The following is an 83,611-nucleotide window of genomic DNA, read 5'->3' as shown; positions in this document are numbered from 1 at the left end:
GTGCATAAAATCTGCACCTCCCATGGGACCACCCGGGTGTCCTGAATTTGCCTTTTCTACCATAGCAACAGCCAATGCTCTAATATTATCTGCCGATTGTTGATCAATTTTTTTGTTCATTTTCGAATTTAGTTAGTATTGTTTACCTTCAAATGATGTCACTTTTTAAGGCTGTGTTTTTATATTAAACTACAAGCTTTAGCCCTAAAAAAATATTTTTTGCAAATATATAATCTTTAACTTGTTAGGGCTTACTAAAACTCAAATTAATTTAATAACAGATGTTAACATCTATAAATATTTATTATCTTTAAGTCTCCCTATAACTAATAGTAGTACTCTTATTCATTATTGCAAAAAAAATAATCATGAGTACCATTAAAATTGCCACTTTTAACGTAGAAAATCTGTTTGAACGTCCAATCGTTTTTAACTTCAAAGACCACTCTATTGGTGATGAAATCCTAGAGAATGTAGACAAACTTAGAAAGTTGTTGAAGGAAACCAATTATACCGATAACAGAAAAGCCAAAATTTTAAGCCTATATAAAGATTTAAAAAAATACATAATTATTAGAGAAGATAGAGGTAAATTATTTAAAAAACGAGGATGGGCTGTTATAGGAGTTAAAGCTGATGGAAGTGGAGATTGGGATGGCTCGATTGAATATAAAAAAGCTAGTTTTTCCGATATAGCTCGCGAAAATACTGCTAAAGTTATTAAATCTGTAAACGCTGATATTGCTTGCGTTATTGAAGCCGATAATAGAATTGCTTTAAAACGTTTTGACACACACCTTCTAAACTCTAAATATAAATACGAAATGCTGATTGATGGCAACGACCAAAGAGGCATTGACGTAGGTTTAATCAGTAAATATGTTTTTGGTAAAATTCAAACCCATATTTATGATAAAAAAAGCAACAAAACAGTTTTCAGTAGAGATTGTTTAGAAGTTGAAGTGAAAATTACTGATACAAAATCAATTCATCTTTTAATAAATCATTTTAAAAGTAAAGGTTATGATATTGATGGGACTTCTGCAACAAAGAGGAAACGACAAGCCAATAGAGTAAAAGAAATACTTCAAAACTACGATTTACAAAACGATTTGGTCGTGGTTGCTGGCGATTTAAATGACACCCCTAATAGCGATCCCTTAAAGCCACTTTTAAGTATGACCGATATGCATGATGTTTTATTTTTAGAGCACGGAAACGACATGTCGAAAAGGTGGACCTATCATTATAACAATTTTGAACAAATCGATTACATATTAATTTCAACCGCTTTAAAAAATCATTTTATCAGTGCAGGCATAGAACGAAGAGGCATGTATAACTTAAAAAAACTTACTACTGATTCAAATGGTACTATTCCCATTGAAGAACAATTCGATACTGTTACTCATTGGACCAACCAAGCGTCAGACCATGGAGCTGTTTGGGCAAAATTTGATATTTAAACCAACTAACAGCTAAAAACAAAAAAGCCCCTTGTTTCCAAGAAGCTTTTCCTTTGCAGTGCGGGCGGGGAGACTCGAACTCCCACACCTCGCGGCACTAGATCCTAAGTCTAGCGTGTCTACCAATTCCACCACGCCCGCTAAAGGACTGCAAATATAAACAAGATTTTTAAATTGCAAACTTCAAACTCTTAAAAACATTCTTTTTTTATACTTTTGAAAAGAACTATAAAAATACTTCATGAATAATATTCAATCCTATATTAAACAACATAAAGACCGATTTTTAAACGAGCTTATAGAACTTCTTAAAATCCCTTCTATAAGTGCAGATTCTGCTTATAAAAATGATGTTTTAAAAACATCCGAAGCAATTAAAATTAGCCTCGAAAAAGCAGGTTGCGATTCAGTTGAAATATGCAAAACCGACGGGTATCCTATTGTTTATGGCGAAAAAATAATTGACAAAAACCTACCAACAGTTTTGGTATATGGACATTATGATGTGCAACCACCAGACCCATTAGACTTATGGACTTCACCGCCTTTTGAGCCGGTAATTAAAAAAACAGATTTACACCGTGATGGCGCCATTTTTGCTCGTGGAGCCTGCGACGATAAAGGGCAAATGTATATGCACGTTAAGGCCTTAGAATTTATGACCAGTACGAATCAGCTTCCTTGTAATGTAAAATTTATGATTGAAGGCGAGGAAGAAGTTGGAAGCTCTAACCTTTCGGTTTTTGTGAAAAACAATCAAGAAAAACTAAAGAATGATGTCATTCTTATTTCGGATACAGGCATGATAGCCAATAATGTGCCTTCAATTACAACAGGCTTGCGCGGACTAAGTTATGTTGAAGTTGAAGTAACTGGTCCCAATCGTGATTTGCACTCGGGTTTATATGGTGGCGCAGTGGCAAACCCCATTAATGTTTTAACAAAAATGATAGCGTCATTGCATGACGAAAACAACCATATAACCATTCCTGGTTTTTATGATAAAGTTGAAGAACTCTCAAAAGATGAACGTGCAGAAATGGCTAAAGCACCTTTTAGTTTAGATGCCTATAAAAAAGCCTTAGATATTGATGCTGTTTATGGAGAAGCGGAATACACCACCAACGAAAGAAACTCTATAAGACCCACTTTGGATGTTAACGGCATTTGGGGTGGCTATATTGGCGAAGGCGCTAAAACCGTTATTGCTAGTAAAGCCTATGCAAAAATTTCTATGCGACTAGTACCTCATCAAGATTGGAAAGAGATCACTCAACTTTTCAAAGACCATTTCGAAAGCATTGCGCCTGAAGGTGTAAAAGTAAAAGTAAAACCTCACCATGGTGGTCAAGGATATGTTACACCAATTAATAGTGTTGGTTATGTAGCTGCAAGTAAAGCTTATGAAACAACGTTTGGTAAAACCCCAATTCCTCAACGTAGTGGTGGTAGTATCCCTATTGTATCTCTTTTTGAACAAGAATTAAAGAGCAAAACTATTTTAATGGGCTTCGGGTTAGATAGTGATGCCATTCATTCACCAAACGAACATTTCGGCGTTTGGAATTATTTAAAAGGCATCGAAACTATTCCGTATTTTTATAAATACTTTACAGAATTGTCTAAATAATTTTTGGGTGTTCCCCGAAATTAATTCGGGGCGCGCTTTCCGTTTCAATCTTTTGCAAGCAAAAGGATTTTTACTGCAATCGCTAACACAAGTTAGCAACAAACTATGAAAAACCAGCACACTAATCAACTCTTTCTTCTGGTACTAGCTACGCTTTTTATAAGCACCTCTGGTCCTTTAGGTAAGTTCATAGATTTACCTTCACCAGTTATTATCTGGTGGCGGTGTGTTTTAGGTGCGGTTTTTCTATTTATATATTGTAGATTAAAAGGGTTTAACGTAAAAGTAAACTCAAAAAGAGATATTCCAACCCTTGTTTTAAGTGCCTTACTTTTAGGCGCACATTGGATAACTTATTTTTATGCTTTAAAACTGTCAAACGTGGCGTTGGGTATGCTATCTCTATTTACGTTTCCAGTAATTACAGCATTATTAGAACCTCTTTTCACTAACTCAAAACTAAACTTAACCCATGTTATTTTAGGCGTTTTAGTTTTATTAGGCATTTATATTCTAGCTCCAGAATTCGACTTTGATAACACGTATGTACAAGGTATTTTATTGGGTGTATTCTCTGCATTTTGTTATGCCTTTCGAAACCTTATTTTAAAACGTCATGTGCATCAATATAACGGTACTGTACTTATGTTTCACCAAATTGCATTACTTAGTTTAGTTTTACTGCCATTTGTTTTTACAATGGGCACAAGTAATATAACCACCGAATATCCTTATGTTCTTGTTCTAGCATTACTTACTACCGCTATAGGGCATTCATTGTTTATAAATTCCTTTAAGTATTTTTCTATTAGTACCGCAAGTATTATTGGGAGTGCGCAACCCGTCTTTGGGATTGTTTTAGCTTTTATCTTTTTAAATGAAACACCAACTTTAAACACATTTATTGGTGGTGCTTTAATTTTAGCAACTGTATTTATCGAAAGCATTCGGTCTAAAAAGTCATAATCTTATTGACATTTTTACCTCTACACTTGTAGAATTTAAAATTTTATTCTACATTTGTAGAGAATGTTCTAAATACGTAGAGTTATGCAATTATCAAAAACTGAAGAGGAATTAATGAATCACCTCTGGAAGCTCGAAAAAGCTTTCATGAAAGATTTACTCGATAAATACCCAGAACCTAAACCAGCAAACACAACTGTAGCTACACTTTTAAAACGCATGACAGATAAAGGATTTGTTGGTTATAAATTGTATGGAAAATCAAGAGAATATTACCCTTTAGTTAAAAAGAAAGATTATTTCTCAAAGCATGTTAACGGATTGATAAAAAACTTCTTTAATGATAGCGCATCACAATTCGCCTCATTTTTTACAAAAGAAACCAACCTAACAAAAGAGGAGTTACAAGATTTAAAGGCATTAATTGATAACGAAATTAAAAATAAATAGCTATGCTTTTATATATTTTAAAATCAAGTGCTTGTTTAGCCATTTTTATGCTGTTTTATAAACTTTGTTTAGAAAAAACTAGTGTACATACGTTTAAGCGCTTTTACCTGATTGCAGCGATATTAATTTCAATAGGCATTCCTTTTATAACCTTTATACAATATGTAGAAGTTCAACCTTTAAATTTTACTAATGACATTAACAATATAAATACAGCAGATCTAATTGAAAGCAAAACTTTTATGGACTATCTACCAACCATTTTATGGACTGTTTATATTCTTGGTGCTGCTCTGTTTTTATTTCGATTTATTAAAAATCTTTTTCATTTATTTAAAACAATTCAAGAGAACCCTAAACTCAAAACTCAAAACTTCATTAATGTTTTATTAAAGGACCTCATTGCACCTCACACCTTTTTCAATTACATTTTTTTAAATAAAGTAAAATATGATAACCATCAAATACCTCGGGAAGTTTTACTCCACGAACAAACTCATGCTAGACAAAAGCACGCCTTAGATATTTTGTTTATTGAAATACTCCAAATCATATTTTGGTTTAATCCGTTGCTATATTTTATAAAAAAAGACATCAAACTTAATCATGAGTTTTTAGCAGATCAAGCTGTTATAAACAAAGGCATAAACACAAAACATTATCAACAATTATTATTGGCATTCTCATCAAATGCTTCAAACTATCAATTGGCAAATGCCATAAATTATTCTTTAATCAAAAAACGATTTACAGTCATGAAAACAAAAACATCAAAAACATCCTTTTGGCTTAGAAGTTTGCTACTTCTTCCATTACTAGCTATTTCTTTATATAGTTTTAGTAACAAAAAAGAAGTAATAACAGACATTCCTATTGAATTAACGCAACAACAAAAAGCGTCTAAAGAACAAATTGCTGAGTACAATAAATTAGCAAAAAAATATAATGAACAACCAGAAAACAATAGAAAGATTAACCTAAAAGACCTAAATAGGTTAGAATATTTATATGGTTTAATGAGTAAAGAGCAAAAAGCTAACGCAGAACCTTTCCCTAATTTTCCACCACCACCGCCGCCACCTTTACCAGCATTTGATGAAGATAATATGTCGCCCGAATTATTAAAATTAAAGGAAGCATTTTACAAAAAAACGAAAGAATATGGTGAGGCTGTCCGCTTATATGTGAAAGAAAATGAAGGCAGTTCTGATGCTTTAAAAAAGAATTATGAAGAAGTTATGGCGTTGTATACTAAGTTTAGTAATATGGAAAAGAAGAAAAACCAGTTAATTCCTCCACCTCCACCACCAGCTCCTAAAGAGCCTGAACCTAAAAAAGCTAAACAACCAAATGCACCAACAATTAAAAAAAAGGTTGAGGTTCCACCATCACCGCCAACTCCAAAATCACCTCTTGACCATGTCATTGAAATGGCTAAAAAAGGTGCTAATTTTTATTACGAAGGAAAACCTATTTCGTCAGATAAAGCAATAAAACTAATGAAGGAGAATAAAAACCTTAATATTTCAACAAATTCCAATGACGGCGTAAGCATAGTGAAAATTCAAACTAAACCCATAACTTACTAACAGTTCAATATAATATTTTGATCCGTAAAGATTTAATAATCTAACGGATCATTTTTTTTCGGTATAAAATGTAACATTTCATATGCTTTAACGTTCTAATAGTCAATCAATCAAAAACAATCTTATTATGTTGAAGCGCTTTTTTATTATTTGCTCTGGCTCAGATACCGATATTTTAGAACAATGTTCAAAAGGAGAACAAAATAAATACGCTGGTATTGGCGCCACCGTATTTTTTACAGCGATAATGGCTTTTATAGCCGCTAGTTATGCTTTATATACCGTTTTCGACAACCTTGTTACATCTATTTTCTTTGGTCTCATTTGGGGCTTACTTATTTTTAACTTAGATCGCTATATCGTTTCAACTATAAAAAAATCGGATAATTTTATTGATGAAATAATTCAAGCTTCGCCCAGGATAATGCTAGCTGTTATTATCGCTATAGTTATTTCAAAACCTCTGGAGCTTAAAATTTTTGAAAAAGAAATTAATCAAGTTTTATTAGAGCAGAAAAACGAAATGACTTTAGCTAATAAAGCTCAAATTGCTGAGCAATTCACTCCATCGATAGAAGGGTTATCTCATGATATTAGCTCACTTCAACAGCAAATTGATACCAAGGAAGCTGAAGTAAATGCGCTTTATGATGTTTATATTTCTGAAGCTGAAGGAACCGCAGGCACCAAACTTTTAGGTAAAGGTCCTGTATACGCGGAAAAACGAGAAAAACATGACGCGGCATTGGCCGAGTTACAACAGCTTAAAGCTGAGAATAAAGCCAAAATCAACAATATTGAAACCCAAATTGGTGCCTTAAAAGGCGACTATGAAAGTCAGGTTGTTAATACACAACCAATAATTAATAATTTTGACGGGTTAATGGCAAGAGTAAATGCCTTAGGAGAGCTGCCCTGGTTACCGTCATTTTTTATTTTCTTATTGTTTTTAGCAATAGAAACATCACCCATTTTTGCAAAACTATTGTCTCCAAAAGGCGCTTATGATTTTAAATTGCAAGACCAAGAAATGGCCATAAAAACTAATGTGGCTCAAAACAAAAACCAGCGTGAATCCTTATTAAAAACAGATAACGCCATTAACGACCGCATTTATAACGATATAGAAAACGAAGAAGAACTTTATAGTTATAAACGTAAAAAGGCACGCGAAATCATGCAATTGCAAGCAGATGCCTTTTATAAACAACAAAAAAATGTTTTGTAATTAAGCTGCAGTTTCTGTTTTAAAATGATCGTATAAATCTTTACATCCTAACCCAATAATTGATAGCCTTTTGTTTTTAGTTAAGGCTTCATGATGTAGTTTAGCAATAGCATCTACGCCATATTTATCCATACTTTCTACATCTTGGATACTAATAGTAATGTTATTTACTTTGTCGAAAATATTTTTGAATTCGTTTTGAAACAACGAAACATTATCTCTATTAAGAATGCCTTTAACTTTAAAAAAGTTGTTGCAATTAGTAATTTTTAAATCCATATTAAAGTAATTTTAAATAATTAAACAATAAACTTGAGGGAGAGTAATCAGTTGATTACAAAGTAAATATAAAGAAGAGCAAGAGAGATTTCATTATTTTTTCGACCAATCGATTTTAACTTTAGATGAAAAAAAATAATATGTCAATTTTACCGATGAGCGACCATTAAATACAAGATTTTACTATTTTTACGACACTTAGGAAATGATATAACATAAAACCATGAAAAAACTCATTACTGTACTTTGTTTACTATGTATTTTCAATAGTTATTCCCAAACTGATGAAGAAGCCGATAAAAAAGCTATTCAAAAAGTGCTAAAAAAGCAACGCATAGCTTGGTCGGATAATAATCTGGAAGAATTTATGGAAGGCTACTGGAAAAGCGATTCGCTTAAATTTTATGGTAGTAATGGTGTTACCCATGGTTGGGAAAACACTTTAGACCGATACAAAAGAGCTTACCCTACTGAGAAACATACAGGAAAATTAAGTTTTAGAATAAACGCTATTACCAAAATAACTGATGGCGCTTATTATGTGTTAGGTGAATATCATTTAAAGCGAGACGTTGGCAATGCCGATGGGATTTTTATGATTATTTTTAAGAAAATTAATGGTGAGTGGAAGATTATTGCCGATACTTCTAGTTAAACTATGACGCCGTTTGTTAGAAAAGCCACTTTAAATGATTTACCTGCTTTACTTAAGTTTGAACAAGGTATTATTGTTGCCGAAAGACCTTTCGACCCTACAATAAAAGAGGGACAAATTACTTATTACGACATTGCTGAATTAATTACTAACGATAACTCTGAAGTTTTTGTAGTTGAAATAAACAATGATATTGTGGCCTCTGGTTACGCTAAGATTAAACCTGACAGACACTATTTAAAACATCAAGATCAAGGTTATTTAGGATTTATGTTTGTAAAAGAAAACCACCGAGGCAAAAAGTTAAATCAACTTATTATTGATGCCCTATTAAAATGGTGCAAGAAGCGTGGTATTTTTGAAATACGGCTAGATGTATATGACGATAACATTTCTGCTTTAAAAGCTTATGAAAAAGCCGGCTTTAAAAAACACATGATTAATATGCGTTTAGATATTACAAACTTAGATTTTTAATCTCTGCCACTAAGGTTTTGCAGGTTTAAACACCACTTTTGTGGATACTGGATATTTTTCTAATAAGTGTTTTGGGCGAATAGGTCGTTTTTCAAAACCTCCACCACAATTAGGGCAAACCTGCTTCAAAATGGTTTCTACACAAGATTTACAAAAAGTACATTCGAAAGTACAAATCATAGCTTCATCAGAATCAAAAGGCAATGATTTATTACAATTTTCGCATGTAGGTCTTAATTCTAACATTTATTAATCAATTTATTAATATTAAAATTACTCATTAATTTTGCAAAATGAAAGACCCGAAATACAATCCTAAAATTTTACTCATGGTTGTTTTAGCTGCTATTACAATATTTGGTCTTGTAACCGGTAGATATTTATTTCTTGTGTTTATGTTTCCTTTGGGTTTGGGCTTATTTAAAAGGCGAAAGCAAGATTAAATCTTTTTAACATAATCCGTGATGATAACAATTTGTTGTCCGTCAACTTTACCTTCTATATAATTGGCGTTTTCATAATCTAATCGAATATTCCTAACAGCTGTTCCTTGCTTTGCAACCATACTAGAGCCTTTCACTTTTAAATCTTTTATTAGAACTACCGAATCGCCATTTTCAAGAATAACGCCGTTGCTGTCTCTATGGATAATTTTACTAGATTCCTCCTCGTGTTCACCTGTTGCTCGTGCCAATAATAAGGCTTCATCGTCCAAATACATCATGTCTAATAAATCTTTTGGCCAACCTTCATTACGGAGCCTTTGAAGCATTCTCCAAGCCATTATTTGTACTGCTACATACTCACTCCACATACTATCGTTTAAGCAACGCCAATGATTTGCATCCATTTCAGTGTTTCCTTCAATCTGGTCCAAGCAGGTTTTGCAAACCAATACATCGTTATCTACATTTTCATTTAACGATGGAGGAATAGTGTACTGACTTAAATTTTCTGTGGATTTACAAAGTTCGCATGTATAGTTACTTCTATCTTGTAATGTTTGTAGAACACTCATATTTATTGCTATTAGTTTTACAATGATACTATTAAATGGCAGGCTCCACAAATTTACATTTATGGAAATAAAAAAGGATGCTTTCGCATCCTTTAGTCATTAAATTAATTCATTTTTATTTTCGAAGTTCTGGCACTACACTATACACAGCATCACCATGAACTCCAGTAAAGTATTTGCCTCCTTTATCATTCATCGCTTTTTTAGCGGCTTCGTCTTTCCAATGTGCATTGAATAATTCACCATCTTTATCAAACATTTTATCCATATCTGCTAAAGAATTTAAATAATAGGCTTCAACAAACTGAGTACCATCAGACCCATACGCATGTGACATAGGATAATACCCTTTAATGTATTCGTTTTTATGAGTAACATTTTGTGTGTATTCATTAAATGTATCCATAAATTCTTTATTTGATCCATCCTTTGGGAAGGCAAAATGACTTGTTCGAACATAAACAATCATACCTTCTTTTACATCAGTTAAATTTTTCACATTAGGCATTGTTGCATAAATTTCATCAGAATGCATTGAAGAGTAATAAGCATTTTGTTTTTGAAAAAAAGCTTTTCTTTCATCCTCATTTGGCCATGCTTCCTTTGCCAACTCACCGTTTCTTTTAGCTGCTAAATCGATAGCATTCCAATTCGGGTATGCCTGAACATAAATCAACTCCGTATTGTCTGATGATATGTTATGCAAATAAAAACCAGCACCCATAATATGTTCATTTTTTTTGGTGACTTTATCTAGATATTCTTTTTCAATAGCTTTCCATTCATCCATCTTAAAGTCTTTCATATCCATATTCCAATGCATGGTTGTTACCGAAACATACTGAGGTCCTTGAGGAGTTTCATCTTGAGCAGAAATTGTAATTGTACAAAACAGTATAAGCACGGTAGCTATTACTGAAAATAGTTGGTTGATTGTTTTCATAATCTGTTAAAAATTAAAGTTAATATGTTAGTAAAAATTAAATACTACTTTAAGATTTAAGGGCTTAATGATTATGCTATGATAAATTATTAGGAATTGAGAGAATATAAATATACAATAAAATTGTTGAAAATCAGATAATTATAAAAGCTTATCCTTGAGTTTTTTTGTCATCCCTTTTACTACCATGTCGTATGAGTGGTCTATTAATTCTAAAATTAATTGTGGTTTTAGTTCACCTTTGTAAATGTCGATGGTATTCCAATGCTTATTACTAACGTAAGGCCCAGGATAAACACTGCTGTATTGTTCCCTTAACTGAACAACATATTCCGGGTCGCCCTTTAACGTAATGGTCGCTTCACCACTTTCCCATTTTTTAAGTGGCGCAATAACAAACATTTTACCTAGTACTTTATATACTAAGGTATCCTCATCAAAAGGAAACTCTTCAGTGGTTGCTTTTTTGCTTAAACAATATGATTGAAGTTGTTCTATATTCATTGTAGCTTAATTTAACTTCTTGACGGAGTTATAGTCAATTTTTAACGCTGAATAGTCAAGTTTCCAACCAATGGTTTCTACAATGGTTTCCATTAACAAAATAGTTTCCATAGCTTCATTTTGAGCAATTTGAATAAGCCCACTCTCTGGGATTTTTTCTCTTATATGTGATTTTGCTTCGTTGTGCAAATCGGTTAAATCTGCCGCTTCAAACTTATTGAAGTAACCATCCTTCTTATCGTAATAATTTAAATTGGTTTCTATAGATAATACTTCGGGTTGAGGAAAATGCTCTAGTATAATTTTCTTATTACTATTATCTGCTTTCAGTTGAATTTTTGCTAAATCGTATCCAACATGTGCTTTTGCATTTATAACTACTAACGCTTTCTTTTTACTTGAAATGAGTTTTAAAAACTTTTGTTTTACATCTTCATAATGGTAAATTTCAGCAAAATCGCCTTCAACCGTTATAAACTTACATACCTTTTTTATCTTATCTAAAAGTAGGATAGATTGTGTGTTTACTAAACTTTTAGCTCTTAATGATTTTAAGTAAGTAACAACTCCAAAAGTGACTAAAATGCCAATTATAATTCCTAAAAATACTTCCATTTAATTAATTATTTTATACAAAATGGGTTTACTTGGAGCAGCATCGTTTTCAAAAGGTGCTATTTGAATGTTAATAAAATAAGTACCATCTTCAACCGTATTCGGAACAAAAATTAACTCAGTTATTGTAGCATCAAATCGTATTTTCCCTTTGGTATTCCAAAAGGCATTGTGCGATAATAACTGGCATTCATCTTTCTCTTTGTCTACGCTTGGTAAGTCTATTAACAAATGTTTTATTTCTTTTTCACGTAAATAAACCGCAGCTTCTTTTAATAAGTAAGTGGGATTTGTATGCGAATACTGCTTTGTCAGTTTTTCTTTTGTGTTCGGAATGGTTCTAATTACAATGGCATCTCTTTTTTTGTTTCCAATGGCAAACTGTATTTGCTTTTTTGAGATTACCGAGTCGCCATTTAAGCGCTCTGGAGCTACTGTAATGACTTCTGCTAAAAAGAAAAATTGCTTTAAATGTTCGTTTATTGAATACACTTTCTCAGTAATATGTCCTACACATTCAGTATGTGTTCCATGAGCATGAGGGTTAAAGTAAATATTGTTGAAGTTAATACAGGCACCATCTTTAACGGTAGCAATCCATTCACCGTCCTTTTCAGGTTCGATTTTAGGCTCTTCAACATACCAAGCGTTTACATTATTTTTTGAAGCCCTTAGCGGCATAGAAATATCAATAGGATTTGATAAATCGATTTTAAGTTTTCTGGAATTATATTCTATTGTTGCAATCAAGATAAATTAATTTTAAATAAGTCTGAAGCGATACCATCGCTTAAAAATTTTCCTTTTTTAGTGACTAATAGTTTGTCGTTATCAAGATACAATAATTGTTCATTAATATGCTTTTGAGATTGTTGTAAAAGATACTTTTTGTATTGATTTCCAAAATCTTTTTCAATTTTATTTAATGAAACACCCCAAATGGTTCGTAAACCAGTCATCACATACTCGTTATATTTATCTGCTGTTGACAGGGTTTCTGTTTCCATTGGAAGGATATTTTGCTCTAAAGATTTAATGTATTTTGAATTATTTCTAACATTCCAACCACGTTGATTCCCGTTAAATGAATGTGCAGACGGACCAATACCCAAATACGTTTTCCCTTGCCAGTATGCTGAATTGTTCCTACTAAAATAATTGGGTTTTCCGAAGTTAGATAATTCATAGTGTACAAAATCTGAGGCCCCTAGTTTTTCAATTAAAATATGAAACTGCTCTTCGGCAACATGGTCATCTACATTTTTTATAAGCCCTTTTTTTATAAAATTTTCTAGTGCTGTTTTAGGCTCTACGGTTAAGGCATAACTTGAAATATGAGGGATTTTATAACTTAAAACCCTTTCTATATTTTCTACCCAACGCTTATTACTCAATCCTGGAATACCATAAATTAAATCTACAGAAATATTATCAAAATAGTCGGTCGCAATTTTTAAACAGTTTTTCGCCTCATTGGCACTGTGGGCTCGATTCATAAGTTTTAAATCTTCGTCAAAAAAAGATTGGATTCCAATGCTTAAACGGTTTATCGAGGTTTTAGATAGTTCAATGATACGCTTTTTTGATAAATCGTCAGGGTTGGCTTCAAGAGTGATTTCGGGTTTGTTCGCAACTATATAATGTTTATAAACCGAATGTATTATTAGTTCCAATTTGTTATTTGACAACAAACTAGGTGTCCCACCACCAAAATAAATGGTTTCGATGGTTTGGTTCTCTAATTCGTTTTTTCGTAGTTCTATTTCTTTAATTAGTGCATTAACAAGTTCATCTTTCTTTTTTAAAGATGTTGAAAAATGAAAATCGCAATAATAGCAAGCTTGCTTGCAAAATGGAATATGAATGTAAATACCCGCCATTACTTTTTAACCCTATTCTCATTCTGCTTCACAAAAGCATCCCATCCCGAATAGCTTTTACCAATCTCAACTCTTCCAGAATTATAAAAATGACACACGGCAGCTGCTAGTCCATCAGTAGCATCTAAATTTTTGGGTAAAGTTTTTAGATTGAGTAAACTCTGAAGCATTTTAGCGACTTGTTCTTTACTAGCATTTCCGTTTCCCGTAATGGCCATTTTTATTTTCTTTGGCAAATATTCAGTAATTGGTATTTCTCTACTTAACCCAGCAGCCATAGCAACCCCTTGCGCTCGTCCTAATTTTAGCATACTTTGAACGTTTTTACCGTAAAAAGGTGCTTCAATAGCAATTTCGTCTGGATTATGGGTGTCGATAAGCTCTATGGTACGTTCAAAAATGAGTTTCAACTTTAAATAATGGTCATCGTATTTTTTTAAATCCAATTCATTAAGTTGCATAAACTGCATAGTTTTGCCCACGACTTTAATGAGTCCGAAACCCATAATAGTTGTACCCGGATCAATCCCTAAAATTATTTTTTCTTTAATCATTCTCGCAATAATAACAACCACTTAACGATATGGATGCACCTATAGTTACTGTTAAAAGATTTCCGTTAAAAGATCCATTACCATTTGAAACTGGATTAAAATCTTTACCAAATCCTAAAATATAAGAAGCATCCAAATACACTGAAAGTTTATCTGAAATCCCATAATGGAACTCCATTCCAGCCATTGTATTTAAGTACGACGTGTTGTTTTGTGTGTAATTACCCAAAGGCTTAATTGTTGAAAGTCCAGGACCTGCATGCACAAAAGTACCGATGCGATTTAAACTAAGAATGCTAGATAAATCGTAAACAAATTGTGCGTTAATACGCGTGTAATTCACCTTAAATTCGGGCGTATTATCTAAATTCGAAAACCTATTGTATCCTAAGTCTAATTTTACACCTAATTTTTGCATAAACATATACTGTATTCCTAAATTAATGCTAGGGAAATTAATACTGTTGGCTTCAAAATTATTCACAAAACCATCCGATGACGGATTATTTACACCTAATGCAAATTGCGCTTTAAAGGTACTTGTATCGGTTTGAGAAACTCCTAAATAAAAAAAACATGTTAGACTTAAAACTAACCAATATTTCTTATAAATTTTAAAATTTGAAGACATACAATAATATTAGTTTAATTTGCAATTAATATGAGGTATTCGCTTCCATACAAAACTAAACAATTCTTTTTTGTACTCATTAAATTAAGTATAGTTGTTGGGGCTTTTTATTTTATTTACAACAAATTAGCCAATAACGAGGAGTTAGAATTTTCTGTTTTTGTCGATTTTATATCAAAAAACGACGTTTTTTCATTAAAAACAGTGCTTTTTTTGTTGTTTTTAAGCATTTGTAACTGGTTTTTCGAAATTTTAAAATGGCAGACTTTAATAAATCCCATTAAAAAAATTCGATTTAAAAATTCATTCGAGCAAAGTTTGGGAGCGCTAACAGCATCATTATTTACACCTAATAGAATTGGCGAATACGGTGCCAAAGCCATTTACTTTAAGCCTATTTATCGTAAAAAAGTTATGATAATAAATTTATTGGGTAATATTTTGCAAATGAGTTGCACCGTTTTATTAGGTGTGTTTGGACTCTGGTTTTTTATATCAACATATAACCCAGAAATTAATTATTACAAATTCGCAAAGTTTTTAACCATCGTATTAATTGCATTTGCTTTGTTGGGCTTTGGCTTAACAAAAAGTAAGTTCACTGTTAAGGGGTTTTCTTTAGAGAAAATTAAAGCTTTTATTATCGGCTATCCAAAAAACACATTAATATTAGGTTTCGTTTTTTCAATAATACGGTATGCTATATTTTCGTTTCAGTTTTATTTTTTATTATCCCTTTTTCAAGTTGATATGCCTTATATAAATGCCATGATTGTTATTACCTCTATGTATTTAATAGCATCTGTTATACCATCTATTTTTATTTTTGATGTTGTTATAAAAGGTAGTGTAGCTGTGTATTTGTTTTCATTTATGCATACAAACGAACTCACCATTTTAAGCATCATAACAATCATGTGGTTACTTAATTTTGTTTTACCTAGTGTATTTGGCAGTTACTATGTGCTTAATTTTAATGTGCCTAAAACCACCGTTGAAGCATGATTGTAGTTAGCTTAATTATAACGATACTATACTTGCTTTTAATAGGGAGCTTTGTGTTTGGTTTTGATAAAATAAAGCTTTTCATATTACAGGACACCGCTCCTAAAACCAAATTTTCAGTGATCATTCCGTTTAGAAATGAAGCCGACAATTTACCAGGTTTATTGAAATCTATTGAATCTTTAAATTACCCCAAAGAGCTTTTTGAAGTCTTTTTGGTTGATGATGCCTCTGAAGATGATTCCGTTGAAATTATTCATAAAGTTCTCGATACGATTCCGACAACTATCGGAATCACTCGAACTTACATCAAAATTATTCCAAATAAAAGAGTAACAAACTCGCCTAAAAAAGATGCTATTACAACTGCCATAAACTATGCAAAACATGAGTGGATTATTACAACCGACGCCGATTGTGTATTCCCAAAATACTGGCTAGATAGCTTTGATGAGTTCATTCAAAAAAACAAGGCTGTTTGTATAGTAGGACCTATTATATTATCACAGCAAAACAATTTTTTAGGCAGGTTTCAACTACTTGATATTTTAAGTTTGCAAGGTGCTACTATTGGTGGTTTTGGTATCAGACAGCCTTTTATGTGTAATGGTGCTAATTTAGCTTACACTAAAGCTGTTTTTAATCAAGTAAATGGTTTTGATGGCAATGAAAGTATTGCCAGTGGCGATGATATTTTTCTTTTAGAAAAAATCGCAAAAAAGCACCCTAAAAAGCTTCACTATTTAAAGTGTGAAAACAGTATAGTAACAACGAAACCTCAACCAAGTTGGAGTGAACTAACATCTCAACGAATTCGTTGGGCAGGAAAAGCAAGTGCTTATAATAATTGGTTTGGGAAATTTACTGGATTGGTAGTGTTGTTAATGAATTCTTTAGTTATTGTTGGCTTACTACTTTCAATTATAGGTGTATTAAATTTTAAAATTTGGTGCTATGTACTTATTATAAAGTTTAATATCGATTTCTTTTTAATATATAAATCTGCTTCGTTTTTTAATCAAAAGGAAACTTTATTAAGTTTTATCCCATCCTTTTTCATATATCTATTTTTTAGTGTTTACATAGCTTTTATCTCGTTTTTTTTAAGTTATAAATGGAAAGGAAGGACTTTCAACAAATAGTTCTCGATACAATTTCGATGTGAAAATCGAAATCACTCGAACTGACTAAAGTATTGAAGTAATCGCCACATCTATATACTATAATTTTTATTAGATTTACGATAATGAATTTGCTAAATAAAACATCCAACCCAGCATTTACAAATTACTTCTTTGGTGGCGGTAATACCAAAGAAAAAACCATGACGGTTACTGGTATTTTCGTAAAATCAATGCTGTCTATAATCCTCATTATAATTATATCCATTGGTGTTTGGAAACTTTATAGCAATGGTGAAAACATTAAATGGTATGGTTTAGGTGGTATGCTCGCCGCCATTATTATAAGTATTGTTATATCGGTTCGTCAACAATGGGCGCATATTTTAGTACCTCTATATGCCATAGCAAAAGGATTTTTTCTGGGTAGTATGAGTGTGTATGCACATGCGCATTTTCCTAATTTACCATATCAGGCTATTGGTATAACCATCGTGACTTTTTTTGTTGTATTACTACTTTATCAAACACGTATTATTGTTGTTACTAAAAAACTTCGAAGTGTTATTATTACTGTTGCTGCCAGTATTTTTGTTATTTATATTATTTCTTGGATTCTTAGTCTTTTTGACATCAAAGTTTTTATTTGGGGCACCTCATGGCCAGCAATTATTTTTAATATTGTCGCGGCTATTTTTGCTTCATTATCCTTACTTCTCGATTTTGATTATATAGAGCGCCATAAAAACAAATCGCCAAAATATAAGGAATGGCTTGCCACTTGGGGGCTTTTAGTCACTTTAGTTTGGTTATATGCCGAAATTTTGAGATTAATGCGAAAACTAGCTATTAGGTTTTAACCCAATTAATTCACATTTATTATTATAGGTAAGTTAAACTCCGTAGTTACTTGCTGGCCGCGTTTTATTGCCGGATAAATTTTAGGAAGCGAATCTAAGCTTTTGTAAAGCAATTCATTGATATTGGGTATTTCTTTTATAGTAACACTATCCATATCCGTATTCAAAATAGATAAAACACCCTTATCAGAAACCTGAAACTGCAAATTAATAGTGTCGTTAATATCTTGATTGACAACAATAGTTTCGTTTAGAAGTTTACCTGAAATATGCTTTTTTAAAAAATACTGAAAACAATACATTTTCTCTTCTTTTCCAGCTAGTGAATCGCATTCTGAAAAAGACGGATAGGTATCAACCTCCTTCCAATTAAATGTCTTTAATTCTTCATTTAAAATGGCTTCTGGAGTTGTTTTTTTTACATTAAAACACTCGCATGATGTGAGTACCAACATACATAGAAAAAAACAAATTTGCCTCATTGGTTAAAAGTGAAACTGAAAAGTACAATTTTTTTCGGTTTTAAAATCTCTAAAAAACAAAAACCGAAGTTTAGACTTCGGTTTTTAAAGTATTTCATTTACAAAATGAAAAATTACTCTTTTGGTTTATCTACAGCAACTTCAAAAATTATTGGTAATGAGTATGACACATTAACTTTTTTACCTTGGTGCTCTCCAGGTTTAAACTTAGGTAGGGTTTTTATAACTCGTATAGCCTCAGCTTCTAACTCTGGATGTGGTGCTCTTGAGCTCACACCGACTACCTCACCTTCATTATTAATTTTAAATATAACATTTATGCGCTGTCTGCCTGTTAACTTTAAATCATTTGCTAGTTTGGTATTAAAATTTCTACTGACATGAATGTTAACATTTCTAGACATGCAATCTCTTTGCTCCTGTTCTGATAAATCTTCACATCCAGGGAAAATTGGTACTTGGTCAATAACGGCAAAAGGTATATCTACATCCTTTATAATATCCTCAAAAAATGGATCGTTAAAGCCATCTTCTGCAATAAAAATAAGAAGCCCTTTTACTTTACGCTCTTCCTCTTCGCTTATATTACCCTGTATTTCTATTTGTTTAAACACTTCATAAATTTTTTCGACCAAAGGTGTTTTATCTTTTAAATTTTTATAAATCTGAACTTTAGCAAGTAATTTAGAATCGAATTCATTTCCCCTAAAAACTTGTAAAAGTAAGTTCAGTCCTTCTTCTTCTTCTTTATTGACATTTCCTTGTGTTTCAATTTGCTTTTTAACTGCTTTTATTTTTTCAATCAGCGGAGTTTCATTGACAAGTTTTGTAGTTGTTTTTGAATTTTCATCTTGGGCATTTGAGGTTTGAACACATGATGTGTAAACCATCATTCCTAAAACCATTGGGACTAACAACGCATACTTTAGTAAATTAATTTGTTTTGATTTTGATTTTTGTAACATAGTGATTCGTTTTTTGATTAATGATTGTTTAAAAAATGGATTGATAAATGACATACTCTTTGTTTCGAAAACTTGTGCTAATAAGTTTTGATAATAAGCTGATTTGTTTTGATGTTTTACAGCTTCAGCATCCGCAATAAACTCGTGAAGCACCATCATTTTATTTTGATAGATGTAAACTAAAGGATTAAACCAAAATACTATACGCAACACTTCAAAAAACAATAAATCAAGAGTGTGTTTTTGATTTACATGAACCAATTCGTGTTTTAAAATTGTTTCTTTTTCTTTATCATTTAAGCCTTCGCCTAAAAAAATATAATTGAAAAATGAAAAGGCAGCATTACTTTTAATTAACTGAACTAATTTCAATTTCCCCATTTTTATTTTAGGGCTCTTATACATTAAAGTAAGGATTTTAAAAAGCTTAAATAAAAAAATAGTAAAGGCAATAAAAACTCCTACATAGAATGCATTCTTCCAAGTAAACAAAGTTGTACTTTCAGAAATTACACTGGTAGCTTCGAATGGTAAATTATTAATGGATTGAGGTTGCCCTAAAATAACTTCGGGTAATGAAACTATAAAGTTTTGGGGTATGGCATATTTGAAACCTTCAATTTTTACAAATGGTAGTATTAATGATAATAGGACCGTAGCTAATAAGTAAACCCTATTCCAATTAAAAAATGTTTCTTTTTTTAATAATACATCGTATACTAACAAAAAGAATACTTGAAATGCTATTGTTTGTAAAATGTAATGTACCATAATTATTCTTTTTTGTTAATCTCTTTTAAAACAGATTCTAATTCGCTTAAACTAATATCATTCTTCTTCACAAAAAATGACACCATACTCTTAAACGACCCGTGAAAATAATTATCAACCAATTTATTTATGGATTGATTACTATAATCTTGCTGTTGTATTAAAGGAAAATATACATGTCCTTTTCCTTCTTTTTCATAATCTACTACACCTTTGCTTTCTAAAATTCTAACAATTGTTGAAACCGTATTGTAAGCTGGTTTGGGCTCAGGAAATTCTTTTATAATGGCTTTTACATTAGCCTTTTTTAGTTGCCAAAGTATTTTCATTATATCTTCTTCCGCCTTTGTAAGTTGTATCATTTTATCACAAATTTTTTATTCAACTAAACTTTTAGTTAAACAAATATAACTAAAAAATTAGTTTAAACTAATTTTTTAGTTTAAAAATGTAACAATTAGTATAATTTTACGTCTTAAAAGATGTAACCTTTAATACATTTATGGATATTATTTTAATTATTGTAGCCGCCTTATTTATGCTTTTAGGCATAGTTGGCAGTTTTTTACCCGTTTTACCTGGTCCACTAACCAGTTGGTTAGGACTTTTAATTGTTCATTTTTCAGATACTATACCAATGAATAAATCATTTTTAATAATCACCCTTATAATAGCAATACTTATTTGGGTTTTAGATTATATAATTCCTGCTATTGGCACTAAAAGGTTTGGGGGTAGTAGATATGGTATGGTAGGTACGTCAATTGGTTTAATAGTAGGACTTATAGCTCCTATTCCAGGGGGAATAATTATTGGTCCATTTTTTGGTGCTTTAATTGGCGAATTAATAAACAAAAGTGATTCCAAAACTGCTACTATAGCTGCCTTTGGATCGTTTATTGGTTTTTTAACATCAACTTTTATTAAATTTGTTGTAGCGGTAATTTATTTGGGTCTTTTTATTGGCATTTTATGGGATAATAAAACGGTTTTATTTCAATTTTAAATGAAGAAACCCTGTGGGTCTCTCACCTCCACAGGGTTTATTGTAAATTGCTATTATCAACAAAAAATTGAGGGATTAATTAATTTTTGAAGTGTTGATAGAACAAATATAATTATCGCTTTTCTTTTTGAACTGCGGGAAACCCGTAACATGTTTACGGGTAAATGGTAGTATTAAAGTATAGCAACGGATTTGGGATGAAAAAAAATTGTGTTTTTCTTAAAAAAAATCACACTTTTAATTTTTAATAAAGTTTTACTTACACAAACCCCTTTTCTTTGGCCTTATTAAGTAAAGTTTCATCCTGACCATCATTCACTTCAAAAACTTCTCTAAGGTATTTTTTTCTTTTTTCTACAGCACTTAATGAGATGTCTAAATGAGAAGCAAGGTTTTTAGTTTTTACACCTTGGGATAGTAAATGCAGAATTTTTCTGTTTTTCTCATCTATAACTATGTCACTAGTAATTGCTTTTCTTATATGACTATTAACAGTGCCGCTATAAAATGGTGGATTATTTAAAACTGCTTGAAAAGCGCTTGCAAGTTCGCTAGATGTTAAATCACTTTTTATTAAGAATCCTTCTGGATCAATAGTTTTAATAATGTTATGAATTCTAAAAGACTCATTAAACATGGTTAAAATAATAATTTTAGCATTTGGTAAAACCTTCCGCGCGTATTCAGCTAAATCCTCTCCAGAACTCATTACGCCATCTGAAGACGGAGGTAAGCTTATATCAACAAACAAAACATCATAGGGGCTTTCCTGTACTGCTTTATCAATAAACTTAATTGCTTCATCGCAATTATTGGCAATATCAATTTTTAATTCTTGATTGTCTTTTTTTGTGAAAAGTAATGTGTTCTGATACCCCTCAATAATCATAGGGTGATCGTCTATCATTAATATTTTCAGTTTTTCAACCATACTTTTAAGATATTGGTGCTTCAATTACTACTGTTGTGCCTATACTTTTTTGAGACGATATAGTTAAAGTGCCACTAATTTCATTTATTCTCGAATTCATGTTTTTCAAACCAATACCTGATTTAGCCTTATTTACATCGAATCCAGAACCGTTATCGGTCAAGGTTAAGCAAATTACATTATTTTTTAATTTAAAACTAATTTTAACCTCTGTAGCTTGGGCATGCTTATAAATATTATGAAGTACTTCTTGAATAATTCTGTAGATGTGAATTTTTGTTTTATTTGATACATCGTCCCAGTTAATAGAATCATCATGTTGTAAATTAAAGCTTAAATTATAGGCTAAGGTTTGTGTTTCTACCAACGACTTTATAATGTCTCTAAAGCCTGAACCAGCAACAAAGTCGGTGTTTAAATCATGAGATACTTTACGAATATCTTGCTCAATAGCCTTAAGTTCGTCAATATATTGACTTCTTGTTTTTACAGCCTCTACACTATTATTCATATTTAGACTATCTAAACTCAAACGCGTACCAAATAATCTACCTAAAACTCCATCATGCAATTCCTCTGAGATTCTTCGTTTCTCTTGCGCTCTTGCTTCTTCAATGCTTTCATTTTGTGATAGCATTAAGTTATAAATCTCTTCATTGGTTTCTTGTTGCTTTTGAATAAATCGTAATTCTTTGTTTTTGTTTCTTTGATAAAATACCACATATAGTAAAAAAGAGGCTATAATAACAACCACTGAAATTATTAAAAACCATTTACGTTCCTTTGCAATTTGAATATTTTCCTGCTCTATTTTGTCTGTCTCGAAACGGATTCTGGCAAACTTGTTTCGAGTAGCCCTTTCTACTTTCTGTAAGCTATCACTTAAACTTATATAAGATTTTAAAAATTCTGCGGATTCATTTCCCTCTTCAATTTCTGATAATAGTTTTAGTGATTTCAATAAATCATCGTTATGGTACTTTTGGGAGATTTCTTTAGCTCTATAACCATATTTTTTAGCTAGTTCTTTATTATTTAATTTGTTATAATATTGCGCTAAATTTTGATTTATTATAATTGAATTATATCCATTTGGATTAATACTGTTTGTTATTTCCAAAGCCTTTAAATATAAATCAGGAAGTTGTTCGAAATTGTTGGATAAATAAAGTGTATGGGCATAATTGTTTAATGTTGATGCATAGTAATCTGGGTTTTCAGAATTAAAATTTTCATCCTTTAGAATTTCATTAAAGTATTCCAGTGCTAGTTCATATTCTCCAATGTTCTTATAAACATACCCTAAATTGTTTAAGGAATTATAAATTTTAATTTTATCAATTCCTTTTAAATTTCTTTTTATTGATAATGCTTCTTTATGGTATTTGATAGACTCATCATATTGTTCTAATTCATTAAATACGATTCCTAAATTATTATACAAAAATGATTTTAGTTCCTTAACACTATATGTCTGTTCTAACTGTTCTAGAAGCGAAATAGCTTCGATAGAGTTTACTTCGCTAGCAGTATAGTCCTTTTCATCCCTTTGAATACTTGCTATTCCATATAGCGTTGAAGCAATTCCAAACTTGTTGTTAATTTGTCTGTATCCTTTTTCAGCTTTATAATAATGATAATTTGCACTGTCAGTTTCCGTGGTCGCTTTTCTATACCACTCTGCTACATAATAATGAGAGTTAGCTAGCAACAAGGAATCGGTTGCTTTTGAGTTTAATATGTTGAACTTAATAGAATCTACTTTAGCTTTAACATTTTCCTCTTGAGAAAATACTATGCCAAATGAAAATATACAAATAAGAGATATTAAAATATATTTCAATACTAATGGATTATTCTATTTTTCCAAATGTATTTATAATTTTTCATTTTATATATTAAAAAAGCCCCTTATGTATTACATAAAGGGCTTTAGTATTATTTTCAAACTTTATTAATCACCATGTTGTCCACCAGTTACGGGTGCTTCAATCTCTGGAGATTCTAATACATCATCTTCATTTAAATCTTGTTTTGTACATGATGTGAATGATGCAAAAAGTAATGCTAAAATTAAGGTAATTTTTAGGGCTTTCATATTATTTTCGATTTTAAAGGTTATACAGTTTTCTCTAATAAATTTTTAACTAAGACTTTGACAACAAAATCTCGGTTGAGGGAAAAATGGATAATTAATTTAAAATCGAATGCATTAACATGCAGAACGATAATATTTTTATTTTTTGAGGGAAATGACTTTTACAAGTCTGAATGGATTAATTTTGTTAATTGAACTAAGGGAAATTTGGGCGCTCTATTAACGATGCTAATGTATGCTAAATAACATTCATTTTTATAATATATTCGATAAAGTGAAATATTTTACCGTTTAAGTGTAAAAATATTTAGCATTTAAGCCAATGTAGATTGGTTTTTAACCAATGTTGTTTTTACAATTTTTGTTTTAACATCCTTATCAGGATTGGTTTTATTTATGCGACTAATGAGTAACTCTGCAGCATAAGCACCCATTTCTTTAGCATGCTGCCTAATAGTTGTAAGTTTTGGTAAGGTGTGATCCGACTCAGATTTACTAGCAAAACCTATAACCGATATATCTTTTGGCACTTTTAATCCTAAATTAACTGCCGTATTTAAGGCAATAATCCCAGAGGATGTATCTGCAGCAATTACGCCATCTATATTTTTATGCTTTTTATAAAAGTCTTTTATTACTTGTGGGTGATCGTCACTCCTAGAGATTTTTAAAACCAGAGGTTCTAAACTATGACTTTCTAAAATGGCTTTATTGTATCCACGCTCGCGAAGCTTACCAACACTTAAATCATTTATATTGCTGATAAAAGCAATTTTTTTACGCTTTTCTATAATTAAACTTTTTGTAGCATTATATGTAGCGTCAAAATCATCAACTATTACTTTATCACACAAAACATCGTGTGCAACCCTATCAAACATTACAATAGGCAAACCACTATTAATTGTTTTTTTAAAATGGTCAACTTCATTCTTTATTTGAGATTCTTCTGCAACCGATAAAATAAAACCATCAACACTGCCATTAGCTAACAATTGTAAACTTTCTTTTTCTTTCTCAAGAGACTCATTTGATATACATGTAATAATGTTATATCCTTGTTTATTAGCTTCTCTTTCAATTCCAAAAAGTACTTTAGCTAAAAACCTATTAAGTATGTTAGGAATTATTACCCCAATGGTTTTGGTTTGGTTTTGCTTTAAACTTAAAGCAACTTTATTAGGCTTATAATTATACAATTCTGCTAACTCCTTAACTCGCTTAATAGTATCTTCTCCTATTTCTTCGCTATTATTTAACGCTTTTGACACCGTTGAAATAGAGACATTTAGTTCTTTTGCTAGCTGTTTTAAAGTAACCATACTTGTATAAACCCTTTTTTAGGAAATGCAATTTACAAAAATTAGTTGTTGAGTAAATAAATAATCCTAAAACAAAAAGATGTCCTATAGTTTACAAAGGGAAATTGAGAACGATTAATTTAAATAATAATAGAAAATTATTAGTCTCTCAAGGTTATTTTTATAACTCCATAAACACCTCTTGATCCATAATACGCAGCTTCAGGACCTTTTATAACCTCAATAGACTTTACATTGGAGGGCACAATGCTTGAAACGTCTAACAAAGGCAAACCATTAACAATAAACATAGGCTCAGTAGAGTTTCCTTGATTAGTTGTTGATGTAACAGCGCCTCTTATACTTATACTTTGCCCTGTAACAGTAACACCTGCTACAGTTCCTTCAATCAATTGGTAGATATTATTGAAGCCATTAAGACCTCTTACACCTTCAAAATCAACTTTACCACTTCTTTTTTTAATAGGATTTCCAAAACCTAATTCAATTAAATCAGCTTCATCCAACGGTTGGCTATCATCGGAAAAAACAAAACTCACTCTTTTTTCTCCCGAGTAACTTACACTTAAGATACCATGATCAATTGAATATGCGGTAATAATATTTATATTGCCTTTTGTTTTTACTTTATAAAATCCATCTTTATTGGTACGAGCGTTCGTTTTTATTGAATCGATATAAATGTAAACACCTTTTATTGGTTTTTTATTGAAATCCGTTATGGTTCCTGTTAAGGTAATCTTACCTGTATCACTTTTAGTTTGGGAATTCCCAATAAAACTGAAAAATGCTAAAACTATAATTAAATATAATGACTTCATAGATGATTATTAATTAAACCTTGTGAGGTTATTCGTAAAGATATAAAATTGCAACTAAAAATCATCTTAATTGTAAGACCTTAACATATTATTAAATAAAAAAAGCATCCCTAATTACTGCGTAATTTCAGGATGCCTTATAGTCGGGGTCCGTCTCACCAAAACCCCTTGCTATTAATCGCTTAGATTAATATTTAATGTGAATTCTTGTATTGAAGGTGTACTGTCATTTGTCAATCTTTGTTCCCAAATTTCAAAATAGTCGTTGGTTGCCAACTCCACTTTAGAAAAAACCCTATTTTCTAAACTATTAGTTTTTATTAATTCGGAACTGTTTTTATTAATAAAAACAATTCTTTGACGATTATCATCTAAACCGTCCATAGGTAAAATTTTTGCATCAATTTGAAATACTCTCTTTTTCTGTCCTAAATATGTAATTCTATTATTTTGTGGTGTTGGTAAACTAAATAAGCGTAAGGCATCATTAATCCCAGAAAAATTTACTAAAGGGTTTATAGAACACTTAAAATATACTGTTCCAATTGTTGACTTAATTGTACTATCATTTATGTAATTATTACTGAAATAGAGTGTTCCTTTATTGTTAAAAACACCACTACTAGCATTCGTGTATTCATTTTCAAAATACACTTGAGTAGAGTCTGAAATATATAAAACGCCTTTGTTAACTACTTGGGAGTAACAACATAAAAAGTTAACTAAAACTAAAACTTTCATTATTATATACTTTCGTCTCATGGATCTATATCTTATCATAATACATCCAAATTAATATCCTTATCCATAAAATCATATTCTTTTAAATAGGGTTTATAGTTGGTTAGAATATTATTAAGTTTTTTAACAGTTAATGGTTTATCAATAAACCCCGCACAAGATTTTTCGTTTTCAGCTTTTTCGATATCTTGAGGATTGGTTGATGATGATAGCATATATATTTTAATACGTTTACACTCACGATTATTTAGCTTATTAAACTCCTTCAAAAATTGAAACCCATTCATTTCTGGCATGTTTATATCTAGAAATATATAATGTGGTATAAAAGTTTGTTTTCTATCGCTTTTAGTCTCAATACTTTTTAACGCATTGATTGCGGAAATCCCGCTTGAAAAAGTTGTTACATTAAACTTAATTCCCAATTTTTCTATAATCCTCTGATTTACGAATAAGTCAATTTTATTATCATCAATAAGCATAATATTCACTTTCATAGCCAAGTAATAATTAATTTATAACAGATTTGGTAAAACAATTTCAAAACAAGTTCCTTTATCTATTTCACTGGTAACACTAATTTTACCATTTAAATCTTCAACGATATTTTTAACTACATATAAACCTAACCCATTCCCTGGAGTATCTTCTATATTTGCTCTATAGTATAAATCGAATATTTTTTTAATGCAGACTTTATTAATTCCTTGTCCGTTATCACAAATACTAATGACAACTTCGTCTTGTAAAGCCTTAACTGAAATATCTATCCGCGGAGTAAAGGTTTTAGTTGGTTTTTTGGAATATTTGATTGCATTCTGAATTAAATTTTGAAATATGGAGTTTAACCATTCCGGGTTTGAATTATAACAGTGATAACTTTCAATATCTATAGAAATTTTATATAACTGAAAATCTTTTGTGCCTGATAATACCTTTAATACATTTTCAATGATTTTATCAAATTCAATTTTAATTGGCACATATTTTTTAGTAGATATTACGGATGCTTGCGTAATATTTTCCACCAAAACCTTACCACTTTTTATAGTTGTATCTAACATTTTGGTTAAAGACGTTACTCTTTCATTAACCTCCTCATCTTTTAATAAATTAATTAACCCTTCAGCCGATGAAAAAGGTGCTTTTAGGTCATGGGCAGAACGATATAAAAACAACTCTAAATCTTTAGTTTTTTGTTTCAATTTATCTTCTAAGCCTTTACGTTTGGTTATATCTAGCATAATCGCACAATAAAAATCATTGTTATCTACACTTAAACTACTTAAAGCAAATTCAACCGGAAATTCTTTACCATCTTTTCGTAAACAATACATTTCAATGGTATCAGCTTTTTGATTCCTTTTAATTTTATTAATGCCCTTCAATAGTTCTTTAATATTCTTCTTTCTAAATTTTTTAGACATTAAAACGGTAAGCGGATGTCCAAGAATTTCTACTTTTGAATATCCAAAAGCTGATTCGGCTCCTTTATTCCATTCTGTAACATTCCCTTTATCGTCAGTTACAACTATAATTCCCGCATTTATTGATTGGTAAATTGACCTATATTTTGAGTGAGCAATGTTACTCTCTTTAAGTTGGTTGTTTTGCAAATAAGATTTTGTGACATTTTTATATAATGCCACATACTTTATAGTATTTTCCACATTATTTTTTACAGGTATTATTGTAGTATCCAACCAGAACGGTTTACCAGTGTAGGAGGTGTCGTTTAAAATCCCTTGCCACTTTTTACCCATTCGAATCGTTTGCCACAAATTTTTATATATTTTATCTGAATGAAGATGAGACTTTAACAACTCATGTGTTTCGCCAATAAGTCTGATTGCATCACATTCCATAATTTCACAAAAGTTATGGTTTGCATACTCAATTCTACCTAAGGCATCAGTTACAGAAATTATAGAATTATCTGTAATAATATCTATTAAGTCCTCATTGAGACTATTTAACAAGTTATATTTAATTGCTTCCATAAAACATGTTTTTCATTTCTAAGCTATACTTCTTAGCAGATTCTAAATTGCTAAAAACACCAAAAGGTGTAATTGGGTTAAATATTCTTTTATAAGTTGATATTAATACTCGTATGCCAATAGTATTCGCAATAAATGCTTCAGAAATTCTAAGTTTTAAAAGTTCTGGGTTATTGGCCATTAATTTTGCGGCTGAAATGGAGAAAGTACCTTTAGTGTTTTGAACATCAATAAGAAATGGCATAGGCTTGCCATTGCATAATTTAGTAATGGCCTTTATATATAAATTCGCCTTACTATAATTTAATTTCGAATTTGAATCGTCGTTATTAAACCTGCAGTAAAGCGTTTCTGAACTATCTGTCCAAAACATAGCATTCTCAAAAATTATAATTTCTTCCATATGCTTTTTCTTAGTAAGAGGCATTAAATTGCTCATATGATTGATTACAATATTTAACTGCATGACTATATTTAGTGGAAATTTTATTTGGGACTATCGTTTCGTTCCCAAAATTGTACAAGTCAAGTAGTAATTTTAAATCGTATGATTGTACCAAAAATGATTTTGAAAGCACCAACGTTTTAATTTGTGAACTACGAGACAAAATCTTAAAAAGATTAATAGCATTAAGTTTACTAATTGTAGTTAGATCAATTAATAATGGCTTGAAGTTACCAACCGTTAATGCCAAAATAACTTCAACAAAAATATCTTCAATTTCAAGAAACTTTTTATCAATTTTACCATTAATACTTGTATGGATTATATTTTGATCCACCCAAAATTTAATGTTATCTATTACAATTTCGTTTTTCATCTTACATTAATTGTAAAATTATACGACAACTGGCGTGCCAAAATACTACTTTGGCAAAATGAACGATATTAAATAATTGATTATCTGATGTTTAGGAAATTTTTTGAAAATTAAACACCATGTAAATAGACACGGAATACCGTGCCTATTTACATGGTGTTATATGTATTAACGGTATTCCGTTACTGTTTTACCGGTTTAGAAATGCCTAGTTTTGCCATTCTATCACGCAAGGTGCTCGGTTTTAAATCTAATAAGGCTGAAGCTCCTTTTGGCCCACTTATTTTCCAATTGCAACGTTCTAGAACTTGAAAAATATGATTCCGTTGAACGGCGTCTAATGACAAATCATTATTACTAATGGTTAGCTTTGTTTTTTGCGTTTTAGATTCAAAACCTGGTATCACCAAAGTATCAGTATTTGCTAATATAGCGGCTCTTTCTATTAAGTTTTCAAGCTCTCTAATATTTCCAGGCCATTCATAGGCTTTAAGTTGATTCATAGTGTCGTCTGGGATATATTTAATATTCTTATCGTAAGCTTTATTAAACTTATCAACAAAATGCTCTACCAACAGTGGAATATCATCTTTTCGTTTTCGAAGTGCTGGTACTTCTATCGGAAAAACATTTAGTCGGAAATATAAGTCTTCTCTAAATTGTTTTTTAGCAATTTCCTCTTTAAGATTTCTATTTGTAGCCGCTATAACCCTTACGTCCAACTTTTTAAGTAAAGTCCCACCTACGACTTCAATTTCACCTTCTTGCAAGAATCTTAATATTTTAGGCTGCATATCTAACGGTAGTTCGCCTATTTCATCAAGAAATAAAGTGCCTCCATCGGCTAATTCAAACTTACCTATTTTATCGCTTATGGCTCCTGTAAACGCACCTTTTTTATGCCCAAACAACTCACTTTCAATAAGTTCTCTTGGAATAGCTGAACAATTAACCTTGATTAAAGGTTTATTGTTTCGAAGGCTGGTATTGTGAATGGCTCTTGCCAACAACTCCTTTCCCGTTCCAGATTCCCCTAACAATAATACAGTAGCATTTGTTGGAGCAACTTTTTCAACTTCAGTTAAAACATTACTAAATTCTACACTGCCATAAACCATGTCTTCGTAGTTAAAAACTAAGTCTAACTCATTCTTTAAATAAACATTTTCTTGCTCTAATTGCTCACGTAAAATATTAAGTTCTGTATTTGCTTTTTTTAGTTCTTCATTGGTGACAACAAGTTTATTTTCTGCTAATTTTCGTTCAGAGCTTTCAATCATAAGCGACACTATATTGGCAATAGATGTTGCAAATTCTTGATCTTCAGCAGTCCATTCTCTCAGAGTATTATCAACATGTTCAAAACAAATTACTCCATAATGCCCTTTAGTACTATTGATAAACACATCCATAAGAGATGTTATATTATTCGGTATTAAATAATCTTCTGCAAACATTTTGGTTATGTCGTTATTTTGGGCGTCTTTAATACGTATTGTTTGATTTTTTTCTAAGGCTTTAAAATAATTGGGGTTATCGCTTTGTTTAATTATAGCTCCATTTTCATGCGAATTGCTTTTAAGGTTAAATTGCTTTTCGCAAAAAATTTCGCTTTTATCTGAGTTAAAACTCCAGACACCTACTCTTTCAACATTTAAAGTTTGAGCAGAAAGCTTGGTTATTTGAGTTAAGGATTCATTAAAATTTTTACCAACAAGATTGGCTAACTCCAAAATAACTTCCTTTTTTTGATTAGACGTTTTGGCTTTTTCTTCTAACGCTTTTTTAACCTTGTCCTCTTCCGTAATATCCTTAACCGTGCCAAACAATGCAATCACTTCTCCATTATCACCTAAAATGTTTCCTGATAAAAATGACGCTATAAACTTCTCTCCATTCTTTCTAAAAAACTCCAACTCAAAAGACTTTGTAATACCTTTTGCTACATCTTCCTTTATTGCTAACATTAACTCTAAATCTTCCGTTTTCGCAAAAGGATAAGGTAAATTGAGCCCAATGAGCTCTTCCTTAGCATATCCAAGCATGTCACATAGAGAATTATTGACCATTATAATCTCCCCCTCAAGATTAACAATTAATAAGCCTTCTTGCATCGACATGATTAGCTTATCAGAAAACTCTTTTGCAGCTTTTAAAGCAATTTCAGCTTTTCTACGTTCAGTAATATCTAAAACAGTCGCAAAATCTGCTGTTTTATCCCCGTCTTCGTTGTATGTGCTAGAAATAAATATTTGAACAGGAAAACGAGTGCCATCTTTATGTATATAAACACTTTCAAAATCCTTTATTGGTTTACCTTCTTTTAGCAATTGATAGCGCCTATCGTTTTCTACTTTTAATTCAGGGGGTAAAAATGAATACGGTCGCTTTTGTCCAATTAATTCTTTTTCAGTAAAACCAGTCATTTCACAAAATGAAGGATTCACACTAACAATTTCTGAGTTAAGGTTTAAAACAACTAACCCTTCATTCATGGACTTTAAAAGTCCAGTGGAAAATTCTTTTGCCTGCTTTATTTCGTTAAGATTTTTTTTCCATTCAGTAATATCACGAACAATACCTAAAACCTTACCGTCATTTTGTAGTTTAGCTGATATTTCGGCTTCAATTAAAGTACTATCCTTACGTTTAAGCTGTCTTTCATATGTTATGGCAATACCCTCTGATAATAGTTTTTTGTTTTGGTCATTTTGGATAATATGACCAACTACAAAATCTTGAAATTTTAGTTTTGAAAATTCATTTTCCGTGTATCCTAATGAGCTTGCTGCTGCTTTATTAAAGTCATAAATAGTGCCATCTAATGAATATGAAATTATCGCATCACTAGCTTGATCTACTAAAGATTTATAGGATTCTTCCCTCTTTTTAACTTCAGCCATTATGTTATATTTTACAATGGCTATTTTTGCAAGCTTTACAGCAGAGTTTAATTCTTGTATATCATTTTTAGAAGGTGTTTTTACTGAATTACTATAAATAGCAAAGGTACCTAACACTGTTTTATTTTCAGAAAATATAGGAACAGACCAACATGATTTTAAATTGTGCTCTAATGCAATATCTTTATAGTCTGCCCATAATTTATCTTTACTGATATCGGAAACTATTACTGGCTTTTTTAAAAATGCAGCTGTTCCGCACGACCCCGCTTGTTCACCTATAACGCCTCGTTTAATAGCATGGTTATAAGTTTTTGGCATTGATGGAGCCGAAATAAGGTCTAAATGAACACCATCCTTTTGAAGTATACTAATGGAACCCATGTACTCTGGGTGAAGAGATTCATAATTTAAAACAATATGATTAAAAATCTTTTCTAGTGAAGTGTTTTTAGCTATTAAATCTAAAATTTCGTTTTCACTAACTAATGCCTTTTGCGCTTTAATACGCTCTGCTACTTCATTTTCAAGATCTAAATTTTTTTCTTCAAGTTTATTAATTAGTCGTTCACTATATTCCTTTAAAACTTCTTTCTCAGTAAATTTTACTTGCTTTTTTGATTGTTTACCTGGTTTGTTTTCAGATAACAACCCTTGAACTAAATTTACTATTTCATCAGGGTCTGTTGGTTTTCTTAAAAAATGAGCAGCACCAAGTTTTAAAGCAAAATCTTCATCAAGTTTTTCGGTATAGGTAGAAGTGTAAAAAATAAAAGGGATGTCTTTAAATGATTTATCTTTTTTACATGCCTGACAAAACATATAGCCATCCATAACTGGCATTAATATATCTGAAATAATTAAGTCAACTTTGTTTTTGTGTAGTTTTTCTAATCCTTCCTTTCCATCATTGGCCTCAACTACTGAGTAATTTGCTTGTTCCAGTATTACCTTAAGCAAATAAAGGTTTTCATAAGTATCATCTACGATTAAAATAGTTTTCATTTATGCTAATTCTCCTTTTTCGCATTATAAATTTTTTCCATCTGACTCACAAATTTTTCAGGATTTATTGGCTTTTCTATATAACCATCTGCTCCGGCTTCCATAGCCTTTTCTCTATCTCCTCCCATAGCGTAAGACGTAACTGCTATAATTGTAGTATTTTTGGGCAACCCATTATGTCTTAATTTAAGGCATATCTCATAACCATCCATATCTGGTAATTGAATGTCGATTAAAATTATTTCGGGATGGTTTGCATGTGCTAACTGTAATCCATCAACCCCATTATAAGCCTCCAATACGTTGTAACTACTTTTTGTTAGTAGATATGACAACATATACATATTTTGCTTATTATCCTCGATTATTAAAATAGTTGGTTTCATGCTTTACGGTAATAAATTTAATATCAGAATGTTACTAGCTAAATATATTAAATTTGATTGTGTAATCTTAATTTTTATCGTCGTAATTTTCTAATGGTAAAGTAAAGGTAAATGTACTACCCTTTCCTAGCTTACTTTGTACAGAAATAGTTCCACCTAATTTTTCAATTAAATTTTTACTAATTGCGAGACCTAAACCTGTGCCTTCGTGATTACGACTAAGACCCGATTCAAGTTGAATAAAAGGCATAAACAGCTTCACGAGATTTTTTTCGCTAATTCCAACACCTTGATCAATTATCTGGGTTGTTAAAATATTATCTTTTACGTTCACTTTTACAATTATAGTACCTTCATCTGAGAATTTAATAGCATTTGAAAGTAGGTTAAGCAGGATTTGTTCAACCCTTCTTTCGTCACTTACAAGTGTTATCTCAGTTTCTAAAACCTCCGTTTTTAAAGTAAGTCCTTTAGCGGTTACTTGTGGCAATAAAAAATCTACGGTGTTTTTTAAGGAAGCTAGGTAGTTAAAAGGGTAAAATGTTACTTTTAATTTTCCTGCTTCAATTTTAGAGATGTCTAAGATATCATTTATTAAGCCTAACAAATGCACGCCGCTATTTTTAACCATAGCGAGTTGCTTTTTTTGTTCTTTATTTAATGGTCCTGCTAATTCTTTTAATAAAATACCAGTAAAACCTATAATAGAGTTCATCGGAGTTCTTAACTCATGCGACATAGTGGCTAAAAAAGCAGATTTCATTAAATCGGCAGATTGCGCCTTTACTTTTTCTTTTTCCAATTCAACAGATTGGGCATTTATATCTTCCAAAAGGTTTAATAGAGCTACTTTACTATCATTTAGTTCTTCGGTTCTTGAATTTACCAAGTTCTCTAAATTATTTTTATATAATAACAATTCATTTTCATTATTAATCCTTTCGGTAATATCAGAAAGAATGCCAATATATCCGTACTCATTGTTATTTATGTCCATGAGCTTAATTGCCTTTGCGGCTACCCAAGTAATTTTTCCTGCTTTATTCTGAATTCTGAATTCTGATATAAAATCATTGTTGTTGAGAAGTGATTCTTTCCATTCTTCAATTACGCTTTCTTTATCTTTTGGGTGTAATGCGTTTTGCCAACCGCTTCCCATGGATTCTTCAAAATTCAACCCAGAATATGCCATCCATTGCTCATTAACATAAGTACATTCTCCTTTTTCATTTGCATTAAAAATTCCAACTGGAGCGTTAGAGGTTAGACTACGATACAATAACTCACTCTTTTTTATTTGCTCACTTGTGGTTTCATGTATAAGTTTTAATTGTGCTTCTTGCTCTTTTAGTTTACTAGTTATAAGTTTACTTACGCGCTCTGATTGCCCCATCAAATAAAACACACCCAAACCTCCAAGAATTGCAATTATAAAACCAATTATTGAAAACGATATTGCCGTATTTAAAGAGTTTTTGGTTTGCGCAACATATAGTTTCCATTCGCCAAAAGGGATTTCAATAGGTATCGCCGATTCTTTAAAAAGTGTTACATCGCTTTCTAAAAAATAATCCTCTTTTCCTGTTTTTGGATTTACCCTTGACAATTGGTAAACGAAGCGCTTATCTTTAGAAGTATTAATATTTAAATCATTAAAAAAAGTAGAAAGTTTTGTAACCACTGCCGAAAATCCTGAAAATTTATCATCTATAAAAATGGGTTGTCTACTTATGATTCCAACACCTCCCTGCTTTAAATTAACAGGACCAGCAACAAAAAAATCTTTTCTTTTTATGGTGGCAAGCGCACCACTCATAGCTTCGTTGCTTTTTATAATATTAAAACCGACAACTTCATTATCCTTTAATGGATATACATGTGTGATTGTACCTGTACTATCAACTAACTCTACTACATCAAAATATTCTTGTCTATCTAATAAATCAATTGCTATGTTATCAAAATCGTTGGGTATTCCGTTTCGTTCTACAATATACGCTAGTGCCTTAGTTGCTGAGTAGCTGTACATAACTAAGGCTTGCAGTTTTTCTTTTATTATACTTACCTGAGCATCAATTTCTTTTTTTTGCTCATTTTCATTAATTAAATACTTCTGATATGCTATATATTGGGAAATAGAAAACAGCACAATAAAAGCTAGGAGTCCCGCTACCAAAGGTTTTTTTAAGAAAAGAAAGAATCCATTACTCTTCATGATAAAACACAGTTAAATGATTCCCTTATTTTAAAAGTTGATTTAATTCTCATTTTTATCCTGAAGGTCTTTAATAATATTCTTAAGTTCTTTCATTCTTAATTCTCTTCCTACAAACAATTTATTCATGCGTTGTAACTCTTCATTTTTCAAATTAACTTCTTCGGTTCGTTTTTCTACTAATTCTTCAAGATTATTTCTGTGATTCTCAAGTTCAACTTCAGCTTTCTTACGGTCGGTGATATCTCTTATAATCCCTATTAAAAACTTGTTATTTTTACTATCAATAAATCTAGTTTTCTTTGTAGAAATTATTTTCGTTTCTTTTCCTTCTAATGTTAAAGTTTCTTCGTTAATATTTTCAATTCCAGTAGATATAACATGTTTATCTATACTTAAAAAGCTTTCTCTTTCTTCTGGAGGAACATTTTCTGCTAATGTTTTACCTATAACATCTTCTCTTGAAAGGTTGAAAATTTCACAGAAAGCATCATTTACTAAAAGCAAACGGCTTTTATGGTCTTTTACAAATACAGGGTCTCCAATATTATTTATAATATTATCGAGGTATTTTTCGCTACTTTTAATTTGATCTTCAATTTCCTTGCGCTTGGTAATATCCAAAGTCATACCTATATAGCCATACAAATTATTGTTGGCATCATAGGTTTCAACAGCCTTAACTGATATCCAGGTGATGTTATTATTCTTTTTATTCTGAAATCTGAATTCTATATTAAAATCCCCTCCAGTTAAAACATACTGCTGCCAAGCTTGAACAACTCTTTCTCTATCTTCTGCATATATGGCATTAGACCAACCAAACCCCAAGGCATCATGAAAGGACATACCTGCATAATTTAACCACTCTTCATTCACATAATTACACGAGCCTTCTTTATCTGTCTGAAAAATCCCTACTGGCGCGCTAGACGTTAATCGGCGGAATAAAAGCTCACTATTTTTTAAATCCTCTTCGGCTTGTTTGCGCTTAGAAACGTCCGTGGCTACAATACCCAATGCCATTGGTTTTTTGGTAGCACTGTCATGTATTAAAAAACCAGACATCTCAATAGGTATTAAATCGCCTGTTTTAAAACTTTTAAACTGCGCTTCTCCTTTCCACTTATTCTTAGTAAAAATGTTGGGCATGTGTTCATTTACAATCGTGTCGTGATATTCCACCGGGAAAAAATCTGAAATGGATTCCGGCAGTTTTTCATTTTCGTCTAATCCAACTAATTTTCTTCCATTAGCATTTAAATAAATGGGCTTGCCTTCTAAGTCTGCTAAACCAATAAAATCATCACTGGTTTCCAATAAAGAAAGTAACATTAGGTTATTAGTATCTGCTTCTCGTCTAGCAGTAACATCTCTTGTAACACCGAGTAATGAAATAATTTTTCCTTCGGTATCTCTAAACGGAACTGAATGTGTTTCTAACCATCTTTTTGTGCCTTTAATACCTTTAATTTGGAATATGAGTTGCCTTGATTGACCTTCAAAAACATCGACAATAAGTTTTTTAAATGCCATTTGATGTTCTTTACATACTAAGTTTAAAACAGACTGGTTTTTAACCATTTCTAAGTTATCTGCTTCAATCATTTCTAACCCTGCAGGGTTCATATACAACAATTCACCCTTTCGATTAAGTTGTTTTATACACTCTGGTTCTGTTTCTAAAATGGTTCTTATGTGGTTTTCACTTTCTTTTACAGCTATTCCTGCCTTTTTCTGCTCAGTAATATCTGTGAAATAAATTGTTAAGCCATCAGGTGACGGGTACACCCTGTTTTCAAACCATTTATCCATGGGCTCATAATAGTCTTCAAAATATATTGTTCTTTGAGTTTCAACAGCCTCATAATACACTTTGTAAAAAGAACGATTTACACCATCCGGAAACTCCGTCCATATATGTTTTCCAAGTAAACTTTCAGGTGTTTTTCCTAAAAATTCTGCTGCTTTATTATTTATATAGGTATAACACCAATTAGTATCAAGTGATACAAATCCATCTGAAATATTATGCAGAGTAGTTTCTAATTGTGATGTTAATTTCCGCTCTACTTTTGCTTTTTCAATTTTAAGGTCTTCATATTGTTTTCTATACTTTATTATAGAAAAAATATCCCTTTCTTGTTTAGCTATAAAAGTTGATTTTTCCTTTTCTCCGTCTAAATACTTAATATATAAATATAGTGTTAAAGCATATAAAGTGGCTGCAACAGATTTCCCTAAAACATGGCTAAATAATGATGTTTTAAGTGTTGGTGTTCCATAAAATAAAGCTAAATTAAATGCAAACGCATCAAACATTAAAATAGTCCATAAGGATATAAACAAAATTATAAAATAAGGCAGCTTTTTAAATTTTGTTATTAAGTACTGATAAAGAATTGCAATGAGTAAAAAATCTATAAATAATATGGCGGTTCCGCTAAATAAGTACTTAAAGTTTATATCATAAATAGAATATAAAGGGGTTGTTATATTATTAAGCTTACTGCCTATTACTTGCTGTATATGTGTGATTTCGAATGCAAAAGACAAGATGACATTTGAAATTACAACTCCTATAATAAGCGCTCGAGCGCTTGCAACTCCTTCTTTTATATAAATTAATAAAACTGCAAATAATAACCCACTAAATAAAATAATGGAGCCTGGGTAAATTACGTAATCATCAAAAAATCTGAAACTAAAGGAAGTTCCCAAATTGGCTTGTAAAAATTGTAAAGCTCCTAAAACAATGTAAAGAGGAGCCAGACCAATCCTGGATCTGAGTTTGAATAAAATAAGAATACTTGATATAACAAGTATAAACTCAATGATTATGGTTGCGTAAATTTCCATATACTTTATTCCATTGATTTTTTTATTGAACTTTGTTACTCTTAACTAAAACCGCTTATACTAACAGCAACAACCTATTTGCTAATGGTTTATAAAAAATTTGATAATGAATTTAGTATAAAATCAATATGAAGTAATATTACCGTGAAATTGACTTTATTAAAATATGAGACATCATTTTCCAAACATTCGTAAGATACGATTTGCGTTTAAAATAACAACTTGAAGTTTTTAATTTTTATAGAATATCCCAAAAACAAAAAAGCATCCCAATCTTCTATAAAGAAAAAAGGAAAGCTTTCCATTGGTTTAACTACTTAAACCTTTAGTAAACACTTAGTGTTTACTAACAACACAACTTCTTTAACTTGCCAAAAAAAGCCCTAATCTCTTAGAGCTTTTAGCAATTTGGCGGTCTGGACGGGACTCGAACCCGCGACCTTCGCCGTGACAGGGCGACATTCTAACCAACTGAACTACCAGACCGTTGCATTATTGCGGTTGCAAATATACACGCCTTTTTTTATATCTCAAATGTTTTTTTGTGTTTTTTGTATAAAATTTTAACTAAACAAACTTTTGGCGTTCTATCATATATGTAGTCAGAATATTATTAAAATCTTTATTAATATCCGCCTCTACATACTTTATCTTGTACTGCGCACATTTAAGCCTCAATGCTTCAAAATAATCCTCAACAGCTTTATTATAGTTTTCCTTTATAGAGTCGGCATACAAATTAATATACTCGCCCGTTTCAACATCTACAAAACGCTTCGGTTTATTATCAAAATCAAATTTTAATTCTTTAGACTTATCAAATACATGAAACAAAATAACTTCGTGCTTGTTATACTTTAAATGCCGTAAAGCTTCAAAAAGCTTTGTTTCATCCTCATTGGTCTGAAACATATCGGTAAACAGAAAAATCATCGAGCGTCGGTGAATTTTCTCTGCTATTTCATGTAAATACTTATAAGTTTCGGTTTGTTTGTTTAAGGGCTTTGAAATAACTGCCTCACTTAGATGATTCAATAGCATTTGATGGTGGCGTTCGCTCCCTTTCTCCGGGGCATAGTAATCATATTCATCGCTATAAATACTCAACCCAACAGCATCGCGTTGTCTTTTTAAAATATGCATCAAACACGCTGATGCTAAAACCGAAAAACCAACTTTATTCAACCTATCAATAGAAAACGTATCCATTTTCGGGTAATGCATCGAGCTACTATTATCTAAAATAATATGACAACGTAAGTTGGTTTCGTCATCGTACCGCTTCGTATAGAGTTTGTCGGTTTTTGCAAATAGCTTCCAATCAATATGTCGAGTGCTTTCGCCTTGATTATAAATTTTATGTTCAGCAAATTCTGCCGAAAACCCATGAAACGGACTTTTATGCATCCCCGCAATAAAACCTTCAACTACTTGTTTAGCAAGCAATTCTAGGTTTTTAAACCCTTGCGCTTTATTAAGTTCGTTTTGTAAATTCATATGCCCCTCTTAATCTCCCCAAAGGGGAGAAACACTCTTGTAAAAAAATGTATTTTACAATTTAAAAAACCACTCCAATTAACCACCTACTCTATTACCGCAACAGTAAAAATCCCTCCCCTTTGGGGAGGTTAGGTGGGGCTTTTTTTATATTATCTTATCAACAATTCCGTACGCCAGTGATTCCTCTGCACCCATCCAATGGTCACGATTAAAATCCTTCATCACTTTTTCAAAGGTTTGTCCGCAATTATCAGCCAAAATTTTAGCACTTAACTCTTTAGTTTTTAAAATTTCTTGTGCTGTAATTTCTATATCACTCGCTTGTCCACGTGCACCACCACTTGGTTGATGTATCATTACACGAGCATGTGGCTGTATAAAACGCTTTCCTTTGGTTCCCACAGATAAGAGAATTGATCCCATACTTGCTGCTAACCCAGTACATATTGTTGAAACATCACTTTTTAAAGATTTAATGCAATCGTACATAGCAAACCCCGAGGTTACATAACCTCCAGGGCTGTTAATATATAAATGAATGTCCTTTTTTTCTAAAGCATCCAAATATAGTAATCTGTCTATAACATGTTTAGCAGATTTATCATCTACTTGACCCCACAAAAACACTTTGCGTTCTTCAATTAATTTGCTATCAATAGCATCTTGTACTTTTATTGGTTTACTCATTCTTCTTTATTTTTTACAATGCAACTAAAATAAAAAAAGGTTTACCATTATGGCAAACCTTTTCTACTTTCTTTTAATTTATTTATTACAAAAGCGAATCAATCGCATCTGTATAAGCATTTTTTGGTGCTACACCTACTTGTCGTCCTACTACCTCACCGTTTTGAAATACTAAAACCGTAGGTATATTACGTACGCCGTATTTAGCTGCAAACTCCTGGTTAGCATCAACATCTACTTTACCAACAACAGCTTTACCTTCGTACTCATTACTTATTTCTTCAATAATAGGTCCTACCATTCTACAAGGTCCACACCACGCTGCCCAAAAATCAACCAATACAGGTTTATCACTTTTTAAAACTGTTTCTTCAAACATTGCATCTGTTATCTCTAATGCCATAATATTTATATTTTAATGTGTTTTATTAATTTTAATTACACAAAATTAGTCAAAAAATATTCGAAAGCTTACAAGCTAACAATTTGTTTTGTTTATAGTTACATTGTTTGCAGTTATTTAAAGTATTTGGGCGCTTAAAACAGGCTATTCGCTATATCTTTTTTGCTTTTAAAAGCAAAAAAGGATGCCGCTACTATCCTTAGCGCACAAGGTGGTTTAATTTAATTTATACTTAACATCCTGAGCCTCTAATTCGTTTATTAACTCTTGACAAACTTTTACTTTTTGCTTTCTACTTGGCATCGTTAATTTTATTTGTTCATCGTTATCATAAACCACAAAATTAAGCGCCTGATTTCCTGGGTGCATGTGTATTAATTCTTTTAAAGCAACAATTTTTTCTTTGTTCAAATCGTCAATATCCACTTGTATAGATAATTTTTTAGTATAATTTTCCATCACATCGTGTAGCAATTGAAAATTATTAAACTGCAGTCTTGGGTCTCCCATTTTACCAGTTTCTTTATTTGTCCACCCTTCACGAACAAAGGTTTTTACAAATACAAAGCTATTTTTCATTAAAAAGTGCCTAAACTTTAAATACTCTTCACCAAAAATTCTAAACTCAAAACTATCGGTATAATCTTCAATAGTAAAAGTAGCCCATCCTTTACCTTGTTTGCTAACTCTATGTTGTACATCGGTTACTACACCACCAAAAACTAGCTCCCTATTTACATAGGAGCCTAAATCTTTAAACATCGCTATACTTGCATTACAAAATGTGGTGATTTCCGTTTTAAAATCATCTAATGGATGCCCAGAAATATAAATCCCAACTACCTCTTTTTCACGTGCCAACTTCTCCATGGTTCCCCATTCTTCGCAAGGCGGAACTTGAGGCTCCGCAATTTGAACATCACTGGCATCTCCAAATAAACTTACCTGTGCAGAGTTTTCATTTTCTTGATGCTTTGCACCATATTTTATAGCCTTTTCTAAAAACGTAATGCCATCTCCTTCATCATGAAAATATTGGGCGCGATGTGTGTTTTTAAAACAATCAAAACCGCCAGCAAGCGCTAAGTTTTCAAAGGCCTTTTTATTGGCTGCACGCAAATCTATACGCTTTGCTAAATCAAAAATAGATTTGTAATGTCCGTCTTTCTTTCTATTTTCAACAATTGTGATTACGGCGCCATGACCTACGCCTTTAATAGCTCCCATACCAAAACGTACTGCATTGTCTTTATTCACAGAAAACTTGTAATACGATTCATTGACATCCGGACCTAAAACGGGTAATTTCATGCGCTTACATTCTTCCATAAAGAAGGTGACTTGCTTAATGTCATTCATGTTATTTGAAAGTACCGCAGCCATATACTCCGCTGGGTAATGCGCTTTTAAATAGGCCGTTTGGTAAGCAATCCACGCATAACAGGTTGAATGCGATTTATTAAACGCATAACTGGCAAATGCTTCCCAATCTTTCCAAACCTTTTCAAGCACTTTGGCATCATGCCCATTTGCACTAGCTTGCTCAATAAACTTAGGTTTCATTTTATCAAGCACTGCTATTTGCTTTTTACCCATAGCCTTACGCAAAACATCGGCTTCACCTTTAGTAAAGCCAGCTAACTTTTGAGATAGCAACATTACCTGCTCTTGATAAACAGTAATTCCGTATGTTTCCTTTAAGTACTCTTCCATGGCAGGTAAATCGTACTCTATATCCTCATCACCGTGCTTTCTGCGTACAAAACTCGGAATGTATTCCATTGGACCTGGACGATACAAAGCATTCATCGCAATTAAATCTTCAAACACCGTAGGTTTTAAATCTTTAAGATGCTTTTGCATTCCTGGGGATTCGTACTGAAATACTCCAACGGTTTCTCCTTTTTGAAATAATTCATACGTCTTTTCATCGTCCAATGGAAAGTTGTCTGGATCGAGCAATATATCGTGTTTTGCCTTAACTATTTTAACGGTATCTTTTATAAGGGTTAACGTTTTTAACCCCAAGAAATCCATTTTTAATAATCCAGCTTCCTCAACAACCGAGTTATCGAATTGAGTAACGTACAAATCCGAGTCTTTGGCTGTTGCCACAGGAACAAACTTGGTAATATCATCGGGTGTTATAATAACTCCACAGGCATGAATTCCTGTATTTCTAACGGAACCTTCTAAAGCTCTGGCGGTATTAACAGTTTCGGCTTCCAAATCGTCTCCTTCAGAAATATTCAAAAGCTGGTTAACTTTTTCTAAATCTTCTGCTCTAAATTTTTTGCTTAATTCCTTTTCGTCTAACCCAAAAATCTTGTTGAGTTTCGACATTGTTGGAATTAACTTTGCTATTCTATCGGCATCAAATAATGGTAAATCGAGCACTCTAGCCGTATCTCTAATTGACGATTTTGCCGCCATGGTACCATAAGTAATAATTTGTGCAACCTGATTACTACCGTATTTTTTGATAACGTAATCCATCACACGACTTCGTCCTTCATCATCAAAATCAATATCAATATCCGGCATACTAATACGGTCTGGATTCAAGAATCTCTCAAAAAGCAAATCGTATTTTAGGGGATCTATATTCGTTATCCAAAGACAATAAGCCACCACCGAACCTGCTGCAGAACCACGACCTGGCCCCACCGAAACATCCATTTTTCTAGCTTCTCGAATAAAATCTTCAACAATTAAAAAATACCCTGGATATCCAGTGTTTTCGATAACGCTTAGCTCAAAATCAAGTCGTTCTTTAATCTCTTCGGTTAGGTCTTCGCCATATCGTTTTTTGGCGCCTTCATAAGTAAGGTGTTTTAAATAAGCATTTTCTCCTCGCTTACCACCATCTTTTAAATCTTCTTCGTTCTTAAATTCATCTGGAATATCAAATGCAGGCAATAAAACATCACGTGCCAAATCGTATGCTTCAACTTTGTCAACTATTTCCTGAACATTACTAATTGCCTCTGGAATGTCTTTAAAAAGAGACTTCATTTCGTCTGAAGACTTAAAATAATACTCCTGATTTGGCAATCCGTAACGATAACCGCGACCGCGACCAATAGGTGTTGCTTGCTTTTCACCATCTTTTACACACAATAAAATATCATGCGCATTAGCATCTTCCTTTTTACAATAATAAGTGTTGTTAGTAGCAACCAGTTTTACATCATGCTTTTTTGAAAACTCAATTAAAATTTTATTTACTCTGTTTTCGTCCTCTTGATTATGACGCATTAACTCAATGTACAAATCGTTTCCAAATTGCTCTTTCCACCAGAGCAATGCTTCTTCTGCTTGGTTTTCACCAACATTTAATACTTTACTCGGAACTTCACCGTACAAGTTTCCAGTTAGCACAATTAAATCGTCTTTATACTGTTCTATGAGTTTTTTATCAATTCTTGGTAAGTAGTAAAACCCACTAACAAAAGCATGTGATGATAATTTGGCGAGATTATGGTAGCCGTTTTTATTTTTTGCCAGCAATACAATTTGATAACCGTTATCCTTTCTCGTTTTGTCTTTGTGGTCTTCGCAAACAAAAAATTCACAACCAATAATGGGTTTAATTTCTTTAAGTTTCGGCTTTTCACCGTTTTCAATAAGCGCTTTATTTTTTGTTTGAACGTTTCTGTTATGATTATTAACAGCTCTAACAAAGTGAAAAGCACCCATCATATTGGCATGATCGGTTAAAGCAACCGCAGGCATATTATTTTCACCTGCTACCGTTACAATATCAGTAACACTCATGGTTGATTGAAGCACTGAAAATTGGGAATGATTGTGTAAGTGAACAAAATCTATATCCTCTAAGTCTGATACATTTTGCTGAATTTCTTCAGAAGAAATCTGAACGCTCTCTGCCTTTTTTAAACGTTCGCGAATTTGAGCACTTTCCTTTTTAAGATTGATGTGTCTTAATCCTAAAAGCTGAATTTCTTTAGGGTTTGATTCTTTATATTTTTGAAAATAATCAGGTTGAACATCCAACTGCTCTTTGGTATATTCACCCAAACGAATTAACTCTAAAAAGCAACGTGTAGTTGCTTCAACATCGGCTGTAGCATTATGGGCTTCATCAAACGGTTCGTCAAACAAATGCTCATGTAATTCAGTTAGGGTTGGTAACTTAAACTTTCCATAACGTCCACCAGGAATTTGGCATAGTTGCGCAGTGTGTTCTGTACAGGTATCTAAAACTGGTAATTCTTGTAAAGGATTTGCAACATCTCCACGAACAAATTCAGCACCCATAATGTTTAAATCGAACTTTACGTTATGTCCAACTACAAATTTGGTTTTACTTAAAGCTGCATTAAACTTTTCTAAAACTTCAGCAAGAGAAATCCCTTGCTCTTCAGCTAATTCTGTTGAAATACCATGTATTTTCTCCGCATCATAAGGAATATTGAACCCCTCTGGTTTTACTAAATAGTCTTGATGATCGATACAATTACCCATGGCATCGTGTAATTGCCATGCAATTTGTATACACCTTGGCCAATTATCAGTATCAGTAATAGGTGCATCCCAACGTTTAGGTAATCCAGTTGTTTCAGTATCGAAAATTAAGTACATCTAAAAAGTTTATCTGTTGATTTGTTTTGTTTAAAAACGAGTTTATAAAAATACATAGAATTTATACTTATTTAAAGTGAAGTTATAAACAGTTGTAAACAAAAAACGCAACCCAAGGGTTGCGCCAATCTTAACCAAAAATTAATGTTTACGACACTAATTCTTCATGTACTTTTTCAGTATTAATGGCTGCTTGTATAGCATTTTTTTGCTTTGTCAATAACGAGTCAATAGTTGGTGGTAAAGTTTTATCTTTTAAGATTTCATTGTACTCTTCCAAACTTGCTTCCTCGCCTCTAATGGCTTCTTCCAAGATAGCCTCTTCATTATTTGAGCTAAAAAGTGATTTCAAGGTCATCCAATTTCTATGCATGGTTCCTTTAAAACTACCTGATTCTTCAGGTAATTCACCATAGCGAAGGATTTCTGTTCTTAATTCTTTTGCAAACTCACTTCGTTCCGAAGCTCGCCTTTTAAAAAACATTTTCAATCTATCATTATCAATATTATCAATAGCATTTAAATACCCTTTTTCGGCATCATAGTTTTTTACTAATAATTCATTTAACTTGTTTGAAATTTTTTCACTGTACTTCATAATATTCATTTTCATTTTTAAATTTCATGTGTTTGTTTTTATCATTTTCAAAGCTCACGAGGAATCTTTGATGGTTAAACTAATTATTAAACACACATAAATAATTTGTCTAACCGTTTTATTTTTTAGGATGCCTAATCTTTACATCTTCATATATAACATAAGGCTAAAACCCAGTAATGTCAAGGGTTTTAACGATATTTATGATAGATTTAAGAGTATTTAACAAAATTGGTCGATATTCTAAATTTATATTACTTTTGGCTAACAACTTACGCCAATGAAACTTAAATTTTTACTTTTATTGATACCCCTATTTTTTTTGAATTGTAAACCTCAGCCCATTTCATTATATGTTGGAACGTACACCAATGGAGATAGTGAAGGTATTTATCAACTGCAGTTTGATACCAAAACTGGAATACTTAGCGACTTAAAATTAGTAGCAGCAACTGAAAATCCGTCATTCATAACCTTTTCTCCTGATAAAAGTTTTATTTATGCCGTTGGCGAAACTGAAAACGGAAGCATTTCTTCTTTTAAACTTGAAGATGACAGCACATTAAAATTAATTAATACTCAGAAAACTTTTGGCGGTGCGCCTTGTCATGTTTCTGTAAATTCTGAAGCCACAAAAGCCGTGGTTTCAAATTATCTAGGTGGAAATATAGCTTTATATAATATTAATAATGATGGAAGTTTAAGTGAATCCGCTCAAATTTTTGACCATAATGACTCAATTCAAAAATCGCATGCACATTCTGCTCAGTTTTATAAAAATGATCTTTTTGTCGCGGATTTGGGAAGAAATTCAGTTTATCTCTATGGAAAAGACCAAGATGAAAATTATGTTTTAAAGGCGAACTCCATAATAGAGCTTACAGAAAACGCAGGCCCAAGACATTTTACTTTAACAGAAGATGGTAATTTTATTTACATTATTAATGAATATGCTAGCACCATTACAGCTGCTAAAAAAGCTAATGATAGTTTTGATTTAATAGATCATTATTCTACTTTGGAAAGTTCTTATTCTGGAGATAATTCTTGTGCAGATATTCATTTAAGTAAAGATGAAAAGTTTTTATATGGTTCTAACAGAGGCGAAAACTCCATTGCCGTATTTAAAAGAAATATCACCGATGGAACACTCGAAAAAATTCAAAATATAAGTGTTCATGGAGATTGGCCACGAAACTTTACCTTAGATCCCACAGGAAAATTTATGTTGGTAGCGAACAAAAAAAGTAATAATATTTCTGTTTTCAATGTTGATACAAACACTGGAAAACTGTCCTTTTTAAACGACATTTCTATACCATCACCGGTTTGCTTATTGTTTTAAAAATCATCTGTTTAAATATTTATTCTAAAAAACAAATAAGCTATTGATATTTAAAAATATTAAAGTATCTTTGCGCCCTCATTAATAACCGAGGTCGAGAACCTCAAATAATTAATTATTATGCCAGTAAAAATTAGATTACAAAGACACGGTAAAAAAGGGAAACCTTACTATTGGATTGTTGCAGCTGATGCACGTTCAAAAAGAGATGGTAAATACTTAGAAAAAATAGGTGCTTACAATCCAAACACAAATCCAGCAACAGTTGAATTAAATGTTGATGGCGCTGTAAAATGGTTACAGAATGGTGCACAACCAACTGACACAGCTAAAGCAATTTTATCATATAAAGGAGCTTTACTAAAAAATCATTTGGTAGGTGGTGTTAGAAAAGGTGCTTTAACTGAAGAGCAAGCTGATGCTAAATTCAATGCTTGGTTAGACGAAAAAGCAGCTAAAATTCAAGCGAAAGCTGAAGGTTTATCAAAAGCTGAAGCGAAAGCAAAAGCTGTTGCATTAGAAGCTGAAAAAGCGGCTAATGAAGCAAGAATTGCCGCAGCTGCGCCTGTTGTAGAAGAAGTTGCAGAAGAAGCAACTGAAGAAGTTGAAGCTACTACTGTAGAAGAAACTGCAACTGAAGAAGCTCCTGCTACTGAGGCTGAAGCTTCAAAAGAAGAAGAATAAAAAACATATTTTTTATACTTTTAAACTCCGATAAATTATCGGAGTTTTTTATGCAAAATGGTTTTGCATTATACAGAATTTATTTCTGCAACCTAAAAATTTAATTAATGAGGTCATGAAAAAAGAAGATTGTTTTTACTTAGGTAAAATCGTAAAAAAATATAGTTTTAAGGGTGAAGTTTTGGCAAAATTAGACACTGATGAGCCAGAAATTTATGAACATTTAGATGCTATTTTTTTAGATTTAAGAAACAATCTGGTTCCTTTTTTTGTTGAATCCTCTCAATTGCATAAATCGGAATTGTTACGAATTAAGTTTGAAGAAGTAGATACTGAAAATGATGCGGATTCCATTTTAAAATGTGACATGTATTTACCCTTAGAAGTTTTACCTAAACTAGAGGGTAATCAATTTTATTTTCATGAGGTTATCGGTTTTAAAATAGAAGACAAAAACTATGGTCTAGTAGGAATTATAAAATCTATAAATGATTCTACGGCACAGGCTTTGTTTGAAATTGACAATAACGGAAAGGAAATATTAATTCCTATGAATGATGAATTTATAGTGGAAGTAAATAGAAAAACAAAAACCATCACTGTTGAAACTCCCGATGGTTTGATTGATTTGTACCTCTAAAATATTAAGCAACTAAATCTAGTTGTCTAGTTAAAAGACGCATTGCAGATTGAATACTATCACGTTGTTTTGATAATACTTTACATAATTTTAAGGGCAAATTTGGCTCCATCAGCAAAGCATTGTAAGCTTTAACGCTTAACTTTTTTAAAGTATGAATTTCATCGAATAATTGATTTTCATCTTTTAATACAATTAAGTTTTTGAGCTTCGCACATGCATTATAAAAATCTGCATCTAGCTCAGAAGTATATTCTGTAACATTACCAATATTCCATATTTCACTTCTTAATTCTTTACAAAACTTACGTCTTTCCAAACCTCTTTCTTTAAAAAATGCTTTCAATGTTGGTCTGTCAATAGTATTAAAAATTTCTAGATATATACTCTCTACTTCATAATTCATGTTTAATAAATCATAAAGTCTTTTTGTTATTTTTTCAGGATGACTCATTTTGTCGCTTTTTTAAAAGTTGAACGTGATAACTTTATATACGTATAGATAACTGGTTATGGAACTTATAATTATAATTTTTAACATACTTTAGCATTTTTTAACTATTTATTGTACCGCTTGTCTAATTTTTCGAACCCTTAAGAAATCAGATGCCCAATAAACCTTTTACGTTTAAAAGATTTAAAGTGAATCAAGACAGATGCGCCATGAAAATTGGTACAGATGCTGTTTTATTAGGTGCTTGGACTTCTTTGGAAAACCACCCATTTTCCATATTAGATATTGGAGCAGGCACAGGTATTTTATCTTTAATGCTAGCGCAACGCAGCAATGCACAATTAATTGACGCTATTGAAATTGATGATAATGCTTACGAACAATGCGTTGATAATTTTGAGCAATCACCATGGAGCGATAGATTGTTTTGTTATCATGCTTCTTTGGAGGAATTTGTTGAAGAAATTGAAGACTCATATGATTTAATTGTATGCAATCCTCCTTTTTATTCAGAAGACTATAAAACTACCAACTATCAACGTGATTTAGCCCGATTTCAAGATGCCATGCCTTTTAATCATTTATTGGAAAGTGTATCAAAACTTCTTTCTAAGGATGGGATTTTTGTGGTAATCATTCCTTTTAAAGAAGAAGAAACAGTTATTAAATTAGCATCAAGAATGAGCCTTTATCCAAACAGATTGTTACGAGTTAAAGGAACCCATAACTCAGAAATAAAACGGAGTTTACTCGAGTTTTCTTTCCATGAAAGCAAAATAAAAAAACACGAATTAGTTATTGAAATTGAAAGACATCAATATACCGAAGATTATGTAAATCTTACCAAAGATTTTTATTTAAAAATGTAGATTTATTTTACACGTCTAAAATTGTTTTATTCTTAAAAAAACATCTTTTTTATTTATTATTTTCAATAAATTTGTAGCATCACTGAATAAAATTAAATTTTATGCGACCAGATTTATTTGAAGCTCCAGATTATTACAACTTAGACGAACTCTTAACAGATGAACATAAATTAGTTAGAGATGCTGCCCGCAAATGGGTAAAGCGTGAAGTTTCTCCAATTATCGAAGAGTACGCTCAAAAAGCGGAATTTCCCACTCAAATAATACATGGTTTAGCAGATATTGGTGCCTTTGGTCCTTATATTCCATCTGAATATGGTGGTGCTGGTTTAGATCAAATTTCTTATGGTTTAATTATGCAAGAAATTGAACGAGGCGACAGTGGCGTTCGTAGTACCGCTTCTGTACAGTCCTCACTTGTAATGTATCCTATTTGGAAATACGGTAACGAAGCACAAAGGAAAAAATACTTACCAAAATTAGCCAGTGGTGAATGGATGGGCTGTTTCGGATTAACTGAACCAGACCATGGGAGTAATCCTGGAGGCATGGTAACCAATTTTAAAGATAAAGGTGATCATTATCTTTTAAATGGTGCAAAAATGTGGATTTCAAATGCGCCCTTTGCGCAAGTTGCTGTTGTTTGGGCTAAAGATGAAAGCGGACGTATTCACGGGCTTATTGTTGAACGCGGCATGGAAGGATTTTCAACACCAGAAACTCATAATAAATGGTCATTGCGAGCTAGCTCAACTGGAGAACTTATTTTTGATAATGTAAAAGTGCCAAAAGAAAATTTATTACCTAATAAATCTGGTTTGGGTGCTCCATTAGGATGTTTAGATTCTGCACGCTACGGTATTGCTTGGGGAGCTATTGGTGCCGCCATGGATTGCTACGACACAGCACTTAGATATAGTAAAGAGCGTATGCAATTTGGAAAACCTATTGGTCAGTTTCAATTGCAACAAAAAAAGCTTGCTGAAATGATTACCGAAATTACCAAAGCACAACTTTTAGCTTGGAGACTAGGCGTTATGAGGGAAAATGGTACAGCTACTTCGGCTCAAATATCAATGGCAAAACGTAACAACGTAGATATGGCTATCAATATAGCCCGTGACGCAAGACAAATACTTGGTGGTATGGGTATTACCGGCGAATATAGTATTATGCGACATTCTATGAATCTTGAAAGTGTGATCACTTACGAGGGCACTCACGATATTCACTTACTTATTACAGGGCTCGATATTACAGGATTGAATGCTTTTAAATAAAACTCTAAATGCTGTTATCGAAGCAAAAAGAGCTTGTATAAATTTTATGTTCTTGAAAAGTAAGCGCGATGAAATAACATTGTCTAATTCTTCATTAAAAAAATCATTGTAACTGATAAAAGTTTTTGTCGTCTTAATGTTTAAAGGCAAATTAGCCTTCTATTCAAGGTCGAATTAGAAACTTATCAAAATGATTATAAATCAAGAAAGAACCCTAACAACTTTATTGTTTACAACCATAGTTTTAATATTTTTTGGGTGTAAAGAGTTAAAGCCCGAATCGTTTTCTGGGAAATTATTCATATACGAAAAATCCAATATCGAAGGGAGCAACAAGGGGTTAATAGCTATATACTATAAGGAATATGGCCATATAGAATCTTTCAAATGGCATACAGGAAACAATCACGCCACAATTGTAAGAGCATGGGTAGATACAGTTAGTTATAATGTAAATCATTTTAAGGTTTTTAAGGTTGATCATTTGGGCAATGAACATTTATCTGGTTCCTTGGATGTCACTGAAGAAAAATCTATTCATATTAAGCTTGGTGAACATGAACAGGTATTTAATTATGTACCTAACACGTGGCACAGTTATGATTTTGATTTTACTAGTTTAAGCTTTGCTTTCCAGTCACTGGTAGAATTCCCTAAGTCTTTTACCTTTAATATTCTCGATTTAGATTTGCAAAAATCTCCACCGGAATTGAAAGATTTCGGAAAGGTAGAAATGAACTTTTTAAATGAAGAAAATAAATGGTCTAGGGATTTGTTAAAATATAAAATAGACGGATTAGGTCTTGATTATAAAGGAGGACATATTTGGTTTGATAAAACAGAAAGATTTGTTGTAGGTTTTATAATTGAAAAGCCAGATGAACCAGGTTATGAATCTGGAAAGCTTATGCTTAAGAAGGTTGATAACATCCAAGAAAGGGATTGGAAAGCATTCAAAATTCAAGCGTTAAATACAAAACAATAGTTCAATAAGTTTTAATAAAAATGCCTCCTAATTTAGTGAAGCATTTTTTATTCGATTTTTGTTTACATTTACTTTATGTTTTCGTGTGAAAATGATTATTATTTTTCAAAGTTTACATGTAACATTCATTGAATCACCTTTAATAATCGCTTATTTAGTTATGAATCTTTCATCTAAAAAAAGATTAGACAACGCCTATAAAACTTCAAAAATTGTTGAATTTGATGACGATAGTAAATTTATCTTGTTTAGTGATTGTCACCGTGGCGATAATAGCTTTGCAGATGATTTTGCCAACAACCGAAACATTTACTTTCATGCCTTGAAACATTATTACGCCGAAGGTTTTCAATATTGCGAGTTAGGAGACGGTGATGAGCTATGGGAAAACCTTTCGTTTGACTCTATTTTAGATGCTCATAAAAATGTGTACATGCTTTTGAAGGAATTTCACAAACAGAATCGGCTACACATGATATGGGGAAATCATGATATGGTATACAGAAATCCCGATTATGTAAAAAAACATTTAGCAACCTATTTTGATCCTAAAGTTGGAGAAGATGTTGAGCTTTTTGGAGATATTACCTACCATGAGGGCATCGTTTTAAAACATTGTATGACAGGGCAAGAAGTATTTTTAACGCATGGTCATCAAGCTGATTGGTGGAATTTTTTGTTTTGGAAATGGAGTCGATTTATGGTTCGCGTGCTATGGAAACCCTTAAATGTTATGGGTATTGCAGACCCCACGAGTCCTGCAAAAAATTATAAAGAACTCATTAAAGTAGAACGTAGAACAAAAAAATGGATTATTGAAAACAATAATTTACTAACGATTGTTGGTCATACACATCGTCCACGGTTTCCCGAACCTGGTGATATTGCTTTTTTTAATGATGGTAGTTGTGTACACCCACGAAGTATTACAGGTATTGAAATTGAAAACGGCGAAATATCATTAATTAAGTGGCAAATTGCAACAACTGATGATGGTACACTTAAAATTGTAAGAGTACTTTTAGAAGGTCCAAGAAAATTGATTGATTATAAAACTGAATAAAGCTTAACTCTCAGGAGCTAGCTCTACCTCCAAACCTTCCATATCTGGTGTCATTTGTATTTGGCATCCTAAGCGCGAATTTTCCTTTACATCAAAAGCTTCTGAAAGCATCGCTTCTTCATCATCGCTCATTTCTGGCAATTCGTTATCGCTTAACACATAACATTGGCAAGAAGCACACATAGCCATACCACCACAAACACCAATGGTTCCTTCTGGTGCCAACTCATAAGATCTTACAACTTCCATAAGGTTCATCGCCATATCGGTAGGTGCAATTACCGCATGTGTAACACCTTCTCTGTCTGTTATTTTTATATTAATATCGCTCATTGTTTTGGTTTAATAATAGAGGTATGACATAATTTGTGCCACAAATTTAAGGTTTGTAGCTATATTTTAATTCAATTAATAAGGTAATTTGAATGATTTAGTAAAAAAATAAGAAATCTTTAAAATTTTTCATTTTTTAGATTTCTCTTTTTATTAGAAGTATGCTTTAATTATTGGTTTAACAGAAGTTGTTAATACATCAACTAAGCTTCAACGTTTAACACTTGCTCAATTTGTGGTGCATACTTTTTAATGGTCATTTCTACACCCGACTTTAATGTCATTTGGTTCACACTACAACCTACACAAGCACCTTGAAGCTGGACTTTTACCAACTTATCATCCTCAATGGATAATAATGAAATATCTCCGCCATCACTTTGTAAAAACGGACGAATTTCATCTAAGGCTTTCTCAATGTTAATTCTTAATTCTTCTGTTGTCATATCTTATTTTTTAACTGCCGAACAACCCGCCATAGTTGTAATTTTTATAGCCTCTGTTGGTGGTAAATCTTCATTTCTTCTTACTACCTCTTGAACCACATTTTGAGTTAGTTTTTCAAAGGCTTGCTCTAATGGTGTTGCTGTTTGTAATGCCGCTGGACGACCTACATCTCCCGCTTCTCTTATACTTTGTACTAAGGGTAATTGCCCTAAAAATGGCACCTTTAAATCTTCGGCTAAATTTTTAGCGCCTTCTTTACCGAATATATAGTATTTGTTATCTGGTAATTCGGCAGGAGTAAAGTACGCCATATTTTCTATAATTCCTAAAACAGGCACATTGATACTATCTTGTTGAAACATCGCTACGCCTTTTTTAGCATCAGCCAAAGCCACATTTTGAGGTGTACTTACAACAACAGCACCAGTAATAGGTAAGGATTGCATGATACTTAAATGTATATCGCCAGTTCCTGGAGGTAAATCTATGAGCATAAAATCGAGTTCGCCCCAATGTGCATCAAAAATCATTTGATTTAAAGCCTTTGCTGCCATCGGGCCTCGCCATACAACGGCCTGATTTGGTTGCGTGAAAAAACCAATAGATAATACTTTTACTCCATAGTTTTCAATTGGTTTCATTTTTGATTTTCCACCAACATTAACAGCTAAAGGTTTTTCTGCCTCCACATCAAACATAATGGGAATAGATGGTCCATAAATATCAGCATCTAAAACCCCCACTTTAAACCCCATTTTAGCTAAGGTTACGGCTAAATTTGCTGTAACTGTAGATTTTCCAACACCGCCTTTACCAGAGGCAACCGCAACAATATTTTGAATTCCAGGAATTGGCTTCCCTTTTATTACATTTGGTTTGGGTTTTGTAGGAGCATCTACTCTTACATTCACTGTAATTTTAGCTTTTTCGTAAACTTGTTCGTGAATGGTTTTTAATATATCTACCTCAGTACGCTTTTTTGCTTGTAGGCTTGGGTTTTTAATGGTAATATCCACGATAACCTCGTCACCAAAAGTGACAACATTTGTTACTGCACCACTCTCTACCATATTTTGCCCTTCGCCAACAACGGTTATGGTTTCTAAAGCCTTAAGTATATCTTGTTTGTTTAATTTCACTATCTCTAATTTAGATTAATTCTAAAGTGCAAATATACAGGGAATTGTTTAGATTCTAAAATGGTTTTAACGAAATGATTTATGATTAGAATTGGTTCTGCAAATAAAGCTCATATTGCTTTTGAAGGATCCCAAAACACTTTTTCAAAATTTTGAATTTGGTTGTCTTTTACCTCAATACCTTCACTTTCCAAAAGTTGCTGCATTAAATTGGTTCCATCAAAATGATGTTTGCCAGTAAGTAAGCCTTTCCTGTTTACAACCCTATGTGCAGGTACATCTTTCCCTACGGAACCATTCATAGCGTAACCCACCATGCGTGCACTTCTAGAAGCTCCCAAATATTTAGCTATAGCACCATAACTGGTTACTTTCCCGTAAGGGATTTGTTTAGCAACTTCGTAAACTTTATCAAAAAAATTAAGCGTTTCCATCTTCATTTTTTAAAATTCTTTGATAATGTTTATTAGTGTAACAATAGCAATTACACCCGTTATGCCTCCAATTATATAATTCATATTTTTTTGTGATGTAAAAGACTTACCTCGAATTTTTTCAAAAAAGAAAATATAAATATACAACATAACAAAGGTTCCCATAGCAGCTCCAACTATGTATGAAATGATACTAATTTGACTAAAATCTAACCATCCGATTGATGCCAAGGTAATAGTCATATATGCTTGATATGGAATAGGAAAAACATTTATAGCAGACAAAAACACACCTTGAAAAAAGCGGCTATGTTTACTTTTAATTTTAGGCTGTATTTGCTGTTTTGGTTGCGATTTAGCTATGAGCAAAAAATAAATAGTAATTAATACAAATATGATAAATGCCGCCCGTTGAAGGATATCAATCACTTCGGGGTGCATACTTATATAGCGGGCAAAAATAGCAGCTAAATACGTTTGTAGCAATACAATAACACAAACACCAATAGAGAACATAATACCTCTTACATAACCTTCCTTTAGGCTTATTTTTGCTGCTGTCATATTTAATAACCCTGGCGGTATAACTCCAATAAGAGCAACAACTAAGCCTGTAAAAAAGATAAAAGTTATGTCCACTTTTAGTTTATTTTAAACCTAATATACGTAATTGGTTTGTTTTGTTCTAAATATTGCGATTCGTAAAAGGTTTGAATGCTAGTTACTTCTTCTGGGCTTCCTTCTTGTTTGTAAACATTGTGGTTTGCATAAAGCACTTCGTGTCCAGCGCCATGTAGTAATCCAAGTGTATAACCATGCATAAACTCACTATCGGTTTTTAGGTTTACAACACCTTCTGGTTTTAGAATTTGTTTATACCGTTTTAAAAACTCAAGGTTAGTCATACGATGTTTGGTCCGCTTATATTTTATTTGTGGATCTGGGAACGTAATCCAGATTTCGTCCACTTCATTTTCTGCAAATGCATAATGAATGAGTTCTATTTGTGTTCGTAAAAAAGCAACATTTGGTATCTTTTCTTCGATGGCAGTTTTTGCGCCTCGCCAAAAACGGGCGCCTTTAATATCTATTCCAATAAAATTTTTGTTTGGGTATTTTTTTGCCAATGCCACGGAATACTCACCTTTTCCACAACCAAGCTCTAAAACAATGGGGTGATTGTTTTTAAATACCCCAGTTCTCCAATTACCTTTTAAATTGAAGTTGGTGTTAACTAATTCGTCTCTTGTCGGTTGAAATACGTTTGAAAACGTTTCGTTTTCTTTAAATCGTTTTAGTTTATTTTTACTTCCCACAGGTTTCTGCTAATGTATATTTTAATATTCGGTAAAATTAAGGAAATATACGAGAGCCTTAATAGCTTATCTTTGAAATTAGCAAAAAAGTGCGTGAGGGATTGAGGCATTTGTTGAAGCTCCTTGCAAAGAGCGACTGCCGAAAGCCCGACCCTTGTGGGCACGCCCAAAATATAATTATGGTACTGAAAGAAGGTCAGCATAAAAAACGAATTTTAGTAGCGCCGTTAAATTGGGGATTGGGACATGCTACACGCTGCATTCCTATAATTAACGCTTTAATTGCTGAAGGTTTTGAGCCTATTATTGCTAGTGATGGTGTTGCTTTAACTCTGCTAAAAAAGGAATTTCCGAATCTTTCTTCGGTTGAATTACCTTCTTATAACATAACTTATTCAAGAAAAGGAAAGCACTTTAAGTTGAAGCTTTTAAAAGATTCGCCTAAACTTTTAAAAGCCATTAATGCCGAAAAAAAAGCAGTTGATTATATTTTAGAAAACAATAAACTAGCAGGTATTATTTCGGATAACAGACTGGGTGTGCGAAGTAAAAAAGTGCCTTCGGTTTTTATAACACACCAATTAAATGTTTTAAGTGGAAATACTACTTGGTTAAGTACAAAAGTGCATCAAAATATTATTGAAAAATTTGATATGTGTTGGGTGCCAGATATGGATGGTGACATTAACTTAAGTGGAAAATTAGGGCACGGTAAATCGCTTTCAATACCTTTAAAATATATTGGTCCTTTGAGCAGATTTGCCTACCGTAAATCTGAAATTAAACATGATTTAATGGTTTTAATTTCGGGACCCGAGCCACAACGTACCTTATTGGATGAAAAAATGTTATTGGAATTAAAAAACTATCCTGGGAAAGTGGTTTTTGTTAAAGGTATTGTGGAAAAAGAGCAAGCTATACTGGTTATAGGAAACATAACCGTTTATAATTTTATGACTTCAAGCTTACTTGAAAAAACGATCCAAGAGAGTGCTTTAATACTTTCGCGGTCTGGATACACTACAGTAATGGATTTAGCAAAACTTTGCAAAAAAGCTTTTTTTATACCTACACCTGGGCAATTTGAACAAGAATATTTAGCTAAAAGATTAACAGAAATGGAATTAGTACCTAGTTGTAATCAAGATCAATTTAATTTGAAAAAACTTGATGATGTATGTAATTATAAGGGTTTAAAATCATTTAATTTTGAAGTAGATTTTAAAGAATTATTTAACCTTTTCTAATGTGAATGAGAACTCACTTCCTACACCAAATTCACTCTCTACATATATTTTTTCTTCGTGGGCTTCAATAATATGCTTAACAATTGATAAGCCTAAACCAGAACCTCCTTCTTTGCGTGAACCACTTTTATCTACTCTATAAAAACGCTCAAACAGCCTTGGTAAATGTACTTTCGCTATACCTTCTCCATTATCAGTTATACGCACAATTACTTTGTTTTTAATAAGGTTTTCAATACTCACCTCGGTAGTCCCTTTTTCTCTTCCGTATTTTATAGAATTTACAATTAAATTAACCAAAACTTGTTGAATTCTGTCTTTATCGGCATTAACCATAATAGGGTTATTGTAATCCATATCAAATGTTAATGTTATGCTTTTCTTAGAAGCTTTCATTTCTAACATATCAAAAACATTTTTAACCAAATCAACAATATTGAATGCTTCCATATTAAGACTTAAATCTCCAACTTCAAGTTTAGTAATCATATCTAAGTCCTTTATTATATATCCAAGCCTTTCCACACCTTTATTAGCTCTTTCTAAATATTTTTTGCGCAAATTCTTTTCGTTCATGGCTCCATCTAGAAGTGTTAATATATAGCCTTGAACTGTAAATAGTGGGGTTTTTAATTCGTGAGAAACATTACCTAAATATTCTTTTCTGTACTCTTCTCTAACTTTCAGGGTTTCTATTTCTATTTTTTTATCTCGAGCAAATTTGTCAATTTCCTCAGTGAGTGTTTTCATATCGGTGGTTATTGGGCCTTTAGTTAAAGTTGCCGATTCTAGAAGCGTTAAATCGTCATAAATCTTTTTTACACGTTTATAAATAAACCGCTCTAATCTAAATTGAATAATAAAAAATGAAAATATGAATACACTAGTCGCAAGCGCTAGTAATAAAAACCATTTAAGCTCGTAAAAATAGTATAAAAAAACACCCATTAAGAGTGTTACATACAGGGTTACATATACTGATGTTTTTACTGCAAATCGATATGATTTTTTAAATTTTGATTGCATTAATCTACAAACTTGTAGCCAACTCCTTTTATAGTTTTAAAACTTTTGTCGCCTAATTTTTCACGTAATTTTCGAATATGAACATCAATGGTTCTTCCTCCAACCACAACTTCATTTCCCCAAACCGTATCAAGTATTTCGTCTCTTTTAAATACTTTACCAGGTTTGGACGCCAATAAAGATAATAATTCAAATTCTTTTCTAGGTAAAATAATTTCTTTTCCTTTTGAGATTATTTTATATTCGTCACGGTTAATTACCAAGCTTCCTACTTTAACAGTATCATCAACGTCTTCCTCTTTAAAACGTCGTAACAGCGCTTTTACTTTACTTACCAAAACTTTGGGCTTTATCGGTTTCGTTATATAATCATCAGCGCCAGCATCAAAGCCTGCAACCTGTGAATAGTCTTCACCACGGGCCGTTAAAAAAGTAACTATTGTATTATTTAAATCCGGATTTTTTCTGATTTGTTCACAAGCTTCAATACCATCCATTTCAGGCATCATAACATCCAAGATAATTAAATGAGGTAACTCTTTTTTAGCTTTCTTTACACCTTCAAGCCCATTTTCGGCTTTTATTACTTGATACCCTTCACTTGACAAATTGTATCCTACTATTTCTAAAATATCTGGTTCATCATCCACCAGTAATATTTTAATGTCCTTTTTTTTCATTATTCGGAAATCCTTGTTTCTTGAAGTAAAGATAAAACTAATAACATAATTTTATTGAAATTATAAAATTAATAACATTATGGTAACAAAGAGCTTACAAAAATTTAATATTTCGACATATAACTCAAATCTTTAACAGTTTTTTGGCATCACTTTTGTACTAAATTACTACCTTTATATAACCAAATAGAACTTATGAAAAAAAGCTACTTTTTCTTTTTATTGTTAACCTTAGCCTTTTTTACAACACAAAATAGTGTTGCACAAAATGGCTCTAATGGAACTTCTATTTTACAAAACATAGAGGGTTTATCCATATACCCAAACCCTGTAAATAGTGGCAGAACGTTTGTTTACGTTACATCGAAACATAATTTTAATAAAAAAATAGATTTCTACAATGTGTTAGGAAAACTCATTTTTTCCACATACTTAACAGGTAAAGAATTAAATATTTCTGACCTAAGCAAAGGTGTTTATATTTTAAAAATCACCGAAGGTGATATAAGTGAGACAAGGAAATTAGTGATAAAGTAAAGAAATTGTTACTTTACAGTAAAAAAACAGCCATTAGGCTGTTTTTTTTGGTTATAACTCAAAAATATCTATAAATTTAAGTCTTAATTAATTAATTCCTCTTAATATGAAAAAACTTTACTTTTTACTTTTTTTAAGTTTATTTACTAGCTTATCTTTTAGCCAAACTACTATTTTTCAAGAATCTTTTGAAACTGGCAATTCAGGAACTACTTCTGAAGATTGCAACGACAATGGTGGTGATTTTTTTACAAGAACTGACGGGTCTGATGTCGCTGGATACAATGTAACAGGAGCAGATGGCACTTTTTATTTCGCAGCACAAGACACCGACGGTGCGCCTTGCACAATGGCAATAGAAACGTTAACCTTTTCTGGTATTAATATTTCTACTTATTCTAACATGACTTTTGCTGTCTTGGTTGCCGAAGATGATTCATCTGATGGTTTTGAAGATTGGGATGCAAACACCAGTGTAGTTATTGAAATTAATATAGATGGTGGAGGTTATACAAACCTAATTCAATTTTCTAGTGGTGGTGCAACTAACACAGAACCAGGTTTAGATACAAATTTTGATGGAATAGCAGATAGTACTTTATTAACATCTAGCTTCCAGGAATTTACTGCTTCTATTGGAACTGGATCATCAGCTGATATAAGAATAACTTTCAACAATTTAGACGCTGGTGACGAAGATATTGCTTTAGATAATATTAGAATAATTGATAGCTATGTTCCTACTCCTACCTTAGCGTTGACTGACGCACCTGCAAGTGGTGGAACTCTAACTACTACACCTGAAGCTGCAACTACTGCAACAATTGATTTTACAACTACTAATTTCACCGTAGCAGTTCCATCAGCAGGTGATGGCTATATAAAATGGAATGTAAAAGATGTTGGAGATAATATAATTGATAGTGGAGATATATTTACTACAGATGGAACTGAAACGCCTGTAACAGGTTTGGTTGCTGGTAATACTTATACATTATTTGCAGAGTTAGTTGATAATTTAGGTGCGCCTATTAGTCCTGCTGTTGAATATACACTAACTGTAATAATTCCAACCTATACGGTTGTTACCGACATTGCAGCTTTAAGAGCTGATGTTACAACAAATGGTGTAGGCGGTTATTACGAAATAACTGGTGCCGTTTTGGTAACTCATACAGATGGCTTTAATGATAGGCAATGGATTCAAGATAGCAATGTTGCTGGTATTTTAATTACGGAAGAAGGGGCTGAAGCAGACATTCCATTTTATAATGTAGGTGATAATGTAACGGGACTAAAAGGAGGTACTGACGAAAGTAATGGTTTACTAAGATTTTTACCTTCTACAGACTCTGGAGTTGTAGCTTCTTCAGGCAACAGTGTTACTCCACAATTAGTTACTATTTCAGATTTTAATACTAATTATGCTGATTATGAATCCGAATTAGTTGAACTACAAAATGTAACATTTGATGCCGCCGACGGTGTAGCAACTTTTTCAACTGGAACCAATTATAACGTATCTGATGCTATACCTAACACTGTTGTAATGAGAACAGATTATTTTGGAGCCGATTATATAGGAACTGTAATTCCATCAAATAACATTACTAGCTTAGTTGCTATTGCAGGTCGTTTTAACACAACTGGTCAAATTTATGCAAGAAGCTTATCAGACTTTACCTTGAATTCTAAATATATTGAGATAGAAGGTTTCAAAATGTATCCTAACCCAACAAGTTTAGGCTATATTAATATTTTAAGTAGAAGCAACTCTAAAATGGATGTTTCAGTTTACAGTATTTTAGGAAGACAAATTATCAATGAAACTGTAAATAATAACAGACTCGATGTTTCTAGCCTAAACTCTGGGGTTTATATTATGAAAGTATCACAAGATGATGCTATAACTACAACAAAATTAGTAGTTAGGTAATCATCAACTTTATAAATTTTAAAGCGTTACCATTTGGTGGCGCTTTTTTATTTTATCTACTTTTGCCTTTTGTTCTCGATACAAAAATTGTAAACAATTTTCACTCGAACAGATAACCTTTTGATGATAGATACAAATTCCATTTTTAATATTAACAGTCAAAGTGATTTTGAAACTTTAGCATTACAAATTTTTATATTTCAGTTTGAAAACAATCCCGTTTATAGATCATTTTGTGATTTGCTGTACAAACATCCTAGTGATATAAAAAGAATACAAGATATTCCTTTTTTACCTATTCAATTTTTTAAAAGTCATAAGGTTTTAAGTTCTCAAAAACCTATTCAAACAATCTTTAAAAGTTCTGGAACAACTGGAAATGCTACAAGCAAACATTATGTTACAGATTTAAGCATCTATCAAAAAAGTTTCACTAAAGGGTTTCAAAAGTTTTATGGAAATATTGAAGATTATGTGATTTTAGGTTTACTACCATCTTATTTAGAGCGTGAAGGCTCTTCATTAATCTATATGGTTGATGCCATGATAAAAACATCTAAACATCCCGAAAGTGGTTTTTATCTTAACAATATTTCAGAATTAAAAGACACCTTAATAAAACTTGACTCTGAAGGGAAAAAAGTATTGTTAATAGGTGTTTCATTCGCTTTATTAGATTTAATTGAAACGTATGAATTTTACCTAAAACACACCATTGTGATGGAAACTGGAGGCATGAAAGGTAGACGTAAAGAATTGATTAGAAAGGAGCTTCATAAAAGATTAAAAGCTGGTTTTGGTGTAAATGCAATACACAGTGAATATGGTATGACCGAATTATTGAGTCAAGCCTATTCAAAAGGCAACGGTATTTTTAGTTGCCCCCCATGGATGAAGGTTTTAACACGTGATACTGAAGACGCCCTAAGTATTCAAAACATTGGGCAAACAGGCGGTATAAACGTAATAGATTTAGCCAACATTAATTCTTGCTCATTTATAGCAACTCAGGATTTAGGGCGTGTAAATAATGGTCACTCGTTTGAAGTTATAGGTCGCTTTGATAACTCCGATATTCGCGGTTGCAATCTTATGGTGCTGTAAGGTAACTACCGTTTTACGACTTAACGTAAAACTTCAAACTATGAAAACTTTTATCATTTTATTCATTGTTGCTATTTCTTCAATCTCCGCTCAAACTATTGATTATAACTTAAAAAAGGGATTTGCAGCAAATGGTTATGATGTTGTTGCTTATTTCAGTAATGAAGCTATTGAAGGTAGTAAAAGTTTTATATCAACATTTGATGGTGTAAACTATAAATTTTCTTCAGAAAAAAACTTAAATCTATTTAATAAGAATCCCGAAAAATATCTTCCAGAATATGGTGGTTATTGTGCATATGCAATAGCAGCAAAGGCCAAAAAAGTAAGCATTAACCCTAAAACATTTCAAATAAAAAACGGGAAATTATATTTGTTCTATAATGCATGGGGAACCAATACACTTGAATTGTGGGAGGAAGAAAACGCAAATGTATTGCTTGAAAAAGCTAATGAAAACTGGAGCACAATAAAATTTAAAAAATAGCCTACTTTTTATGTAATGAAAAGAAAATAGTTTCGACAAAATATGCAACTACGATAAAGAAAGATTTATTTTAGTGGTTGATTAGTTAAAGTAAAGCCTGATTTTAAAATCAGGCTTTACGCTTTATATAATTTGTAAAATAAAATAATTCTTTTTACCACGTTGTAGCAATACAAACTTATTATTTATCAAATCGTTGGCAGTTACTTTGTAATCCTCGCTTACCTTTTCTTTATTTACCGAAATTGAATTTTCTTTTAAGGCTCTTCTGGCTTCGCCATTAGATTTTAAAAACCCCCCTTTCTCCGCCAAAGCAGCGATTATATCTAATCCGTTTTCAATTTCAGACTTAGGTATTTGTGTTTGAGGTACTCCATCAAATACGTCTAAAAAAGTTTGCTCATTTAGTCGTTTTAAATCATCACTTGTTGATTTTCCAAAGAGAATATCACTAGCCTTTATAGCATTTTCTAAATCATCTTTTGAATGCACTAATGTTGTGATTTCTTCAGCTAAACGTTTTTGTAAAACGCGTAAATGAGGGGCTTCATTATGTTCTTTTACTAAAATATTTATGGCTTCTTCAGTTAAAAACGTAAATATTTTAATATACTTTTCGGCATCTTCATCACTGCTATTTAACCAGTATTGATAGAACTTGTAAGGCGATGTCCTATTGGCATCTAACCATACATTACCTCCTTCGGATTTTCCGAATTTAGAACCATCCGATTTAGTAATTAGTGGACAAGTAATTGCGAACCCTTTCCCGCTGGCAATTCTTCTTATTAATTCTGTCCCCGTTGTAATATTGCCCCATTGGTCGCTTCCTCCCATTTGGATTGAACAATTTTTTTCTCTGTATAAATGAAGAAAATCATATCCTTGAACCAATTGATAGGTAAATTCAGTAAAACTCATCCCTTCTGAATCATCAGATGAAATTCTGTTTTTAACAGAATCTTTTGCCATCATATAATTTACTGTAATGTGTTTACCAACATCCCGAATAAATTCTAGAAATGAAAAGTCTTTCATCCAGTCGTAATTATTTACCAAAACAGCTGCATTATCGGCATTACTTTCAAAATCTAAAAAATGAGCTAATTGCTTTTTTATGGCTTCTTGGTTATGACGTAATGATTTTTCATCTAATAAATTACGCTCACTAGATTTCCCTGAAGGGTCTCCAATCATTCCGGTAGCTCCACCAACTAAAGCAAAGGGTTTATGACCACAGCGTTGATAATGTGCTAGTAGCATTATAGGTACTAAGTTCCCAATATGTAAAGAATCTGCCGTTGGGTCAAAACCAATGTAAGCACTTCGCATACCTTCCATTAAGTGTTCTTCGGCTCCAGGCATAACGGTATGAATCATACCTCTCCATGTTAATTCTTCAACAAAATTCTTTATCATTATTCGCGTATTTTACAAAACTATGGCAAATATAAAAATACGTGTATAATTACTCATGTATTATGAATAATTCTTTACTTTAGATGCATGATTTTAGTAACAGGAGGCACTGGTTTAGTTGGAGCACATTTGCTTTATAAGCTTGTAACTAGCGATAAAAAAGTAAGAGCTATTTACAGAAACAAACGCAAACTGGACAATGTAAAAAGTGTATTTTCTTGCTATACAGACGATTATGAAACGCTTTATAACCTAATTGATTGGGTCGAAGGCGATATTTTAGACATTCCATCACTATCAGAAGCTTTTAAAGGCATTACAAAAGTGTATCACTGTGCTGCTTTCGTTTCATTTGAACCCGACAAATATCAGCTTTTAAGAAAAACAAATATTGAAGGTACTGCCAATATTGTAAACTTAAGCATCTCTAATAATATTGAAAAGCTGTGTTATGTTAGTTCCATTGCAACTCTTGGAAAAGAATTAAACAACAAACCTATAGATGAAGATACTAATTGGAATGCCGAAGCAGATAATAATGTATACGCTATAACAAAATATGGTGCCGAAATGGAAGTTTGGCGAGGAACCCAAGAGGGATTAAAAGTGGTAATGGTTAATCCAGGAGTTATTTTGGGAGCTGGAATTTGGCGATACGGAACAGGGAGTTTATTTAAAAAAGCTAAAAAGGGTTTTAAATATTATACCTCTGGAACCGTAGCACTGGTAGATGTTGAAGACGTTGTTTCAATAATGACAAAACTTATGGATTCTGAGGTTGTTAATGAACGATTTTTATTGGTTGCTGAAAACTGGACTTATAAAGATTTTTTACAAGCATTATCAAAATCTGTAAACACTAACCCACCGAAAAAATTAGCAAGTAGCACCTTATTAAAATTAGGCTGGAAAATGGATTGGTTAGTCCATAAATTAACTGGGAAAAGAAGACAATTAACGAAGCATTTGGCGCAATCTTTATCTACTGAAACCTATTATAGTAGTGACAAAATTAAAGATGTCTTAAATTATAAATTTAAGCCTGTTAACAAAACTATTGTTTCGATTGGGAATCAGTATCCGAAATAGGTGCTACCAAACCGCCTTCTTCTTCAAACTTCTTTTTTAATAGTAATCTATTTAAAGAATCTAAAACAATTGGGTTTTTCAAAGTGTCCTTTGCGGTAATAATTGAATCTCTTCTTGCGTAAACCGCTTTAAGCGAATCTTCTTCTCGTTTTGTTTTTTCTTTCCATTCTTGAGCGTCCAAATCTTTATATTTCGCTCTAAGTGCCTCTAAACTATCTTCAACTTTATTATAAATAGCTTCATAATCTTTAATATAAAAGGCATAATAATCATTGCTTAATACAAATTGTAAACTATCGATATTATGTTTTTGATATACGTACGTTTTAATATCAATACCATGCTCTGCCATAATCCTTCTGTTGGCAGAACTAGCAGATGCAATAAGCTTTGCGTCAATTAAAATATCAACCATTTTTTCCTTCGAAATTAAATTGTCAGGTTTCTTTGGCGCTTTTAATTTATGACAGCTTGTTGCCATTAAAACTAAACATAATACTGTTACAAATTGTTTCAACATTACCTATTAAAAGTTAATCGTTTAGCAGACTTGATGTTACTAAATTTAGAGTTTTGATATACTAAACTGCCATTTAAAAACGTATGTGTAATTCTCGATTTAAAAGTAGTTCCTTCAAATGGTGACCATCCGCATTTATACAATGTGTTTTCTTTAATAACGGTCCATGGATTATTTAAATCGACCAGCACTAAATCGGCAAAATAACCTTCCTTAATATAACCACGTCGCGCTACTTGAAATAAAATGGCAGGGTTATGACACATTTTCTCTACAATTTTTTCTAAAGATATTTTGCCTTTATGATACATTTCTAACATAGCAGGTAAAGCGTGTTGTACTAACGGACCTCCTGATGGTGCATTAGTGTAAACGTTTTTCTTTTCGTCTATAGTATGTGGAGCATGATCCGTAGCAATTACATCAATTCTATCATCTAACAATGCTTTCCATAATTGGTCACGATCTTTTTCCGTTTTTACCGCTGGATTCCATTTTATAAAGGTGCCTTTTTTATCATAGTCTTCATCAGAAAACCATAAATGATGGATGCAAACCTCAGCAGTAATTTTTTTGTCTTTTAAAGGAATTTTATTGGTAAACAAATTAGTTTCTTTACCTGTAGACAGGTGAAAAACATGCAATCTAGCTCCAGTTTTTTCAGCTAATTCTATAGCTTTTGAAGATGACAGATAACAAGCTTCTTCACTTCTAATAATGGGATGGTATTTTATTGGAATATCATCACCAAATTTATCTATGTGCTCTTTCAGATTCTTTTTTATGGTGCCTTCATCTTCACAATGCACAGAAATAACCATCGATGTACTTTTAAATATTTTTTCTAACACTTCAGGATCATCTACCAACATATTTCCAGTTGAAGATCCTAAAAAAAGTTTTAATCCTGCAACTTGATTTACATCTAGTTTTAAAATTTCATCCAAATTATCATTAGTACCACCAAACATAAACGAATAATTAGCAAACGATGTTTGGGCAGCAATCTCAAATTTTTCTTCAAGCTTTTCTACAGTCGTAGTTTGAGGGTTAGTATTTGGCATTTCAATAAATGACGTAATACCACCAGCAATCGCTGCCCTACTCTCTGTTTCAATATTGGCTTTGTGAGTTAATCCAGGTTCTCTAAAGTGAACTTGGTCATCAATAGCTCCGGGTAATAAATATTTCCCTTCAGCATCTAAAACAAATACATCAGCTGATTTGGGACTTATAGACTCACTTATTTCTTTTATGTATTCGCCTTCAATTAACACATCGCCATTAAAAATAGTGCCTTCATTCACTATTTTTGCATTCTTTATAAGTGTAATTTTTTGATTCATTTTTTCTATTTTTTAAATAGACTTTTTAATTTCATAGAAATGACTCCAAAAACAGCTTCAGATATAATTCTTGAACTTAATTTAGATTCGCCTCGCATTCTATCAGTAAAAATAACTGGAACTTCAACTATTTTAAACTTCTTCAAATTCGCTTTAAACTTCATTTCAATTTGAAAAGCATAACCAATAAATCTGATGGTATCTAAATTTATAGATTCTAACACTTCTCTCTTATAACAAACAAATCCTGCTGTTGTATCGTGAATTTTCATCCCAGTAATCAAACGCACATATTTTGATGCTAAATACGACATAAGTACCCTACTCATTGGCCAGTTAACAACATTTACGCCCTTTACATATCTAGACCCAATGGCAACATCGGCATCATCGCTGTGACATGCGTTGTAAAGTTTTTGAATGTCTTTTGGGTTATGTGAAAAATCAGCATCCATTTCAAAAATATACTTATAGTGCTTTTCTAAACACCACTTAAACCCATGAATATATGCAGTACCTAATCCAGATTTCACCTTTCTTACTTCTAAAAATAATTTTTTTGGGAACTCCTCTTGAAGTTCTTTTACTTTTAAAGCAGTTAAATCTGGGGAATTATCATCAACAATAAGGATATGTATAGCATCCGATTGAGCAAAAATAGCTCTTATTATAGCTTCGATGTTTTCTATTTCATTATATGTTGGTATAATTACAATAGTGTCTGTCATATTTCTGTATGTTGAAACCCAAATTAGTTTTGGCAAATGTACATTAATAAGCGTTTATTTTTTTTAAATATTCCTTAATAATATCCCTCAATATTAAAATTTATGATAATTTTAAGCCATGTATCGCAACATAGTTTCAAACGAATTGTTTACCATTTTAATAGTTATTGGTTTAGTAATTGTTGCTATTGCTAAATTAAGAGCGCCAAAGCGTTTTGAAGATTTTTTGATCGTTTTAGGTAATAATAAATATCTTAAAATTTATGCGAGAGACCAGAAATTTTTAGATGTATTTGACGGTTTGTTGTTTGGTAATTTGATTCTGTCATTATCTGTTTTTTGTTACATTTTTTACCAACACATTACAAATACTCAACAAGTATCAATTAACACCATGTTTAAATTATGTATTGGCATTACTACTTTCATTTTAATAAAAGTACTTGTTGAACGATTGATAGCTAGTGTTTTTGAAATTGATAAAATAATTGACACCTATCTTTTTCAAAAAATAAGCTATAAAAACTATTTAGGGGTTTTATTGTTACCAATAAATGCCTTATTATTATTCACTTTAAAACCTACTTTAACTTTATTTTATATTATAATTATTTTATTATTAATCATAAATATTGTTGGCTTAATAAGTTTGTTTAAATCCAATCAAAGTTTAATAAAAAACAACATATTTTATTTTATTTTGTATCTTTGCGCACTTGAAATCGCACCCTATGTTATTTTATATAAGGTGTTTTTTACTTAATGAACAAACTATTTGCGCCTATGAAAGTGAAAACCATTTTAGTATCTCAACCAGAACCTAAAATAGAGAACTCGCCTTACTTCGATTTACAAGAAAAACAAAAAGTAAAAATAGATTTTAGACCATTCATTCATGTAGAAGGCGTATCTGCAAAAGATATAAGGCAGCAAAAAGTTGATTTAAATAAGTATACTGCTATTATTTTAACGAGTAGAAATGCGGTAGACCATTTCTTTAGAGTTGCCGAAGAAATGCGCTTTAAGGTTCCTGATAGTATGAAATACTTCTGTCAGTCTGAAGCTGTTGCCTTTTATTTACAAAAATATGTGGTTTATAGAAAGCGTAAAATTTATGTTGGAAAAAGCTCTTTTTCTGAGCTTTCGCCATTAATTAAAAAATATAAAGACGAGAAGTTTTTACTTCCAAATACCGATAAGGTAAAAGATGAAGTCCCAGATACCCTGAACGCTTTAGGTGTCAATTGGAAGCAAGCTACATTTTATAAAACCGTTATAAGCGACTTAACGGATTTAGCTAATGTATATTATGATATATTAGTATTTTTTAGTCCTTCAGGAATAGAATCGTTATTTCAAAATTTCCCGGATTTTAAACAAAATGAGACTCGTATAGCGGTTTTCGGTAACACGACTATTAAAGCTGTTGAAGAAAAAGGATTGCGTGTAGATATTGCAGCACCAACACCTGAAACACCTTCTATGACGATGGCTTTAGAAAAATATATTGAAAAGGTAAATAAAGGTAAATAGCCTGATTTTCAGCAAAAAATATAAAAAGGGACGATTTAAAAAATTGTCCCTTTTTATATATAGCTCAAATAAAAATTGTTTATCATCTAGGTATCTAATAAAACCGTATATTTAAATATCTAACTTTTTAAAAACATACAACATGAAGAAAAAGATTTTTTGTTTGATGCTATTAGCTATATCATTTATTTCATTTCCAAATGAACTTATGGCTTCTGAAAAACCTCCGATACATAAAACCACAAATGCTGAGGAAATTCCAGAAGAAATAAGGGTTATGATTGACCGTTTAACCGAAATAAAAGAAATGGATAAATCGAATTTAAATCGTTTAGAAAGAAAGGAATTGCGAAGAGAAGTAAAAACTATTAAGAAAAGTGTTAGAGCTTCTGGCAATGGCATCTATATATCTAGTGGTGCCATTATTATTATATTACTATTAATTATTATTCTTTAATAAAATAAAAAAGCCCAATTTAATTAGATTGGGCTTTTTTAATTAGAATGCATAACGTTGCGGTCCGCCTCGTCTAATTTCTTCATTACAATGCATTTCAAACTTCTTGAAATTTTCTCTAAATGCATTGGTTAATTTAAAAGCTGTTTTATAATAAGCTTCGTCATCATTCCATGTCGCTCTAGGGCTTAAAACACTTGTTGGAACACCTGGACAAGATCTAGGTTGGGCTACTCCAAACACTGAGTGTATATGGTAATCATCATAATTATAAAGTCCTAAATCACCATTTAAAACCGCATTAATCATGGCACGCGTATATTTTAATTTCATTCTTGTACCAACACCGTAAGGTCCACCGGTCCAACCAGTATTTACTAACCAAACATTAACACCTGCTTCAATCATTTTCTGACTTAACATTTCAGCATATTTTGAAGGGTGCAATGGCATAAAAGGTGCTCCAAAGCATGCCGAAAATGACGGTACAGGCTCAACAACACCAGCCTCAGTTCCTGCAACCTTCGCCGTATAACCAGATATAAAGTGATACGCTGCTTGACTTGGAGTTAACTTAGAAATTGGAGGCAATACTCCAAAAGCATCAGCCGTTAAAAAGAATATATTTTTAGGATTTTTTCCTATAGAAGGAACTTGAATGTTCTCAATATGATGTAGCGGATAGCTAACTCTTGTATTTTGAGTGATAGATGTATCTGCAAAGTCCACATCGCCATTTTTATCCAAAATTACATTTTCAAGAATAGCTCCTTTTTTAATGGCGTCAAATATTTCAGGTTCGTTTTCTCTTGAAAGGTTAATCACTTTTGCATAACAACCACCTTCAAAGTTAAACACGGTGTTTTCATTTGTCCAACCATGCTCATCATCACCTATTAAACTTCTATTAGGATCTGTTGATAAAGTTGTTTTTCCAGTACCTGACAATCCAAAAAATATAGCAGTATCTCCATATTTTCCAACATTGGCACTACAATGCATAGGTAATGTATTTTTAAAAACAGGTAGGATAAAGTTTAATGCCGAAAAAATACCCTTTTTAATTTCTCCAGTATAACCAGTTCCACCTATTAAAGCTATCTTTTTGGTGAAATTTAAAATCGCGAAATTATGTTGTCGTGTACCATCTTCATCTGGATTTGCCATAAACCCTGGTGCATTTACTACGGTCCATTCTGGATCAAAATTTTCTAATTCACCCTCAGTAGGACGTAAAAACATATTGTATGCAAACTGGTTGCTCCATGGGTATTCGTTGATAACTCGAATATTTAATTTGTAATTATCGTCAGCACATGCATAACTATCTCTTACAAAAACCTCTTTGTTAGATAAATAGGCAACAACCTTATCATAAAGCTTATCAAACTTATCGGTTTCGAAAGGTATATTTATTTTACCCCACCAAACTTTATCTTCAGTAATATCATCTTTTACGATAAATCTGTCTTGTGGCGAGCGACCAGTAAACTCTCCCGTATTAACCGCTAATGCGCCCGAAGAAGCTTCAACACCTTGCCCTTTAGCAATAGTTATTTGATGTAATTCTTCTGGAGATAATTGATAATTAATTTTGGCATTTTTTATGCCATATTGCTCTAACGAAATCGTTTGCGTAAACTGACTAGAACTTTCCATAAAATGATATAAAATTATTTATTGTGCAAAATTAAAACAATTATTTAAGGTATCCTTTAATTAATTGCTGTTTTTAGACCCCATTTTTAAGAAATCTATAAGCATAAAACTCCAAGCTAAAATTAAAAGTAAGCCACCTATTGGCGTTATAAAACCAATACTTTTAAAGTCGAAACTGGTTAATGCATTTGTTGCCAAACCATAAATTGAACCTGAAAAAAATAAGATTCCAATCATTACCAAAACATAAATTATTCGTTTTGTTTTTAAATTTATATAAGCTGTATTTCCTACAAAAAGGAGTAAAATCGCATGATACATTTGGTAGCGCACTCCAGTTTCAAAAGTTTGTTGAGCTTCAATGGATATTAATTGTTTTAAACCATGCGCACCAAAAGCTCCAAGTACAATACCAATAATACCTAATAAGGATGCTGTAATTAAAATGGTCTTGTTCATATTTCAATAAATTATTCTCAATAAATACTTGATATATTTATTAAATTCGTAAAATTAAATAGTAATTTAGCACTTACTTAATGCCAAACAAAATTACTTAACAAAACCCAAAATGCGAAAAATTTTAATCATTGGTTCTGGAAAATCTACTTCTTACCTTTTAAAATATTTACTCGATAAATCAACCTCAGAAAACATATTTATTACTGTTGGTGATCTAAATATTGAAAACGCCAAAAAACTTATTGGTAATCATAATAATGCTAATGCGATTACGCTCGATGTTTTTGATAAGTCCTCTAGGATTGAAGCTGTTAAAAATGCAGATATCGTAGTATCTATGCTTCCGGCAAGATTTCATATTGAAGTGGCTAAAGATTGTATTACCTACAAAAAGCATATGGTAACCGCCTCTTATGTTAGCCCCGAAATGCAAGCATTAGACGATTATGCTAAAGCGAACGGACTAGTATTAATGAATGAAATAGGGGTAGACCCTGGTATTGACCACATGAGCGCTATGCAAGTTTTGGATAGAATTAGAGACCATGGTGGAAATGTTATTTTGTTTGAATCTTTCACAGGTGGTTTGGTAGCACCAGAAAGCGACAACAATCTTTGGAATTACAAATTTACATGGAACCCCAGAAATGTAGTGACAGCTGGTCAAGGTGGTGCTGCAAAATTTTTACAAGAAGGCACTTATAAATATATTCCTTATAACCGCTTATTCAGACGTACAGAATTTTTAGATATTGATGGGTTTGGACGATTCGAAGCCTATGCCAATAGAGATTCTTTAAAATATCAAAGTGTTTATGGTCTTGATACCATTAAAACGCTGTATCGTGGCACGATGCGTCGTGTAGGTTTTAGTAGAGCATGGAACATATTTGTAACACTTGGAATGACTGATGACAGCTATATTATGGATGGTAGTGAAAATATGACCTATCGGGATTTTGTAAACGCCTTTCTGCCGTATAGTCCATCTGATTCAGTCGAACTAAAGTTGCGCCATCAATTAAAGATAGATCAAGATGATATTGTTTGGGACAAACTAGTTGAACTCGATATTTTCAGTTCAGAAAAACATGTTGAACTCAAAAAAGCAACACCTGCTGAAATACTTCAAAAAATATTAATGGATAGCTGGACTCTTTCAGAAAACGACAAAGACATGATAGTTATGTATCACAAATTTGGCTATGAAAAAGATGGTAAAAAATACCAAATAGATGCTAATATGGTAGTAGTTGGCGACGACCAAACTTATACAGCCATGGCAAAAACCGTAGGTTTACCAGTTGCCATAGCAACCCTTGCCATCTTAAACGGAAAGATTAAAACGCCTGGTGTTCAAATACCAATTTCAAAAGAAGTTTATCAACCCATTTTAACTGAATTAGCCTCATTTGGCATCAATTTTAACGAAAAAGAAGTGCCTTATCTTGGGTATAATCCATTAAATAATTAGTTTTTGGGTTACCTGGTCCCTTTACGAGTTCAGGATAAAAAACACCCTGAAATCCCAAAAGCAAAATCCCTTTCAGTTTAAAAGTAAATAACTACATTTATGTTTTAGATTAAAATTAAAATGAAGCAAAAAACAAAAACTATAACCATTGACGGTATCGATAAAAAAATACTTCGCGCCCTAATGCAAGATGCCAGAACACCTATTTTAGAAATAGCACGTAACGTTGGTATTTCAGGAGCGGCGATTCATCAACGGTTGCGGAAACTGGAAAAATCAAAATTACTTTCTGGTTCAAAATTCATCATAAATCCTAAAGCACTAGGCTATTCAACATTAGCATTTGTGGGTATTTATTTAGATAAAGTGGCAAATTCTGAAGATATTATTAGAGCCTTAAAAAAGATTCCGGAAGTTTTAGAATGCCACTACACAACAGGTGTTTACAGTATTTTTATAAAACTTATTTGTTTAGATAATGCTCACTTAATGAATTTGTTAAGTAACAACATTCAGACTATTACAGGTGTTTTAAGAACAGAATCTCTGATTTCGTTAGACCAACAAATTGACAGACAAATACATATATAGTTTAACAAAATAAAGTAGTTTCTTACGCAACCTTTTAATATAATTGCATCTAAATAAACATGCAATCAATAATTTATTCTTACATGAAAAAATCACTACTCTTTTTACTCGCTTCATTATTTATATCATATTCCGCATTTTCACAAGAGGAAAATGAAGAAACAACTACTGGACAGCAAAACTTTAATGAATTAAAATTAAACGGATTGTTTCTTATTCTTGGTGCTTTTGAAGCAACTTACGAACGTACTTTAAATGAAGAATCAGGTATTGGTGTTACAGCTTTTCTTCCAATTGATAACGATGTTAGCGATGATATTAAATATTATATCTCACCATATTATCGTCTTTATTTTGGAGAAAAATATGCCGCTGGATTTTATGTTGAAGGTTTTGGTATGCTTAATTCTACAAATCGCAATATAGATCTTTTTGATACAGATGAAGATGATTTTAGAACGGACTTTGCGCTTGGTATTGGCTTAGGAGGAAAATGGATGACTAAAAGCGGATTTATTGGTGAGTTAGGTTTTGGTGTTGGTAGAAACTTATTTAACAATAGTAACACGGACTATGAATTTATTGGCAAAGGTGGCATCACTATTGGCTACAGATTCTAAAATATTATTTTAAGTTAAATAAAAAACCCTAAGTTTTCACTTAGGGTTTATTTTTTAAAGGAGTATATTATTTCATCTTCATCAACCAAGTACGTACATCTACTTCTTGTTTGATGATGTTTCTTAAATCTTCAATTTTAACACGCTGTTGTTCCATGGAATCTCTGTGACGAATGGTAACCATATTATCTTCTAAAGTATCATGATCTACAGTAATACAAAATGGTGTTCCGTTAGCATCTTGTCTTCTATAACGACGCCCTACTGCATCTTTTTCGTCATAATCTACATTAAAATCCCATTTTAAATCATCAACTATTTGTTTTGCTATTTCTGGCAACCCATCTTTTTTAACCAATGGTAAAACCGCTGCTTTTACTGGCGTTAATACACTTGGTAATTTTAAAACAGTTCTTGTCGTGCCATTTTCTAGTTCTTCCTCAACTAAAGAATTAGAAAATACTGCCAAAAACATTCGATCTAAACCAATAGAGGTTTCCAAAACATAAGGCACATAGCTTTTGTTCTCTTCGTGGTCGAAATATTGTAATTTTTTACCAGAGAATTTTTCGTGCTGACTTAAATCAAAATCGGTACGCGAATGAATACCTTCCAATTCTTTAAACCCAAACGGGAATTTAAATTCAATATCGGCAGCCGCATCGGCATAATGCGCCAGTTTTTCATGGTCATGAAAACGGTAATTATCGGCACCCATTCCTAAGCTTAAATGCCATTTTAATCGGGTTTCTTTCCAATGCTCATACCACTCTTTTTGAGTTCCTGGTTTTATAAAAAACTGCATTTCCATTTGCTCAAATTCGCGCATTCTGAAAATAAACTGTCTTGCCACAATTTCGTTTCTAAAAGCTTTACCTGTTTGCGCTATACCAAACGGAATTTTTAATCGACTGGTTTTTTGAACATTTAAAAAATTAACAAAAATACCTTGCGCCGTTTCTGGTCGTAAATATAAATCCATGGCGTTATCAGCCGAAGCACCTAATTTAGTACCAAACATGAGGTTGAATTGCTTAACATCGGTCCAGTTTCGGCTTCCTGTTAGTGGGTCGGCAATTTCTAACTCTTCTATAAGTGCTTTTACATCGGCCAAATCTTCGTTTTCTAAAGATTTTGCCATCCTTGAAAGCGTTGTATTTATTTTTTCTTGATAGCCTAAAACACGTTGGTTTGTTGATACAAATTCTTCTTTATTGAAAGCATCGCCAAAACGTTTAGCCGCTTTGTCAACTTCTTTATCAATTTTAGCTTCAATTTTAGCGCAATAATCTTCAATTAAAACATCGGCTCTATATCTTTTTTTAGAATCTTTATTATCAATTAAAGGGTCATTAAACGCATCAACGTGCCCCGAAGCTTTCCAAGTGGTTGGGTGCATAAATATAGCTGCATCAATACCTACTATATTGTCATTCATTTGCACCATGGCTTTCCACCAATAGTCGCGTATATTTTTTTTGAGTTCTGCTCCGTTTTGTGCGTAGTCGTAAACGGCACTTAAACCGTCGTATATTTCACTGCTTTGAAACACATACCCGTATTCCTTTGCGTGTGATATTACCTTCTTAAATTGATCATCTTGATTTGCCATGGTGCAAAAATAAAAAAGGGATTCAAACAAAGTACGTTATAGCGTAAAAAATAACCATTGAAATTCTTTTTTATGATTTAATTATCTTTAGACATGTTTAGCGTTAGGGATTGTAGTGAAAATCCTTTTTTATTGTGGATTTTCACCATAATTAGGAATGACAGAATAAAAAAGATTGAAACGTAAAGCCCGACCCAAAGGGTAACGCCCAAAAAATGATATGATAAAGCCTGTTGTTAATTTGTTTTTTCCGAAAGTATGTTATGCTTGCCATAGCTTGTTGGATGATAATGAAGAAACCATTTGTTTGGATTGTAGACATGATTTGCCCGTTACCAATTTTCATTTTGACAATAATGATTCGGTTGCCAAAGTACTTTATGGACGTGCAAAAATTGAGCAAGGAACAGCGCTTTTTAGGTTCGAAAAAAAAGGTATTGTACAGCAACTCATTCACAACCTTAAATACCGAGGACATGAGGAAATTGGTTTTGTGCTTGGAAATTGGCTTGGTAACGAGTTAAATACTGTTGAAAGCTATAAGCCTATTGATGTAGTTATTCCCGTTCCACTTCATAAAAATAAACTTAAAAAAAGAGGTTATAATCAAGTTGCTAAATTTGGGGAACAAATTGCTAAAGCTTTAAATGCGGCGTATTTAGAGGATGTTTTGGTAAAGATTACTAACACCAAATCGCAAACCAATAAAGGTCGATTTATGCGCTGGACAAATAACGAGGAATTGTTTGCACTGAAAAATATGGATGCCATTGAAAACAAACACATTTTATTGGTGGATGACATTATTACCACAGGTGCTACTTTGGAGGCTTGTATTGGGGTTTTAAATCATGCAAAAAATATAAAAATAAGTGTTGCCACCATGGCAATAGCCTAAGTGTATTAATCGTTATATTTCCAAAATTCATGTACTTTTGCTAAAAATTTAAAATTGTTGATGAACAAAACCCTTTCAAATTTTATTTTAGCTGCCGTTATTGGTTTTATTTTTATAAACTGTGCAAACCGAGGAACACCGGACGGAGGCCCAAAAGACGACACACCACCAACAATTGTTAAGTCTGAACCCGAGAACTTTTCTACTAACTTTACAGGTAACGAAATACGTGTGTATTTTGATGAATATATTACTATTAAAGACTTACAGAAGCAACTTATTATTTCGCCACCCTTGAAAACTCAACCAGAGGTAAAACCACTTGGTGGTGCAAATAAATACATTTCAATTAAAATTTTTGATACCCTACAACCCAATACTACATACGCCTTTAACTTTGGAAATAGTATTACCGATAACAACGAAGGCAACCCTTATCCGTTTTACCGCTATGTGTTTTCTACGGGAGATTATATAGATTCGCTTACTGTTAAAGGTAACATTGTTGATGCCTTAAAAAAACAGCCTGAAACTTTTGTAAATGTTGCTCTATATGAGGTGGATTCAACATTTACAGATTCTATTATTTATAAGAAAGTTCCTAAATACATCACCAATACATTAGATAGTTTAACAACATTTTCTATTGAAAATATTAAAGCAGGAAAGTATCTTTTAGTAGCCTTAAAAGATGGGAATGGTGACAATAAATTTCAACAAAAAACGGATCAAATTGGGTTTTATAAAGAGTATATTGAGGTACCAACCGATTCGGTTTATACGTTGAAATTATTCTCAGAAGCCTTAGATTTTGATGCTACAAGACCAAGGCTTATTTCTGGCGAAAAAATAGCCTTTGGTTATGAAGGAAGTTATGAAGGCATGAACATAAAAATACTATCTGAAACACCACAAGACTTTGAATACCGAATTACAAAAGATGAAAAAAAGGACACGCTTTATTATTGGTATAAACCAAGATTGGAAGTAGACTCGCTTATTTTTAAAGTATCAAACACAAACTTTGAAAAAGATTTTACCGTTAGAATAAGTGAACAAAAAAGAGATTCCTTACGGATTACTGTATCACCAAAAGGTGTTATAGGATATGATGAAGATTTTAAAATTAGTGGCAACACCCCTTTTACAAGTTTTGACGTTTCAAAAGTTACTTTGATAGACAAAGATTCTATTAATGTCGCTTTTACTTCAAAATATGATAGCATTGCTAATACCTATGCATTAAACTTTAATAAAACAGAGGCTAACGGTTATAAAATGCGCATACTACCAGAGGCCATTTTTGATTTTTTTGGAGACACTAACGACACTTTAAATTATACCCTTAGCACAAAAAAGAGTTCGGATTTTACTAACCTGAGAGTTAATCTGGTAAATCCTCCGTTTCCGTTAATTGTTCAAATTATCGATGCCAAACAAGAAGTAAAATATGAGCAATACACTACCGAAGAAAACGTTTTGGATTTTCTTAATGTTGCTCCAGGAAAATACAGTTTAAGGGCTATTTTAGATACCAACGGTAATAAAAAGTATGATTCTGGGAGTTACCTTGAGAAAATACAACCTGAACGAGTTGTCCATTTTGAAATAGACGATGAATTAAGAGCCGGTTGGGATCTTATTCAAACCGTCATATTTAAGTAATCGTAAACGTGTCTTTATCGTCTAAAAAGCGCAATTTATTTCGGTAAGTTTCAATATGTCTTTTTTCTAAAGTTACTAGAAGCGTTTGTTCTTTATTAGGCTCGATATCTGTCATTTGATTTCCCAGTACATCGTACACTGCTGAATGCCCTGAATACTCACTGTTTACGCCATCAATTCCCACGCGATTAACGCCAATACAGTAACTCATATTTTCTATAGCACGAGCCTTTAACAAAGCGTCCCAAGCAGAAATTCTCGGTTTTGGCCAGTTGGCTACATATAATAAAACATCGTAGTCATCAACATTTCTAGCCCATACTGGAAAACGTAAATCGTAACAAATCAATGGGCAAAATTTCCAGCCTTTATATTCAGTAATAAATTGCTTTGACCCAGCCGTATAAACTTTGTGCTCTCCAGCCAATGTAAATGTATGCCGTTTATCATAATATTCCAGAGTTCCTGATGGTGTTACAAACAACAATCTATTATAAAAATTATTGTCTTCTGAAATTACAATACTTCCAATAATAGCTGCTTGCTTTCTGGTAGCTAAATCCTGCATCCAAGAAACCGTTTTACCTGTCATGGTTTCAGCCACCTTTTCAGCATTCATGGTAAATCCTGAAGTAAACATTTCAGGAAGTACAATCACATCTACCTCTTCGGAAATGCTCTGAATTTTTTTACTGAAATTAACCCTATTTTGCTCTGGGTTTTCCCAAACTAAATCTGCTTGAATTAACGCTATTTTTAATTGACTTTGCATCTAAATTTCTATAATTTCCTTTTGGCTTTTATTGTAGCTTTATTATATTTTTCAATTTTATCGAGCCATTTTTTTTCATCTTCAGGCGAAAGTTTCCCTTTCTTTTTTAGTTTTTCATACTTTTTAATGGCGTCTTCATACTTTTTCTCTGCCTTATTAAAATTTGACTCAGCCTTTTCTTTTTGTTTTAAAGCTTTTTCAGCCTTTTTTTGCTTCTTTTCGGCTCTTTTTTGGTCTTTTTCGGCATTTTTTAGTCTTTTTTCTTCTCTTTCAGCAGCTTTAATTCGTGCTATCTCTCTATCAAACGCCTCTCTTATTTGCAGCTGTTCTTCAGTTGATAGAGTCTCCGTTACATCAAGGCCTCCTTTAAATATTTGTCCCTTTTTCACTTCATACATTGCGCCGTTAACACTAACTTCTTGGGCGTTTACAAGACATCCTACACTTATAAACACTAATAATAAAAATAATTTCATGATTTTTTACCTTTTAAATTTATCCATTTATTATTTAGACCCCAAACTATTAAAAAAGTAACTTAAATGTGCGTTAAAATTTCTGCAGCTTTTTTTAAGGTGTCGTCTTTTTTTGCGAAACAAAACCTTAACACCTTATTGTCTAAATTATTGGTGTTAAAAACGGATAATGGAATTGAGGCAATACCAGATTCCTTCGTTAGTCGCTTTGCATAATCTACATCATATTCATTTGTAATATCAGAGTAATCCAACACTTGAAAATAAGTGCCTTTTGATGGTTTAAATTTGAATCTTGAACCTTTAATCAAACTCAAAAACAAGTCTCTTTTTCTTTGGTAAAACTCGGATAATTCTAAATAATGTTTAGGTTCTTGCATATAGTCTGCAATACCTTTTTGGGTTGGGTGATGAATGCAAAACACATTGAACTGATGTACTTGCATAAACAATTCCATGAGTTCTTTTGGGGCGCAACAATAGCCTATTCGCCAACCCGTATTATGAAAAGTTTTACAAAACGAAGCTACAACAAAACTCCTTGATTTTAAATCAGGAAATAAACAAGCACTTTGATGTGTTCCACCGTCATAAACCATGTGCTCATAAACCTCATCACTTAACACGATAATATTCGTATTTTTGGTAAGGCTTTCCAACTGCAACATATCTTCCTTTGAAAACACGGTTCCTGACGGATTATGAGGTGTGTTTATAATAATCATTTTAGTACGATTATTAATCTTTTGCTTCACATCATTCCAGTCTACTTTAAAATCTGGGGCTTTTAATTGTACCGCTATCGCTTTCCCACCGTTTAACTCTATTGCAGGTTGGTAACTATCATACGCTGGTTTAAAAATAATGACTTCATCATTTGGTTTTACAAACGCATTTATAATGGTAAAAATAGCTTGAGTTGCACCAGCAGTAACTGTTATTTCATTTTCTGGATGATAGCTGGTATTATAAAGTAACTCTATCTTTTTTGAAATAGCATCTCTTAATTCTAAATTTCCAGCCATTGGCGCATATTGATTGTAACCTTCATTCATGGCTTTACTAACTAAATCATTAAGTTTTTGGTCGCTACCAAAATCGGGAAACCCTTGAGATAAATTAATCGCATTATGCTGTTTTGCCAACCCACTCATTATAGAAAAAATAGTAGTTTCTACATTGGGAAGTTTAGAAATGTGGTGCATATAATTAAGTTAAACTATTTGTAAGCGCTTTAACAACTCTTGTTTGTAAGTCCTTCCTATAGGGATTTTATGGTCTTTTACAAAAAGGG

At 32.1% G+C, this 83,611-nt stretch carries 87 protein-coding genes and 2 tRNA genes (1 of these 89 running past the window's edge); 34 read left to right on the top strand and 55 right to left on the bottom strand.

Annotated features, from left to right (window positions below):
• A partial coding sequence (locus L3X39_RS14720) for a thiamine pyrophosphate-binding protein (RefSeq protein ID WP_262910962.1) occupies positions 1–120 on the bottom strand: 120 nt, incomplete at its 3' end.
• Positions 121–368: 248 nt separating this feature from the next.
• Between L3X39_RS14720 and L3X39_RS04855 the strand changes: the two genes are divergently transcribed.
• Positions 369–1,466, top strand: a complete 1,098-nt coding sequence (locus tag L3X39_RS04855) for an endonuclease/exonuclease/phosphatase family protein (protein ID WP_237230621.1) — start codon at positions 369–371, stop codon at positions 1,464–1,466.
• A gap of 59 nt (positions 1,467–1,525) precedes the next feature.
• Here L3X39_RS04855 and L3X39_RS04850 read toward each other — a convergent pair.
• A tRNA-Leu gene (locus L3X39_RS04850) sits at positions 1,526–1,607 on the bottom strand.
• 100 nt (positions 1,608–1,707) lie between these two features.
• On the opposite strand from L3X39_RS04850, the gene L3X39_RS04845 reads away from it, so the two are divergent.
• The 5 genes from L3X39_RS04845 to L3X39_RS04825 all read left to right on the top strand — a co-directional run bounded on the left by L3X39_RS04845 (position 1,708) and on the right by L3X39_RS04825 (position 7,329).
• Entirely contained in the window at positions 1,708–3,096 is a 1,389-nt protein-coding gene (locus L3X39_RS04845; protein ID WP_237230620.1) for a dipeptidase, read from the top strand.
• Positions 3,097–3,201: 105 nt separating this feature from the next.
• Positions 3,202–4,062 carry a DMT family transporter gene (locus L3X39_RS04840; protein WP_237230619.1) on the top strand — a complete coding sequence of 287 codons (861 nt, stop codon included), beginning with the start codon at positions 3,202–3,204 and terminating at the stop codon, positions 4,060–4,062.
• Between the two features lie 84 nt (positions 4,063–4,146).
• Positions 4,147–4,512: a BlaI/MecI/CopY family transcriptional regulator gene (locus L3X39_RS04835; RefSeq protein ID WP_237230618.1), complete on the top strand. Its 366-nt coding sequence runs from the start codon at positions 4,147–4,149 to the stop codon at positions 4,510–4,512.
• A gap of 2 nt (positions 4,513–4,514) precedes the next feature.
• On the top strand, positions 4,515–6,101 hold the full coding sequence (locus L3X39_RS04830) for a M56 family metallopeptidase (RefSeq protein WP_237230617.1): 1,587 nt from the start codon (positions 4,515–4,517) through the stop codon (positions 6,099–6,101).
• A gap of 127 nt (positions 6,102–6,228) precedes the next feature.
• Complete coding sequence (locus L3X39_RS04825) at positions 6,229–7,329, top strand: DUF4407 domain-containing protein (protein ID WP_237230616.1); 1,101 nt, start codon at positions 6,229–6,231, stop codon at positions 7,327–7,329.
• On the opposite strand, the gene L3X39_RS04820 is transcribed toward L3X39_RS04825, so the two are convergent.
• The gene (locus tag L3X39_RS04820; protein WP_237230615.1) at positions 7,330–7,608 is read right to left on the bottom strand and encodes an STAS domain-containing protein; all 279 of its coding nucleotides are present in this window, start codon (positions 7,606–7,608) and stop codon (positions 7,330–7,332) included.
• A gap of 223 nt (positions 7,609–7,831) precedes the next feature.
• Here L3X39_RS04820 and L3X39_RS04815 point away from each other — a divergent pair, with 223 nt between their 5' ends.
• Entirely contained in the window at positions 7,832–8,263 is a 432-nt protein-coding gene (locus L3X39_RS04815) for a YybH family protein (protein WP_237230614.1), read from the top strand.
• A 3-nt stretch (positions 8,264–8,266) separates the two neighbouring features.
• Positions 8,267–8,740 carry a GNAT family N-acetyltransferase gene (locus tag L3X39_RS04810; RefSeq protein WP_237230613.1) on the top strand — a complete coding sequence of 158 codons (474 nt, stop codon included), beginning with the start codon at positions 8,267–8,269 and terminating at the stop codon, positions 8,738–8,740.
• A 9-nt stretch (positions 8,741–8,749) separates the two neighbouring features.
• Here the strand turns inward: L3X39_RS04810 and L3X39_RS04805 are convergent, their stop codons facing one another.
• A complete protein-coding gene (locus L3X39_RS04805) occupies positions 8,750–8,986 on the bottom strand; it encodes a DUF1272 domain-containing protein (RefSeq protein WP_237230612.1) in 237 nt (78 codons plus the stop codon).
• A gap of 47 nt (positions 8,987–9,033) precedes the next feature.
• On the opposite strand from L3X39_RS04805, the gene L3X39_RS04800 reads away from it, so the two are divergent.
• Positions 9,034–9,183 (top strand): hypothetical protein, encoded by a 150-nt coding sequence (locus tag L3X39_RS04800; protein ID WP_237230611.1) that lies wholly within the window; start codon positions 9,034–9,036, stop codon positions 9,181–9,183.
• On the opposite strand, the gene L3X39_RS04795 is transcribed toward L3X39_RS04800, so the two are convergent.
• From L3X39_RS04795 to L3X39_RS04760, 8 genes are all read right to left on the bottom strand, one after another.
• Positions 9,180–9,758, bottom strand: coding sequence for a PhnA domain-containing protein (locus tag L3X39_RS04795; protein ID WP_237230610.1), 579 nt, complete (start codon positions 9,756–9,758; stop codon positions 9,180–9,182). The two genes, L3X39_RS04800 and L3X39_RS04795, sit on opposite strands and share 4 nt — an antisense overlap.
• A gap of 115 nt (positions 9,759–9,873) precedes the next feature.
• The gene (locus tag L3X39_RS04790) at positions 9,874–10,701 is read right to left on the bottom strand and encodes a hypothetical protein (RefSeq protein ID WP_237230609.1); all 828 of its coding nucleotides are present in this window, start codon (positions 10,699–10,701) and stop codon (positions 9,874–9,876) included.
• A 141-nt stretch (positions 10,702–10,842) separates the two neighbouring features.
• A complete protein-coding gene (locus tag L3X39_RS04785) occupies positions 10,843–11,205 on the bottom strand; it encodes an MmcQ/YjbR family DNA-binding protein (RefSeq protein WP_237230608.1) in 363 nt (120 codons plus the stop codon).
• A gap of 6 nt (positions 11,206–11,211) precedes the next feature.
• On the bottom strand, positions 11,212–11,820 hold the full coding sequence (locus L3X39_RS04780) for a DUF4230 domain-containing protein (RefSeq protein ID WP_237230607.1): 609 nt from the start codon (positions 11,818–11,820) through the stop codon (positions 11,212–11,214).
• Positions 11,821–12,570 carry a cyclase family protein gene (locus tag L3X39_RS04775; RefSeq protein ID WP_237230606.1) on the bottom strand — a complete coding sequence of 250 codons (750 nt, stop codon included), beginning with the start codon at positions 12,568–12,570 and terminating at the stop codon, positions 11,821–11,823. It abuts the gene before it with no gap.
• Positions 12,567–13,700 (bottom strand): radical SAM family heme chaperone HemW, encoded by a 1,134-nt coding sequence (hemW, locus tag L3X39_RS04770; RefSeq protein WP_237230605.1) that lies wholly within the window; start codon positions 13,698–13,700, stop codon positions 12,567–12,569. Before hemW ends, L3X39_RS04775 begins: the two co-directional genes overlap by 4 nt.
• Positions 13,700–14,254: a crossover junction endodeoxyribonuclease RuvC gene (ruvC, locus tag L3X39_RS04765; RefSeq protein WP_237230604.1), complete on the bottom strand. Its 555-nt coding sequence runs from the start codon at positions 14,252–14,254 to the stop codon at positions 13,700–13,702. Before ruvC ends, hemW begins: the two co-directional genes overlap by 1 nt.
• Entirely contained in the window at positions 14,247–14,885 is a 639-nt protein-coding gene (locus L3X39_RS04760) for a cell envelope biogenesis protein OmpA (protein ID WP_237230603.1), read from the bottom strand. Before L3X39_RS04760 ends, ruvC begins: the two co-directional genes overlap by 8 nt.
• A gap of 30 nt (positions 14,886–14,915) precedes the next feature.
• Between L3X39_RS04760 and L3X39_RS04755 the strand changes: the two genes are divergently transcribed.
• The 3 genes from L3X39_RS04755 (at position 14,916) to L3X39_RS04745 (ending at position 17,871) form a co-directional block, all read left to right on the top strand.
• Complete coding sequence (locus L3X39_RS04755; protein ID WP_237230602.1) at positions 14,916–15,890, top strand: lysylphosphatidylglycerol synthase domain-containing protein; 975 nt, start codon at positions 14,916–14,918, stop codon at positions 15,888–15,890.
• Complete coding sequence (locus tag L3X39_RS04750) at positions 15,887–17,032, top strand: glycosyltransferase family 2 protein (protein WP_237230601.1); 1,146 nt, start codon at positions 15,887–15,889, stop codon at positions 17,030–17,032. Before L3X39_RS04755 ends, L3X39_RS04750 begins: the two co-directional genes overlap by 4 nt.
• Positions 17,033–17,136: 104 nt before the next feature.
• On the top strand, positions 17,137–17,871 hold the full coding sequence (locus L3X39_RS04745; protein WP_237230600.1) for a Bax inhibitor-1/YccA family protein: 735 nt from the start codon (positions 17,137–17,139) through the stop codon (positions 17,869–17,871).
• A 5-nt stretch (positions 17,872–17,876) separates the two neighbouring features.
• Here the strand turns inward: L3X39_RS04745 and L3X39_RS04740 are convergent, their stop codons facing one another.
• The 3 genes from L3X39_RS04740 to L3X39_RS04730 all read right to left on the bottom strand — a co-directional run bounded on the left by L3X39_RS04740 (position 17,877) and on the right by L3X39_RS04730 (position 20,451).
• A complete protein-coding gene (locus tag L3X39_RS04740; protein ID WP_237230599.1) occupies positions 17,877–18,353 on the bottom strand; it encodes a hypothetical protein in 477 nt (158 codons plus the stop codon).
• 113 nt (positions 18,354–18,466) lie between these two features.
• A complete protein-coding gene (locus tag L3X39_RS04735) occupies positions 18,467–20,089 on the bottom strand; it encodes a M56 family metallopeptidase (protein ID WP_237230598.1) in 1,623 nt (540 codons plus the stop codon).
• Positions 20,090–20,091: 2 nt separating this feature from the next.
• A complete protein-coding gene (locus L3X39_RS04730) occupies positions 20,092–20,451 on the bottom strand; it encodes a BlaI/MecI/CopY family transcriptional regulator (protein ID WP_237230597.1) in 360 nt (119 codons plus the stop codon).
• A 140-nt stretch (positions 20,452–20,591) separates the two neighbouring features.
• On the opposite strand from L3X39_RS04730, the gene L3X39_RS04725 reads away from it, so the two are divergent.
• Positions 20,592–21,095, top strand: a complete 504-nt coding sequence (locus L3X39_RS04725) for a DUF456 domain-containing protein (protein ID WP_237230596.1) — start codon at positions 20,592–20,594, stop codon at positions 21,093–21,095.
• 259 nt (positions 21,096–21,354) lie between these two features.
• Here the strand turns inward: L3X39_RS04725 and L3X39_RS04720 are convergent, their stop codons facing one another.
• From L3X39_RS04720 to L3X39_RS04625, 20 genes are all read right to left on the bottom strand, one after another.
• Complete coding sequence (locus tag L3X39_RS04720; RefSeq protein WP_237230595.1) at positions 21,355–22,002, bottom strand: response regulator; 648 nt, start codon at positions 22,000–22,002, stop codon at positions 21,355–21,357.
• A gap of 28 nt (positions 22,003–22,030) precedes the next feature.
• A complete protein-coding gene (locus L3X39_RS04715) occupies positions 22,031–23,869 on the bottom strand; it encodes a tetratricopeptide repeat-containing sensor histidine kinase (protein WP_237230594.1) in 1,839 nt (612 codons plus the stop codon).
• A 111-nt stretch (positions 23,870–23,980) separates the two neighbouring features.
• Entirely contained in the window at positions 23,981–24,124 is a 144-nt protein-coding gene (locus tag L3X39_RS04710) for a hypothetical protein (protein ID WP_237230593.1), read from the bottom strand.
• Between the two features lie 314 nt (positions 24,125–24,438).
• Positions 24,439–25,446: a LacI family DNA-binding transcriptional regulator gene (locus L3X39_RS04705; RefSeq protein WP_237230592.1), complete on the bottom strand. Its 1,008-nt coding sequence runs from the start codon at positions 25,444–25,446 to the stop codon at positions 24,439–24,441.
• Between the two features lie 140 nt (positions 25,447–25,586).
• Complete coding sequence (locus L3X39_RS04700; protein ID WP_237230591.1) at positions 25,587–26,267, bottom strand: TonB-dependent receptor plug domain-containing protein; 681 nt, start codon at positions 26,265–26,267, stop codon at positions 25,587–25,589.
• Positions 26,268–26,441: 174 nt separating this feature from the next.
• Positions 26,442–27,008: a hypothetical protein gene (locus L3X39_RS04695; protein ID WP_237230590.1), complete on the bottom strand. Its 567-nt coding sequence runs from the start codon at positions 27,006–27,008 to the stop codon at positions 26,442–26,444.
• A 35-nt stretch (positions 27,009–27,043) separates the two neighbouring features.
• Positions 27,044–27,505, bottom strand: a complete 462-nt coding sequence (locus L3X39_RS04690; protein WP_237230589.1) for a response regulator — start codon at positions 27,503–27,505, stop codon at positions 27,044–27,046.
• A gap of 18 nt (positions 27,506–27,523) precedes the next feature.
• A complete protein-coding gene (locus tag L3X39_RS04685; protein ID WP_237230588.1) occupies positions 27,524–29,008 on the bottom strand; it encodes a PAS domain S-box protein in 1,485 nt (494 codons plus the stop codon).
• Positions 28,995–29,474, bottom strand: a complete 480-nt coding sequence (locus L3X39_RS04680) for a DUF7793 family protein (protein WP_237230587.1) — start codon at positions 29,472–29,474, stop codon at positions 28,995–28,997. The genes L3X39_RS04685 and L3X39_RS04680 overlap by 14 nt, the downstream gene beginning before the upstream one ends.
• Complete coding sequence (locus L3X39_RS04675; protein ID WP_237230586.1) at positions 29,422–29,829, bottom strand: hypothetical protein; 408 nt, start codon at positions 29,827–29,829, stop codon at positions 29,422–29,424. Before L3X39_RS04675 ends, L3X39_RS04680 begins: the two co-directional genes overlap by 53 nt.
• A gap of 182 nt (positions 29,830–30,011) precedes the next feature.
• Positions 30,012–33,737: a sigma 54-interacting transcriptional regulator gene (locus L3X39_RS04670; RefSeq protein WP_237230585.1), complete on the bottom strand. Its 3,726-nt coding sequence runs from the start codon at positions 33,735–33,737 to the stop codon at positions 30,012–30,014.
• Positions 33,738–33,742: 5 nt separating this feature from the next.
• A complete protein-coding gene (locus L3X39_RS04665; RefSeq protein WP_237230584.1) occupies positions 33,743–34,123 on the bottom strand; it encodes a response regulator in 381 nt (126 codons plus the stop codon).
• Between the two features lie 67 nt (positions 34,124–34,190).
• A complete protein-coding gene (locus tag L3X39_RS04660; protein WP_237230583.1) occupies positions 34,191–36,338 on the bottom strand; it encodes a sensor histidine kinase in 2,148 nt (715 codons plus the stop codon).
• Between the two features lie 42 nt (positions 36,339–36,380).
• A complete protein-coding gene (locus L3X39_RS04655; protein ID WP_237230582.1) occupies positions 36,381–39,197 on the bottom strand; it encodes a PAS domain-containing protein in 2,817 nt (938 codons plus the stop codon).
• Positions 39,198–39,606: 409 nt separating this feature from the next.
• Positions 39,607–39,683: transfer RNA gene (locus tag L3X39_RS04650), tRNA-Asp, on the bottom strand.
• A gap of 81 nt (positions 39,684–39,764) precedes the next feature.
• A complete protein-coding gene (locus tag L3X39_RS04645) occupies positions 39,765–40,694 on the bottom strand; it encodes a DUF58 domain-containing protein (RefSeq protein ID WP_237230581.1) in 930 nt (309 codons plus the stop codon).
• A gap of 147 nt (positions 40,695–40,841) precedes the next feature.
• Positions 40,842–41,384 carry a ClpP family protease gene (locus tag L3X39_RS04640; RefSeq protein WP_237230580.1) on the bottom strand — a complete coding sequence of 181 codons (543 nt, stop codon included), beginning with the start codon at positions 41,382–41,384 and terminating at the stop codon, positions 40,842–40,844.
• Between the two features lie 85 nt (positions 41,385–41,469).
• The gene (gene trxA, locus L3X39_RS04635; protein ID WP_237230579.1) at positions 41,470–41,787 is read right to left on the bottom strand and encodes a thioredoxin; all 318 of its coding nucleotides are present in this window, start codon (positions 41,785–41,787) and stop codon (positions 41,470–41,472) included.
• Between the two features lie 216 nt (positions 41,788–42,003).
• A complete protein-coding gene (gene dnaE / locus L3X39_RS04630; protein WP_237230578.1) occupies positions 42,004–46,392 on the bottom strand; it encodes a DNA polymerase III subunit alpha in 4,389 nt (1,462 codons plus the stop codon).
• A 148-nt stretch (positions 46,393–46,540) separates the two neighbouring features.
• Positions 46,541–46,990: a ferritin-like domain-containing protein gene (locus L3X39_RS04625; RefSeq protein ID WP_237230577.1), complete on the bottom strand. Its 450-nt coding sequence runs from the start codon at positions 46,988–46,990 to the stop codon at positions 46,541–46,543.
• A 322-nt stretch (positions 46,991–47,312) separates the two neighbouring features.
• On the opposite strand from L3X39_RS04625, the gene L3X39_RS04620 reads away from it, so the two are divergent.
• The 3 genes from L3X39_RS04620 (at position 47,313) to rimM (ending at position 49,659) form a co-directional block, all read left to right on the top strand.
• Positions 47,313–48,335: a lactonase family protein gene (locus L3X39_RS04620; RefSeq protein ID WP_237230576.1), complete on the top strand. Its 1,023-nt coding sequence runs from the start codon at positions 47,313–47,315 to the stop codon at positions 48,333–48,335.
• Between the two features lie 120 nt (positions 48,336–48,455).
• Positions 48,456–49,019 carry a 30S ribosomal protein S16 gene (locus tag L3X39_RS04615; RefSeq protein ID WP_237230575.1) on the top strand — a complete coding sequence of 188 codons (564 nt, stop codon included), beginning with the start codon at positions 48,456–48,458 and terminating at the stop codon, positions 49,017–49,019.
• A gap of 115 nt (positions 49,020–49,134) precedes the next feature.
• On the top strand, positions 49,135–49,659 hold the full coding sequence (gene rimM, locus L3X39_RS04610; RefSeq protein ID WP_237230574.1) for a ribosome maturation factor RimM: 525 nt from the start codon (positions 49,135–49,137) through the stop codon (positions 49,657–49,659).
• Between the two features lie 4 nt (positions 49,660–49,663).
• On the opposite strand, the gene L3X39_RS04605 is transcribed toward rimM, so the two are convergent.
• On the bottom strand, positions 49,664–50,113 hold the full coding sequence (locus tag L3X39_RS04605; RefSeq protein ID WP_237230573.1) for a DUF2383 domain-containing protein: 450 nt from the start codon (positions 50,111–50,113) through the stop codon (positions 49,664–49,666).
• A 152-nt stretch (positions 50,114–50,265) separates the two neighbouring features.
• On the opposite strand from L3X39_RS04605, the gene L3X39_RS04600 reads away from it, so the two are divergent.
• The 4 genes from L3X39_RS04600 to L3X39_RS04585 all read left to right on the top strand — a co-directional run bounded on the left by L3X39_RS04600 (position 50,266) and on the right by L3X39_RS04585 (position 54,310).
• Positions 50,266–50,982: a tRNA1(Val) (adenine(37)-N6)-methyltransferase gene (locus L3X39_RS04600; protein WP_237230572.1), complete on the top strand. Its 717-nt coding sequence runs from the start codon at positions 50,266–50,268 to the stop codon at positions 50,980–50,982.
• Positions 50,983–51,083: 101 nt separating this feature from the next.
• Positions 51,084–52,262, top strand: a complete 1,179-nt coding sequence (locus L3X39_RS04595; protein WP_237230571.1) for an acyl-CoA dehydrogenase family protein — start codon at positions 51,084–51,086, stop codon at positions 52,260–52,262.
• A 190-nt stretch (positions 52,263–52,452) separates the two neighbouring features.
• The gene (locus tag L3X39_RS04590; RefSeq protein WP_237230570.1) at positions 52,453–53,247 is read left to right on the top strand and encodes a hypothetical protein; all 795 of its coding nucleotides are present in this window, start codon (positions 52,453–52,455) and stop codon (positions 53,245–53,247) included.
• A 160-nt stretch (positions 53,248–53,407) separates the two neighbouring features.
• Complete coding sequence (locus L3X39_RS04585; RefSeq protein WP_237230643.1) at positions 53,408–54,310, top strand: metallophosphoesterase family protein; 903 nt, start codon at positions 53,408–53,410, stop codon at positions 54,308–54,310.
• Positions 54,311–54,313: 3 nt separating this feature from the next.
• Here the strand turns inward: L3X39_RS04585 and L3X39_RS04580 are convergent, their stop codons facing one another.
• From L3X39_RS04580 to trmB, 6 genes are all read right to left on the bottom strand, one after another.
• Positions 54,314–54,643: a 2Fe-2S iron-sulfur cluster-binding family protein gene (locus L3X39_RS04580; protein ID WP_237230569.1), complete on the bottom strand. Its 330-nt coding sequence runs from the start codon at positions 54,641–54,643 to the stop codon at positions 54,314–54,316.
• 203 nt (positions 54,644–54,846) lie between these two features.
• Complete coding sequence (locus L3X39_RS04575) at positions 54,847–55,089, bottom strand: NifU family protein (RefSeq protein WP_237230568.1); 243 nt, start codon at positions 55,087–55,089, stop codon at positions 54,847–54,849.
• Positions 55,090–55,092: 3 nt separating this feature from the next.
• Positions 55,093–56,229, bottom strand: coding sequence for an Mrp/NBP35 family ATP-binding protein (locus L3X39_RS04570; protein WP_237230567.1), 1,137 nt, complete (start codon positions 56,227–56,229; stop codon positions 55,093–55,095).
• A 110-nt stretch (positions 56,230–56,339) separates the two neighbouring features.
• Positions 56,340–56,669, bottom strand: coding sequence for an MGMT family protein (locus L3X39_RS04565; protein WP_237230566.1), 330 nt, complete (start codon positions 56,667–56,669; stop codon positions 56,340–56,342).
• A gap of 3 nt (positions 56,670–56,672) precedes the next feature.
• Positions 56,673–57,302, bottom strand: coding sequence for a LysE family transporter (locus L3X39_RS04560; RefSeq protein ID WP_237230565.1), 630 nt, complete (start codon positions 57,300–57,302; stop codon positions 56,673–56,675).
• Between the two features lie 2 nt (positions 57,303–57,304).
• Complete coding sequence (gene trmB, locus L3X39_RS04555) at positions 57,305–57,979, bottom strand: tRNA (guanosine(46)-N7)-methyltransferase TrmB (protein ID WP_237230564.1); 675 nt, start codon at positions 57,977–57,979, stop codon at positions 57,305–57,307.
• Between the two features lie 179 nt (positions 57,980–58,158).
• Here trmB and L3X39_RS04550 point away from each other — a divergent pair, with 179 nt between their 5' ends.
• Complete coding sequence (locus L3X39_RS04550; protein WP_237230563.1) at positions 58,159–59,226, top strand: glycosyltransferase; 1,068 nt, start codon at positions 58,159–58,161, stop codon at positions 59,224–59,226.
• On the opposite strand, the gene L3X39_RS04545 is transcribed toward L3X39_RS04550, so the two are convergent.
• Both L3X39_RS04545 and L3X39_RS04540 read right to left on the bottom strand, forming a co-directional pair.
• Complete coding sequence (locus L3X39_RS04545) at positions 59,209–60,252, bottom strand: sensor histidine kinase (RefSeq protein WP_237230562.1); 1,044 nt, start codon at positions 60,250–60,252, stop codon at positions 59,209–59,211. The genes L3X39_RS04550 and L3X39_RS04545 overlap by 18 nt on opposite strands.
• Positions 60,252–60,932 carry a response regulator transcription factor gene (locus tag L3X39_RS04540; protein WP_237230561.1) on the bottom strand — a complete coding sequence of 227 codons (681 nt, stop codon included), beginning with the start codon at positions 60,930–60,932 and terminating at the stop codon, positions 60,252–60,254. Before L3X39_RS04540 ends, L3X39_RS04545 begins: the two co-directional genes overlap by 1 nt.
• Positions 60,933–61,127: 195 nt before the next feature.
• Here L3X39_RS04540 and L3X39_RS04535 point away from each other — a divergent pair, with 195 nt between their 5' ends.
• The 4 genes from L3X39_RS04535 to L3X39_RS04520 all read left to right on the top strand — a co-directional run bounded on the left by L3X39_RS04535 (position 61,128) and on the right by L3X39_RS04520 (position 64,996).
• Positions 61,128–61,469 (top strand): T9SS type A sorting domain-containing protein, encoded by a 342-nt coding sequence (locus L3X39_RS04535; protein WP_237230560.1) that lies wholly within the window; start codon positions 61,128–61,130, stop codon positions 61,467–61,469.
• Between the two features lie 106 nt (positions 61,470–61,575).
• Positions 61,576–63,405 carry a T9SS type A sorting domain-containing protein gene (locus L3X39_RS04530; protein WP_237230559.1) on the top strand — a complete coding sequence of 610 codons (1,830 nt, stop codon included), beginning with the start codon at positions 61,576–61,578 and terminating at the stop codon, positions 63,403–63,405.
• A 123-nt stretch (positions 63,406–63,528) separates the two neighbouring features.
• Positions 63,529–64,509: a LuxE/PaaK family acyltransferase gene (locus tag L3X39_RS04525; protein ID WP_237230558.1), complete on the top strand. Its 981-nt coding sequence runs from the start codon at positions 63,529–63,531 to the stop codon at positions 64,507–64,509.
• Between the two features lie 40 nt (positions 64,510–64,549).
• Positions 64,550–64,996 carry a YHS domain-containing (seleno)protein gene (locus L3X39_RS04520; RefSeq protein WP_237230557.1) on the top strand — a complete coding sequence of 149 codons (447 nt, stop codon included), beginning with the start codon at positions 64,550–64,552 and terminating at the stop codon, positions 64,994–64,996.
• Between the two features lie 123 nt (positions 64,997–65,119).
• On the opposite strand, the gene tyrS is transcribed toward L3X39_RS04520, so the two are convergent.
• On the bottom strand, positions 65,120–66,415 hold the full coding sequence (gene tyrS, locus L3X39_RS04515; protein ID WP_237230556.1) for a tyrosine--tRNA ligase: 1,296 nt from the start codon (positions 66,413–66,415) through the stop codon (positions 65,120–65,122).
• Positions 66,416–66,502: 87 nt separating this feature from the next.
• On the opposite strand from tyrS, the gene L3X39_RS04510 reads away from it, so the two are divergent.
• Complete coding sequence (locus L3X39_RS04510) at positions 66,503–67,504, top strand: NAD-dependent epimerase/dehydratase family protein (RefSeq protein WP_237230555.1); 1,002 nt, start codon at positions 66,503–66,505, stop codon at positions 67,502–67,504.
• Here the strand turns inward: L3X39_RS04510 and L3X39_RS04505 are convergent.
• Genes L3X39_RS04505 through L3X39_RS04495 form a run of 3 tightly spaced genes read right to left on the bottom strand, consistent with a single transcriptional unit; the run spans position 67,470 to position 70,098 of the window.
• Positions 67,470–68,024, bottom strand: a complete 555-nt coding sequence (locus L3X39_RS04505; protein WP_237230554.1) for a DUF4296 domain-containing protein — start codon at positions 68,022–68,024, stop codon at positions 67,470–67,472. The genes L3X39_RS04510 and L3X39_RS04505 overlap by 35 nt on opposite strands.
• Complete coding sequence (locus L3X39_RS04500; protein WP_237230553.1) at positions 68,024–69,370, bottom strand: dihydroorotase; 1,347 nt, start codon at positions 69,368–69,370, stop codon at positions 68,024–68,026. Before L3X39_RS04500 ends, L3X39_RS04505 begins: the two co-directional genes overlap by 1 nt.
• A gap of 5 nt (positions 69,371–69,375) precedes the next feature.
• Positions 69,376–70,098, bottom strand: coding sequence for a polyprenol monophosphomannose synthase (locus tag L3X39_RS04495; protein ID WP_237230552.1), 723 nt, complete (start codon positions 70,096–70,098; stop codon positions 69,376–69,378).
• A gap of 118 nt (positions 70,099–70,216) precedes the next feature.
• Here L3X39_RS04495 and L3X39_RS04490 point away from each other — a divergent pair, with 118 nt between their 5' ends.
• The 3 genes from L3X39_RS04490 (at position 70,217) to L3X39_RS04480 (ending at position 72,088) form a co-directional block, all read left to right on the top strand.
• A complete protein-coding gene (locus tag L3X39_RS04490; RefSeq protein ID WP_237230551.1) occupies positions 70,217–70,861 on the top strand; it encodes a DUF4271 domain-containing protein in 645 nt (214 codons plus the stop codon).
• A 20-nt stretch (positions 70,862–70,881) separates the two neighbouring features.
• On the top strand, positions 70,882–71,631 hold the full coding sequence (locus L3X39_RS04485; protein WP_237230642.1) for a uroporphyrinogen-III synthase: 750 nt from the start codon (positions 70,882–70,884) through the stop codon (positions 71,629–71,631).
• A gap of 142 nt (positions 71,632–71,773) precedes the next feature.
• On the top strand, positions 71,774–72,088 hold the full coding sequence (locus L3X39_RS04480) for a hypothetical protein (RefSeq protein WP_237230550.1): 315 nt from the start codon (positions 71,774–71,776) through the stop codon (positions 72,086–72,088).
• Positions 72,089–72,130: 42 nt separating this feature from the next.
• Here L3X39_RS04480 and pckA read toward each other — a convergent pair whose 3' ends face one another.
• Positions 72,131–73,747, bottom strand: coding sequence for a phosphoenolpyruvate carboxykinase (ATP) (gene pckA / locus L3X39_RS04475; protein ID WP_237230549.1), 1,617 nt, complete (start codon positions 73,745–73,747; stop codon positions 72,131–72,133).
• 60 nt (positions 73,748–73,807) lie between these two features.
• Complete coding sequence (locus L3X39_RS04470; protein WP_237230548.1) at positions 73,808–74,206, bottom strand: DUF423 domain-containing protein; 399 nt, start codon at positions 74,204–74,206, stop codon at positions 73,808–73,810.
• A gap of 112 nt (positions 74,207–74,318) precedes the next feature.
• On the opposite strand from L3X39_RS04470, the gene L3X39_RS04465 reads away from it, so the two are divergent.
• The 3 genes from L3X39_RS04465 to L3X39_RS04455 all read left to right on the top strand — a co-directional run bounded on the left by L3X39_RS04465 (position 74,319) and on the right by L3X39_RS04455 (position 76,894).
• Positions 74,319–75,683 (top strand): saccharopine dehydrogenase family protein, encoded by a 1,365-nt coding sequence (locus L3X39_RS04465; protein WP_237230547.1) that lies wholly within the window; start codon positions 74,319–74,321, stop codon positions 75,681–75,683.
• 120 nt (positions 75,684–75,803) lie between these two features.
• Positions 75,804–76,274 (top strand): Lrp/AsnC family transcriptional regulator, encoded by a 471-nt coding sequence (locus tag L3X39_RS04460; RefSeq protein ID WP_237230546.1) that lies wholly within the window; start codon positions 75,804–75,806, stop codon positions 76,272–76,274.
• An 83-nt stretch (positions 76,275–76,357) separates the two neighbouring features.
• Positions 76,358–76,894 carry a DUF3575 domain-containing protein gene (locus L3X39_RS04455; protein WP_237230545.1) on the top strand — a complete coding sequence of 179 codons (537 nt, stop codon included), beginning with the start codon at positions 76,358–76,360 and terminating at the stop codon, positions 76,892–76,894.
• 67 nt (positions 76,895–76,961) lie between these two features.
• Here L3X39_RS04455 and L3X39_RS04450 read toward each other — a convergent pair whose 3' ends face one another.
• On the bottom strand, positions 76,962–78,506 hold the full coding sequence (locus L3X39_RS04450) for a glycine--tRNA ligase (protein ID WP_237230544.1): 1,545 nt from the start codon (positions 78,504–78,506) through the stop codon (positions 76,962–76,964).
• A 220-nt stretch (positions 78,507–78,726) separates the two neighbouring features.
• Here L3X39_RS04450 and L3X39_RS04445 point away from each other — a divergent pair, with 220 nt between their 5' ends.
• Together L3X39_RS04445 and L3X39_RS04440 are read left to right on the top strand one after the other, a co-directional pair.
• A complete protein-coding gene (locus L3X39_RS04445) occupies positions 78,727–79,404 on the top strand; it encodes a ComF family protein (protein ID WP_237230543.1) in 678 nt (225 codons plus the stop codon).
• Between the two features lie 60 nt (positions 79,405–79,464).
• Entirely contained in the window at positions 79,465–81,069 is a 1,605-nt protein-coding gene (locus L3X39_RS04440; protein WP_237230542.1) for an Ig-like domain-containing domain, read from the top strand.
• Here the strand turns inward: L3X39_RS04440 and L3X39_RS04435 are convergent.
• The 4 genes from L3X39_RS04435 to L3X39_RS04420 all read right to left on the bottom strand — a co-directional run.
• On the bottom strand, positions 81,062–81,841 hold the full coding sequence (locus L3X39_RS04435; protein WP_237230541.1) for an amidohydrolase: 780 nt from the start codon (positions 81,839–81,841) through the stop codon (positions 81,062–81,064). The two genes, L3X39_RS04440 and L3X39_RS04435, sit on opposite strands and share 8 nt — an antisense overlap.
• Before the next feature lie 8 nt (positions 81,842–81,849).
• Positions 81,850–82,317, bottom strand: a complete 468-nt coding sequence (locus L3X39_RS04430) for a hypothetical protein (RefSeq protein ID WP_237230540.1) — start codon at positions 82,315–82,317, stop codon at positions 81,850–81,852.
• A gap of 62 nt (positions 82,318–82,379) precedes the next feature.
• Complete coding sequence (locus tag L3X39_RS04425; protein ID WP_237230539.1) at positions 82,380–83,522, bottom strand: methionine aminotransferase; 1,143 nt, start codon at positions 83,520–83,522, stop codon at positions 82,380–82,382.
• Between the two features lie 9 nt (positions 83,523–83,531).
• Positions 83,532–83,611, bottom strand: partial view of a LytR/AlgR family response regulator transcription factor gene (locus L3X39_RS04420; RefSeq protein WP_237230538.1) — the 3' end only. It continues 613 nt past the right edge of the window; 80 of the gene's 693 nt are visible here — the last part of the coding sequence; its start codon lies off the right edge, out of view; it ends in the stop codon at positions 83,532–83,534.

Source organism: Flaviramulus multivorans (assembly GCF_021728415.1).
GTDB lineage: Bacteria > Bacteroidota > Bacteroidia > Flavobacteriales > Flavobacteriaceae > Sabulilitoribacter > Sabulilitoribacter multivorans.
The sequence above is the reverse complement of the archived record's forward strand: the minus strand, read 5'-3'. Positions and strand labels throughout refer to the sequence as shown.

Excerpts from the sequence above, each read along its gene's own strand:
- L3X39_RS04730 (WP_237230597.1), bottom strand. The coding sequence starts at position 20,451 with ATGATACAACTTACAAAGGCGGAAGAAGATATAATGAAAATACTTTGG.
- L3X39_RS04605 (WP_237230573.1), bottom strand. The coding sequence starts at position 50,113 with ATGAGTCATCCTGAAAAAATAACAAAAAGACTTTATGATTTATTAAAC.
- L3X39_RS04725 (WP_237230596.1), top strand. The coding sequence starts at position 20,592 with ATGGATATTATTTTAATTATTGTAGCCGCCTTATTTATGCTTTTAGGC.
- L3X39_RS04525 (WP_237230558.1), top strand. The coding sequence starts at position 63,529 with ATGATAGATACAAATTCCATTTTTAATATTAACAGTCAAAGTGATTTT.
- L3X39_RS04600 (WP_237230572.1), top strand. The coding sequence starts at position 50,266 with ATGCCCAATAAACCTTTTACGTTTAAAAGATTTAAAGTGAATCAAGAC.
- L3X39_RS04520 (WP_237230557.1), top strand. The coding sequence starts at position 64,550 with ATGAAAACTTTTATCATTTTATTCATTGTTGCTATTTCTTCAATCTCC.
- L3X39_RS04805 (WP_237230612.1), bottom strand. The coding sequence starts at position 8,986 with ATGTTAGAATTAAGACCTACATGCGAAAATTGTAATAAATCATTGCCT.
- L3X39_RS04810 (WP_237230613.1), top strand. The coding sequence starts at position 8,267 with ATGACGCCGTTTGTTAGAAAAGCCACTTTAAATGATTTACCTGCTTTA.
- L3X39_RS04750 (WP_237230601.1), top strand. The coding sequence starts at position 15,887 with ATGATTGTAGTTAGCTTAATTATAACGATACTATACTTGCTTTTAATA.
- L3X39_RS04790 (WP_237230609.1), bottom strand. The coding sequence starts at position 10,701 with ATGAAAACAATCAACCAACTATTTTCAGTAATAGCTACCGTGCTTATA.
- L3X39_RS04425 (WP_237230539.1), bottom strand. The coding sequence starts at position 83,522 with ATGCACCACATTTCTAAACTTCCCAATGTAGAAACTACTATTTTTTCT.
- L3X39_RS04740 (WP_237230599.1), bottom strand. The coding sequence starts at position 18,353 with ATGAGGCAAATTTGTTTTTTTCTATGTATGTTGGTACTCACATCATGC.
- L3X39_RS04685 (WP_237230588.1), bottom strand. The coding sequence starts at position 29,008 with ATGGAAGCAATTAAATATAACTTGTTAAATAGTCTCAATGAGGACTTA.
- L3X39_RS04705 (WP_237230592.1), bottom strand. The coding sequence starts at position 25,446 with ATGGTTACTTTAAAACAGCTAGCAAAAGAACTAAATGTCTCTATTTCA.
- L3X39_RS04575 (WP_237230568.1), bottom strand. The coding sequence starts at position 55,089 with ATGACAACAGAAGAATTAAGAATTAACATTGAGAAAGCCTTAGATGAA.
- L3X39_RS04580 (WP_237230569.1), bottom strand. The coding sequence starts at position 54,643 with ATGAGCGATATTAATATAAAAATAACAGACAGAGAAGGTGTTACACAT.
- L3X39_RS04495 (WP_237230552.1), bottom strand. The coding sequence starts at position 70,098 with ATGACAGACACTATTGTAATTATACCAACATATAATGAAATAGAAAAC.
- dnaE (WP_237230578.1), bottom strand. The coding sequence starts at position 46,392 with ATGTACTTAATTTTCGATACTGAAACAACTGGATTACCTAAACGTTGG.
- L3X39_RS04785 (WP_237230608.1), bottom strand. The coding sequence starts at position 11,205 with ATGAATATAGAACAACTTCAATCATATTGTTTAAGCAAAAAAGCAACC.
- L3X39_RS04745 (WP_237230600.1), top strand. The coding sequence starts at position 17,137 with ATGAATTTGCTAAATAAAACATCCAACCCAGCATTTACAAATTACTTC.
- L3X39_RS04585 (WP_237230643.1), top strand. The coding sequence starts at position 53,408 with ATGAATCTTTCATCTAAAAAAAGATTAGACAACGCCTATAAAACTTCA.
- L3X39_RS04595 (WP_237230571.1), top strand. The coding sequence starts at position 51,084 with ATGCGACCAGATTTATTTGAAGCTCCAGATTATTACAACTTAGACGAA.
- L3X39_RS04615 (WP_237230575.1), top strand. The coding sequence starts at position 48,456 with ATGCCAGTAAAAATTAGATTACAAAGACACGGTAAAAAAGGGAAACCT.
- L3X39_RS04545 (WP_237230562.1), bottom strand. The coding sequence starts at position 60,252 with ATGCAATCAAAATTTAAAAAATCATATCGATTTGCAGTAAAAACATCA.
- L3X39_RS04510 (WP_237230555.1), top strand. The coding sequence starts at position 66,503 with ATGATTTTAGTAACAGGAGGCACTGGTTTAGTTGGAGCACATTTGCTT.
- tyrS (WP_237230556.1), bottom strand. The coding sequence starts at position 66,415 with ATGATAAAGAATTTTGTTGAAGAATTAACATGGAGAGGTATGATTCAT.
- L3X39_RS04720 (WP_237230595.1), bottom strand. The coding sequence starts at position 22,002 with ATGATAGACGATCACCCTATGATTATTGAGGGGTATCAGAACACATTA.
- ruvC (WP_237230604.1), bottom strand. The coding sequence starts at position 14,254 with ATGATTAAAGAAAAAATAATTTTAGGGATTGATCCGGGTACAACTATT.
- pckA (WP_237230549.1), bottom strand. The coding sequence starts at position 73,747 with ATGGAAAGTTCTAGTCAGTTTACGCAAACGATTTCGTTAGAGCAATAT.
- L3X39_RS04800 (WP_237230611.1), top strand. The coding sequence starts at position 9,034 with ATGAAAGACCCGAAATACAATCCTAAAATTTTACTCATGGTTGTTTTA.
- L3X39_RS04590 (WP_237230570.1), top strand. The coding sequence starts at position 52,453 with ATGATTATAAATCAAGAAAGAACCCTAACAACTTTATTGTTTACAACC.
- L3X39_RS04845 (WP_237230620.1), top strand. The coding sequence starts at position 1,708 with ATGAATAATATTCAATCCTATATTAAACAACATAAAGACCGATTTTTA.
- L3X39_RS04490 (WP_237230551.1), top strand. The coding sequence starts at position 70,217 with ATGTATCGCAACATAGTTTCAAACGAATTGTTTACCATTTTAATAGTT.
- L3X39_RS04670 (WP_237230585.1), bottom strand. The coding sequence starts at position 33,737 with ATGAAAACTATTTTAATCGTAGATGATACTTATGAAAACCTTTATTTG.
- L3X39_RS04690 (WP_237230589.1), bottom strand. The coding sequence starts at position 27,505 with ATGAAAGTGAATATTATGCTTATTGATGATAATAAAATTGACTTATTC.
- L3X39_RS04505 (WP_237230554.1), bottom strand. The coding sequence starts at position 68,024 with ATGTTGAAACAATTTGTAACAGTATTATGTTTAGTTTTAATGGCAACA.
- L3X39_RS04820 (WP_237230615.1), bottom strand. The coding sequence starts at position 7,608 with ATGGATTTAAAAATTACTAATTGCAACAACTTTTTTAAAGTTAAAGGC.
- L3X39_RS04640 (WP_237230580.1), bottom strand. The coding sequence starts at position 41,384 with ATGAGTAAACCAATAAAAGTACAAGATGCTATTGATAGCAAATTAATT.
- L3X39_RS04815 (WP_237230614.1), top strand. The coding sequence starts at position 7,832 with ATGAAAAAACTCATTACTGTACTTTGTTTACTATGTATTTTCAATAGT.
- L3X39_RS04625 (WP_237230577.1), bottom strand. The coding sequence starts at position 46,990 with ATGAAGTACAGTGAAAAAATTTCAAACAAGTTAAATGAATTATTAGTA.
- L3X39_RS04445 (WP_237230543.1), top strand. The coding sequence starts at position 78,727 with ATGATAAAGCCTGTTGTTAATTTGTTTTTTCCGAAAGTATGTTATGCT.
- L3X39_RS04795 (WP_237230610.1), bottom strand. The coding sequence starts at position 9,758 with ATGAGTGTTCTACAAACATTACAAGATAGAAGTAACTATACATGCGAA.
- L3X39_RS04710 (WP_237230593.1), bottom strand. The coding sequence starts at position 24,124 with ATGAAAGCCCTAAAAATTACCTTAATTTTAGCATTACTTTTTGCATCA.
- L3X39_RS04430 (WP_237230540.1), bottom strand. The coding sequence starts at position 82,317 with ATGAAATTATTTTTATTATTAGTGTTTATAAGTGTAGGATGTCTTGTA.
- L3X39_RS04485 (WP_237230642.1), top strand. The coding sequence starts at position 70,882 with ATGAAAGTGAAAACCATTTTAGTATCTCAACCAGAACCTAAAATAGAG.
- L3X39_RS04480 (WP_237230550.1), top strand. The coding sequence starts at position 71,774 with ATGAAGAAAAAGATTTTTTGTTTGATGCTATTAGCTATATCATTTATT.
- L3X39_RS04450 (WP_237230544.1), bottom strand. The coding sequence starts at position 78,506 with ATGGCAAATCAAGATGATCAATTTAAGAAGGTAATATCACACGCAAAG.
- L3X39_RS04835 (WP_237230618.1), top strand. The coding sequence starts at position 4,147 with ATGCAATTATCAAAAACTGAAGAGGAATTAATGAATCACCTCTGGAAG.
- hemW (WP_237230605.1), bottom strand. The coding sequence starts at position 13,700 with ATGGCGGGTATTTACATTCATATTCCATTTTGCAAGCAAGCTTGCTAT.
- L3X39_RS04755 (WP_237230602.1), top strand. The coding sequence starts at position 14,916 with ATGAGGTATTCGCTTCCATACAAAACTAAACAATTCTTTTTTGTACTC.
- L3X39_RS04465 (WP_237230547.1), top strand. The coding sequence starts at position 74,319 with ATGCGAAAAATTTTAATCATTGGTTCTGGAAAATCTACTTCTTACCTT.
- L3X39_RS04680 (WP_237230587.1), bottom strand. The coding sequence starts at position 29,474 with ATGCAGTTAAATATTGTAATCAATCATATGAGCAATTTAATGCCTCTT.
- L3X39_RS04530 (WP_237230559.1), top strand. The coding sequence starts at position 61,576 with ATGAAAAAACTTTACTTTTTACTTTTTTTAAGTTTATTTACTAGCTTA.
- L3X39_RS04535 (WP_237230560.1), top strand. The coding sequence starts at position 61,128 with ATGAAAAAAAGCTACTTTTTCTTTTTATTGTTAACCTTAGCCTTTTTT.
- L3X39_RS04840 (WP_237230619.1), top strand. The coding sequence starts at position 3,202 with ATGAAAAACCAGCACACTAATCAACTCTTTCTTCTGGTACTAGCTACG.
- L3X39_RS04540 (WP_237230561.1), bottom strand. The coding sequence starts at position 60,932 with ATGAAAAAAAAGGACATTAAAATATTACTGGTGGATGATGAACCAGAT.
- L3X39_RS04825 (WP_237230616.1), top strand. The coding sequence starts at position 6,229 with ATGTTGAAGCGCTTTTTTATTATTTGCTCTGGCTCAGATACCGATATT.
- L3X39_RS04855 (WP_237230621.1), top strand. The coding sequence starts at position 369 with ATGAGTACCATTAAAATTGCCACTTTTAACGTAGAAAATCTGTTTGAA.
- L3X39_RS04780 (WP_237230607.1), bottom strand. The coding sequence starts at position 11,820 with ATGGAAGTATTTTTAGGAATTATAATTGGCATTTTAGTCACTTTTGGA.
- L3X39_RS04550 (WP_237230563.1), top strand. The coding sequence starts at position 58,159 with ATGGTACTGAAAGAAGGTCAGCATAAAAAACGAATTTTAGTAGCGCCG.
- L3X39_RS04500 (WP_237230553.1), bottom strand. The coding sequence starts at position 69,370 with ATGAATCAAAAAATTACACTTATAAAGAATGCAAAAATAGTGAATGAA.
- L3X39_RS04655 (WP_237230582.1), bottom strand. The coding sequence starts at position 39,197 with ATGGAAATTTACGCAACCATAATCATTGAGTTTATACTTGTTATATCA.
- L3X39_RS04830 (WP_237230617.1), top strand. The coding sequence starts at position 4,515 with ATGCTTTTATATATTTTAAAATCAAGTGCTTGTTTAGCCATTTTTATG.
- L3X39_RS04695 (WP_237230590.1), bottom strand. The coding sequence starts at position 27,008 with ATGAAAGTTTTAGTTTTAGTTAACTTTTTATGTTGTTACTCCCAAGTA.
- L3X39_RS04435 (WP_237230541.1), bottom strand. The coding sequence starts at position 81,841 with ATGCAAAGTCAATTAAAAATAGCGTTAATTCAAGCAGATTTAGTTTGG.
- L3X39_RS04735 (WP_237230598.1), bottom strand. The coding sequence starts at position 20,089 with ATGGTACATTACATTTTACAAACAATAGCATTTCAAGTATTCTTTTTG.
- rimM (WP_237230574.1), top strand. The coding sequence starts at position 49,135 with ATGAAAAAAGAAGATTGTTTTTACTTAGGTAAAATCGTAAAAAAATAT.
- L3X39_RS04760 (WP_237230603.1), bottom strand. The coding sequence starts at position 14,885 with ATGTCTTCAAATTTTAAAATTTATAAGAAATATTGGTTAGTTTTAAGT.
- L3X39_RS04470 (WP_237230548.1), bottom strand. The coding sequence starts at position 74,206 with ATGAACAAGACCATTTTAATTACAGCATCCTTATTAGGTATTATTGGT.
- L3X39_RS04665 (WP_237230584.1), bottom strand. The coding sequence starts at position 34,123 with ATGAAACCAACTATTTTAATAATCGAGGATAATAAGCAAAATATGTAT.
- L3X39_RS04565 (WP_237230566.1), bottom strand. The coding sequence starts at position 56,669 with ATGAAGATGGAAACGCTTAATTTTTTTGATAAAGTTTACGAAGTTGCT.
- L3X39_RS04455 (WP_237230545.1), top strand. The coding sequence starts at position 76,358 with ATGAAAAAATCACTACTCTTTTTACTCGCTTCATTATTTATATCATAT.
- L3X39_RS04660 (WP_237230583.1), bottom strand. The coding sequence starts at position 36,338 with ATGAAGAGTAATGGATTCTTTCTTTTCTTAAAAAAACCTTTGGTAGCG.
- L3X39_RS04675 (WP_237230586.1), bottom strand. The coding sequence starts at position 29,829 with ATGAAAAACGAAATTGTAATAGATAACATTAAATTTTGGGTGGATCAA.
- trxA (WP_237230579.1), bottom strand. The coding sequence starts at position 41,787 with ATGGCATTAGAGATAACAGATGCAATGTTTGAAGAAACAGTTTTAAAA.
- L3X39_RS04460 (WP_237230546.1), top strand. The coding sequence starts at position 75,804 with ATGAAGCAAAAAACAAAAACTATAACCATTGACGGTATCGATAAAAAA.
- L3X39_RS04645 (WP_237230581.1), bottom strand. The coding sequence starts at position 40,694 with ATGAATTTACAAAACGAACTTAATAAAGCGCAAGGGTTTAAAAACCTA.
- L3X39_RS04700 (WP_237230591.1), bottom strand. The coding sequence starts at position 26,267 with ATGAAGTCATTATATTTAATTATAGTTTTAGCATTTTTCAGTTTTATT.
- L3X39_RS04440 (WP_237230542.1), top strand. The coding sequence starts at position 79,465 with ATGAACAAAACCCTTTCAAATTTTATTTTAGCTGCCGTTATTGGTTTT.